Below are 88,217 nucleotides of genomic sequence, written 5' to 3' on the forward strand. Positions count from 1 at the left end.
CGCGAATGTGCTCCCGCGCCATCCTACTGAACAAGGGGGAGATCGTCCAGGCCGGCGCGGCGCATGACGTCGTGAACCACTATCTGCACGCCGGCCACATCCAGCCGTCAATCGAATGGCCGGACCCGGCACAGGCCCCGGGCAATGACATCGTGCGCCTGCGGGCAGTCCGCGTCAAAACCGAGGCCGGGCGGATTGCCGACGTTGTGGACATTCGTAACCCCATCCGCGTTGAAATCGAGTATGACATCCTAAAGCCAGGGCACGCGATTGTTGCACAGTTTGGCTTCAACACCGAGGAAGATGTCATCGCATTTATTGCGAATGATCGTGATCCCGCTTGGTATAGGCGACCTCGTCCCGTTGGGCGATATATCAGCACTGCTTGGATTCCAGGTAATTTTCTTTCAGAGGGAACGATGGTTGTGGGGGGGGGGCTGTTCTCGGAAGATCCATGGCATGAGCATTGTGACGTGCCGCGGGCTGTGGGATTCCGTGTGGTGGACCCAGGGACAGGTGACACGGCGCGAGGTGATGTAACTGGACGATGGGAGGGAGTTGTGCGGCCCCTGCTTCGATGGGCTACAGAGCGTAGCGCACCATAACTAATTGACGTAAGTTCGAGTACTTATATTCATGATCCTTGTTGCAGCCGAACAATGTCATCATGTATCCGGTGCCGGGTGGTGGTTGGTTTCCTAGAGCTCGCTCAGCTCTGATGGAAATGTGTCTGAGCGGGGTTCTGCAAGCTCACGAACAGAATTGCAGGGAGTATACAAGTTGGTCGCCCATGTAGGCTCGGATATCGAAAGACGACTCACAGCTTCCAGTTTGTGGGTATGGGGGGATCATAGGTGTCTCAGCGGAGAATGTATGGACATGGGATGTCTCAATAGCAACATTCAGCTGTGAGTTCGTGTCGAGCATAATGTTATTTAAAAAGGTGTTTTAGGTAAAAAATGTTATGGTAAAAAGTTTGGTAGTGCCTTATTTGTCGAGGGTTTTCCTCTGACTGCGGCAGGAGAGTTGGAGAGGAATGTTATATTCTCTAGGTGCGACCAAAAGGGTATGCAGTGATAGCTGCGCGATAACGTCTTTCGGATAGTGATCCTCGCGTTCGCTCTAAGTGCGCATGCGTTGCGATAGCGTAGGAAGGGTGCTAGATGCTCTGACGTAGGTGTCCACTGTCGGCGCAGGTGGAGACAACGATCGATTTCTGGAGGTGGGGACATGAAAGCGGTGATTCTAGCAGGGGGATTGGGAACTCGATTGTCTGAGGAAACCGTGCTCCGTCCAAAGCCGATGGTTGAAATTGGCGGTAAGCCAATCCTCTGGCACATCATGCAAATTCATGCGGTGTACGGAGTGACCGAGTTTGTCATTGCGCTTGGCTATAAAGGGGAAATGATCAAAGAGTATTTCCTGAATTTCTTTGCCATCAATAATGACTTGTCGGTGGATCTTTCTACTGGAAAAACCATGATTCATGATGGAAATCAGCCGAAGTGGACAGTTCATCTGGCTGATACGGGACAGACAACGCAAACAGGTGGACGGGTAAAACGATTGAAGAAGTGGCTGGAAAACGATGAAACATTCATGTTGACGTATGGGGACGGCGTGGCAGATCTCAATATCAGCAAGTTGATCGAGTTTCATCGTTCCCATGGGAAAATTGCAACCATGACCTCAGTCCGCTCCCCAGCGAGATTTGGTCGGATTGGGTTTGATGGCGATCGAGTAACTGAGTTTTTTGAAAAGCCTGAGTCCGGGGAGGGGTGGATCAACGGCGGATTTTTTGTCCTGAATACAAAGGCCTTAGACTATATTGATGGTGATCAAACAGCTTGGGAGCGAGAGCCCGTCGAACGTCTCGCTCACGCCGGCGAAATGGTGGGGTATAAGCACTATGGCTTCTGGTCATGCATGGATACCCTAAAAGAAAAGAGTTATCTGGAGGAGTTGTGGAATTCTGGTAAGGCGCCTTGGAAGGTGTGGTAAGGGATGAGAGAAGATACCAACTCTACAATGCCTAACGTAGCTGCGTTTGGACTACAGCGTGCATTAGCCGAGAGGAGCGAGCGTCAATGACCAGTGATACATCTTTGTTCGTACAGGCACAGGGATGGTTGGATGAAGACTGGGCGAGAATGGAGAAGACGTTGGGCCCTCGATTGGAGGCGTTGCGCGGAAAGCGTATTCTGGTTACGGGAGCAGCGGGCTTTCTCGGGTTTGGGTTTCTTCATTTCTTCTCCTATCTCAATCGGACCTTCTTAAAGAATGGCCGTCTGTCCATCGTCGCCGCTGACAATTATATCCGGGGTTGCCCACGCTGGCTTACTGAATTGGTGGCTGTGAGCCCAGACATACAGCTGGTTCGACAAGATATTACAAAGCCTTGGCCACAGTCGACCGCCTCCCGTTTCAACTTCATCATCCACGGCGCATCTATCGCCAGCCCGAAAGTATATCGTCAATATCCGTTGGAGACGCTAGATACGAATATTTCCGGCTTACGACATATGCTAGAACTCGCTAAAAGTCATCGGACTGAAAGCATCCTCTATTTTAGTTCGAGTGAGATTTATGGTGATCCGCCAGCTCATGAGATTCCAACGAACGAGGCCTACCGTGGCAATGTGTCATGTATTGGTCCTCGGGCGTGTTATGACGAATCCAAGCGTTTAGGTGAGACGCTTTGTTATTTATACTATCAGCAGCATGGCGTGCCTGCGAAGATCGTCCGACCGTTCAATAACTTCGGTCCTGGATTGCGTCTGGCCGACGGCCGCGTCTTGCCTGATTTTTGTCGCGATATCTTAGCAGATCGCGATATCGTCCTTCGATCGGATGGCAGTCCGACCCGTACCTTCTGCTATGTCTCAGATGCACTGACAGGATATCTGCTGACCCTTTTGTCTCGCCATCATGCTGAACCGTTCAACATAGGAAGCGACTCACCTGAAATCTCCATGCATGACCTTGGACGGATGCTGTTGCAGGTGGCCGGTAGTGCGCGGCAGGTTATCCATAAGCCAAGTGAGGAGGCCGACTATCTGACGGATAACCCCAATCGCCGTTGCCCGAATCTCGCGAAGTCTCGATCGCTTCTTGGCTATACTCCGCTTGTCGATCTCAGGATCGGTTTGGGCAGAATGTTGCACTGGTATAGGCATTTTGTTGACCTGGAAGAGCTCGCGGAAGACAAACGTGTTAGCTAACCAGTAAGGTGATCATGAAGATATCAGTAATAGGTACGGGATACGTGGGCCTTGTATCAGGGGCCTGCTTGGCAGAGCGTGGGCATCAGGTGACCTGTGTTGATATCAGACCGGAGGTTGTGCTGGAAATTAATGCCGGTCGCCCCCCAATTCATGAAGTCGGATTGGAGAATTTGCTTCGATCAGCCCGCGACAAAGGATTGTTGTCTGCCACCACGGATGCAAAGCCAGCCATTCTCGATTCCGACGTGACGCTGATCTGTGTTGGCACGCCAACGGTAGATGGGCGGATGGACGTGTCTCAAATTGTGGCTGCCGCGGAGGAAGTCGGAGCAGCTCTAGCGAACAAGCGTGGATACCATGTTGTAGCGGTGAAAAGTACGGTATTACCAGGAACTACGGAAGGACCGGTGAAGGCTGCGATCGAATCTCACTGTGGCAGGCGTGTCGGTGACGGCTGGGGCTTGTGCATGAACCCAGAATTTTTGAGGGAAGGTCGGGCTGTCGAGGATTTTAGAGTTCCGGACCGCATCGTCGTTGGTGCCACAGATCCCATCACGGCAGAAGTGTTTCTAAGGGTCTACGCAGGGTTCACTTGTCCCAAATTAATAACTACACCGCGTACGGCTGAGATGATTAAGTATGTGTCGAATTCTCTGCTTGCGACGATGATTTCATTTTCGAATGAGATTGGTAACATATGTTCCGCTGTGCCCGGTGTCGACGCACGTTCGGTGTGGAAAGGGGTTCATCTTGATAGGCGACTCACGCCGATCAATGGGCAGGTGGGGGGACCTGCAGGAGTTACGGAGTATCTTTGGCATGGTTTAGGATTCGGAGGTAGTTGTTTCCCGAAGGATGTGGCGGCACTTCGAAGTTTTGGGCGCACAGTTGGTGAACAGACACGAATGTTAGACGCTGTGTTGGATATCAATGCCGACCAGCCTCTCCGAATGGTTGCGCTACTGGAAAAAGAATTGAGCCTGGCAGGCAAGAATGTGGCGGTGCTCGGTCTCGCATTCAAGCCTGGAACAGATGATTTGCGGGAATCACCGGCATTGCCCTTGGTGGCGGAGCTTCGAAGGAAGGGCGCGAAGGTCCTCGTTCATGATCCCATTGCCATGCCCCACGCGAAGAGGCGAACCGAGTTTCGAGATGTCGTGTTCGCTGAAAATTGGGCTGATGCTTTGAGGAAAAGTGATGCCTGTTGCCTCGTGACTGCGTGGCCGGAGTATCGAGAGATTCAGCCGGCGGATTTCTCGCGATTGATGGCCCGTTCTCTTGTGATAGATGGCCGTGGGGTGTTCGAGCCTGCAGCAATGGTCGAAGCGGGAGTTGTATGGCGTGGTGTCGGATACACGCCGGAGTCCACGTGAAAGACATTTTTTCGATTGAGTGTACGTCCGTATTGTTGTTGTTTTAGCCAAAGGAGATTAGGTGATGTCTCGTGGCGGATGTCGATTTTGTGGAACGCTTCTGCAGCACGTCTTTCTTGATCTGGGCATGTCTCCGATGGCCAACTCCTATTTAAAGGCTCATCAACTCAACCAGGTGGAGCCATTCTATCCGTTGCGGGCGTTTGTCTGTGAACGCTGTCTATTGGTGCAATTGGAGGAATTTGAGAGTCCCGACCACATCTTCTCAAACTATGCCTACTTCTCATCCTTTTCCGACATCTTTCTTCAGCATGCGAAAGACTATGTCGATATGGCTGTGGAACGATTCTCGCTAGGTCCCCAAAGCTATGTCGTTGAAATCGCCAGTAACGATGGCTACTTACTGCAGAATTTTGTGAAACGAGGTATTCAGGTATTGGGAATCGAGCCGGCCAAAAACGTGGCGGAAGTGGCCAGCAAGAAAGGGATTCCTTCATGTGTGAAATTCTTCGGAACTCAGACCGCGCGGGAGTTAGTAACGGAGCAAAGGCGCCCTGACCTAATCATTGGCAACAACGTCTTGGCGCACGTGCCGGACCTGAATGATTTTATCGGGGGACTCAAAATCCTTTTAGCGCCTGAGGGAATTATCACGATGGAGTTTCCTCATTTGATGCATCTTATGGCGCTGAATCAGTTTGATACAATTTATCATGAACATTTTTCATATTTTTCACTCACCACTGTGATTCAGATTTTTGAGAAGCATGGACTAACCATTTTCGACGTCGATGAAATATCAACGCATGGTGGTTCGTTACGAGTCTATGCTCGTCATGAGGAGATTCAGTCCAACCCGGTTACGGAACGATTGCAGGTGCTCAAAAAGAAGGAAGAAGCATTGGGGTTTGCGACGCTTCCTCACTACCTTTCCTTTTCTGAGAAAGCGCGAGAGACAAAACGCGCGCTTCTCGACTTCCTGATCCGTGCAAAACGTGAGGGAAAATCGGTCGTCGCCTATGGAGCCGCAGCGAAGGCCAGTACGTTGCTCAATTATTGCGGGGTGCGAGAAGACTTTGTTGATTATCTCGTGGATAGAAGCACGTACAAGCAAGGACATTGGCTTCCCGGGGTCCATATTCCCATTCACGACCCAGAGCGCGTCAAGGTAACCAAACCCGAGTATGTGTTGATTCTTGCCTGGAATCTCAAAGACGAAATTATGAAGCAGATGAGTTATGTCCGAACTTGGGGGGGGCAGTTTGTTGTGCCAATTCCAGAAGTTCGAATATGCCCCTGATAGAGAAATAGCGCATGGCTCTTGTGCTGAATGATTCTGGCGGATTGAACTTCGTAAGAGCTGGTGACGTGAAAAGCTTCGAGTCAAAGACGGGTCTTTCGGATGGTAGCGGCGAGGAGATGTATCAACTCATCGCCGAACTTTATCCGATCTGTCGGAGTATTACAGGTCAGGGCATCCGAGAAACCTTCGGGCGTATTCAACAACATATTCCGTTGACGATCACAGAAGTGCCTAGCGGAACTCAGGTTTTTGATTGGATGGTCCCGCTTGAGTGGAATATTCGGGATGCATACGTGGCTGATAGGCGAGGAATCCGAATTATTGATTTTAAACAATCCAACTTGCACGTGGTAAGTTATAGCACCCCGATTTCGGCGCGTATGTCGCTACGAGAGCTCAAAGAACACCTCTTTACATTGCCGGATCATCCGGAGTGGATTCCTTATAGAACATCCTATTACAAAGAGTCGTGGGGATTTTGTCTGAGTCATCGTCAATATCTTGAGCTTCTAGATGAGGATTATGATGTGGTGATTGACTCGTCTTTGGAGAAGGGACATTTGACCTACGGTGAATACTATTTGCCCGGGGAAACCGCAGACGAGGTGCTCATCTCATGTCATGCCTGCCATCCATCTCTCTGCAATGACAACTTATCGGGGATCGCAGTTGCGACCTTCTTGGCCAAATCGTTGCAGGCTCGTTCACGTCGATACTCCTATCGCTTCCTGTTTCTTCCGGTCACTATCGGGGCGATCACTTGGCTGGCCCTCAATCAACGACATGTATCCAACATCAAGCATGGCTTTGTTTTAACCGGTGTGGGTGATGAGGGTGGCTTCACCTACAAGAAAACTCGAGATGGTGCTGCTGACATTGATGCGGCGTTCGCCCATGTCTTACGACACTCGGGAGAGTTGTTTGAGGTTACCGAATTCATTCCTTATGGATATGATGAGCGCCAGTATGGCTCACCAGGGTTTAATCTCCCCGTCGGCTGCTTCATGCGTCGGGCTAATGGAGGATATCCGGAGTATCATACTTCTGCCGACAATCTTGACTTTGTCAAACCGACATCCCTTTCGCGATCGCTTGAAGTTGTTCGGTCAGTTGTCGAAGTCCTGGAGGCAAACAGGAGGTACGTCAACACGTCCCCTTTCTGCGAGCCACAGCTTGGCAAGCGAGGTCTTTATCGCGCAATTGGAGGTAACGTTACGGGTCGAAGCGCGGAAATGGCTTTTCTCTGGGTCTTGAATCTGTCTGACGGTAGTCACACATTGTTGCAAATTGCCGAACGATCCGGCCTACCCTTTTCAACCATCAAGCTGGCCGCGGACGAGTTGGAGGGGCAGGGATTGCTCCGTCGCTCTGGCTGACGTGCCGAGTGTTTGCGCTGGCGTGAATCTGAACTCTTCATGATGGCGCGATACATGGTTGTCGAGAGATGTGTAGGCGTTTGTTACTGACTGTAGGTTGCGATTCAGTTTCGAAGGCGCAACGTTGCGTGTGTAACGCCAAAGGAGATGTCGAATGAATAACACCATTTACCATGACGCCCGGTTAAGCGATGACGAGAGAAGAAGTCTGATTTTTGAAGGGCAGTTGATGGCGTATTCACCCCGAGAGCATTCCCTAGCATTGGTGGCTCATGCACGCAAGTTGATCGAAGAAGCTTTTGCCCCGCTTGATCCTGAGACAGCACAATTCCACATGCCGGTTGAACAGTATGCCGAAGTACTCGGTAAGCTGAAGCCGCAGTTTATTCATCACCCAGACTCGAAGAAGCATCTGAAGGCGTTGCTAGTGGAAATGGGAGCAGATCCCGACAAAACGTATTTTGATGTGCCCAAAATGCGAAGTTCGACGAGTGATAACTATCTGACGACCGGGATTGCATATGCGTGGCACCCGCATCGCGATACGTGGTATTCGGCCCCTCCTTGCCAAATCAATTGGTGGATTCCGATATACGACATCCGTTCGGATAATGCGATGGCATTCCACCCTATGTACTGGAATCGAGTTGTCAAGAATGATTCCCGTAGTCACAATTACTATGAGTGGAACAAGCAGCATCGGGGTGGGCACGTTTCTCAGTTTCTTAAAGCCGATCCACGACCGCTTTCCAAGCCTATCGAGGCTATCGAGATCGATCCGCAAATTCGCATCATTGTTCCTGCGGGGGGTATTATTCTGTTCTCCGCAGCTCAACTGCATTCGAGTGTGCCGAATACCTCCGGCAAGACGCGATTCAGCATCGATTTCCGTGTCGTGAATGTGGATGACGCTGCCGCTCGTCGCGGGGCGCCTCGTGTTGATGAAGAGTGTACGGGAACTACGATGCGGGATTATCTGAGAGTAACGGACTTGTCGCAAATTCCTGCCGAGATCGTCGCTCTCTACGACGATGGTGCGCACGAAGGCGGTGAGTTGCGGTACAAGCCAAAAGATATCCCAACCCCCTCGCTGTAAGCGTATTGCATCTATGCCAAATCTTGATCAGTGGCCTGGACAAAGAATCCTCGTAACGGGCGGCAGTGGATTTCTCGGATCACATTTATGTCGACGGTTGATGAATCTTGGGGTGGAGGTGCACGCAACTTCCCGAGTTGCACGGATAACGGAGCCAGGTGGTCCAGTCTGGTGGAAGCTCGACCTTACAGACATCGATAGTGTGCGGAGACTCCTGACGGACTTAAGGCCAAAGGTGGTATACCATTTGGCGGGCTCCGCAGGTGCGAATCCGGACCTTGCTCTCGTATTACCTACCCTCGAAGGGCTTGTGGTGAGTGCGGTTAATGTACTCGTCGCGGGAACAGAGGCTGGCTGTGGACGTATCGTCGTGACCGGGTCACTTACTGAACCGACTGGGGGAGTGCTCGCACCCGTTCCAAGTTCTCCCTATGCGGCAGGCAAATGGGCATCGACTGCCTATGCAAGAATGTTTCATCTACTCTATCGGACGCCGACCGTCATTCTTACTCCGTTCATGACGTTCGGGCCAGGCCAGGATCGAGGAAAAATTATTCCGTCCGTCATTCTTTCCCTTCTCAGGCGGGAATCGCCGAAGCTTTCTTCATGCCTCTGGGCGGTCGATTGGGTTTTTATTGATGATCTCGTGGAGGCGTTCCTAGCAGCTGCCAACGTTCCTCAAATTGAAGGGGGATGTTTTGATGTTGGCACGGGAACGAATCGGACAGTGAGGTCGGTGGTTGAGCGGATTTTCTTGCTGATGGGAGAGCCAGCGCAACCCCAATTTGGCATGCTGCCCGATCGTCCGGCGGAACCGGTGCGAAGTGCCGATACGATGCGTACCCACGAACTACTGAAGTGGCGCGCGCAGATTTCCCTTGACGAAGGCTTGCGGCGGACGATTGCTTGGTACACCACTCATACGGCCATAGGTTAGGCATGACCGCCGCAGCGATACAACAGGTCCTGAAGTGGTATGCCAAGCGAAAAATTCGCGAGCTGTGTCCAGTGAGCATCGCGAACCGACTATTGGGAAAACAGGGGGCAATTCATCAACTATGGTCGATAGGGATTGTCACCGGCGCATCGCCCCTGCAGCTTCGCCACGCTCCGGGTATGCTCAACCCGGTATTGACTCGTGAAGATGTTTCGGACGTGCGGGCATTATTTGTTGCGGATCCATTCCTGCTTCGAGGTCCAGATCTGTGGCACATGTTTTTCGAGGTCTATAACTTTGATGCGGATCGGGGTGAGATTGCTTGGGCAACAAGCGAAGATGGATTTGCCTGGACCTACCAAAAAGTTGTACTGCGTGAATCCTTTCATTTATCCTATCCCTACGTGTTTGAATGGCATGGCCGATACTATATGATTCCGGAAACCCACCAAGCGGAAAGTGTCCGTCTCTATGAAGCCAGGTCGTTTCCGACGAAATGGGAGTGTATTGGAACGCTGATACAAGGCCATCGTTTCAATGACAGTTCAATCTTTTATTATCATGACCGCTGGTGGTTGTTCAGTGAGACAAATCCAGCTTTGGCACACGATACACTTCGCCTCTACCACGCTCCTGACCTAGGCGGTCCATGGCATGAGCATCCTCGATCGCCGATCATTCAAGCAAACCCCCATATCGCAAGGCCCGCAGGACGAGTCGTGGTTGTCGGTGATCGCATCCTCAGGTTTGCGCAAGACTGTTTCCCAGTTTATGGGACAAAAGTAAGAGCGTTTGAGATAGTGCAACTGACTCCTTCAACCTACCGTGAGCAGCCGGCTTCGCGTGGCTCGTTGTTTGGTCCAAGCTGGAGACTCTGGACTCAAGGGGGGATGCATCATGTCGATTCCCATCGTCTGGATTCCCATCAATGGATCGCCGCAGTGGATGGGTGGCGTGAAGTCGGGTGGCCGATTCCTGAAGGCTGGCAGAGGACGATGTGTTGAAACGATTGTGGCGGTATTTGCAACGGTACCAATTATATCTATGGGGACGAGAAGTAATCGGTGCCATTCGAGGCGTCTGGCCACAGTTTAGGGGGGGCGTTGTTTCATTGCACGCCGTGGGGAGTTCGCGCGGCCGCGTTTTGATTTCTTACGACAACCAAGGGCTACTCAGCAAGATGCTGGGAGAGCCTATTCCTACTAGCCACCCACAGTTTCTAAAGACCATACTCATGGCTCAGACTTTTGTCGATTTGGGCTATGACGTAGACGTGATTCATTGTGAAAATCAGAAATTTGTTCCATGGAAGCCGTACGACATTATTGTTGACACCCGTATGAACTTGCAGAGACTTCAACCTTATCTGCCTTCCACCTGTATCAAGATTCTGCACTGTGATACGGCTCAGATTGTCTACCAGAACTCGGCCGAAATGGGAAGGATGTTGGCATTTCAGCAACGGAAGGGGCGGACTGTTCCGCCAAATCGCTTAGAAGCCCCACATTTAGGCGTGGAGCACGCGGATTATCTGACGACCTGCGGAAATGAGTTTACGGTAAATACATACACTTATTCTAACAAGCCTATGTTTCGGTTACCCATGGTTGTCCAGCAGATGTGGCCCTGGCCGGAGAGCAAATATTTTGACGTGGCTCGACACCGATTTCTTTGGTTTGGAAGCCGAGGCATGGTTCACAAGGGGCTCGACTTGGTGCTAGAGGCATTCGTCAGACTGCCAGACTGCCAGCTGACTATTGTGGGGCCAGTGCATAATGAGCCAGAATTTGTGGATGTCTATAGGAAGGAATTGTTCCATACGCCAAATATCAAATGTGTTGGCTGGCTGGATAAGTCCAGTGAAGAGTTTCGACTGATCCTGGAGCAATCTATTGCTCATGTCTTTCCATCTTGTTCTGAGGCTGGAGCGGCGGCCGTGATAGAGAGCATGGCTGCAGGGGTAATTCCAGTTGTGAGTTATGAATCGTCGATCGATGTAGAAAATTTTGGTTTTCTTTTAGAAGATGTTTCGATCGAAACCATCATGCGTCAAGTGAGTGAGATTGCTGAGATGTCTGTGGATGAATTGAGTCGTAGGGCTAAGAAGGCATGGGAAGCAGCCCACAACAATCATACTCCGGAAAAATTTTCGCGTTCTTTTCGTGCGACCGTAGAAATGATTTTGGCAAAGCACGGGAGGCGGTAAGGGCAGTAAGGGCATGAGAAAGAAATTGGCATCGAAGGGCAGCCTGAGCTAAGCCCGGTTAATCGATCTGCTGATAGGAGGAGCGTACGTGCGCATGGGCGAGATGGGGAGACGAATGGGAAAGGCGGCAAATCTTGCGCTCCTGCTGGGCGCGACAGTTTGTGTAGCGCTATTCGTCTTCTTGGTATGGCGCCATGGTCTGTCGTATAGGTATGCAGCGATCATGGTGGTTGCAGCCTTGCTGTCCGCTGGTGTGCGTTTGCCGGAATCGCTCAAGATCAATGGTGTGTTTGTCGGGGTGTCTACACTTTTCACGCTATATTTTGTCGAAGTGGTCCTGGCATATTCCGGCTCGACCATTGCTCCGCTGGGTGCCCAAGGGTGGCTAAGCTTTCCGCAGGACGCTAATCCGAAGGTTGCGGCAGATCGGATAAAGACCTTGGAGGCAGGTGATCAGAAGTTCGACACACGTTCGAGGCTGCAAGTAATTCATGATCTGAGGGCGCGAGGAATCGACGCGTATCCTGATGTATTTCCTAGAGTCTTGTTCGAACCTGCTTCGAGCGAGACCATTAAATCGATCTTACTCAGGAATTACGAAGAGTTTCTGCCTGTGGCTGGCATGTCGATGACGACGACCGTCTTCTGCAACGAGAGTGGCGAATACGTTGTGTACGAAAGCGATGAGCACGGGTTTCACAATCCGCGAGGCATGTGGAAGAGACAGTCCGCAGATATCATCACCCTTGGTGACTCGTACACCCATGGCGTTTGTGTGCCCACGGATAAGGGATTTGTGGCGACCGTACGATCACAGCGCCCTCATACGATCAACTTAGGTATAAATGGTCACGGGCCGTTGACGAGTTTGGCAACCCTGAAAGAGTATGGTGCGAGTCTCAAGCCTAAATTGGTGCTGTGGTTCTACTATGAGGGCAATGACCTGCGGGATTTGGACGGGTGGGAGAAAAACTCTCCATTGCTGATGAGGTACGTAGGGTCCTCCTTTTCCCAACATTTAATCGAGCACCAAGCAGAAATTGACCAGTCACTGAAGGCCTACATTGATGCGGAAATGGCCAGGGCTGAGGCTCCCGTTTCGGTCGAGAAAATTCTAAAACTGCAGCATCTTCGCCGGGCGCTCCAAGTGTTTCAAGAACGACGATCGATGGAGCAAGGACTCCCAGCCGAGTTGGTGGAATACCTTCGCGAGTCCGGTGCGCCAGCAGCGGCGGAAGACCTTCAGCTGTTTGAGCGGATTCTTGCGGAAGCTCGTAACACAGCCAGTTCGTGGGGCGGACGGCTTGTATTTGTGTATCTCCCGACATGGGAGCGGTACCGCATTCCTGAGTTGGCGAGCCAAGACCGAGATCACGTCCTTAGCATAGCCAAACGTCTGAATCTTCATGTCGTGGACATTCACACCTCTTTCGCTGCACACCAAGATCCGTTGTCGTTGTTCCCGTTCAGACGGTATGCCCACTATAATGAACTCGGTCACAAGTTGGTTGGCGAAGAAGTGTTAAGGCAACTTGAGAAGCTCTGAGACATGGCGGTCGAGATGCTTAGGTCATGCTTTCTGTCATCTGCTGGAATCATGAATGTGTGTTGGCGATCCTTGTTCCTTGAGATGTTGAGAGTCCTTAGAAAAAACGAGTTGTAGGCTGGTCTGAGCAATATGACTGCTACGCCTAAGAAACAAGTCGCGATTGTCGTGCCAATGCACAATCGAGCGGATCTGACTGCTGACGAGCAGATCTCGTTCGAACATTTGACGCACTATCTCGGTGCCTATGACAAGTATTTGGTGGTGCCGGACTCACTCACCATTGATCTGCCGGGATGTTCCCTTAAGCGTTTTGGGGATGAATTTTTTGGAAGTGTTGCGGCAAATACCCGCCTTTTGTTGTCAGAAGACTTTTACCGCTCTTTCACTGAGTACCGATATATTTTGATTTATCACCTTGATGCCTTAGTGTTTTCGGATCAGCTACTCGCCTGGTGCGATACCGGGTTGGACTATATCGGGCCGCCTTGGCTACAGTGCGAGGACAGCCCTTGGGTGAAAGAGGCTCGGGTTGGAAATGGTGGATTCTCGCTACGCAAAATTGAGAGTTTTTTGAAAGTGTTTCGGTCGAACGTATATTGGATGGAACCAGACGAATATTGGCGCGAAAAATACGCGGGGAGTTCACTCCCCATTCGATTGCTAAATTCCCCCCGACGATTGCTTAAGTGCTTTTCCCGATTCAACAGTGCGCGGTTAGAGATGGCGCGTTGGCATCTTAGGCCTGACGGGACGAAAAATGAAGATCATTTTTGGTCTGATCGCGCCAAGCACTACGTGCCTGACTTTAAGGTTGCTTCGCTGGAGGAGGGCTTACGGTTTGCCTTCGAAGTGGCTCCTCGACTGTGTTTTAAACTCGCTCATGGCGAGATGCCGTTTGGGTGTCATGCTTGGCCCAGATATGATCGCACCTTCTGGGAGCCGCATTTACTTTCTCCTCGGATTGAATAGAACTTCTTAAATCTTCAGCGAATAATGCGAATCGGCTTGAGCCATGAGCAAATGTGACCGACAATGGAACAAGTCGCTGTTTTCCTCGCTGTGCCCAGTAGAATGATGAGCCAATTCCTCACGGTACAGGGCATCATTTACATAATTTCACCTAGATAAGGCCATTACGTAAAAGAAAAAGTGCTGTGTGTGCCTGTTTGAGAGCAGGGAAGGAGCGAGTCCGCCATGAAACGAATGCTTGTCACCGGTTCATCTGGCCTCATTGGGTCTGAGGTGTGTGCCTACTTTCACGGGCAAGGCTGGATGATCCACGGCGTAGACAATAACACTCGAGCAACGTTCTTCGGCCCGCAAGGTGATACGCGCTGGAATCAGCGCCGGTTGCAGGCTGATTTGATAAACTTTCAGCATCACGAGCTGGATATTCGTGATCGCCAGGGTGCCTTGGCTCTTATTCAGGAGTTAAAGCCCGAGATTATTGTGCACACCGCCGCACAACCGTCGCATGATCTTGCAGCCAAAATCCCTTTTGATGATTTCGATACGAACGCGGTAGGAACGCTCAATTTGCTTGAGGCGACAAGGCTGCACACGCCCGAGACGGTTTTCGTTCATATGTCTACCAACAAGGTATATGGGGATGCGCCGAACGAATTGGCACTTGTGGAACAGGCGACACGATGGGACTATGCATTGCCAGCCGACGTTGACGGAATCACTGAACACATGCGGATTGATCAATCCAAGCACTCTCTCTTTGGTGCGTCCAAAGTGGCGGCCGATGTCATGGTGCAGGAGTATGGCCGTTACTTTGGCATGAAAACGTGTTGCCTTCGAGGAGGCTGCCTCACGGGGCCGAATCATTCAGGGGTAGAGTTGCACGGATTCTTGAGCTACCTCGTAAAATGCAATCTCGAGGGCAGGAAGTATAGTGTATTCGGCTACAAGGGGAAGCAGGTTCGGGACAACATCCATTCCCTTGATGTCGCTCGCTTCATTCATGCGTTCATTGAGAACCCTCGAAGTGGGGAGGTGTACAATCTTGGGGGAGGGCGGGGCAATAGCTGCTCAATCCTTGAAGCCTTCGACATGATCGCGACTGTCTCAGGCAAGAAGATGCTCTACGAGTATGTCGACAAGAATCGCGAGGGCGATCACATTTGCTACATTAGCAACCTGAAGAAAATGACCACTCACTACCCCGGTTGGGGTATTACGAAAAACTTGAATCACATTTTTGAAGAGATTCACGAGGCATGGTTGAGACGTCCACGGGCGTGAACGTATCTCCCGGACCCTCTTCTGTCAGCGGTCTACATGAAAAGATCTCAGATGCCATGAAAGTACTGGTGATATCAGCAGCATACCCTCCGATGCATGCCGGGGAGGCCACAAATACCTATCACCTGTGTCGCCAAATGGTGGAGCGTGGTGTCGAGGTCCACGTGTTGACCTCGTATGGAAATGTCGGAACCGCTGATCCTCAGATCCATGTGCATGCCACAATGCAAGGCTGGGGGTGGGTTGATTTGCTTCGAGTGCGCTCCTTTCTCAAGACCTATGCTCCTGACGCCGTGTTTCTCATGTATATCGGTCTCATGTACAAATTTCACCCGATGGTGACATTTCTGCCTACGGTGAGTAAGCGGCTGTTTCCGAAGATGCCATTTGTGACGCGCTATGAGAGTGCTTTTGTCGGGGCAGATCCTTCTAAAACAGGAACTCTTTCCCGCCTCTTTCGGAAACTGGTTGTTCGATGGGCCGGTACATCGGATGTTGCATACAGCTCGGGGACATTGCTTCGCGATAGCGACACGGTCATTGCATTGTGCGAACGGCATCGTGCGATGTTGATCAAGGAGTGGCCTCCAGTCGAGAAAAAGGTTGCTCTCATCCCGCCTCCCCCAAATCTATTTATCGCCTCGAATGTCGGCGGGGTGGCACGCGAGCGTGGGCGGAAGCGACTGGGAGTGACGTCCTCGGAATTTATCGTGACCTTTTTCGGCTACCTCTATCCGATCAAAGGGATTGAGACACTACTGCGGGCGTTCGCGGTCGTTTCAGCACAGCATCCCGAAGCACGGCTGCTGTTTATTGGAGGGAAAGTGGGGTTGGATGTCGAAGGGGGAGGATCGTATTTTGACGACATGCAGGCGCTTGCAAAAGATCTGCACATCAATGCCCGAACCATCTGGACAGGTGCTTTCAAGTCGGATGAGGAGGAGGCGTCCCTCTTGCTGCACGCCTCCGACGTTTGTGTGTTGCCTTTCCTTGAAGGCGTACAACTGAATAACAGCTCGTTTGCTTCGATGGTCGCGCACGGCTTGCCGATCATTGTGACACGAGGGCCGCTTATGGATAAAGCGATCGTCGATGGGGAGAACGTTCTTACGTGCGAACCAAGGGATCATCAGGAAGTAGCCCGTCTCATACTTCAAGTGATGGCCCAGGACGAATTGCGTGCGCGTCTTGGACGCGGCGCACGCAAGCTTGCAGCCGAGTGGTTCTCATGGGAGACGGCTACAGAGAAGACGTTGACGGCTATGCAACCCAGGCTTCCTCAGGCAAGCGTATAGGTCGTTGTTGGGACACGCCTGCATATGCCTCGCGTATCAATCGTGATTCCGACATTCAACTGTGATCGCTTCATCCGACGCACTGTGGATTCGGCGCTTGCTCAGACCTATCGCGATTTCGAAGTGATCGTAGTTGATGATGGATCAACTGACGGCACGCGATCGATCATGTCAGAGTATGGCGATTCGGTACGTTATATCTTCCAGTCTAATCAGGGTGCATCGGCGGCGCGAAACACGGCCCTAGAGAATGCCAGTGGGGAATTTATCGCTTATCTTGATGCTGACGATCTGTGGGTCCCGAACAAATTAGCACGACAGATTGAATATCTCGATGCGCATCCTGACTGCGGACTTGTTCACACGGAGGTGGCGGTCGTTGATGAACAGGGTTCGGTGCTGCATGATCGATTCAACCTGGACACGCAAAGATCCGTCCCACAAGGTGCGTGCCTTCGGGAGCTGCTTCAGCGCTCCCATATCCAGACACTGACTGTTATAGAGCGGCGATCTGCGTTTGACCGTGCGGGCAAGTTTGATTCGCGCCTACCAATTGCCCAGGATTATCTGCATTGGATCCAAGTTGTGCTTGAGGGCTACGAGATAGGCTATCTACCTGATCCACTGGGACTATATCGTTGGAGGGCCGGTAGCCTGATGGCGAGCCAGCGTCGTCTAGTGGCGGATTTTGTCAGGATTTACCAAATCCTTCTCACGGAGTGTGCGCTTGAGCAAAACCATGGTCGCGATGTGGCACAGTTGGTCGAGGTGCAGCTTTATCAACAGCAGCGGCAGCTCGCCTATCTGGAACGGGTGGAGTGCTCGGGCGTTGTTGCGCGACAGCGACTCCGCAGCCTGATCAGACAGTGGCCGTTACGGTTTGAATTGTACGCGGATTTTGCAAAATCCTTCATTCGCCGGAGCAGGGCTCAAGCTCCGTTGAGGCCAGCATAGTGTGGAGAGGCCTTCCGATCCATATTGCGGCGCGGTCCACAATATGAACATCTTGCTGGTTACTCCTTGGCGGCCGTCGTTGACCGGTGGAATTAGTACGGTAGTCCACCGGCTCACAAGCGAATTCCAAAAGAAGGGCCATTCGGTCACAATATTTGTTTCCGATCGCGAGAATTGCTTGCGGCAGATTGAGATGCTGGATGGGGCTGCCGTATATGGCATGTACCTTCGATCTCCTGTGTCGCCCGCTCATCCGATACGTGCGTTCCTGATGTGGTATCTCTGGTTTCCAGTTACCCTGCTGCAATTGCTGTGGCTGACCAAACAGCAGCGTATAGATGCAGTTCTGATTCAGTACCCTCTGCCTGCGATGTTCTACTTTGGGATATTAAAACGTGTGTTCGGAAGTGTGCTGTTTGTCACGTATCAGGGAAATGATGCCCATGACCTCGCTCTCTGGGATCCGCGCGAGCAAAGGTTAGTGCGGTTTCTGCTTGAACAGGCTGATCTCGTATGTGCTGTATCTCGAACGCTTCTCTCCAAAGTTGAATCGGTGTTGAAATCCGTGCGCCTGCGTCGCAGGCAGTTGTTGCCGAATGGTGCCCCGTTGGATGTGATCGAAGCGGTGGAGGCAGTGGAAATGGCCGGCGACCTCCCGCCGAATTTTCTTTTGACAGCGGGGCATTTAATTCATCGAAAGGGCATCGACGTCGTCATTTCCTCGCTGCAGGAGGCTAAGCGTAGAGGTGTACTGCTTCACTTGGTTGTGGCTGGCGACGGGCCGGAACGTGAAAATTTGGAACGTCAATCACGGGAGCAAGGAGTGTCCGATCAGGTCAGGTTCTTGGGCAATCAATCACAGAGGCAAGTGCTCGCGCTGATGAAGTCGTGCCTGGTCTTCGTGCTCGCGTCGCGTGCGGAGGGCATGCCGCTCGTGATTGCCGAGGCGATGGCCTGTGGGAAAGCTGTGGTCGCAAGTCACGTTGATGGAGTTCCAGAGATTGTTCAAGACGGTGTGACAGGAGTGTTGGTGCCACCGGATGACCCGAGTGCATTGGCCTCCGGCTTGATCAAGGTGCACTCTGATGAGATGTTTCGAAGTTCTCTGGCTGGACAGGGGAAGAAATGGGCGTGTCGTGAATACAATTGGGAAGTTATTGCCAGTCGATACCTCGAACTTATCACGCAATGTTCGGAAGGGCACTGATCGGCGGGAAATGGTCTTTCGGCGGGATGTCACCTTCCACCGTCATGCGATGTCGCGAGATTTGACTGCGCCTGAATTGTTGAATGAAGTATTTTTTTCCTAATCTGAGAGGGCGGACATGAATATTCTCGGCATTTCGGCGTTTTACCATGACAGCGCAGCATGTCTGGTGCGTGACGGGGAGATTATCGCTGCTGCGCAAGAGGAGCGATTCACGAGAAAAAAACATGATCCAGGGTTTCCTCATAGGGCAATCGAATATTGTTTGAGGGAGGGAGGCATTGCCCTCAACGAGGTACAGCATCTTGTATTTTACGACAAGCCACTGGTGAAGTTTGAACGACTCTTAGAAACGTATCTCGCCTTTGCCCCTCGTGGCGTCCAATCGTTTCTCGCTGCCATGCCGGTATGGTTAAAGGAAAAATTGCTACTGAAGAGTCTGCTGCAGAAGGAGTTTCTGGTCCATGCTCCGGGGCTGGCCAAAAGTGCACTCCCGCAAATTTTGTTCTCCGAGCATCACGAGTCTCACGCAGCGTCAGCCTTCTTCCCTTCACCTTATGAAAAGGCTGTCGTTTTGTGCATGGATGGAGTCGGGGAATGGGCCACCACGTCAGCATGGCTTGGGGACGGAGGCACGCTTGCTCCCCTCTGGGAAATTCCATTCCCCCATTCCATTGGACTGTTGTACTCCGCGTTCACCTATTACACCGGTTTCAAAGTGAACTCCGGGGAGTATAAAGTGATGGGGCTGGCTCCTTATGGTGAACCGAAGTATGTGAAGGCGATTTACGAACATTTGCTCGATCTGAAGCCAGACGGTACCTTTCGGCTCAACATGGACTATTTCAATTATTGCACCGGTCTCACCATGACGGGGAATAAATTCGATGAGGTCTTCGGAGGACCGCCTCGGAAGCCGGAATCGAAGCTGACGCAGCGTGAGATGGACCTCGCTCGGTCGGTTCAGGAAGTTACTGAAGAAGTCATGTTGCGGCTCTCGCGTACCCTGCATCGAGAGACGGGTGTTGACTATCTGTGTATGGCTGGAGGCGTTGCGCTGAACTGCGTGGGCAACGGACGCATTCTTCGAGAGGGGCCGTTCAAGGGACTATGGATTCAACCGGCCGCTGGGGATGCCGGCGGTGCTATGGGTGCGGCATTGACGACCTGGTATCAGTACGAACAGAAGCCTCGAAAGGTGTCTAAGGGCCAAGATGGCATTAAAGGGTCGTATTTGGGCCCTTCCCACACCAATGAAGAAATCGAGACCTATCTCAAGACGGTTAGTGCTCCCTATGTCAGGTTGGATGAGAGCCAGCTGTACGCACGCGTAGCGGATGAACTGGCGGCAGGAAAGGTTGTTGGTTGGTTGCAAGGACGCATGGAGTTCGGTCCTCGGGCGTTGGGGGGGCGTAGTATCTTGGGGGATGCCCGCAACAGGGACATGCAGTCGGTGATGAACCTTAAGATCAAATATCGTGAATCATTTCGTCCCTTCGCCCCGTCCGTGTTGCGAGAACGCGTATCCGATTATTTTGCTTTGAATGCAGATAGCCCGTATATGCTGATCGTTGCTCCTGTGGTCGAAAAGCGCCGGCTTGCGGTGGGGGCGAAGCAGGAGGGGCTCTGGGGCATCGAGTTGCTCAATGTGCCAAGGTCGGACATTCCCGCTGTCACGCACTTGGACTACTCTGCGCGAGTTCAAACCGTCCATAAAGACACAAATCCACGATATTACGCCTTGCTCAAGGCTTTCGAGGCAAAGACGGGAGACGCCGTGTTGGTTAACACCTCATTTAATGTGCGGGGGGAGCCGATCGTGAGTACTCCTGAAGATGCCTATCGGTGCTTCATGCGAACGGAGATGGATGTTCTCGTTCTAGAGAATTGTGTTTTGCTCAAGACTGAGCAGAAACCCCTCGAGGGCGATTCAGATTGGAAAAAAGAGTTTGAACTCGACTAATACCGGGACGGTAACGACGAAGGAGGAAGCGATTCATGCGAATTTTGATTACAGGCGGCGCAGGATTTCTGGGTAGCCACTTGTCCGATCTCCTGATTGGACAAGGTCATGAGGTTATCGCTTTGGACAACTTGATCACAGGGCGAGCCGAAAACATCGCTCACCTGATCGGTAATCCGAAATTCAGCTTCGTGAAATACAACGTGTGCGACTACTTGCATGTCGACGGCCAGTTGGATGCGGTCATGCATTTTGCCTCCCCAGCCAGCCCGCAGGACTATCTTGAGATGCCGATCGCCACACTGAAGGTGGGGGCGTTGGGAACACATAAAGCGCTGGGGTTGGCGAAGGCCAAAGGGGCGCGCTTTCTATTGGCGAGCACCTCCGAAGTCTATGGGGATCCGCTGCTTAATCCGCAGCCAGAGACGTACTGGGGAAATGTTAATCCTATCGGTGCCCGAGGGGTCTACGACGAGGCCAAGCGTTTCGCGGAAGCAATGACCATGGCATACCATCGGTACCATGGGGTCGATACGAGAATTGTTCGGATTTTTAATACGTACGGCCCAAGAATGAGACCGAAAGACGGGCGAGTCGTGTCAAATTTCATCGTTCAGGCTCTGCAGGGCAAGCCGTTGACGGTGTTCGGTGATGGGTCTCAGACACGTAGCTTTTGCTATGTCGATGATTTGGTTCGTGGTATTGTGGCGTTACTACTCGCAAAGTCCGATAAGTCCGTTGCGGAACGCACCGATCGGACGAAATTTCTCACCCAGAAGCCGGATGCGATCTTAGATAGTATTCACGATCCAGTGAATATCGGCAATCCACGAGAACTGACGGTTCGTGGGATCGCGGAGATTATCCTCAAGTTGACCGGTTCCAAGAGTGTCATTGAAGAGCGGCCGTTGCCCGCCGATGATCCAAAGGTGCGACGCCCCGATATTACGAGGGCCAAAACGCTCCTCGGGTGGGAACCGAAAGTTGAGTTGGAGGATGGCATCAGGAAAGCCACTGAGTATTTCCGCCAAGTAGTCGTGAAATAGTGCTCAAGGGAGAAAGACTCGCAAGGAAAATGATGAGGTGAGTCAGCAGCGATGTGTGGGATAGCAGTCGCCATAGGTCTAAATGGACGAATGATAGAGCGGTCGGCCGTCGAGCGAATGGCCGACAGCTTGTTTCATAGAGGTCCAGATGACAGCGGTATCTACTTGGATGCCTCTGTAGGTATGGGGTTTCGCCGGCTTTCGATTTTAGATTTGTCCGAGGCGGGCCATCAACCAATGGTCACTGCTGACCAGCAGTGTGTGCTCGTGTTTAATGGAGAAATCTTTAACTATGTGGAATTGCGAGCGGAACTGAGAACGCTGGGGTATGAGTTCCGATCGAGTGGTGATAGTGAGGTACTGCTTGCTGCCTATCGTGAGTGGGGCCGGGAGTGTCTCGCGAGGCTGAACGGCATGTGGGCATTTGTGATTTACGATCGCCGTCGACGGTGCCTGTTCGGGTCCCGTGACCGATTTGGCGTAAAGCCGCTGTACGTTAGCCGAGAGGGAGGAGTTGTACAGTTTGCGTCAGAAATTAAGGCATTGCGGGCGTCCGGTTACCTAAGGACTGGAATCAATTGGAAGACCGCCGCTGCCTTTCTGCTTGAAGGGCGGCTCGACAGTCAGGCCGAAACGTTTTATGAGGGGATCGAAGAGATCCCCCCAGGCAGTGGGTTTGAAGTCGGTCTGGATGGTACATGGCAGCAATGGCTGTTCTGGTCCCTTGAGAGTCTATCTCCAACGATCGTTGAGAATCCGGCGGATACATTCGCAGACCTGTTTGAGGATTCGGTGCGCATTCGGATGAGAAGTGATGTGCCGGTCGGTGTGTGTTTATCCGGGGGGTTGGATTCGACGGCCATCATTTGCGCTGCCGCCCGTCAGCAAGGTGAAGGGGGCGCGAGATCGCGTGAGGCTCTCCAGGCGTTCTGCTATATGGCCAAAGAGTTTGATGAATCCCGGTATATTGCCGACACGCTTGCCCAGACACACGCGCAACTCCGACAACTTGAGACTAGCCCGTCAGAACTGTGGAGTGATCTGCAGAAATTGCTCTGGTTCCAGGACGAACCGGTTCATACGATGACGGCTGTCGTGGGGTATCAGTTGATGCGCTTGGCCGCATCGCATGGCATTCGTGTGGTGTTGAATGGCCAAGGGGCCGATGAAACCATCGCTGGGTATTCGAGTTATTTCCAGGATTATTGGGTTTCACTCATCCAGCGGGGCCGAGTGGGAGATGCGTGGCGGGCCATCACTGAATACAGTCAGGCTCATGGCGGGAGTGCGTCGCAGCGATTTAAAGAAGCTGTTGTTCGATGTGTCTCGTGGAAACTGCACAAGGTTCATGCCTATCGAAATTGGGCGCAGGCACGTCGCCAGGCAAGGCTTCGCGAGAATCGGTGGTATTCCCATGAACTGCTCAGTTATGCCGGGAGCGGAGCAGCCGCGACCCCGGTGGCGACACTTTCCCATGCGTTGAAACAGTCGATTGTGTCCGCTCCGCTGCCTCTCTATCTCAGGATTGAAGACCGAAACTCCATGGCACATTCCGTCGAAGCGCGGCTTCCCTTTCTGGACTATCGGTTGGTCTCATTTGTGTGTGGGCTGCCAGACGAATGGAAAGTGCGTGGGCCATGGAATAAGTATGTGCTTCGCGAAGGCATGAGAGGGCGGATGCCGGAGTCGGTCCGAGGACGAGTGGACAAGATGGGGTTTCCCACAGCGAGCAAGAAGTGGTTCGCACACGACCTGTATGAGCCACTTCGTGACGTCTTGGCGAGCCAGACTGTTCGTGAAAGGGGCATCTATAACGCCAAGGTCATTCTGGCCGACTTGGAGCGTCATCGCAAAGGTGAGGCGGACTTTGCCAATCGGCTTTTTCACATCGCTGAATTTGAATTGCTATCCGATATTCTCAGGCAAGAACACGTTCACGTGGCCTAGCGTCTGCCTTACGTCAATTGGCGGTGGAATTGCTGTGACTGGCGACATTGCCCGGGTGAAGTTCGCCTAGTCATGACCGGTTTCGCTTGGTTCGCTCAAGGTGTCGGCTCGAGCCGCCATCTCGCTGGGTCAGCGTTCGCTCGGGGGCGACAACTTCCGGAAGTCAGCCTCTGAAAGTGCTTGGTTGCACTCAGTGTAAGTCGTCGCACTGCATAAGCAATGACCCGGTCTCTCATGGATGCGTGGTGAATTTGTGAAGCGAGTCCTCATTGTCGCCTACTACTTCCCACCGGTCGCGGCCAGCGGGGCAATGCGTCCGCTTGGCTTTAGTTGCAATCTGATGGAATCCGGATGGCATCCGCATGTGCTGACCACGACACCTGAGTGTGTCTACCCACACCATCAAGTAGATCAGAAGCTGGGGGAGCGTGTGCCGGCCAGTATCGAAGTGACTCGAGTTCCCTATCGGGACAGACTTCAGCAGCTATTACGGTGCCGTGATGTGCTGCGCGGCATCATACGACAACCACGCTTGCCCAATGAAAGCAGGCATGATCCGGTTGTCCCGTCATCGCCCGTAGTCACCGTATCCCACTCCACGCTCAAGGATTTTATTCTGGATTGGGCGTTTGCATTCCCAGACCGGCAATGTGGCTGGTATTCCCCAGCGGTGAGAAAGCTGAAAGCCGTCAGTAAATCAGAATATCCGGATGTCGTGTTGGCAACCGGCGGTCCCTGGACAAATTTTTTCGTGGGTCATGCACTGGCGAACTACTTTCAGTGTCCCTTGGTGTTGGATTACCGAGATCCTTGGAATTGCAATCCCTATTACTCCTTCGGGTCGAAAATCTTAACCGGGAAGTCGCGGGCAGCGGAAGCTCGGTTGTGCCGGGCAGCCGTTCACGTGATCGCCAATACCGAAGAGTTACGCGCACGGCTAGTTGAAGAGTATGGTGAAATCCGAGGTCGTTGCACGTGGATTCCCAATGGGTTTAATCGAGATGTGATGAGCTTGAAGGACGCACCTGAGACATCCTTGGCTATCGGATTAACATCGAACGGATATGAATTGTGTCATTTCGGGACCGTCTACGGGAAGAGAACGCCGCGTGTGCTGCTGCAGGCCATGTGGGAGCTGTTCCAGGCCGGCAATCTAAAAGCAGAGACGATTCGGCTACGATTTGTCGGTGGGTGGGATACTACTGATCAAGAGTGCGAGCACTACGCAGTCTTACTGGAGAAGCAAGGCTTACTTAGACGCCAGCCTCCGGTTTCACACAGCGCATGCCTCCGGGAGATGCAACGATCCAGCGTGTTGCTTGTTCTTCAGCCGGACTCGCCTCTGCAAGTGCCAGCAAAAATTTACGAATATGTTGCGACGGGTCGACCGCTGTTGCTGATCGGGGGAGAAGGGGCAACGGCCAATCTTGTTGCGCGTCATGCGTTGGGGATCAGTACGCCGAATCAAATTGACCAAATCAAACGCCTCTTGAGTGATCTGGCCGCGGGGCGGCAGAGGCTCGTTCCACCCGATCCAGCACGCGTGAATCAATTCGAATATCGATCATTGACGAGGGAATTGGCGACTGTGCTCGATGCGGCTCACGGTACGAAATGAATGCTATAGAGAAGTGCGGATGAGCGGGCTAATGGTATCAACTCTAGGACGAAGCGAGGCTGAGGTTCTGGCATGGGATCAGTACGTCCTGAAGTCATTCGAGGCCTCAGGTTATCATCTGTCAGGCTGGAGGCGAGTGATCGAAGAAGCCTTCGGCCACCCCACCTGTTATCTGACGGTGCGGGGAGAAAATGGAGCGCTCTGTGGGCTTGTGCCGCTGGTGTTTCTCGCGAGTCGTGGCTTCGGCCGGTTTCTCGTGTCTCTTCCGTTTGTGAACTATGGGGGCATGATTGCTGACTCTGCCGAAGGGTGTCGATTGTTAGAAGCTGGTGCGATTGAACAGGCGAAAGTTCTCGACGCACAGCATATCGAACTGAGACATGAAGCCCCCCTGGCGACGTCGTGGGTTTCGACAGAACGAAAAGTCTCGATGCGTCTTCCCCTGCCCCCTTCGTACGAAGATCTGCTGAAGGGCTTTCCCTCGAAATTGCGCAGCCAGGTACGGCGGGCGCAAAAAGAGGGGATGGTAGCACGGGTCGGCGGAGTTGAATGTCTTGACGAGTTTTATGCCGTGTTTTCGCGCTGCATGCGTGATCTGGGGACGCCGGTGTATGCCAAACGTTTCTTCGGCAAGATCCTTGAGGTGTTTCCCAAAGATGCCCATATCTGTATCGTGTCGCATCAAGACACACCGGTTGCTGCAGGATTCCTCTATGGATTCCGATCTTCTTTGGAGATTCCCTGGGCGGCATCGGACAAGCGCTTTAATAAGCTTTCCCCCAACATGTTGCTGTATGGGAAGGTATTGGAATATGCCTGTCAGCAAGGATTCCAGGTGTTTGACTTCGGACGTTCGAGTCCTGATAGCGGAACGTACAAATTTAAAGCACAATGGGGGGCACAGCCTCACCAACTTTATTGGTATTACTGGATGAAGGATGGACGAGATGTTCCTCAGCTCAACCCTCAAAATCCAAAATACGCGTTGGCGATTCGTCTGTGGCAGACCTTGCCTGTGCCTGTCGCCAATCTCCTTGGTCCGCACATTGTGAAACATCTTCCATGAAGGCTCAACGTACACTCCCGCCCACGGCAGCTCCGATCGAGTGGCGTGATCTTCTTCAAGGGTTGGTCGGGCTTGTGCGTCCGAGCGCCGCGCTCGATACACTGAACGCGGACTTTCGTCGTCATTTTGGAGTCAAGCATGTGTGGTTTGTGTCGTCTGGGAAGACTGCGCTGACGATTATCCTCCGTGCATTGCATAGCTTGTCCGGGCGCCGAACGGTTGTGACGCCGGGTTATACCTGTTTTTCGGTTCCTTCTGCTGTTGTCCGTGCGGGATTGTCGGTCCGGCTATGCGACGTGGATCCGCATACGTTCAACCCGGATTTCTGCCAACTCGCGGAGATCGCAGGCGAGGACGCATTGTGTGTCTTAGCGACCCACCTACTTGGAATCGGAGTCGATGTCCCGAGAGTCGTTGAGCTGTGTCGCCCTCGAGGCGTATTTGTGGTAGAGGACGTCGCTCAGGCATTCGGAGGGAGTTTCGAAGAGCGCCCCTGTGGGGCCATTGGTGATGTGGGGTTCCTCAGTTTTGGAAGAGGGAAAAACATTACGTGCGGATCGGGAGGAGCCATCCTGACGAACGATGATCGAATCGGTGAAGCGCTTGCCCGAGAGTATACCGGCCTTCCCGATATGTCGATTGCGGATATGCTGAGGAATTGGTTGGAGGTTGCGTTAACCCAGGTATTGATCGACCCTTCACGCTATTGGATCCCCGCTGGGCTGCCGTTTCTCGGGCTGGGGGAGACCAAATTTTATGCTGATTTTCCGATGGCCCGTATGGATGCAGTCCGTGCCGGATTGTTGGGGCGATGGAAGGAACGGTTGAGTCGTTCCACGACAAGCCGAGTGGCCCACTCAGCGCAGATGCGTCGATTGCTGGGTGATGCCCCAGGGCATACGATTCAACCTTCTGAAGGCGGTCGCTCCGTCTACCTGCGTTTTCCGCTCCTGATGCGTTCAAGGCAAGACAAGGATGCTTTGTGCCGCATATCCCGTGAGCAAGGACTTGGCGTCAGCGCCATGTATCCAACAGCGATCTCTCAGGTTGCCGAGTTGTCGGAGTTGCTCTCTGCTGAGCCAGTTCCGCATTCGGTCACGATTGCGGAGCGACTTGTCACGTTGCCGACACATGAATTGGTCTCTGATGAAGACCTGAAGAGAATCTGTTCCATCGTCACTGGCGTTCTGCGAGATCAAATGATAGGCGATAGGGCAGTAACCGGCGGTTCGCGGCTGTGCGGATCTGGATTGACAAAGTCCAATTGATGACATGAGTTAGAGGGGCGCGCACAGGGTGAGCTGTCGAGGGTAGGACAGGGGAGACTGTGATCAATGTGGGTTGCTGAGTGGATATTCTGGGGGTCGCTCATCTTCATTTTTTATGCATACGCTGGGTATCTGCTCATACTGCTGGCCTTATCCGTGTTTCGAAACCGCCCTGTCGTGGCCGGGAACATCCAGCCCATGGTGTCATTCATCATTACGGCCTACAACGAAGAACCACGTATCAAGGAGAAGATTGAGAACAGCTTGCGACAGCAGTATCCCCGCGAGTGCCTCGAAATCGTGGTCGCGTCCGATTGCTCTGCCGACCGCACCGACGAGATTGTGCGTTCGTATGAATCCTCCGGTGTTCGACTCATACGCGCGGCCGAGCGCCGTGGCAAAGAAGCCGCTCAGAAGCTGGCGGTCGGGCAAACAAGTGGGGATATCCTGGTGTTTTCCGATGTAGCCACCACATTATCCCCTGATGGTATCGCTAACATTGTAAAGGCATTTAACGACCCAACGGTAGGCTGCGTCAGCAGCGTAGATCGATTCGTCGATGCGCAGGGCAACCTGAGCGGGGAGGGCGCGTACGTTAAGTACGAGATGCTGCTTCGTCAATTGGAAACGAAAGTGAATACCTTGGTCGGACTGAGTGGGTCGTTTTTCGCTGCGCGCAGAAGCGTGTGTAGTCCCTGGGCTGATGATCTCCAAAGCGACTTCAATACACTGCTGAATTCAATGAAGGCGGGGCTGCGGGGCGTGTCAGACCCCAATAGCGCCGGGTACTACAAAAATCTCTCGGATGAGAAGAAGGAATATCAGCGGAAAGTCAGAACGGTATTGCGAGGGATTGCGGTATTGATGCGCAGTCTGCCGATGTTGAATCCCTTTCGCTATGGAATATTTGCTTGGCAGTTGTTCAGTCACAAACTGTGTCGGTGGTTGGTGCCATTTGCCATGATCGGAGCACTCATATCCAACCTAGTGCTGGCGACGCAGTTCCCCCTGTACCGAGCTGTACTTCTTGGGCAGGTGCTGTTCTATGCTGCAGCCAGCGCCTATGCGGTCTTTCATTGGATGCCCCAGAGTAGTGTGTTCAGACTGCCGTCGTTTTTTGTGTTAGTCAATCTATCGATCCTCGATGCGTGGATGCGCTATTTCAGAGGGGATCGAGTATTTCGGTGGGAACCATCGAAACGGTAATGTGGGCAGGCGGGGAGTGGTGTCGGCTGAAACTCTAAGGACGTCGAAGGAAGAGGCCGTGTGACGGGCATTGATCAGGGGGACAAGAATGGAACAGATGGCTGAAAAAAGGGAATTACGGAATTTCGGGTTGATGGTGGGCGGCATACTCTGCCTGATCGGCATTTGGCCCATGATTCGGCATGGTGAGGCCCTTCGTCTCTGGGCCGTTCTCCCAGGCGTTCCGCTCATTCTGTTGGGATTGGCGGCCCCGACGATTCTCGCGCCGATCTTTAAGATTTGGATGAAGATTGGCCATGTGATGGGCTGGATCAATACCAGGATCATTCTCGGCGTGCTGTACTTTGGGCTCATCACTCCCATGGGCGTCGTCATGCGCATGTTCGGGTGGGACTCCATGAGCAGAGCGCTGAGGCAGGATGCCGAGAGTTATCGAGTGGTCAGGCAGGCGAGGCCGCGCACTCATATGACCAGGCAATTTTAGCGATTGGAGGGCGAGCATGGGTGATTTTCTGGCGGAATTGTGGGCATTCATGAAGGAACGAAAAAAGTTCTGGTTGCTCCCCATCATCGTGATGCTGGTGTTGTTGGGAAGTCTTATTGTTCTTACGCAGGGATCCGCCGTTGCACCATTCATCTACACCTTGTTTTGAGCGAGGAAGCCTGAGGCTGGCATGGGTAGCTCGATTTCCCGTCTAAAGTCGGCAACTCGAACGTCCATTGCATGGGCGGCCCACGCGTGCTCGTTGCACCAGTTCCGACTTCGCGGCAAGGTTGCGATACTGATGTATCATCGGGTGCTGACGCGCGAGGAGGTCGCCTGCCAGGCTGTACAGCCTGGCATGTATGTGTTGGATACCGTATTCGCACAGCAAATGGCATTTGTGCGAGAGACCTTCACCGTACTATCGTTTCGCCAGCTTCTTGACCTCTGGCAGACAGGGAAGTGGGATAAACAGGCACGGTATTGTGTCGTCACGTTTGATGACGGCTGGTTAGACAATTATCGGCATGCGTACCCGGTCTTGAAGCGACTGGGGCTGCCGGCAACGATCTTTCTGCCTACGGACTATGTGAGCACCAATCAGTGGTTCTGGCCGGATCGAATTGCGCATCTTCTGCGGTCTGCTCGGAGCGCCGAGCAGGGCATTAAACATGTCCAACAGATCGAACGTGTACTGCTGAATTTGTTTGGTGTCGCTGGCGAATCTCTGGGGAAAGCGTTGGTGAACGACGAGCGAGCTACGGATCAGTTGATCGATTGGTGCAAGGAGTTGCCGAAGGATCAAATCGAGATGCTCATTGCCGCATTGGCAGTTGAACTGGGAGTGTCGGTTCCCGTCGAGCGGGTGGTGGTCAATTGGGAGGAGGTGCGCGAAATGTCTCAGGGCGGCATCTCTTTCGGATCCCACTCCTGCTCGCATCGCATTATGACGACGATTTCACCATCGGAGGTCTCACAGGAATTGGAACAGTCCGAGTGTGTGCTTCAACGGGCAGGAATCGACTATGTCCCAGTCTTTTGTTACCCCAACGGGAATAGCGATGTGGCTATCCAAGCTCAGGCCAAAGCGCACGGCTATGAAGCAGCCGTGTCCGTGCAAATGGGAGTCGAGGGAACACATCCAAGGAACCGCTTCGCACTTCGTCGAGTCGGAATTCACAATGATGTAACATATTCGATTCCTTTGTTCTCGCTTCGGCTCTGCGGATTGCTGTCTCGAACAAAGTAGGATGTAGGCCAGAAACTTGAGCCATGCGATTGTGAGGTGGGAGCGCACGTGAGAGTGTTGGTAACGGATGGGAACGAGCGCACGGCGCTTGCAGTAACGAGAGCTCTTGGTCGTGAGGCAATTGAGGTCATTGTAGGGGCAGAGACTCAACGGTCCCTTGCGAGTGCATCGCGTTACTGTCGCGAGAGTGTTTCTTATCCATCCCCCTATCAAGATCCGCAGGGGTTCGTGAATGCCCTGCTGGACGTCGTTCGGAAACAGCGTGTGGATGCATTGTTTCCTGTGTCCGATATCGCCATGCATGTGATAGGGCCGGAGAAGACCCGCTTCGCCGGATATACACACATCCCCACCCCGGACGCCGAGACGTTTTCTGAAATTTCAGACAAGTATCGTCTGATGCAGCAGGCCGTGGCCCAAGGAGTGGCCATTCCCGAGACCCTCTTTGTTCCTGACGGGCAACTTGATTCGGTCATCGAGAAGGTCTGCGAGTTTCCGGTCGTTGTAAAGCCTGGTTGCTCTCTTGTGAAGGAAGGGCAGCAGTGGAAGAAGACGAGTGTGTGTTATGCCGAGTCTCGGGATGCGCTCATGCGTCTGTACAATGAGAAGCCATACCTGCGTCAACCTTCATTGATCCAGCGACGTGTGGTCGGTGAGGGGCAAGGGTTGTTTGTCCTGATGAACCAAGGCCTGCCGCTAGGGATGTTTGCACATAGGCGATTGCGAGAACGGCCACCCTCCGGAGGGGTGAGTGTGTTGCGTGAGAGTATTGCCTTGCCCAAAGCCATGGTTGACGCTACGCTGACCCTATTGCAACGCGTCAAATGGCATGGCGTAGCGATGGTAGAGTTCAAAGTCGATGCAGCCCGCCAGCGTCCACTGTTGATGGAAATTAACGGGAGATTTTGGGGTTCTTTACAACTAGCCATTGATGCAGGGGTGAATTTTCCTCTTCGCCTCCTCAACATGGCAATGGGGAAAGCAGAGGTATTGCCAGTAGACGGATATCGGATTGGGGTGAAGTCGCGATGGTTGTTGGGAGACTTGGATCAGTTGGTGATGCGAATGCGGAAAAGTGATCGGGTACTCAACCTTCCCCCAGGTGCACCGTCGCGATTCCAGGCAATGCTGTCGTTTTGCCGGCTTTTCGAGCGAGATATGTTTTACGAAATGGAGCAGTTGAGCGACCTCGGACCAAGTCGGTTAGAGCTCATGCGTTATCTTAAGTTAGCTTAGGGAGTTGCAATGTCCCAAGTCGGGTCGGCTTCTGCGCGGACTCTCGCGCGCTCAATGAAGCACGCTGTGAATGCAGTGTTGAATCACTGGCGCTATCAGGTGCTGTTGAATCAGCAAGTATTCCCTACACCTGCGCGCGCGATCTTAGTTGTATGCAAGGGAAACATTTGCCGGAGTCCCTTGGCGGAGGCGTATCTCAAACACCAGATGGAGAAGCACGGATTGCCGATCAACATTTATTCGGCAGGACTTGAGACGTCTTTGGGAAAGCCCGCACATCCGCTCGCGCAAGTTGTTGGGACGGAAGGAGGGCTTTCGCTCAGCAAGCATGCGACTCAACCGTTGCACAAAGATCAGGTGGAACGGGCTGACATGATACTGGTTATGGAGTGGCGGCAGCGCAATCGTCTGGTGAAGTTGTATCCACAGGCGAAGGGAAAAGTATTTCTGCTGCGTCAATTTTACGATCAGTCAGTTTTGGAAGTGGCTGATCCATATAGCGGTACCCTCGAAGACTTTCAGGTGTGTTTCACGATGATCAAGCAGGCCTGTGATGTGCTCGTCAGCCGCATGCTGCCGGCCAGTAGTCGCCAACAATAGACTTGACTGATGCGGTGCGGAAGAATTTACGGATCGTCATGGTTAAGGGAGGTTCGGCATCGATATGAGCTTGCGAACGAGGCTGTTCAACATTTATTGGACGCTACGAGGTGCTATCGCGCCGTCCCTCCGCTACTCCCAATATTGGTATGAGGAGGCGCTGAAGCGCTATGTGACGCCGTCGGTCGAATGGGTGGAGATTGGCTGCGGGCACGCAGTTCTTCCCAGTTGGAGGGCGAATGAAGAGCGTCAGTTAGTGAAGACATGTAAAGCCATATTTGGAATCGACTATGACCTGCCTTCGCTAAAGGCGCACCGGAACATTTCCAAAAAGCTGCGTGGCGATGTGACCAAGTTGCCGTTTCGGAATGGTGCGTTCGATCTGGTGACCGCCAATATGGTGGTTGAGCACCTCGATCATCCGGACGAGCAGTTCAGGGAAATCAGCCGTATTCTTAAGCCTAACGGCGTGTTCCTGTTTCATACGCCAAACGCCTATGGCTACGGTGTCATCCTGTCAAAGATTGTACCCGAATGGCTCAAAGGTAAGCTCATCTATCTGTTGGAGGGACGTCAGGAGCACGATGTCTTTCCCACGCACTACAAGGCGAATACGGAAGCTCAAGTGAAGGCGCTGGCTCAAGCCAATGGCTTTGAGGTGCTTCAGCTTGATTTGATTCCAACCGACGCCATCTTTGCCATGTTTCCTCCGCTCGCTGCCTTAGAGTTGCTGTGGATTCGGTTGCTCATGACCCAGCCGTTCCGTAACCTTCGAACCAATATGATTGTGGCGTTGAGGAAATCAGCCAAGCCGTATCATGTAGCGCTCGGATGAGCGGTTCCTTCATTCAGAGAGGCGAATCATCAAGCACATGACGGCAGGTGAATTCGGAATTAAGTCTGCAGGTCGACAAGCGGCAGTACCCAACGAGCCCAAGATCGGGTTCTACCTCGTTATGCTTGCGATGCTGTTTGAATTTGGGCGGCCACAGGATATTTTTCCTCCCCTCAAAGTGGTTCCAATCCCGAGCCTGTTGGACGCCTCCATTTTCATTGCGGTCTTGGCCTCCGGAAAAACCACTTTTGCCAATCTACAAACAAAACTTTGGATAGGATTGCTCGCATTTATGGCAATGTGGGTGCCATTCGCGAACAACAATTTTTGGGCGTTTATGACTTTAAAGGAGATGACGTTATACTTCTTTCTCTATTTAGGAATCGTCACCTTTGTGAATACAACCGGTCGAATGCAGACGGTCATCTTAGTGTGGCTGGCTGTTCACGCGGTTCTTGGCGTAAATGGAATATTGCATCATGGGCAAGGAGTTGGTGGGTGGCTTGGAGATGAAAATGATTTTGGTATGGAAATGAATGTGGCGGTCCCTGTCGCATTCTTCATGTACCAGGCGGCAACAACCCAGCGCTCGAAGTTGCTCTATATGGCGTTATTGGGCCTTTTTGTTATGTCCGTGGTCGCGACGTCTTCGCGAGGCGCATTTCTGGGATTGCTGGCGGTGGGAACTTATTGTTGGTTGTACTCACCAAGGAAAATCTTGTCACTGCTCTTAGGCGTGTGCCTGGTTGGCCTGGTGCTCATCACTGCACCTCAGGAGTATTGGGATCGCATTAGCTCCATTACTGATGACAGCACCATGGAAACCGGCACGGCAGGGCAACGAATGTTCACCTGGGGCATAGGGTGGGAAATATTTACTGCTAATCCCATTTTGGGAATCGGTCAGGGAAACTTTCCTTGGACAATCGGTGAGTACATGGGAGGGCGCACCTGGCAAACCAAATCCTTGGCCGGTCGACAGGCCCATTCTTTGTATTTTACGTTGATGCCAGAACTCGGCCTTGTTGGAATAATCATTTTCGGCACAATGATTGTTCTGAACTATAGAGACACAAGAGTGCGTCAGCTTGTCCCACTTCGGCTGCCAAAGATAGGGAAAAGGCTGGAAAGTGAACCGGCAAACGATCCTGAATTTGTCCAGGCAGCCTTGTTCGGCAATGCCATTCTGGGAGGCATGATAGGCTATCTTACGACGAGTGCGTTTATTTCTACCCTCTACTATCCGACCTTTTGGATATTGATGGGTTTGGCGGTAGCCCTTCGAAACACTACCCAGGCTTATTCGGTGACAAGATCTGATAAGAGTTTGTCTTCCTCCCTAGCATCAAACGCGCCTCTTGAGCGCTCTCCTAGAACCGTGAGGTTCTCCCGCTAATGCTACTGCGTCAGGTTCTCTTTGAAAATGGGAGAGGCTTTCTTCCTACATGCACGACGCAGAGTTGTGCCAATTGGCAGTGAACAGTATGATTCGAACCATTCTGTTCCTCTCGACCAGTAGCGGGCCCGGTGGTGCGGAACGCGTCATTAGCAATTTGGCGGCGTCGTTGGACCCTCGTAGATATCGGGCTATTCTGTGCTTGTTCCGTCCCGGATGGCTCAAGGAACGGAGTGAAAGCTGTGGAATTCGTACGTTCGTTCTTCCGACCCAGGGTATGACCGATTGGCGGTGGGCAATTCAATTCAAGCGACTCTTGCGACAGGAACAGGTGGATGTGATTCACGCGCATGAATTTGATGCGAATGTGCAGGGGGCGTGTGTCGCAGCGTTATCGGGTATTCCTCTTGTCGCCACCGTCCACGGCAAGAACTATTATTGGGAAAGGCTTCGGCGACGGCTTGCGTATAGATGGGTGAGCCGAAGGGCGACCATGGTGGCTGTGTCGGAGGATCTCAAACAATTTATTGTTGAAAAGGTGGGGATTCCTACGAGTCGTGTGAAGGTCCTCTATAACGGCGTGGATGTGCTGCCCCAGTGCACTCCTGCTGAGGTGGTTGAGTGCCGGAAGGAGTTGGGGCTGCCTGAGGACCATCAGATTGTGGGGGTAGTAGGCAATCTGTATCCGGTGAAAGGGCACCAGTACCTCATCGAGGCAATTCCTGCAGTTCTAAAGACATGCCCCAACACATCATTTGTGTTTGCCGGGAGGGGGCAGCTGGAAAGTGAATTGAAGGCGCAAGCATGTCGACTCGGTGTGGATGAGCGGGTCCACTTTCTTGGCCTAAGGCAGGATATTCCAAGAATCCTGGCCATGCTTGATCTGTTCGTGTTGCCCTCCCTTTCGGAAGGACTTTCAATGGCAATCCTTGAGGCCATGATCTCCGGAAAACCGGTGGTCGCGACGCAGGTCGGAGGAAATCCTGAACTTGTGATAAATGAGGAAACGGGATTTCTTGTTCCCCCACGTGATAGTCAGGCGTTGGGGGACAAGTTGATCGTGTCCTTGACTAACACACAGCAGTCCGCCGATTTTGCAGAGAGAGGCAAACGTCGCGCGGAGGGGCTATTCAGTCTGCGAAGCATGGTGTCGTCCTATCAGTCGCTGTATGATCAGTGTCTGAAATCGGAAGGATAGCCGTACCGTCCGGCTGTGGCTGCATCGTGTAGGACCGCAGCCCTGTAGAAGATAGCGAGTGGGCGAGTTGGAGAGTCTTTTCTGTTGAGTAGCACCCACTGTGGGATTTGGTCGTGAAGATTTGTCATGTCGCGATGGGCGACTTGTGGGCAGGGGCCGAAGTTCACCTGCTTGCGCTCATGACTCACCTGGTTCGATTGCACGGCTTCGAATGGTCAGTGGTGTTATTCAATGAGGGGCGGTTGGCGGATGAATTGCGGAAGCTACCTCTCTCCCTAGCAGTCATTCCTGAGAGTCAACATGGCCCCGTAGCTCTTGCCTCTGGGCTTGCAAGGGTGTTTCGCCAGTTTCGGCCTGACGTGGTGCATACCCATAAGTACAAGGACTCGATTCTTGGCTCCATTGTCGCCCGTTACACGGGGGTTCCGCATGTAGTCAGAGTTGTTCACGGCATGCCGGAACCCTTCCAGGGATTGAGGAATGTGAAGATGTCCGCATACATGATTGCGGACAGATTCGTCACTCGTCGGCTGGTGGATAAGGTCATTGCTGTCTCCTCGGAGATTGAGCAGGCTCTAGGTCGGCTCTACGGCCAAGGCCGACTGGTGTGCATACACAACGGGATCGATTTAGAAGCAGTTCGCGTCACGACCCAGAGAGCGGATAAGCGTAAGGAGTGGGGTGTTGATGGCAAAGCCATATTGATTGGAACGGTGGGACGGCTAGCTCCAGTGAAGGGGCATGCCGTATTGCTTGAGGCCTTTCGAATACTGTCTCAATTCCACCCGAATGTGGTACTAATTTTTGTCGGCGATGGGCCTTTGCGTGTGGAGCTCGAAGCCGAGGCAAATCGGATGGGCTTAGGCCGAACAGTCATTTTTTCTGGCCATCAGGAACAGTCATACGATTTCATCAATATGATGGATGTCTTTGTTCTGCCCTCTTTGCACGAAGGTATTCCAATGGTCCTGTTGGAGGCCCTTGCTCTGAGGCGACCGGTTGTTGCGAGCCGAGTGGGTGGGATCCCCGAGGTCCTAGCCCATAGTTATTCCGGAGTCTTGGTTAGCCCAAACAATCCCGAGGAACTCGCCACTGCGATTCAGTCTCTGATTGAGAATCCATCAAAAGCTGTAGCTTTTGGATCGTCGGGTCGAAGTCAGGTTGAGTCTGAATTTAGTGCCGACTTAATGGCGACTCGTACGGCTGAGATGTATCGAACATTACGAACCGGTGTAACCCAAGGCGACGGATCCCACGGCTCCTGAGACAGGTCCGTCACGATCTTTGCAGTCACCACAGGTTCAAGAGGAGAAAGTCCGTTGTCCAAACATTTGATAAGGCTACTGGTTGCGAATGTGCTTCCGGCACCGATTCTTACGTGGGTGAAGACGAATTACTATGCCCCCTCCGTGCGCACATTTTGGGAAGAAGATGTGGAGCCGGTGAAGGCGCTTGTAAAGCCAGGAGATTTCGTTATCGATATGGGGGCAAATTTCGGATGGTATACGAACGTTTTGTCCTTGTTGGTTGGAGATAGAGGGAAAGTCTACAGTGTCGAACCTATTCCGGATACCTTTCGAGTAATGAGTGGGATTGTTTGCAAGTTCAAACTCAGCAATGTCGTTCCCATGAATTATGCGATGTCGAAGCACGATGGCACGGCGGTGATGCGAGTGCCACAGCATGAGTATGGAGGGAACAACTTTTATCGCGCGCAGATCGATTTGAAGCAGGACGGGTCGCGTAAGGCAATGAAAGAATATACGGTCCCGATGCGGTCGTTGGATTCGCTATTCCTGGACGTTGCCGACAAGGTTACGTTCATCAAATGCGATGTCGAAGGGCACGAGTTAGCCGTCGTGAGTGGGGGAAAGAAGTTTTTCGAGAGGTCCAAACCGGCCTGGCTCATGGAGGTAGGTGGAGATCCTGATAGCGAAGGAACGCCCGCGCATCAGTTATTTAGTCTTATGAAGCAGTATGGCTACAAGATCTACTTTTTTGATGGTCGGTTCCTTCGGTTGCGCCCATTGGGACATTGGTCGGTTAATTATCTATTGCTTCAACCGGAACACTGTCGTGATCTCATGCATTTGATGGCGCCGGAATAGTTGATCACCATGAGGTCTGGCGATTCTTCCGTGCCGATTGATAGAAACCCGACATGAGAATTTTGTGGCTCGGACATAACCTTGCGTATCCACCGAAGGGAGGACCGCTTCAGCGTAATTACAACTTGTTGAAGCAGGCTTCCAGGCGTCATGAGGTGCATGTGTTGGTATTTGACCAGCCGGCCTCCAGGCCTCCAGGGGTTACTCCCGAGCACTGCGTAGAAGCCTTGTCAGAGTTTTGTGCCAGTGTAGAGTGGGTTCCTCTTCCGACTGACACTTTTGGTATAGGTCGCTACTGGCGGGCGCTCGGTGGTGTGCTCACGGGTGACCCGTATGAATTTCGCTGGCTACGATCCAGGGAGATGGCAAAGCGTCTCCAGCGACTTGCGGGTCGAATTCAGTTTGATGTGGTGCATGTCGACACATTGGGGCTAGCCCCCTATGTTTCTTTGCTTCCTGACGTTGGCACCGTGCTGAATCATCACGATATAGAATCCGCTCTCGTTCAGAGACGGGCCGTCAGCGACCCCAATGTGTTGTGGCGCATGTTCTGGTCGCGCGAGGCGGCTCATTTATTGTCTGCAGAGCGACGCTGGTGTCCCTCGTTCCATGTGAACCTGGTGGTGTCCAATGACGAAGGGAAGCTCCTCAAACCTTCCTGCCCAAAAAGTGACATTCGTGTGGTCCCCAACGGGGTCGATATTGAATATTTCACGCCGCGTCCAGATCCGGGCGGAACGAGGTTGCTCTTCTGCGGTCGCCTGGATCAACTGGCCAACAAGGGCGCGATCACATTCTTCTTCAAATCCATCTGGGCTGAACTGGCCGATCGGGTGAGCACAATCGAAATTGATGTGGTCGGGAAGAATCCCCCGGCCTGGCTGCGTGAGTTAAGTCTGAGAGATTCGCGTGTGCACGTTCCGGGATTTGTGGCAGACGTCCGCCCCTATTTTCAGAAGGCGACGATATTCGTCTGTCCCATCATGGATGGAGGAGGGACGAGGTTGAAAATTCTCGATGCCTTGGCTATGGGTATGCCGATAGTCAGTACGACCTTTGCTGCATCGGGTTTAGATTTGCGAGACGGAGACCATCTCTTGCTAGCCGACACGCCCGAGGCCATGATCGAGCAGATTCGACGCGTACTGGATGATAAGGCATTACGAGAGCAACTTGCCCAAGGCGCTGTCAATGTGGTTCGACAGACCTATTCCTGGGACACGATCGGACACAGTCTTCAGGCTGCATACGAAGCAGCGTTCGAACTGAAGGAAAGGTGAGAGTTCGAGGTCTTAGCCATAGGGACACCCGAGGGCTCATCCCACCGCGTCCTAGGCTGTAGCTCATGATGGATGCGCTCTGCCGATGGTAACCACCCGATAGAACGAGAGCATCCAAAGTTTTACGTGCATATGTGACGCGATCTTCTGCTGATCCATGCATCTGGTAGAGAGCCTGTGTCTGCGCGACGCATGCTGCTACCGACCTAGTGTGCCATACCAGCCAATGCGCATAGTCAGATACGTCTTCTCGAAAGTTATGTTGCATGCAGCCTAAGAAGGCGGCGTACGAGTCCAGATCGGCGAGACTCGCCTTTCTCGACGGCTTTCGTGGATGCGCGATCGTGATGGTCGTTGCAACCCATGCAATGGCCTATGCGAAGCTCGAAGATTCCACGAGCAGCCTACTTACGTTCTGGGTGCAAGCGGTTGCCGTGCCGCCGTTCTTTCTCGTAGATGGATTCTTGTTTGCGCGCCACATGGAAAGTTCCACTTCCTTTTCGTATGGTGATTATGCCGTTCGGAGCGCAAGACGGCTGCTGTTGCCCTGGGTCTGTTTCAGCGTCCTGTATGTGGTTTTTCGAGCTGCGTTTGAGTATGTCTCACACCCAACGCATACGCTTGTCTTGGAGCGTACAGTCGGGGAGGTGCTTGCCGCAGTGTATTACTCCTCTGTCTCCTCCCAAATGTACTTTCTCCCAGCCCTGTTCATCATACGAATGTTGTCCGGGGGCGCAAGAACTCTTGGTCTTCTGCAGCCGTCCAGGCTCGTGATGTCCTGGCTAGCATACGTATGGGTGTGGCAAAGCCTACCGTTCAGCGCTGAACAGGGAGACAGAATCGACCCCGTGCTCAGCGCCATATGGGGGATGCAATATTATCTTCTAGGGATGGTGCTGTCGATTCACGATAAGCGCATTGCGAGCCGGCCATTGATTGGCGCAAGTATCGGCTTGGCGTGTCTAGCGACTGTGAAGATACTCCTTCCAACGTGGGGAGTGTTGGCCCAATATTTGTATCTGGGAAGCCTCTTTTCTCTCTTCCGTGGATTGGGGGATCGTGTTTCATCGCTGTATGCTATAGGGCGTTTCACGATGGGAGTGTATCTCATTCATGCGCCGGTAATCTTGAAATTAGTTTCTTCTGCCGCGCCTTTGGTGTTTGATCAATCAGGCATGGGCAGGTACCTGTTGATTACACTAGTTGCCGTACTTGTTTCGGCGGGCATTGCACGATTGTGTGCCAGGGCTCGATGGTGGAGATTTCTGCTCGGCGAAGAGATACGGGGGGATACTGAACATGCGAGGTAATCTCTCTAGCTAGAAGCGGGTCGAAGTTACATCGGCGTCAAATCTAGCGGTGTTCCCGGATGTTGCGTACAAGTGTCATGATCTCCATTGACCGCTTACCAATCTCGATAGAACCACATCTGTCTAATGCGCCAGAACATCTCGCGTCCATAAGATCGAAATCGTGAGTACGCATGTTCTTTGACACGCTCATCTATCTCCTGTTTTTGTCGCTTGTGGTCGGGGTGTACTGGCGACTGAGTTGGCGGAATCAAAATGCCTTCCTGCTCGCGGCCAGTTACGTGTTTTACGGGTGGTGGGATTGGCGATTCCTAGGCCTGATCTTTGTCTCCACTGCGGTGGATTTTGTATGTGCTCATGCTATCGAGTCTTCCTCCAACGATGCCAAACGAAAACTTGCATTGGTCATTTCTGTCACCTTGAACCTAGGCTTTCTTGGCTACTTCAAATACTGCAACTTTTTTATCGATTCATTTGCTCTCGTGGTGGAGCAAATGGGGGTATCGGTATCGATCAGTACCTTGCAGATAGTACTGCCACCAGGGATCTCGTTCTACACATTTCAGGCCTTGGCATATATCGTGGACGTATATTATCGAAGGCTTAAGCCGGCGTCTTCTTTTGTTGACTATGCGCTCTTCATTAGTCTGTTTCCGCACCTGATTGCTGGGCCGATTCAGCGACCATCGCATTTGTTGCCGCAGGTACAAGCTGCACGTTCGTACGATTCAGAAAAGATATTCAACGGTATACTGTTGATCATCACGGGTCTGTTTCGCAAATGTGTTATTGCCGACAATTGTGCGCTTTTAGCTGATGGCGCATTCGGCGGGAAGCTGGGTGAGGGCAATATATTCGTCTTGGCAATCGGTGCTTACGCGTTTGCCTGGCAAATTTATGGCGATTTCAGCGGCTACAGTAATATTGCAAGAGGATCGGCACAACTTCTTGGATTCCACTTCATGGTGAATTTCAAGCAGCCTTATCTGGCTGTGAGTTTGCAGGACTTTTGGCATCGATGGCACATCAGTTTGAGCACATGGTTGCGCGATTATCTCTATATTCCGCTCGGGGGAAATCGCGGGGGAGAGTGGCGAACATTCAGGAATCTGTTCATGACGATGGCGATTGGGGGAGGATGGCATGGGGCGAACTGGACCTTCATCGTTTGGGGAATGTTACACGGTTGTGGGTTGGGTTTGGAGCGACTGATCAGCAGAACCAGTGAAATCGGCACGGGTATCCAAGGGTGGGTGAGATCATGGTCCGGGAAAACTGCGTCCTTCCGGACTTGGCTGCAGCGCATCGTTATTTTTCATGTGGTTTGCATCGGCTGGGTATTTTTTCGTGCGGAGTCGGTTGGTCATGCTTGGCATTTTCTCTATCTCGGGCTCACAAGAGTGCAGTGGATACCGGAGTACGCCACTGCCACGATCTTTCTGATCATGTTTACACTTCCCATGTTTGTGATTGATCAAATCAACGAGCGGCGTGGGGAGGAGTATCTGTTCGAGCGGGCCCATCCCTACGGACGTGTCGGCATCGGGAGCATATTGATTGGGGCAACTCTACTTTTCGCGGGTAGTAAATCGAATGCCTTTATCTACTTTCAGTTCTGATATGTTAGCAGAGCGACGTATCGCAACGTTGCAGAAGGCAACGATTGGGCTGTTGCTCGTTACAATTGGTCTGGTAGGGGGGCTTGAGCTCGGGACGTATCACTTTGTGTATCAAGTCAGTAGGAATCTCTCGCGAATTCATAATGAAGCGTTGGTTGCGGCTCAAATTCGTGGTGGCGCTGAGGGGCGAAAGGAGGTATTGCTCGTAGGGAACTCCTTGCTCATCCATGATGTGGACGTGGAAAAGTTGGAGCGACGCCTGATTCCCAACCAGCATGTTCAGCAGTTCGCGATTCAAGCGACTACATACTACGACTGGTACTATGCGCTGCGGGGGCTACTCACCGAAGGCGCACGGCCAGATCGTGTTGTAGTTTGTTTGGAGGCTCGTCATATCGTGCTGTCGAGTGTGCGCAACGAGATTTTCGCGCATTACCTCATGAAACGAAGAGATTTGTTTGATGTTCGCCGAACGCTTCATCTGACAGGAACGGAAGCCTTCGATTTACTTGTGGCCAATACGAGCATCTTTTATGCGTTGCGCAAGGAGTTGCGCCAGGTTTTGCTCCAATACGTGCTGCCGGAGATCCCGCAGCTGACCGCGATGATTGCTCTTGCGCCGAAGCCACAGCCGGACCCGGTCGCGCTTCGGACGCTTGGTGCAGCGAGGCTGACTGCGCTGCGAAAGCTAATGATGAATTCACACACTGAACTCACTCTGGTGTTGATGCCGCCTGTCGAACCGGAGTCCTCTGAAATTATCAGGCAGGTCAGTGAGCAAGTCGGTGTGCAACTGCTGGTGCCTCTCTCTCAGAATGATCTTGCGGATGAGGATTATCAGCCTGATGGCTATCATCTGAACCAGCGAGGGCGAGATAAATTCACGGAGGCCCTGATTCCCCTTTTGCTTCCAGCCGATCCGATCACATCGTTTTCCCGGTGAGACGTGTGGTGTTCACACAAGTAGTGTCCCCTCCACTGCGGTCGGTCATAGGACACCATTCCACTCTCATGAGCTTGGAAGATTCGGTGTGTGCAGCGCTGTAGTGGTTCCAAGAAATCATGCAGGCGGCTTGATTTCAGGGGAGCACTACAAGCATTCCAAGATTAGGGGACCTTCGTTTCCCTAGCGGACAGTGCCTCGCTATCCGATCCGTGCTCTCCCGACACCAAGCCATTTCAGCGGTCCGGCGTCAGGAGTGATCGACCAAAGCCTACCCAGCTACGGAACCGAAATACCGCGTAATGTGGGAGTTGCGGGCGGGCCTGGGGGATTATCAGTGCTCGTGCCACCGTTCGGGATGCTGATATGTACGTGGTCAAGCCAGTGCTCCCAATCCACTGTGTTGGATGTGCCCATGTCTTGTGCTCCGTCCCAGGTGTTATTCCACTGCCATTCGGTGAGTCCGCTTGGAGCATAGTTGAGGTTGGTATAGTTTCCGCCAAGGACGCCGTTTATCCACCAACGTAAGATGCCGTCGCGTGAGGTGGCCGTCGTGCTCGCCTTTTGATACACCTCAACCTTCGCCCATTGACCCAGGGTAATCATGCTGGGACCTGCATTGGCGTAGCACCAAAGTCCAGAATCCAATGCGCAGGTGTGACTATTATCCAAGCCGGATGTATTGTGTCCCCATTCGAACTTCATCGTTGAGCTCCCCGGGGTGTTCCACATACCGAAGTATCCGTTTCCGAGAGTGTTCCCGCGGATGAAGAACAGTTTGTTTTGGACGATACGGCCTTGAAACTGCGGATTCGTGCGCCATGTTAGGCCGACGTACATTTCGCGCACCGGTTGAGGCGTGGAATAGATAAGCTGCATGCCTCCCTGCGGAGCAAACGCATACAGAAGTCCTTTGATTCCACCGGACGGCGAGACCGGGGCGCTATTGTCTGAAACCGAAATCGACGACCCATATACGTCCAGTATGCCGCAGGCTCCGGGCGTGCTTGAAAAATTACAGTCTACAAGAACTTTGGCTCCCGTAGGCTCGTTCGTCCAGACCCCGGCCGCGTGACTCTCCTGAGTACTGACTAGTCCGGCACAGAGAGCCAGGGCGGATACAAAAACAGCCAACCTCTTGGAGGCGTAAAACGTTGCGTTGCCGTCCATGTTCGTCCTCTTGGTGGTGAAAAGAATGTGGTCGGTTGGTAATAGGGTGACGTACCTCGATCTCCCTGGCGTTTCGCGTATTCAGAGGGAGAGCCGCTGGATCCCCACGAAGAAACCCGTGATCGAACGAACCCTAGGTTGGCTATATGGGAGAGCAAGATCAGTGCCTATCCGGACCTTGTCCGCCGTTACCATATCAAGTGCACATGTAACCTTGCAAATGGTTTCACGATTCTGGTGGCATCCTGCACCGTCGCTTGGTGCCGGAAACCCAGGCTTGGATATCCCCTAGTGTGTGGACGAGAGGTCATCGCCGGCCAAAATCGTTCTTGTTCAGGCAGACTCGATGTCGCGAAAGGCGCCTGTGCTGCTCGAGCAACACAGTTTGTCGTCACAGGTCCGCTCAGCCGTGGGGGATTGTGTCTATCGGTCTGGCTCTTCCCTGGCGTTGGTCGGTAAGGCTCCCGCGTAGCGAAGAGGCACGAGTGCGACCCAGTTGTGTCGCTCCTGGGAAATCGTTGACGGATGTGAGATATTCTGCCATTCTTTTTTACGACATTGCTGGTTCGCGGCGGTTATTGACGAGGGGAGTGACATGGCGAAGAAGATGCAGCGGCAGATCGCGGTTGTCGGGTTAGGGTATGTGGGATTGCCCATTGCGGTGGCATTCGGTAAATCCTCGCCGGTGATCGGGTTTGACATCAATAAGACGAAAGTTGATGAATTGCGCAAGGGGGTGGACCGGACGGGAGAAGTCTCCGCGCAAGATCTCAAGGCCAGCCGAGTTCGATATACCTCAGAACCCAGTGATCTGAAAACCGCAGACTTTATCATCGTGGCGGTGCCGACTCCCATTAACAATGCCCTGCAGCCGGACCTCACCGCTTTAAAAAAGGCTTCGGAGCTGATCGGGGCCAATCTCGCTCCAGGTGCCATTGTGGTGTATGAATCGACGGTCTATCCCGGTGCGACAGAGGAAGACTGTTTGCCGATCTTGGAGAAGGCGTCCGGCATGAAGAGCGGCATAGATTTCAAGATCGGGTATTCGCCGGAGCGTATCAATCCGGGGGATAAAGAACATACGCTCGAACGGATCATCAAGGTGGTGTCGGCGCAGGACGAGGAGTCGCTGGAGATTGTCGCCCAGACCTATGGAATGGTCGTCAAAGCCGGGATTCATCGCGCATCGAGCATTAAGGTCGCTGAAGCAGCCAAGGTCATCGAGAATACGCAACGCGATCTCAACATCGCATTGATGAACGAACTGGCATTGATCTTTCACCGGTTGGGAATTGATACCCGATCGGTGTTGGAAGCGGCGGGAACGAAGTGGAATTTTTTGAAGTTCAATCCGGGGCTGGTTGGTGGACATTGTATAGGAGTGGATCCCTACTATCTGACCGCAAAGGCCGAATCCGTAGGGTATCACCCCGAAGTGATTTTAGCAGGTCGACGGATCAACAACAGCATGGGCAAGTACGTGGCGGAGCAAACCATGAAGTTGTTGAGCCAGGTCGAGCGCCCGGTGAGCGATCTGCGTGTGGGGGTATTGGGTTTGACCTTCAAGGAGAACGTCCCGGATCTACGGAACAGCCGTGTGCCGGATATCGTGAATGAGCTGAAGGAGTATGGCATTCAAGTTATCGTCCACGACCCGCTCGCAGAACCGGAGGAGGCGGTGGGGGAGTATGGACTTCGTCTCTCACCTTGGGATCAGCTCAAGCAGCTCGACGGGATTATCCTGGCGGTGGCGCATAAGGAATACCTTAAGATGAGTATTCCTGAGTTGCTGAAGCCGTTGCGGAAACAGCGGAATAACGTCGTGGTCGATGTGAAGAGCGTGTTGAGCCCAGACAGCTTGCCGGGCTCGGTCAAGTATTGGCGGCTGTAAGCCGTCGCTGAACGGCACGTCCGAACCTCTGGCCCGCGTGTGTGCCTGCTGTTCGATTCCTCGGAGACCTGGCTTTCACCCGGTCTCCGGGTTTTCCCTCTCTCGCACGTTTTCCAACTAATGCCGTGTGTCATATCTGCCGAAAGAGGTCTGAGTGCCGTAGCGGCCTCCTGCCTGTTTCAAGCGAGAAACTGATTGTCGCGTATGTGTCAGTTTGATATACCAAAGAGGTTGCAACCTTGTTGATCAGATCTATGCGTTCATCCTTCCTGCTCCCTCACGCCGGCCATATGTCCTTTCGATGCGGCCGAGCAGTGCTGACTATCACCGCCCTCGCGTGGAGTCTTGCGCTGACCGCCTGTGGAACATTGAACTCCGCTGACGTTAAACGCGGAGATCAGCATCTGGCGGCGGGAAACTGGGAAGAGGCCAGTGTCGCGTATCGCCAGGCGCTTAAAGACGATCCCTTCGAACCGTCACTCCAGAACAAATATCGAGTTGCGCGCGAGCGTGCCGCTGCGGCTCATGATGAGCGCGGCCGGCAGTTGCTGAAGGATCATCAGTTCGAACAGGCGGCCGAGGAGTTCAAGCGAGCGTTGACGATTGAGCCGACCAGCAAAGAGTACGAAGCCGGGTTGACCGAGGCCTTGCGGCTTAGAGAGGCGCGTGAGCGGTATCGCGAGGCGGAACGTCTGGCGCAGTTGGGCCGGGTCAGTGAAGCGATGGCCGTGTATATGCGGGCCGTGGAATTAGACCCCACTTACAAGGATGCCTTGGACGGAGTCGCCCGGCTTTCGGCCGAGCAGCATGCGGCAGATCGGGATGATCGGCAGAAACAGCCGGTCACCCTGCAATTTCGCAATGCCGGATTGAAGGAAGTGGTGGAGGCTTTGGGAAAAGCGGCACACGTGAACTTTGTGTTCGACAAAGATGTCCGCAATGATCCGATCACCGTCTCATTGGAAGAGAAGCCGTTTGATGAAGCCCTCTCGCTGGTGCTGAACAGCAACAGCCTCTTCGCGCAGAAGGCCGGTCCGACCCTCTTCATCATCAGTCCCAACACGAAACAAAAGCAGGAACAGTATCAGGATTTGATGATCCGGACCTTCTACCTGTCATCGGCCAAGGCCAAGGACATGGTGGCGTTGCTGAAGTCGATGCTGGATGTGAAGCATATCCATGGCAATGAGGCGCTTAATACGATCGTGGTTCGCGATCAACCGGAGAAGGTAGAGTTGGCGGAGAAGATCATTCAGGCCAACGATCGCGAGGATTCCGAAGTGCTGTTCGATGTGGAAGTGCTTGAGGTGAACAGGACCGTCGACCAGCAATATGGTCTCTCGTATCCCAAACAAATCGCCGCTGCCATGGTGCCGCCCGGATTTACCAGCTCGATCGCCGGTGACATCGCGCAGCAATTCACCTATCGCAACCTGGCGAGTTTGGGGCAGGACAATTATCTCTTCAAGCTTCCCACGAACGTGCAGCTTGATTTCTTCAAGCAGATCACGGATGCCAAGACCTTGGCTGCGCCGAAGGTGCGCGTGCTCAACAACAAGAAAGCGGAAGTGAATATCGGTGACAAGCAGCCGATCCTCCTGTCCACGACCAATGTGTTGCCGGGGCAGGCCGCAACCGGTGCGGTACCGACTACTTCGACGGTCACCTCGATCGAGTTTCGTGACACCGGCGTCAAACTGACAGTTGAGCCGAACATTCATCTGGCGAATGAACTGTCCTTGAAAATGAAGATTGAGGTGATTCGCCTGGGCGACACGGTCTTGCTGCAGCAATCCCCCCCGATCTCGCAGTTTAAGTTCGGCAACCGCTCGGCGGAGACCATGCTCAATGTGCGCGACGGAGAGACCATTGTGTTGGGCGGTTTGTTGCAGGAGGAGGACCGTCGTACGAAGGTCACGATTCCCTGGATCGGCGACATTCCGTTTCTGGGAAACCTGCTGAGTTCGTTCAAGACACAGCGAGTGACGACGGAAGTCATTTTGACGATCACACCGCACATCGTGAATTCTTTGCGTCTGCCTGGCCCGCAGGGGCAGGCGTTCTGGTCCGGAACGGAGTCGGTCTATTCCACAGCCCCGTTATTTGCCATGCAGCCGAAGCAGGTGGCGGCTCGTGTCGCGTTGCCGGCCGGTGCGGGAACCGCGACAGAGAAACCGGTGTTCAAGAAGGGCAAGGCGGGCGTGACGAGTCCTGAGCCGGCGTCGCTCGGATTCCAGCTGTCCCTCCAGCCCGCAGATGTGACAGTGCAGACCGACAAAGAGGTGCGCGTGGATGTCATGGCTGCCCACGCCCAAGGTTTCGACACTGAAACACTGACGTTGGAGTTCGATCCCAAGATCCTCGAATTTCGGGATGCCACGCTCGGCGAAGTCCTCGGGACCGAAGCGGGCAAGGCTCCGGTGGCGGCGACATCCTCGCTGACGGACGGCCTGGTCGAACTGCGTCTTCATCGGTCTGCGGGGGTGACGAAGGATGACGGGCGTCTTTTGCGGGTGACGTTCCTTGCCAAGACTCCCGGTGTCTCGACGGTGCGGCTGCACACAGCGAAACGCGGCGCCGCTGAGACATCGGACGGACCCGTCGAAGTGACAGGAGTGGTGAGAGTGCGGTGAAACAGTCCGGCGTGACGTTGCTCGAATTGCTCGTGACCCTGACGATTCTCACGATCCTGGCCGCTGTCGCGCTGCCGTTCACCAAGGTTTCCACCAAACGGACCAAGGAGATCGAGTTGCGGCAGAATCTCCGGGTGATCCGAGCCGCGATCGACGCCTTTCACCTCGAATGGGCGCGTGACGGCGATACGCTGACAGGGCCAGCCTGCGTCAAGAACCGGTTGAGTTGTAAAGACGTCACCGGCCCCTACGGATACCCGAAATCACTCGAGGTCTTGTTGGGTGTGAAATTGACCGGGGAGCAGGCCACTGTCCGCGGAACGACTATTCGCCGCTACCTCCGATCGATTCCACTCGATCCGATGACCGGCGCGGCCGACTGGCGCCAGCGTTGCTATCGAGATCCCGCCAGTGTCAAAGACTGGTGTGGGGAAGATGTGTATGATGTTACGACTCAGAGCCAGGAACTGGCCTTGGATGGCACCAAATACCGTGAGTGGTAAGCGCGCATGGGCGGTCTCCACCCCTCGCGGTTTTACGATTATCGAATTGATGATTGTCGTGACGATCGTCGGGATTCTCGCGACATTGGCGGTTCCCTCCTATCATGCCGCCATCATTAAAGCCAAGGAAGGCGCGTTACGACAGGATCTCTTCTCGCTTCGCGATGTCATCGATCAGCATCGGGCCGACAAAGGTAAGTATCCGGAGAGCATTCAGGCCCTGGTGACGGCTGGCTACCTTCGTCGAGTGCCGACTGACCCGTTAACAGGAGTGACCACATCCTGGCAGGAGATGGTCGACGAGGCCGAGGGCGGGATGGTTGATGTGTTTTCGGGATCTGATCTTGTCGGTACCAACGGGGTTCCCTACAACCAATGGTAAGGCCATGAACATCATGATTCACCCAACGATTCACAGACGGCGGATGGGCAGAGGATTTCGATGCTGGTGCTGGGTCGTGGCGATGCTGCTACCGTATGTCTCAATCGGCTGTGCGCGTGTGACGCCGATGTCTGAGCCGTCCCCAACGGATCTGCAGGTCACGGCGGACTCCCTCAAAGCGGCGGTCCGGGAGGCACAGCGCACTGCGGCCGAATTACGTACGGAGCTGGACGCCCAGCGCAAAGAACTGGCTGATGCACAGCTGGCCAGAGCACAGCTTCAAGGTATGTTGCAGGAGACGGAGCGGCGTCTCGCGGATGCCAGACAGATCATCGACTTGCAACGTGAGGAGTTAGCCGAGGCGCGTTCGGAGCGGGAGCGTGTCGCGCAGGCGGTTCAGCCGCCTCACAATCGGTCGCGGCAGTCGACGATCGGGCCGGCTCGCCGAAAATCTCTGCCGGCGGTACCGGAAATCGGAGCTGAGACGTCGATGGGGAAGGACCTCTCTGCGGAACAACCGGCTACGGTACTGGATCTGGCTGACTCCAGCCAGGCACTGTCTCCAGAAGGTCAGACGGGATCGGGACCGATCGTGTCCCCTACGGTTGAGTCAGCCGTCGCCTTCACGCCGGCAGGCGAGCCGCCGGTCAGAACGGTTGTGATTCATAGCGGAGACACTTTGTGGGCGATTGCACGACGTCATAAGGTTGGGATGAATGCGCTACGCTCACTGAACGGTTTGTCGGGAGACCGGATTGTGGCTGGGCGGTCGCTCCGTTTGCCGGAGCCTCGGCACCAGCATGCGGCGATCCAGCCGCCTTCAAACGGCGCTGTTGCTCAATAGTGAGCGGATAGCCTCGCGTGCTCCGTTGGATCGATGAACTCATGGCAGTTTTCTCCTACAGAGCGGCACGAGCGGATGGCACGACCTTCGAGGGCCATATCGAAGGTGACGATGAACATCTGGTGCGTGCCAAGCTCGAGTCCGACGGTCTCCTGGTCTTTCGTCTGTCACGACGGGGTGCGGGGATCGGCGTGCCGGGTCTTCCGGCCGGGCGCTGGGGGAAGTTGCCCCTTCAGGATTTTCTCGTGTTCAACCAGGAGTTGCTGGCCCTGATCAAGGCAGGGTTGCCGGTCCTGCGGGTGTGGGATCTTCTGATCGATCGCACCCAGCGAGCGCCGTTCCGTGAGGCGTTGAAGGCTGTACGGCAGGACATTCGTGGCGGCGCGTCGGCTTCGGAGGCGCTCGGTAAGCATTCCGTCTATTTTTCCGATCTCTATCTGGCCACGATTCGTGCGGGCGAGCAGTCGGGCAATTTGGCGGAGGTGCTTCAACGGTACATTGCGTACCTCAAGTTGATGATTGGTCTGCGTCAAAAGGTGACGAAGGCGCTGGCCTATCCGGCATTCCTCGTGGTCGTCGGTATCGCGGTGGTGGGATTTCTCCTCAGTTACGTCATGCCGACCTTTATCTCGGTGTATGGCGAATCCTCTGCCAATTTGCCGACCGCAACCCGGTTGTTGATCTCAGTGATTCACATGGGAGAGGCGCAGCTGATCCCGGTGGCGATCGTTGTGATCGTGGCGACCGTCCTGGGACGTGCCTGGTATCAGACATCGGCGGGGCGGTTGTCCGTCGACCGGAATTTGCTCCGATTGCCCCTGTTAGGGACCATTTTGGTGGAGCACCATACCATCCAGCTGACCCGTACGTTGGCGACGGTATTGGCGGGAGGAACGCCCATTGTTGAAGCGCTGGAGATTGCCCGTGGCGCCGTCTCCAACCGCTTCGTGTCCCGTGGGTTGGTCTCGGCGGTGAATGAGATTCGGGAGGGTAGCACGCTGGCCGCCGCGATTGAGCGACCGAAGATCTTGCCGAAATTGGCGATTGAAATGCTCTCGGTCGGAGAAGAAACGGGCTCGCTGGAGCCCATGCTCAGGGATGTGGCCGAGTTTTACGAGGGCGATCTCGATGTGCGTCTCAGCCAGTTGACGACCTGGATCGAACCGGTGTTGTTGCTGGTGATGGGCATATTGGTGGGTGGGATCGTGATCATCATGTATCTCCCGATCTTTCAAATGGCCGGGACAATTCAATGATGCGGCAGCGCGGCTTGAGATGTTTCTCACAATGGTATCAGATTCCGGTCGGAGGCGAGTAGCATGGCTATGCAACGTCATCTCACGCGACCGTCGTTGTCCGATGTGCTGGTGCGCGAAGGCATTCTCACCCGGCGGACGGTGGATCAGGTCGTAGTCCGTCTGGGGGGCAGCACCGCGGCGTTGGGGCAAACACTGGTCGAGGAAGGCACGATCTCCGAAGCGGAACTCGCGCAGGCTTTGGCGGCCCAGTTTGGGCTGCCGTATGACCAGCTCACCGGCTTTCGGGTGGATCCGGAGTTTTATCACACGATTTCAGTGAAACTGATGCGACGCCACCCTTTCGTGCCTGTGAAAGACGAGGCGGGCGTCCTGACCATCGCCATTTCGGATCCCCAGAATCTGCTCGCGTTGGATGAGTTGGAAATTCTCCTCAATCGGCCGCTGCACTATGTGGTGAGCTCGCGGAGCGCGATTCAGGCTGCGCTGGAGCGAAGCGAGGGATCGAGCCAGGCGCTCCGGGAATTGGAAGCCGAGTATCGGTCGGTGTTGGTCAAGGAAGACGAGCGAGGGGAAGAGGTCCTGACCGTCGATCACTTTGGTGAAGACCAAAGCCCGGTGGTTAAGCTGCTCGACACCATCATGCTCAGCGCGATGCAACGTCGGGCGAGCGACATCCACATCGAGGCCACGGATCGCGCGACCACGGTTAAGTTCCGCGTGGACGGTATTCTGGTGTCAGCGATGGACCCGCTCGACGTCAAGCTGCATCCACCGCTGGTGTCCCGGTTGAAAGTCATGTCAGACCTGGACATCGCCGAGCGGCGGGTGCCGCAAGACGGAAGCTTTCGCATGCGCCTCGACCGGAAAACCGTCGATTTCCGGGTCTCGATTCTGCCGAGTGTGTTCGGGGAATCCGTCGTGATCAGAATCTTGGATCGGGAGGCGATCACGACCGGTGTGTCCACGTTGCGCCTGGATCGGCTCGGGTTCAACCCCGAAGATCTCAAGCGGTTCCGGCGCGCCATCACGCGACCCTATGGCATGGTCCTCGTGACGGGCCCGACGGGCAGCGGCAAGACGACGACGCTCTATGCCGCCATCAGCGAAATGAATATTCAGGAAGATAAGCTGATCACGATTGAAGACCCAGTGGAATACCAGTTGCCGGGTGTCGTGCAGATCCCGGTCAACGAAAAGAAGGGCCTCACCTTTGCGCGAGGGTTGCGATCGATTCTGCGTCACGACCCGGACAAGATCATGGTCGGAGAAATCCGTGATGCCGAGACGGCGCAGATTGCCATTCAGTCCGCTCTCACGGGCCATCTCGTGCTGACGACCGTGCACGCGAACAACGTCTTCGATGTGATCGGTCGATTCGCCTCGATGGGTATCGATTCCTACAATTTCCTCGCGGCGTTGACCTGCGTCTTAGCGCAACGACTGATCCGGGTGATTTGCCCGGACTGCAGGCATCAGGTCCCACTCGATCAGGCGCTGGCCGAGGAGTCCGGTCTCGACTATGACGAATTCAAGGGTGCGCCGTTTTACGAAGGCAAGGGCTGTTCGGAGTGTCATGATACCGGCTATCGAGGACGAAAGTGCATCACCGAGTTTCTGGATCTGACCGATGAAATCAAGGAAATGATTCTGGCGGATCGGGCGCTTTCGGAGATCCGGTATCGCGCGGTGACGGACGGCATGATTACGCTGCGTCAATCTGCAGTGAAGAAAGTGCTGGCCGGAGAGACGACGTTGCGCGAAATCAATCGCGTCACGTTCAGCGAAGAGCGCTAACCGATGTGGGATTGGATTACCAGTCGGCCGCAGTATTGCCTCAAAATCGGCTCGCATGATCTGGCCTGGGCGGAAGTCCACCGGAACTGGCGAGGGCGGCCTCGGTATCAGTGCGTCGTGTCGGCACTGCCCGAGGGCATCGTCCGTCTGTCACCGCTGGAGCAGAACATCATGTTGCCCCACGAGCTGGAATCGCATATCCGGGCGATTGCCGGCTCGGCGACCACGCAGGCTCCCGGTCGATCCTCCACCCCCGGTGTGCCACGGGCAGCGACGGTGATTTTGCCGGATCTGGCTGTCCGGCTCGCCGTCGTGCGATTGCAGGATCTTCCCTGGAGTTCCGAGGAGCGGGATGCATTGGTACGGTGGCGTCTGGGACAGGAGCAACTCTTGTCGCTCAGCGGCGCCAAGGTGTTTTCTCAAGTCTTGTCCGAACCGGCTGCCTCCGGCGACGGGCCCTGCACGGTGTTGGCTGTGGTGGTGCAGGAATCCGTGTTGGCGCAGTACGAATCCGTCTGTGAAGCCGCCGGGCTGATTCCGCAGGAGGTCGATGTCGCGAGTCTCCGCCTGTATAACCTCTGGTCTCAAGGGGCGTCCAGGACGGCCCAGCCGACGGTCGATTTATTGTGGGTCAATGCGACGGATGGCGGAGTCACGGCGTTTGTCTTTCACAAGGGGGCGTTGGTATTTCTCCGTTCCAAATTGCAGGGCGGTATCGGGTCGGGCGGGGTGTGGCCATCCGGTTCGGAGCAAGTCGGCATTAATCGTATCGTGCAAGAGTGTGCGGATTCGATCTACGCCTGCCAGCAGCAGGTGCCGGAGTTGTCTATCAGCCAGGTCGTGTTGATCGCCGACGACGTGATGGGGCCTGGGTTGCGACAGCAGTTGGAGAAGGGGTTGGGCGTTCCCGTGCAGGAACTCGACTGGGACCGTGTGCAGCAGTACGGTGGGGGTACGATTACGGGACCTCGGAGCAGCGCTGCACTACCGGCCATCGCGGGGGTCGTCTAAGGGATGCTGCTGGACAATCTGACATCGTTGCTTCGTGATGTGGCCTTACGGATCGGTCCGCCCGCCGCTCGCAGCGGTCTCTTCACGATTAACCTGAGCAGCCGCTACCGGTGGTATCTGGCGCCGGCTCGGCTGGTGATCATGCTCTTGGCGGGGGCGATAGGGGTGGCCATGCTCTGGGACATGTCCCAGGCCTGGTTGGTTTGGCAAGACGTCCAATCAATGGAAACGGCGCTCAAGCAGGTTCAGGAACGAGATCGGGAGCTCTTGAAGGAGGCACAACAGGAGGGGCTCGACCTCTCGGATGCCGCGCTTCAGCTACTTCCCAAAGAAATCGAGTTTGCCAATCACTTGATCGAGAAACGGAGTTTCTCCTGGACGCGATTTCTGACTGAACTTGAACGGGCGATTCCTCAGCGGATTGCCGTCAACAGCATCCGGCTGGACCCGGCGAACGCCACGATCATGCTGACGGGTTCCGCCCGCGCGTTGGAGGATGTGACCACACTGACGGTGACATTTCAGGATCATCCCCAGTTTAAAGATCCGGTGCTAGGCCAGCATCGGGTGATGACCAATGGCCTCGTGGAGTTCGACCTGACCCTGCGCTATCGGAATCGGAACCAATGATGTTTCCAGGCCTTGATCGTCTTCAACTGACCTGGCGCCAGCCCTACGCGCCCATTCTTCCTTGGATTGCCTTCGTGGCCGGGCTGTTCGTGTTGAGCTATGGTATCCACGTCTTGGTGCTTGGCGCGACGGAAGAGGAGCAGGTACGACTCGAAAGCGAGTGGGTGAAGGCACGGCAGCAGTTAAACCGGCACAAGGAGGCCAAGAAGGCCAAGGCGGATCTCCAGCGGGTGTGGGCCGTGCTGCCCTTGTTCAGGGATTTCGCGCCCCTGGCGCTTGGCGTGACGGAAGAAGCGAAGCGTGATCAAGTCACCTTACCGGCTCTGTCCTATAAAACGGAAAAGACGTCGGTTCCCGATGCCAGTAAAGCCGTGCTGCAGGGGACGGTGACCGGACGTTATGAGGATTTGCGTCGATTTCTGTACAACCTGGAGTCGGCGGAAGAACTGTTGTTCATTGAGGACCTCAACCTGGTTCGCTCGGGCAACGTCCAAGATCAGCAACTGACGTTCAATATTCGAATTTCGACCTATCTGCGCGGGGAACATCTGCAATCCCCGACGACGCCGTAACGCACATGAATCGAGTCAGCAAAAATCAAGGATTGTTGCTGCTGTCCCTCGTGGTACTCTGGATCGGTTTGCTGATCTGGCAGTTTGACCACTCGAGCGAGCAGGCGCGAGTGCCGTTGACCCATGTCAGCGGGCAGCGCACGACGGGGAAGCCCACGGCATCGCCCGCCGGCGGCGATCTGCAGGTGCACCTCGAGCGGCTGGCCGCCATCAAGGGACAAAGGGACGCCACCTTTGCCACCCCGCGCAACATTTTTGCCAGCCTACTCCCTCAAGTCGAGCCGGTAGCGATTCCCAGTCCGGCGCCTCGCCGTGGGCGGTCTCGTGGCCCTGCCAAGCCTTCGGCGCCCCCTCCCACGGAGGAGGTGGTTGAAGAACCCCAGTCCGAAATCAAGACGGATGAGGAACCGGTTGAGGAAGGGCCCAAAGGTCCCACACCGGAAGAGATCGAACGCTTGCGCATCGCGACTGAGCTGAATCAGTTCCGGTATGTCGGGTTCATGGCGGTCGGCGGCGGCACGCAAAGGAAAAAGAACATGGCGGTGGTGGTCAAAAACGACGAAATGCATGTCGTGCAGGTGGGCGAAGTCATCGGCGGCGAGGTGTTGGTCAAGGATGTCTCGCAGAAGGACATCACGCTGCAAGACGTGGCGTCAAAAATCACGCAGGTCATTCCGGTCACGGATGATCCCGGAGCGGGGGGACAGCCCAACTAGGAGGATGCGGTTGCGGCACCACCTCGAGAATACGCGCGGGATTACCTACCTGGCTTTGATGTTTTCCATCGTGCTGATCGGTATCTCCGTCTCCGCCGCCGCTCGTCAATGGACCGTCATGGTTCAACGGGAAAAAGAAGCCGATCTCATGGCGAAGGGGATCGAGATTCAAAATGCCCTGGCGCTCTACTCAGCCTACATGAAGATCGGGCGTATCATGCCCGCTGAAATCTATCCTCAGTCCTTGGCCGAATTGACACGTACGCCGAAACCCTTCCTTCGCCGGGTCTACGAAGATCCGGTCGGCGGTGGAGAGTGGGAGTACATGCGCGCGCCCACCGGAGGCATTATGGGGGTGCGCAGCAAGAGTAAGGCGAAACCCATCAAAGAACGTGACTTTCCCCTCGCGGTCCGCCACTTTGAAGGCCGCAAGACGTATCATGATTGGATCTTCCAGCATCCGAATCCCTCTTCGCAATCCATGTTGATGCCGCCGATGATGGGCCTGGCGCCCGGCAACATGCCGCAGCAACCGGCAGCGCAGGGTGCCGTTCCGGGAGCGCCTGCCCCGCAAGCCGTTCCACCGATGCCCGGCGCTCCCCGGAACCCTTGACCCGACTCCGAACCCCACAGTATTCTGTCCCGCTATAGTCCATCGCGCCGACGTTCACCCTCTTGATCGGTCGAGCCTTCGGCCTCGGCGCCTGACGCTTTGCCACACAGCAGGATTTCACGACATGGAACAAGATCTGACCGAAACCCAGGCTCCGGAACTCGATGCCCCGAGCGACGTGCTCTCTCCCGAAGACTATGTAGCGGCGTTGGTGAAGACGGCCAAGGGAGCAGCCGGCCGACTCGCGACCCTCTCTACCGCGGTTAAGAACCAGGCCTTGCTGGCCATGGCCGACGGCCTTGAGGCGCAGGAAGCCGAACTACTGGCTGCCAATGAAAAAGATCTCGAGCCGTTCGACTCCACCCCCGAAAGAAAGGCGGTCGCCGACCGGCTGCGGCTGACGGCGGAACGTGTTCGCGATATGGCCGCGGGGATCCGCGATATCGCCCGTCTGCCGGACCCCCTCGGCGAAACGCCCAAGATGTGGACGCGTCCGAATGGGATGCAGGTCGGGCGGATGCGGGTGCCCATCGGAGTCATCGGCATCATCTATGAAGCGCGTCCGAACGTAACAGCCGATTCCGCGGCGCTGTGTCTGAAATCCGGTAACGTCTGTCTCTTGCGCGGCGGCTCTGAAGCGCTGCACTCCAACACGGCGATCGCCAAGGTGCTGAGTGACTCTGCCGAGAAGGCCGGCGTGCCGTCCGGCGCGATCACCTTTGTCGACCGTCCGGAACGGGAGATTGTGCAACTGTTGCTGAAGCAAGATCGCTGGATCGACCTCATCATCCCCCGTGGCGGCGAATCACTCATGAAGACCATCGCCGAACACGCCACGATTCCGGTGCTGAAACACGATCAGGGCGTGTGTCACACCTATGTTGACGTTGATGCCGATCCACTCGTCGCGGAGCAGATTTGTCTGAACGCCAAAGTGCAGCGCCCCTCCACCTGCAACGCAATGGAGACATTGCTGGTACACCAAACGATCGCGCGCACCTGGTTGCCCCATCTCGTGGGTCGGCTCACGGCCGCGAAGGTCGAGGTGCGTGGCTGCCCAAAGACCATTCAGCTCTGCCCCGAGGTGAAGCCGGCGGCTGAGGACGACTTCGGCAGGGAATTCCTTGATCTCATCCTCGCCGTAAAGGTGGTCAAGAATATGGACGAAGCCTTGGAGCATATCGCCACATTCGGATCCCAGCATACTGAAGCGATTGTGACCAAGGACTACGCGCGCGCGATGCGGTTTCTACGCGAGGTGGATGCCGGCGCGGTACTGGTGAATGCCTCAACCAGGCTGAACGACGGGTACCAGTTCGGGTTGGGGGCGGAAATCGGCATCAGTACCTCCCGCCTCCATGCGCGAGGCCCGATGGGGCTTGAGGAACTGACCTGTTCGAAGTTTGTTGTGTTGGGGAGCGGCCAAATCCGCGAATAAATGCCGGCCGAGCGTTCCTTACAAGACATTCTGAGACGCCCCGGTACGCTCACGTTTCCTGCCAATCTCACCGACGAGCCGCAGCTCTCGGCGTCTGCCTATTCTTCCGTACGCCAGCCGACCGGCCACCTCACTCTGTATGGAAGTCACGGTCGTCGAATCCTGGCGACCGACCCGGACGGGTACCCGTTGCACGAATGTGAGTGGGGGATGGTCGATGGGAGGTGGTCCCTTCTGCGTGCCAGGGTTCATCTTGACTGGGGAGCGTGGGTCGGCCTGATTCCGAGCGGACTCGTCAACAGGATGACGCTGGACTTGTCGCGAAAGCCTGGCTGGCAGCGGCTGCGGGCCGACGACCTTCGAAACATGGCGGCCCAGGCGATGCGGGTTCCGCTTGATGAGGTGCGGTGCTTTTACAGCGACCAGGATATGACGATTGATGCGAGGGGGACCGCCACGATCCGGCATCGCAAAGACGCGATCTACCATTTGCCGGACGGCACTTTCGACGGCAAGGTCTTCATGGCCTGTATGGGCGCCATGCATTGGGAATCGATCGATTTTCTGCCGGTCGTCGAACTCTTTCTCTCGCTGTTGCCCGGCACCGGCTCAGCCCTGTTCGAACTGATCCGCGGGCTGTATGACGATCAAAATCGTGGTGCCTCCACCCCTCGGGCGCTGCACTATCGTGGAATTCCCACCTATCCGTCCGAAGCGGCGTACCGACTCTTCAGCAACTTCTTCTTCCCGCAACTCCCCGGGGGGGGAGATCCATTCCCGGTTTTTATGGATGCACCGCGCTCGCATCTCGTGAGCTGGATGCCGGTGCCCGATCCCCCCAGGCGATATGTTGATAGTGAGCAGAAACTCTGCGTCACGATACAAGGTACACGCGTGTTGAAGGCCACTTGTTCGGATGATTCGGCCGGCCTGTCCTATCAGCCGTTCGACCGTCAGGGATCTGCTCCCGGCCAGCGTGGGTTGGGGGTGGAGGGAGACCGGTTGCTGCTGATGGATCGGACGACCAGGAGGGCGATTCCGTTACCGACTGGATGGGGGGCCGTTACCGGCCCACCGATGCCTTCGGCAGTGCAGTCGGTTTCTGATTGGCTGTCCGTCTTCAAGAGGGCTTCGCTTCAAGTCAGTCCCGAGGACGCGTTCGGTGCGGTGCTATTCTACCCCGATGATCAGCAGGAGATCGGGGAATTGGCCACTCAGCCGTTTGTCGCCGACTATCTGCAGGACCTCCTCGAACAGGATCGCGTGCTGGCGGCTCGAGTGGCGGGAGCGGGGCGGGTATGCATCACCGGATTCGATAGCGCGATTGTGACCTGTATCGGCCATGATCGCCCGCGCGTCTATACGGTGTGGTACGAGCATCCGGCATTCGCGCAGCGGCAGGCTCAACAGTTATGGAATGTGCTGGCGCGCGCGCAGCGATTGGACTGGCTGAACCACCTGTCGATGCGGCCTCAGGCTGAGGATGGAGGCGAGGAAGGTCTTGTCTATCAGCTCGCGTATGAATGGACGCCGTTCAGGGTATATGACGACCCTCCCGCGATCGTTCAGCGGATGCAGCGGTTGGCTGGTCGGTTGACTGCCGGGGCGGTGGCGTTCATCGTGGGGCCGGCAGCGGTAGGGGATGGCTGTCGAAAGGCCGGATTACACCTGCAGGCCATGATGCCGGTGGCGTCGCTCCCCACGTTTCGCATGCATCAAAGTGTGCTGCCGCGTGCGCAGTTGAAGCCGGGAGTCATGTTGTATCAAGTCGCCAAGCCGTGAGGCCTGCTCGTATGATGCCCAACGCCGGTTCATGCAGAGAGACGAACAGGTTCGCTTGTCTCAGGGAAATCAGCTACAGTCCATTCGAAGTTCCTGTTACAATTCCGAGTCGCTCGAACTGCACATGAAAGAGGGAAGCCGGAATCGGTCGAGAAGGAGCGGATCGTCTATGGGATGGCGTCGCGATGTCAGAACGGCAGTCAGTCGGTCAGTCGGCCCGTCGACCGCGCTCCGCTGCGGTCAGATTGAGCGGCTGAGACGCTGTGGGGGATTCTCGTTCATCGAGTTGATGATCGTCGTGGTGATCCTGGCCATTCTGGCCACGCTGTTGATTCCACGAGTCATGGGCCGCACGGAGGACGCGAAGCGGGCGGCTGCCAAAGCACAAATTTCCAATATCGAAAGCGCGCTGCAACTGTACAAGCTGGATAACGGCAATCTTCCTTCAACCGAGCAAGGATTGAAGGCGCTTGTTGAACGTCCGGCATCGGGTCCCGCGGCGCCGAATTGGAAGGCCGGCGGGTATCTTCCAAAGGTGCCGGTCGATCCCTGGGGCGCTCCCTACAAATACACGGTTCCCTCTCCGCAGGGCGCAGAATTTGAGATCCTCTCGTTCGGCGCCGATGGTATCGCCGGGGGAGACGGCAAGAATGCGGACATCGTCAGTTGGGATCTGGATCGAAACTAACCTATTGAACGTGTATGGGCTTTGTCCGCTCCCTGCCGCTTTCTGCGGCTCGATGCCACCATTCTGACCCGACTGACTCCGACTCAAGATCAGCCCCTGGTTGTCCGAAGAAGAGAGGAGGGGCATGCTTTCAGGAGGAGCGGGTGATGCGTCGAGTGATCTTTGTGGACGATGCACCGGAAATTTTGCAGCATCTTCGACGAATATTAGGTCCCATGCAATCTGAGTGGGACATGCAGTTTTTCCCTTCCGCAGCTGCCGCGTTGCCTGTGATCCGCGAGGGAGCCTGTGACGTCGTGGTGTCCGACATGACGATGCCAGTGATGGACGGTGCCCAATTCCTCAGTGAGGTTCGTACGCTCTCGCCGGAGACGATCCGAATTGTGCTGTCCGGCGACCAAAGCCCTGTGAATCATCTGCGGTCCGCCGCTGTCGCCCACCGGTTTCTGCAGAAGCCGGTTGATCTGAGCGTATTAAAAGCGACCATCGCGCAGGCGGAGGCGTTGCGCGCGGTGTTGGCGAATCCTGCGCTCCGGAGCCTGGTGGGTGAGATCAAGGTGCTCCCCAGCCTGCCGTCGATCTATCAGAACCTCATGCAGGAAATGCAGGCCCCACAGGCGTCGTTAAAGAAGGCCTCCCGCATTGTGGCCAAAGACCTCGGCATGATGACCAAGATCCTTCAGCTCGTGAACTCCGCGTTTTTCGGACTCAGGACCCACGTGTCCGATCCCGAGCAAGCCGTGGCCCTGCTGGGGTTCGACACCATCAAGTCGTTGGCGCTCTCCAGTCAGGTGTTTGCACAATTTGACCAGGGCCGGCTTCCCTCGTTTTCCCTGGAAGACCTGTGGCGTCATGCGATGTTGACCGGCACCTGCGCGCGTCGTATCGCCAAGGACGCCGGCGCCAGCCAACAGGTGATCGATGAGGCGTTTACCGCGGCGCTCCTGCACGACGTCGGGGTCCTGGTCCTCGCCGCCAACAAACCGGAAGACTATGCGCGGGTGTGCGATCTGATGCGTACGCAACGGATGCCGGACTGGGCTGCTGAACGGGACGTGTTCGGTGCGGATCATGCCCATGTGGGTGCCTACCTCCTGGGGATTTGGGGGCTCGGCGACGGAATTATCGAGGCCGTGGCCTTCCACCAGCATCCGGGTGAGTGTCAGGCGCCAGGGTTTACTGCCGTGACGGCAGTGCATGTCGCCAACGCCATCGCCGAGCAACAAGCGCAAGGCGAGGCCGATACCGCCGATTTGGCCGGTGTGGATCAGGAGTATTTGGCACGCGAGCAGTGTCTTCTCCGTCTTTCCGGCTGGCGCGAGCTCTGCGCTGCTGCCTGATCGCCTCTCCGCTCGCTTGACCGACCAGCCTTCCCCGCAGTACAACCACGCTTTCTGCGCACCCTCTACGCGAGGCAATATGGTTCGGCGTCTGGTGTTGATCTGTCTCTCGACCGTTGGGCTCTGGATGCTCCAGATTGTGGGGAGCCAGGCCGGCACGATCGTGGTGGACCTCAGTGTCGAACAAGGGCCGATGAATCACCGGGCCAACGGGTATCTCGTCAGTATAGAACCGACGGAGCCTCCGACGAGCCTCATTGCTCCCTTGAAACCCACGAGTTTCCGGGGGAATGCGGGGTATATCTTCAACAATTACGATCGTCTCGCCCAAGTTGGTGTGACGGAGTTTCAACTCACGCTCGGCTTGGTATTTCATCATCTCGCCCTCCAAATTTTTGATATCAACCAGATCGGTCTCGACGGAAACTATACGCCCTGGTTGGCCCATGTGGACCGTGTCATCGATCAAGTTCTCGCGCGTCGGCTCCACGTGTTGTGGGATATCTACAACGAGCCGGATCTCGCTGCGCTTCCGCTCAATGACAATGCGCGACTCAAGGAAGGCTGGCGCCTCGCCTATCGACGCATCAAGGAGCGTATTCCCGCTGCCCAGATCGTGGGGCCAAGCGTCAGCCGATACCGTCTGCTCAAGCCATTTCTTGAATGGAGCCAGTCACAGGACGTGTTTCCCGATGTGGTGGCGTACCATGAGTACGGCGATCCCGGCGGAGTTCTGGGGTACGTGGACGATCTGCGAAGCTATTTGCGCGCGCAAGGGTTGGCCAGACCGATTTCGGTGAACGAGATATTGGGGCAGGAGTCGTGGACGATTGCCGGTTATACAGCGGGGGTGATTGCCGCCTATGAGCGGGCCGATATCCTCAGTGCCATGCGGGCGTGCTGGCCCGATCCTCAGGACATGAGCCGGAGCTCCGTGGAGAATACCTGCGACAACCCTACGCTGGACGGGTTGTTGTATGTCGACCGCCGGTCGAAGCGGCCGGGCTGGCACATCTATCAGACGTATGCCGATATGCGTGGCGTGCGGGTATCAACGATGACGGACAGTCCGACTCTTCACGCCCTTGCGGCGTTGGAGCAGCCGTCCGGCACTCTGCGGTTGCTCCTGGGGAAATATCAGGACTCCTCAACGGAGGAGACCAGAGTGGTCATTAGGAACAGCCATGGACGGGTGTGGTCTGCGTCAAACGAAATACCGCATCTCTGCGCCGAACGTATTCCCGATGTGGGTTCGGCTCCACTTGAGAAGCCGGTAGTCACGATCGATCAGTCCCTGCCGGTCTCCGAGCACGAGATCTCCTTCCTTCTGCCTGAGTTCTACCATTCGGACGCCTACCGCATTGTGCTCGGGCCATCAACGAGCTGTCCAGAGCATCGGTAAGTGCGACTCAGCTCGGTCCCCTTACAGCGCAAGCGCTTTTCGAGCAGTTGTGGAGTTGGTGTAGGCCTCACTCTCGCCAGAATGACGTACACATGCCCGCCGTTAATGGTGCCGAGTGACAGAATTGAACTGTCGGTACCAGCCGCTTCAGGATATGGCATTGCAGTCTAGCGAGCCAAATCTGTTTGTGATTGTCCGCTGTGGTGAGCTTGGATAACCGGATGGACCACTGGTCGTTTACCATCGACCGTGAAGCCATCCCTGCAAAACCATCGCGGCATACAAATCGCGATGGTTCCGATTTCCAACCTGCCCACTCATGTTGATTTCCAGACCCGACATCCCCAAATCTGACCAACGAAGACCTCGCAAAACGGCACGTAATCCATGCTCCACTGCGCGTTCAGGTCGGCAGAAGACCGTCCGCCCCCAGTGACTTCAGCGTTTCCCCCCGCCCCAGCTGCCGTGTGGAATCGGAGCGTCACATAGAATACAGCAGCCAAACCGGTTTGTGACGATCAACCAGCCCACGCGCTTCAACGACATTCAGATCCGCTGATGGCCAACGCCTTTCGCGCATGCTCCTGTTCGGTATGGGGTGGCGATGTGCGCGTTGATTTCTCAGTGCGTCTTTTCCGTACAAGGTCGGAAGGCGAAAGTGGCCTCACGATCGATCTGCGCGAACGTTTCCTCAAAGTTCCTGTTGAACCGCTGCGGCGGAGAAGTCACCGCGAGAGGTCCCTGCTGTTTCAGAACGGATCAGGAAGATGAACATGCAAGATTCCTCACGCCATACGTCTTAGGAGAAGAGAGGACGCACAAGGCTATCAACTAGAGCAAGCCATTTCACGGTGTGGTGACAGGGATGCACACGACACTCACAGATCTCCTTCATTCTCGGGGCACAAAAACTCCCGCTCGGCATGCGTATAGCTACCTGCTTGACGGAGAAGGGAATGAGGTTCGGTGGGACTACGGTGAATTGGACCGGCGCGCAAGGGCCATTGCCGCGTGGCTGCAATCGTACGGGGCAGAAGGGTCTCGCGCACTGTTGCTCTTTCCTCCGGGGCTAGACTATGTCGCCGCATTTTTCGGTTGTCTCTATGCCGGCGTCGTTGCCGTGCCGGCCTATCCGCCGCAACGCCAGCGAGGCGTGCCGCGGGTGCGCGCGATCCTTGCGGACTCGCGAGCCGAATTTGCCCTCTCGACGACGTCCGTCTGTGACCTGCTCAAGCGTGTGATGGAAAAGGGAACAGCCTGTGAAGATCTCGCCGCGCTGCAATGGCTGAACACCGACCAGGTCGAGCCCGGCATTGAATCACATTGGACTCACCCGCGCCTCACACCCGATACGCTGGCATTTCTCCAATACACGTCCGGGTCGACCGGAACCCCCAAAGGCGTCAAGGTGTCGCACGGCAACCTCTTGCACAACCAGCGGGCGATCCAGGAATCCTTCGGGCACACGCCGGACGATGTCATCGTGGGCTGGCTGCCGCTGTATCACGACATGGGATTGATCGGAAATATCCTACAGCCGCTCTATGTAGGCGCCCCCTGCATTGTGATGTCACCCGTCCACTTTCTGCAGAAGCCTGTCCGATGGTTGTCCGCGATCACCAAGTATCGTGCGACGACGAGCGGCGGGCCGAACTTCTCGTACGAACTCTGTGCAAGGCAGGTCACCGACGCCCAGCGCGCCGATTTGGATCTCCGTTCCTGGAGCGTGGCGTTTAACGGGGCCGAGCCGGTGCGTGCGGCAACTATTGAGCGCTTCTCGCAGCGGTTTGGTGTGTGCGGTTTTCGCCGGCAGGCCTTCTATCCCTGTTACGGATTAGCGGAAGCGACGCTGCTGGTGACGGGTGGAACGAAGGGTGCGCCCTTGGTTGTTCGCTCGAATGGGGCCGGCGCCGGTGCCGACGAGGCGTGGGAATCTTCCACTGCTCGGGACACCCGCATCGTGGGTTGCGGAAGGGCAAGAGCTGGACAGTCGGTCCGTATCGTCCATCCGGATTCCGGCATTGCGTGCCCCGATGGTCAAGAGGGGGAGATTTGGGTCGGGGGTCCATCCGTAGCGCAGGGCTATTGGGAGGATGAGGAGGCATCCAAGGCGACCTTTCAGGCGACGTTGGCGACGAGCGGCGAAGGCCCGTTTCTCAGGACGGGCGATCTCGGGTTTCTGCATGGCGGCGACCTGTTCGTCACGGGTCGCTTGAAGGATCTCATCATCGTCCGCGGCCGAAACCATTACCCACAGGACATCGAGCGGACGGTCGAAGAATGCCATCAGTCCCTCAGGCCCGGTGGTTGCGCGGCCTTCTCTGTGACCGAGGGTGAAGAAGAGCGGTTGGTCGTGGTGCAAGAGGTTTCGCCGCGCCCCGGAACGCTCGATATGCCTGCGATCACTGATGCCGTCCGTCAGGCTGTGGCGCAGGCTCATGAGGTGGCGATCTCCGCCATTGTGCTTATCAAGGCCGGGAGTTTACCTAGGACCTCCAGTGGAAAGGTGCAGCGAAGCCTCTGTCGAACGCAATTCCTCGCCCGATCGTTATCCGCGGTGGGGGAGTCGACTCTGGAGCCAGTCCAGGACGCTCCGGCTCTGGTCCAAGAGACCCTCGCCTCAGGGTTGGCAGAGAACGAGGACGTGGGAATGGCGATCGCCGAACTGTGGTCCCAGGTGTTGAACCGACCGGCAGTGGGACCACAGGACGACTTCTTTGCCCTAGGTGGAGATTCCCTGCGTGGATTGCAGATGGTCGCGCGTGTCCAGGAGGTTCGAGGCATCGAGGTTCCGCTGGATAGGCTGTTTGAACATCCGACACTCGCCGCCTTCACGGAGTTCGTCTCCTCCGTTATTCCTGCTCCGGCTGAGTCCTCAGGCGACTCGATCCCGACGACGGCGCGGGAGAGCACGTTGCCCCTGTCGTTTTCTCAGGAACGGTTTTGGTTCTTCGAACAGTTGTCGTCCGGCAGTTCGAACAACAACATTCCGGTCGCATTGCGACTACAGGGGCCGCTTGAGGTGGAGGCCCTACGTAGTGCGGTGAACGAGATTGTTCGACGTCACGAGATCCTCCGGGCTTCGTTCACACTGGTCGACGGCCGTCCGTCCCACGTCATCGCCCCGCATCTGTCGCTCCCCTTGGCCATTGAAGAACCGATCACCGGCAGCAAGGGGCAGCGGGACACGGACATGCTCTCTGTGTTGCAGGCGGAAGCCTGCCGACCGTTTGATCTGGCTGCCGGGCCGCTGATTCGTTGCCGCCTGTTTCGACTCGCGGAGACCGATCACCTGTTGTCGGTCACCGTGCACCACATCGTCGCCGACGGCCAGTCAATGGAAATCATCCGGCGTGAATTGTCCAGCCTCTATACCGCCTTCAGGCGCAACCGAGCCGTCTCTCTGCCGGTGCTTCCCCTCCAATACGTAGATGTCGCAGCGTGGCAGCGCCGGCAGGTCGGCAGTGACGTCGAGCGTCGGCAACTCAAATTTTGGCGAAGCCGCCTTGACGGGGTGCCGCCGTTGCTGACGCTACCCTGGGACTATTCACGTCCCGCGGTTCAGGGCCATCGAGGCGCACGGTATTCCTGGACGATTTCAGGGTCCACCGGCGAACGCCTTCAGGACCTGGGCCGTCGTTATCGGGTGACGCCGTTCATGCTGTTGCTGTCGGCCTTTGCGCTGCTGCTGTCCCGATACAGCGGTCAGACCGACTTCTGCATCGGCACGCCCGTAGCCAATCGTGGGAGACGCGAATCGGAACAGCTCGTCGGCTGCTTCGTCAATACGGTTGCCTTGAGGATGGAACTGGGCTGTGCCCCGAGCGTTTCCGACTTCCTGCGCCAAGTGCGGAAGACCGTGCTCGAGGCGCAGGCGCACCAGGAACTTCCCTTCGAACGGTTGGTGGATGAGTTGGGGATGGCGAGGGAGCTCGGCCATACACCGTTGTTCCAGGTCATGTTCGTCTTGGAGGAGACACCACCGGACGCCTCGCGGCTTGACGACCTGAACGTCTCGCGGCTGCCCGTCGGTACGGGGACCTCGGTGTTCGACCTCACCTTAGAAATGGTCCGCAAGCCGGACGGCAGCGTGGACGCCGTGTTTGAATATAGTACCGATCTGTTTGCCGACTCGACCATCGCACGAATGGCCGGACACCTGGATGAACTGCTCCGGCAACTCGTGACGGCACCGGACGGGCATCTGAGCGAACGCCCGATGCTTTCGGTTGCGGAACAGGCTGCGGTGCTGGCCCTGGGCAAAGGACCGCACAAGCCGGCGCTTCAAGACGCTTGTCTCCATCGCCTGATCGAATTACAAACAGGTCTCACGCCGGACGCACCTGCGCTTGAAAGCGCGCAGGGTGCCCTCACCTACGAGGACGTGAACCGCAGAGCCAATCAGTTGGCGCGATATCTCCGACTGCAAGGGATCGGGCCGGATCTGACTGTGGGGCTCTGTGTCGATCGTTCGTTGGAGCTTGCGGTCGGCCTGCTGGGGTGCCTGAAGGCCGGTGCCGTCTATGTGCCGATGGATCCCGCCTATCCGATCGAACGCAAATCCGCGATTCTTCGCGACGCGCAACCCTCCTTGATCCTGACACAAGCCAAACACGTTGGCGGGTTGCCGCCGCATGCGATGGCGACCTTCTTTCTCGATGAGCAATGGGAAATCGCCGCCGCGTTGCCCGACCATAATCTCATGGCCGGCCCACATCCGGATCAGCTGGCCTATCTGTTGTACACGTCCGGCACGACGGGACAGCCGAAAGGCATCGGCATCTCTCATCGCTCCCTGAGCAATCATGGTCTGGCCACGCGTGAGGCCTACGGGCTTTCAGCCCAGGATCGTGTCCTCCAGTTTTCCTCCGCGAGTTTCGACGTAGTGGCGGAAGAGTGTTTCCCGACGTGGCTGGCCGGGGGCACCGTCGTGTTGCGATCCGACGTGCCCGTTCCCGCCTATAACGATTTCAGCGACGACCTCCGGAAGCGACAGGTGACGGTCGTCAATTTGCCGACCCCGTATTGGGCCGGATGGATCGAGGAGGTGGAACGCACCGCTGTGGCGCTCCCGCCGTCCCTCCGGCTGACGATCGTCGGCAGCGAGAAGGTGCACGTGGACGATCTGCGCCGTTGGAGACGCATAGCCGGCTCCTGTGCCTGGTGCAATGCCTATGGACCGACCGAGGCTACCGTCACCGCCAGCATCTATCCCCTGGAGAGCGGCGCACCGAAACCCGAGTGGCGAACCGTTCCCATCGGCCGGCCGATCGCCAACGTCGAACTCTATGTCCTGGATCCTCACTGTCAGCCGGTCCCGATCGGTGTCTCCGGCGAGCTCTACATCGGCGGAGCAGGATTGGCGCGCGGATACCACCGCCTGCCTGCGCTGACAGCCGAACGCTTCATTCCTCATCCTTTCAGTATCGAAGGAGGAGCGCGGTTGTATCGCACGGGCGATCTGGCGCGCCGCCGGGCCGACGGCCAATTGGAGTTTCTCGGCCGCAGAGATGATCAAATCAAGATTCGCGGTTTCCGTGTGGAGCTGCAGGATATCGAGAGCCACATCCGGCTTCATCCACAGGTCAAAGACGTTCGGGTGTGGCTTGAGTCCGACCAGGGTGCCGATTGGTCGACGCTTCTCGCGGGGGTGCGCGAGGTCGAGTGCGAGCAGATGGTGCGGAGCATCGAAACGCTGTCGGTGGCCGAGGCGCAATGGCTCTACGACCTGGAGTCGGATAGCGAGCAACGGAGGAAAACGGTGATTCAACGCAAACCGGAATTCGAGGTGTTCCTCAAGATCAACAAGGATGAGTTCCTCACCCCTCCGCGCGCCAATCAACGCAATTGGCTGCTGCGGCGTGCCCTCGACGAGTTCTCCGACGATCTGCTCGCCCTCGACGACGTGTCCAAACGGTTCGTGTCCGGGTCGGACCGGGCCGACATCGCGCGCAGCTGGACGGACAGTCATGCGGAGTATCGACCGTCGGAGCTGATCATCGAGGGGCAGCAGGTCATGCAGGATTGGGAGGCGCCGTTGATGAAGGCGATGGCCGATATCGTCACCGACCAGCGGGGCGACGTGCTCGAAATCGGGTTCGGCATGGGGATCTCGGCTTCCTACATTCAGGCGGGTCAACCACGCTCCCACACCATCATCGAATGCAATCGGGAGGTCATGCAGGCCTTCGGCGAATGGACCGAGCGTTATCGCGATCGCGATATCCGGCTCGTGCAGGGGCGCTGGCAGGACGTGGTGGACGATTTGGGGATGTTCGACGGCGTGTTCTTCGATACCTATCCAGCCAGCGAGGCGGAGTTCGAGGAATCGGTGATCAATAGTATCAATTTCGCCGAGGGGTTCATTCCCGTCGCGGCGAAGCTCCTGCGTCCCGGCGGCGTCTTTACCTATTACACCAACGAGATCGATTCCTTCAGCCGACGCCACCAGCGGTTCCTGCTGTCGCATTTCAGCTCCTTTACGCTGAGCGTGGTGCGATCGCTCCTGCCGCCGGACGATTGTCATTACTGGTGGGCGGACTCCATGGTGTTGGTCAAGGTGGTGAAGTGACATGACGGATCAGATGCAGCGCATCCAGCGACTCAGTGATTCCCACCGCCGGCTGCTCCGCCTTCGTCTGACCAGGCAGGAGCGGGCGGGCGAGGCGCGCCTGGTTGGGTATGTCGTGGTCCACGGATCCCATGCACTCACCGGGCTCGATCTCCGCGAGTTTCTCGCCTCCCGGGTACCGGACTATATGGTCCCCAGCCGCTGGGTCTTCCTGGATGCCTGGCCGACAACCACCCGCGGCAAGGTCGATCGGAAGGCGTTGCAGGCGCTGGTGCGATCCGCGCCGGACTCCTCTCGGGAACGGGCTCTTCCGGCGGACCAGCGCGAACGGGCGGTGGCCGCAATCTGGGAAGAGGTGTTGGGAGTTCGGGACATCGGCGTTCATGACAACTTTTTCGACCTCGGCGGCCATTCGTTGCTGCTGCCAAAAGTGTTGACGCAGTTGCGGACCATCGCCGATCGGGATCTTTCGATGGTGGATCTGTTCCGCTATCCCACGATTCGTACCTTGGCCGCCGCGATGGGAGGCGCCCAGGATGCCTCTGTCGAAAACACTCGGACTCAACAGCTGAAAGACACGCGCAATGCGGGGGTGCGTCGGCTCAGGCAACGCCGTGCCCAGCGGGCTGGATCGAAAAGCGAATGAACCGTATGGATCCACAGAGTATAACGACCGAGCAGCAGGATGGCTTGGACATTGCCGTGATCGGCATGGCCGGTCGCTTTCCCGGGGCGCCCGACGTCGAGACGTTTTGGCGGAATCTCTGCACGGGGGAAGAATCAGTCTCCGCGCTGACCCTCCAACAACTCTTGGATGCCGGTGTCGATCGACAGACGGCCGAACGCACGAATTATGTGAAGGCCCGCGCCATTCTGGATGGGATCGATCTGTTCGATGCGCCCCTGTTCGGGATGACACCGAAGGAAGCGGAGATGACGGACCCCCAACAGCGCCTGCTGCTGGAATGTGCCTGGGAGACGTTCGATCGGGCGGGATACGATCCGTTGCGGTATTCGGGCTCGATCGGGGTGTATGCCGGCTCCAGCACGAGCGGCTACCTCTATCAGTTATTCCCGCGCCGGGTCCTGTTGCAATCGCCGGCAGAAATGTCTGCGATGTTGGGGGTCGAGAAAGATTCTCTGGCCACGAGGCTGTCGTACAAATTGAATCTCCGTGGTCCGAGCCTCGCTGTCCAGACGGCCTGCTCCACGTCCCTGGTCGCGGTCCATTTGGCCTGCCAGGCTTTGCTGAGCGGTGAATGTGACATGGCCCTCGCGGGCGGGGTGTCCGTTACGGTGCCCCAAACGGTCGGGTATCTGTATCAGGAAGGAGGCATCGTCTCACCGGACGGGCACTGTCGCGCCTTCGATGCGAAGGCGGAGGGCACCGTCGGGGGCAGCGGGGTCGGGCTCGTGCTGTTGAAGCGGCTCCACGATGCGCTGGTCGATGGCGACCACATCCTGGCCGTCATCAAAGGGTCGGCCGTCAACAACGACGGCGCTTCGAAGGTCGGGTATACGGCACCCGGGGTCGAGGGACAGGCCCGTGTGATCACCGCTGCCCATGTCGCGGCCGGTGTCGACGCCGAGTCGATCTCGTACGTGGAGGCGCATGGGACCGGTACGCCGATGGGAGATCCCATCGAAGTGGCGGGACTGACGGAGGCGTTTCGTGCCACCACAGCGCGAACGGGGTTCTGTGCGATCGGCTCAGTCAAAACCAATATCGGACACCTCGATGCCGCGGCCGGTATCGCCGGGATGATCAAAACGATATTGGCCCTCGTCCACCGGAAGATTCCAGCCAGCTTGCATTTTACCGATCCCAATCCCGCCATCGATTTCACCGTCACGCCGTTTTACGTGAATCGGATGTTGACACAGTGGGAGGGACGCCGTCCGCGGCGTGCAGGCGTGAGTTCCTTCGGTCTCGGCGGCACCAACGCCCATATCGTGCTGGAAGAGGCACCGGCCGCCCCCGCCGCTTCGGCATCGCCCGACGAGAGACCTCGACTGCTGATCCTCTCGGCTCGCTCCAAAGAAGCCGTTGCCAAAGCAGCGGAGTGCCTGGCCGACTCCTTGGCCGCGACTCCCGACGTCGATCTCGACGATGTGGCGTACACACTGCAGGAAGGTCGCCGGACCTTTCCCTATCGCCGCTGGGTCGTGGCTCAGTCGGTTGAGGAGGCTCGCCAGTGGCTTGCCGGTCCGGGGATGCTCTCCGGCGCGTCGGGCCCGATCGCGGAGACCGATCGCGTCGCCTTCATGTTTTCCGGGCAGGGCTCACAATACGCCCACATGGGGCGGGCGCTCTACGAACATCAGCCGACATTCCGGCAAGAGATCGATCGTTGCGCCGATCTGCTCACGCGCCATCTCGGGCGGGACATTCGCACGGTACTGTTCCCCAACGTGGCCGGGGAGAGCGAACTGATCCATCGCACGGCCATGACGCAGCCGGCGTTGTTCGTTCTTGAGTATGCGCTCGCGCGCACCTGGATGGCCTGGGGCGTCTCGCCCGTCGCCATGATCGGCCACAGTATCGGTGAATACGTCGCCGCGTGCCTGTCCGGGTTGTTCTCCTTGGAGGATGCGCTCGCGGTGGTTGCGATGCGAGGGTGGCTCATGCAGGAGTTGGCGACGGGAGGGATGGCCGCCGTTTCCTTGACGGAAGCGGAGCTACGCCCTCTGCTCGGCCCGGGACTGGACCTCGCGGCGGTGAACGCTCCGACACAATGCGTCGTCTCCGGTCCGCAGGAGTCGCTCACGAGATTCGAAGACGACCTGGCGGCCCGCGGCATCACGCTGCGCCGGCTTTCGACCTCTCACGCGTTTCACTCGGCCATGATGGAGCCGATGCTCGGGCGCTTCTCCTCCTTCCTTTCGACCGTGACGTTTCATGAGGTGCGAATCCCCTGGGTCTCGAACGTGACCGGGGGGTGGATCCGTCGCGACGAGGCCGCCGATCCGGCCTACTGGGTCTGTCATCTTCGCGGGACCGTCCGCTTCTCCGACGGCGTTCGTACGTTGTGCGAGGGGCCGCCGCCGATCCTGTTGGAAGTCGGACCAGGTCGCACCCTGCAGACGCTCGCGCAACGCCATGCCGAAGCCTCGGCCGTTCCTATCCTGGCGTCCATCACGGGACGAGAGCAACAGGAGGTGGCAGGTCTGTTGATGACGCTGGGGTCCTTGTGGGGCGCCGGGGCATCGGTTGATTGGAACGGAGTGCGGAGTGGGCGACGCGGCAGGCGAGTGCCCTTGCCCGCCTATCCGTTCGAACGGCAACGTTATTGGCTCGAGACTCGGCAGGACGCGCCGCAGTCGGCTTCTCTCAACAGCCGCAGAGATCCCTCGCAGTGGTTCTATCAACCATCCTGGAAGCGGTCGGTGCTTGTCTCCAAAAGGGAACTGCGCACCGACGGCCACTGGCTGATCTTCGTCGATGATGATCGAGCCGAGGGCTGGTTGCGCGCACAGTTGACGCCGCTGGTCGGCTCGGTCACCACGGTGCGTCCTGGGGCCGGATTTGTCCGCGAGTCCGACGGTCGCTATCGGCTTCGTCTCGATTCACACGACGATCATGAGACGTTGCGCCGGGAATTGGCTGCCGGCGGCGCCGACCCATCTTGTCTGGTTCAGGCCTGGACGTTGGACGGCCTGTGGGGGCAGGGACCTGACGAGGATCGACTTCGCGCGGCGCAGACGCGAGGGTTTCTCCACCTGATGTTGTTGGCGCAAGTCTTCGGCGAACCCTCTGAGACCCGTCCCTCTTTTCTCATCCTCACCCAGGGGCTCCATCACGTCACCGGCGAAGAGCGCATCTCCCCGGAACGGGCCACGCTCCTGGGTGCCGCGTTGGTCATGCCGCAGGAATACCCCGGCCTCTCGTGCCGGGTGCTCGATCTGGACCACCGACTGTTCGACGCTCCCGCGCCGAACCGGTGGGGAGAGCGGTTGGTCTCGGAAGCGTCCGCGGCCGATCTCGATCCCATCGTCGTCTACCGCGGTCCGCATCGATGGGTGCGAAGCTTCGAGCCGCTGCCGCCTGAAGCAACCGCGGATGGACGATGCATGCTGCGTGATCGAGCGGTCTGTCTGATTACCGGCGGATTGGGTGGAGTAGGCCTGCGCATGGCGGAACAGCTTATCCGCAGCAGACATGTGCGAGTGGCGCTCGTGGGCCGCTCCCAACCGTCGACTGAACAACGAGAGACGGTGGCGAGTTTGGAACGGCTCGGGGCCGAGGTCTTGCTGTGCCGGGCCGACGTGGCCGACCTCGCGCAGATGCGGGAGGTCATCGAGCAGGTGCATGCACGGTTTGGCCCCATCCATGCCGTCATTCATGCGGCAGGCGTCGCGGGCGGCGGATTACTGGCATTCAAAACGACTCAGTCCGTCTGGGAGGAGTTCCGGGCGAAGGTTCTGGGTGCCGCAGTGCTGGACGAGTTGTTTCGGGAGGAGCCACTGGACCTGCTGTTGTTCTGTTCGTCTTTGACGGCCGTGGTCGGCGGGATCGGGCAAAGCGCCTATTGCGCGGCGAATGCCTATCTCGATGCCTTGGCGCAGGCTGGTCGAAGCGCGGGGCGGCGCATGCTCTCCGTCAACTTCGACCGTTGGCGCCATGTCGGCATGGCGATCAAGGCCGAAGCCGTCATGCGCACCCTGGGCGTCGGCGACGCCGAATTGGACGGCATGACTGAGCAGGAAAGCCTAGAGGTCGTTCGACGCATACTCCAGGGACCGGACCTGGCGCAGCTGGTGCAATCCATTCGCGACCTGCCGGCCTTGATCGCCACAGATGGACAACCGCTCGCATTGAACGGAGCGCTCCGGTCGCATTCCGGCATGATCACGGCAAACGCATCGTCTTCCAGACCTGTTCCTGAGGATCGCGAGGAACTGGAACGACAACTTGAAGGACTCTGGCGCCACGTGCTGGGGGTGGAACAGATCAGTCGCGAGCAGGATTTTTTCCAGGCAGGGGGAGAATCTCTGGCTGCGCTGCAGCTTCTGAATCGTGTGCAGGAGCTGTACCGACTGGAGGTGTCGTTGCGGGACTTCTTCTCTGCTCCGACGGTCTCGGGTTTGGCTGCAACCATTCGTGCCGCGCAGGCGTCGGGGGAGCGCGAGGAAGCGGGGATCGTGCCCGTGCCGCGCGCATCACGACGGTTGCGGAGTGTCACGGCGTAGGGCTAAGCGGATGGATTTGATTCGATTCTTGCTCAAGAAATCCTGGGGGCTGATGTGCTGCTCGATCGCGGCCGGCCTGATCAGTGGGCTTGCGGGAGCGGGATTGATCGCGGTGATCCATCGAGGCATGAACGAATCGCCGGTCTCGGCGTCCCTGGCCTGGAGTTTTCTTGGACTGGTAGTCGCGGTGGCCGTCTGCAAGGCCCTCTCGGAAATTCTGCTCACCCGGCTGGGACAATCGACGATCTCGGAACTTCGGTATCAATTGAGCCGCCGCATCCTCGATGCGCCCCTCGGGCAACTCGATCGACTGGGCCATCACCGGCTGTTGGCCGCCTTGAGCGAGGATACCGACGTGATCGCGCAGGCCTATGTGCAATTGCCCCTGATCGGCATCAACGTGGCGACGACGCTGGGTTGTCTGGCCTACCTCGGCTGGTTGTCGTGGCCGATCCTCTTGCTCGTGTTGAGCGTGATGACCCTCGGCGCCCTGACCTTTCAGTGGCAGGAACGCAAGGCCATCGCGTTTTTCACGCGATCCCGCGAGACCAGCGATCGTCTGTTTGGCCACTTCCGCTCGATCATGGCGGGGATCAAGGAACTCAAGCTGCATCGCGGGAGGAGACAAGCGTTTCTCGACGATCAACTCAGGCACACGGTGAAGACCTATGAGCGGGACTTCGTCGGTGGCATGACGGTCTATTCCATCGCGTCCAGCTGGGGGCTGCTGTTGTTCTACGTCGCCATCGGCACGGTCTTGTTCGTCTGGCCGTCATGGCACGCCGACTCGACGGACACCATCGTCGGGACGACGCTGGTGTTGCTGTACCTGATGGGGCCGTTTTCCCAAATCGTCGAATTGCTGCCGGGCGTGGGGCGCGCCAACGTGGCGTTGAACAAGATCGACACCCTGGGGTTGTCGCTCGCTGCTGCCACGGACGGCGACCGGCGCGAACCAGATCGGCAAGCGGAAGGGATCGGCGTCGACTTGAACGTTCGCGGGTGGACCCGGCTCGATTTGGTCAACGTCACACACCAGTATGCCCGGGAAGGCGATGAACGCCCCTTTCTGCTCGGGCCCATCGATTTGACGTTCCGGCCCGGCGAGGTGACGTTCCTAATCGGCGGCAACGGCAGCGGCAAGACGACGCTGGCGCTCTTGCTCCTCGGACTCTATCCGCCGGACGGCGGGCATATTGCGTTGGACGGTGTGCCGATCGGCGACAGCAATCGCGAAGCCTACCGGCAGCTGTTCTCAACCGTATTTTCCGATTTTCATTTGTTCGACTCGCTGCTCGGACTGGAGCAGGACAATCTGGATGGGGTGGCGCGCGTGTACCTTGAGCGACTGCGGCTGGAATCGAAGGTCCGTATCGAAGGGGGGACCTTCTCCACCCACGCGTTGTCGCAGGGCCAACGCAAACGACTCGCCCTGCTGACGGCCTACGTCGAGGACCGGCCCTTTTATCTGTTCGACGAGTGGGCCGCGGATCAGGATCCGTTGTTCCGCAAGGTGTTTTATACGGAATTGCTGCCCGATCTGAAGGCTCGGGGAAAGGCGGTCCTGGTGATCACGCATGACGACCGCTATTTCTCTTGGGCCGACCGGTGTATCCGACTGGATCTCGGTCGATTGGTCGAGTCTCCCGAGGCGGCCGACCTGGCCGGGGAGCAGACATGGTCGTCGCCGTCCCGTTCGCACGGGGCCGGCACGGCTTCATAACGTGATGGGTCTTTGTCGCGAGGAGGTGTGGTGATGTCGGTTCACGTGGATGAAATGTGGGAAGCCCTCCCGACCGGTTGCGTCTCCCCCAGGGAGCTGTCGCGGGACAATCCTTACCTGGAGCGCCAGGCCGCGCGGGAATCGAATGCGCGCAGTTATCCCCGACGGCTGCCGTTGGCCCTGAGCAAGGGAAAGGGCCTGTATGTACAGGATACCGACGGCCGTAGCTATATCGATTGTCTGGCCTGCGCCGGGGCGCTGGCCCTCGGACATAACCATCCGGTCGTCGTCGATGCGATCAACCGCATGTTGCGGGATGGCCTGCCGTTCCAAACACTGGACCTGACGACACCCGTGAAAGACCGGTTCGTGAGTACGCTCTTCGACTGTCTGCCGGCTGCATTTGCCGAAGGCGCGAAAATCCAGTTTTGCGGACCCTCTGGCGCGGATGCGGTGGAAGCCGCCATCAAGCTCGTCAAGATCGCGCGCGGGCGCCGGACGGTGTTGGCGTTTCACGGGGCCTATCACGGGATGACGCACGGCACCCTGGGACTGACGGGGCATCTGGCGCCGAAGGAAGCCGTGAGCGGGCTAATGGCCGACGTACATTTTCTGCCGTTTCCCTACGATTACCGTTGTCCTTTCGGTGTCGGCGGGGAAAAGGGCGTGCGACTCTCCTCGGCTTACATCGAACGGATGCTAGACGACCCCAACAGCGGTGTCGTGGAGCCGGCGGCCATGATCTTGGAAGTCGTGCAGGGGGAAGGTGGGGTCATCCCGGCGGCCGTCTCGTGGCTTCAAGAGATCCGCCGCATCACCGCGCAACGGGGAATTCCCCTGATTATCGACGAGGTACAGACGGGACTCGGGCGAACCGGTCGTCTGTTTGCGTTCGAACATGCCGGCATCGTGCCTGATGTCGTGGTGTTGTCGAAGGCCGTCGGTGGAGGGTTGCCGCTCAGCGTGGTCGTCTATCGACCCGAATGGGATCGATGGACCGCCGGGGCCCATGCCGGCACGTTCAGGGGCAATCAACTTGCCATGGCGACGGGCCAGGCCACCATGGAATTCATCGTGGCCGAACGGATCGACGAACATGCGGCCCGCATGGGGGAGCGTCTCTTCGGATTGCTCCGACGGATTCAGGCCGAGTCCCGGAGCATCGGCGATGTACGGGGGCGCGGGCTTATGCTGGGCGTGGAAATTGTGGACCGGGATGAGCCGACCGACTTCCCGGGTTGTCACCCCTGTGCTCCGGGACTCGCATCGGCGATCCAGCACGAAGCCCTGCGTCGAGGGCTGATCCTCGAGTTAGGCGGGCGCCATAACAGCGTGGTCCGTTTTCTGCCGCCTCTCATCGTGACGGCGGAGCAAATCGATACGATCGCCACCATCTTCGCAGATGCCGTGAGGGCAGCTGAACAACAACACGAGGCATGATGACCGGGCGCCGTCTCTTCGCCATTGTCATTGGGAGCATGGTCGCCGGAGCCGCCGTTCTCTGGCTGGTCTGCTCCGCCTCGCTGCCGGTTCGCGACGGCGCCTTGACGCTTCCGGGACTGCAGGCGCCGGTGGCGGTGGCCTTCGACGGGTATGGCATCCCGACGGTGACCGCCGAATCCCGCGTCGATGCCTTCCGGGTGCTCGGTTATGTGACGGCTCAGGACCGTCTCTTTCAGATGGATCTCCTGCGTCGCACAAGCGCGGGACGGTTGGCCGAGATCTTCGGCGACCAGGCCGTGCCGATCGATGTCAAACAGCGCCGGCTCGGTTTGTCGAGGGTGGCGGAAGCGGTGCTGCGGAGGCTCCCCGCGGATCAGTCGGCCGTGCTGTCGGCCTACGCCGAGGGCGTGAATACGTTTCTGGACGAGATGAGGATCCCGCCGTTCGAATGTCTCGTGCTGGCCTATCGTCCGACCCGCTGGGAGCCGACAGACAGTCTCCTGGTCGTTTTGGCGATGTTCCAGATGCTGAATGGTTCCGAGGATGACGAACGGATGCGAACCGTGATGAAAGCCTCGCTGCCGGAAGATGTCGCGGGATTCCTGCTCCCTTCGTTGGACCCATATACGGCACAGCTGCTGAGGGGAGGGAATCGTCATGAGCTGCCGGCTCCGGTACCGGTGGAAGCCTTGGCCGCACTTCGTCGGACAGGGGCGCAGAGCCGCTCGTCGCAGATGTCGATGGTGCCGAGCCGGAAACGGGAGATCGGGTCGAACGCGTGGGTCGTGGGACCGGCGAAAACTGCGGACGGCAGAGCCATCCTGGCGAACGACATGCATCTCGATGTGGGAGTGCCTAACATCTGGTATCGAGTTCAGTTGCGCTATGGGAGGAGTGAACTCAGCGGAGTCGTGGTGCCCGGCATTCCGGTTGTCATTGCCGGTTCCAACGGGTCGGTGTCCTGGGGCCTCACGAACGTCGAAGGGGATTTTCTGGATCTCGTACGCCTCGAACTCAACCCGCAGAATCCGAACGAGTATGCCACGCCCGAGGGGTGGGAGCGGTTCATTCAACGCCAAGAGCGCATTGCCGTCAGCGGCGGCCCTGATCGGATCGTGGACATTCAGGAGACGCGTTGGGGACCTGTGGCGGAGGAGCCGTTGATGGGACAACCGGTCGCACTCCGTTGGACGGCCTTGGATCCGGAGGCGGTGGATCTCGGCTTGCTTCACATGGACCAGGCCCGTTCAGTTTGGGATGGCATCGCCGTCGCCACGCGGGCGGGAACGCCGCCGAACAATATCCTCTTGGCAGATGCCGGCGGGCACATTGCCTGGACGTATATGGGAAGAATTCCAATCCGGCGTGGTCTGGATGGGTCGGTCAGCCAGTCCTGGTCCGATGGACGGACTGGATGGAGTGGGTTCATTCCGCCGGACGAACTTCCCCGAATCGTTGATCCTCCCTCCGGGTACCTCGTAAGCGCCAACCACCGTATGACGGACGAGACCTATCCCTACGTCATCGGCCACGCGTATGCGAGCGGGTACCGTGCCTTTCGAATTACGGAACGACTGCGCTCCATGGAGCGGATTCGAGAGCAGGACCTGCTGGCGCTCCAATTGGATACGACGACCCAGGTCTACGACTTCTATCGCGACCTGTTGCGAGGCCTGCTCACCGATGACGTCATCGCCCGCCGCCCCGAGCTGGCGGACGCACGCCAGGCCGTCGAGACGTGGGATGGACGGGCCGACAAGGACAGTCGAGGATTCGCGTTGATGGTACTGTTTCGCCGAAATCTAAGTGCCTCCGTCTTCGCTCCGTTCCTCCAAGGCTGCCGAGAGAAAGACGCCGGTTTCGTGTTTGACGGCGATCTCAATACGCCGCTCAGGAGTCTGCTGATCGAGCAGGCTCTCCCCACGTTGCCCGACCCCGTGACGTTCACGGATTGGCCGTCGTTCCTCCTTCATCAATTGGCTGAGACCGTCGCGGCCCTCAAGACCGACTACGGGATCTCGCGCATCGACGAGCTGGCGTGGGGCACGGCGAATCGAGTGCGCATGGCCCATCCGCTGAGTGAGGCTCTTCCGATCGTGGGACGATGGTTGGACATGGGGGATGATGCCGCTTCCGGCTGCGGACCCTGTGTGCGTGTGCAGAGCGGGAGCTTGACGGCCAGTGAACGGATGGTGGTCTCACCGGCGCACCATGCGGACGCGTTGTTTCATATGCCGGGCGGCCAGTCCGGGCATCCGCTCTCATCGCACTACCGCGATCAGCAACGCAACTGGAGTCAGGGCCTCCCGACCTCGTTGCTGGCCGGAAAACCGATTCAGACACTGAAGTTTTCGCCGGAGAGTCGTGCCACTCGATTGTAAAGTCGCAGCTCACTCACAACACACAGGAGGCGTCATGGGACAGGACGAACAGGAAGACACAACGATCTACAAGGTGGTGGTCAATCATGAGGAGCAATACTCCATTTGGCCTTCCTATCGCGATAACCCGCTGGGCTGGAAGGATGCGGGCAAGACCGGCCTGAAAGACGAATGTCTGGCCTATATCAAGGAAGTCTGGACGGATATGCGGCCGCTGAGTCTGCGCAAGTGGATGGCGGAGCAGGCTGAGCAGACTGAGCAGACGGAAAACCAGGCGGCGCCATGCTGACCACGACCGATCGCCGCCCGTGGTTGGTGACGTGCCGCCCGGGGACCGGTCTTCGCCTGATCGGCTTTCCCTATGCCGGAGGCGGCCCATCCCTGTTCCGTTCGTGGCCGTCCGACCTGTTGCAGGACATCGAGCTATGCGCGGTGCACCTGCCGGGCCGGGAGGCCAGGATGAAGGAGGAGCCGATCGGGGACCTGCATCGCGCGGTCGGGGAGTTGGTCGAGGCGATCGAGCCGGTCTGCCACAGACCCGTGGCCCTGTTCGGCCACAGTATCGGCGGATTACTCGCCTTTGAATGCGCCCGCGAGTTGCGCCGCCGCTTCGACATCACTCCCGTCCATCTGTTCGTGTCTGGCTGTCCTGCTCCGCAGCTGCGCGACCACGACCGGCTCTTCGATCTTCCCGACGAGGAGTTTCTGGAACGGATGAGGCGGTTCAACGGGACGCCGCGCGAAATCCTGGAGCATGCCGAACTGATGGAATTGATGCTGCCGACGCTGCGCGCCGATTTTTCGTTGCGCGATACCTACGTCCATCACGAGGCCCCGCCCCTGAGCTGTCCGATCACCGCCTTTGGCGGCATGGCGGATGACGCGGTCGGAGCCGCCAAGCTAGAGCCGTGGAGGGAGCACACCGCGGACGGGTTTCAATTGTGGCTGTTTCAAGGGGATCACTTCTTCATCCGGACCGCGCAATCGGTCGTGGCGGAGACGGTGACGTTCATTCTGCAACCCTACATGCAGACGCGACGGTGACGCGGCGGATCGACCCTGTCCCCGTCAACCTGAAGCCGGAGGTACCACGATGAATCATGAAAGAGGAATGTCCTGTGCGCCGCTCGCCGGCGTCAATGGCAGTCTGCAGGAGCAAGGGGGACTGACGGCCGAGCCGCTCACGGCCGACGGCCGTCTGCCCTGCGTCGTGACTCCCACGGTAGACCGTCGATTGGACGAGTATTTCGAAGCTGCCCGTTACTATGCGAACACCTTGCTGCCCTCCTGCGGGGGGTTGCTGTTTCGCGGCCTGCCGGTTCGCTCCGTTCACGACTTTGAATCCTTCGTGAGTGCCTTCACGACCTCCCTCGTGTCTTACGAATTCGGTTCAACGCCGAGATCGCAAGTCCAACGGCACGTCTATACCTCGACGGAATATCCGCCGCACCAACACATTCCACTGCACAACGAACAGGCCTATACCAGGGAATGGCCGATGAAGATTTGGTTCTACTGCGGTCATGCGCCCGTCGAAGGCGGGTATACCCCGATTGCGGATAGCCGCGAGGTCTATCGATGCATACCGGCCCGCATTCGCGAACGGTTCGCCGAAAAGCAGATCATGTACGTCCGCAACTACGGAAACGGCTTGGACGTGCCGTGGCAAAAAGTGTTCAACACCCAAGACCCAGCGGTCGTGGAACAATTCTGCCGCGACAACAACATTCACTACGAGTGGAAGGAAGACGGTGAATTGCGAACCAGGCAAGTGGCGCAGGCGGTCGCGACCCATCCTCGCACCGGCGAACGGGTGTGGTTCAACCAGGCCCACCTGTTTCATGTCTCGAATCTCGATCCGGCAGTGCGCGAGGCCCTCTTGGCCGTCGTGTCGGAAGAGGACCTTCCCAGAAACGCCTGTTACGGCGACGGGAGCCCGATCGAAGCCGATCTTCTCGATGAAATTCGAGACGTCTACCGGAGCCTTGCCGTGCAATTCGCCTGGCAGCAAGGCGACGTGATGATGCTCGACAACATGCTGGCCGCCCACGGCCGGACGCCGTTTACCGGGCGCCGGCAGATCCTCGTCGCCATGGCCGAACCGAGGGGAGCCCAAGGTCCATGCTGATGCCTCAGGATCGCGCACAAGAGCCGGCGGCGGAAGCGGAACAGTATCTGTTTCCGATGAGCTTCGGGCAACGGCGGTTGTGGTTCCTGTCACAGTTGGAACCGGACAGCGCCTCCTACAACACGGCCATCGCGGTGCGGATGGAAGGGCGGGTGGATCGGGAGATCCTCCTGGACTGTTTCAATCGCATCGTGGCACGGCACGAGGTCCTGCGCACGACCTTCGGGTCGGAGGAGGGCGAACCGGTCCAGATCGTGGCGGCGGCCGGTCATGTCACCTTGGAATGCGACGTTGTGGAGAATCGACCGGAGGCCGTACGACAGGCCGCGCGCGAGGAAGCGCAGCGTCCGTTCGATCTCGAGCGTGGCCCTCTGCTGCGGCTGCGCCTGTTCGATATCGCAGAACACGACCATCTGCTGGTGGTCACGTTGCACCATATTGTGTGCGACGGCTGGTCTGCGCAGATCCTGGCGCGTGAATTCGCCCGACTCTATGCCGCGGCGGTGATCGGGATCGAGGCGCCCCTCCCGAACCTGCCGATCCAATATGCCGATTATGCGGAATGGCAGCGCGGGTGGCTGCAAGGGGAAGTCCTGGAGCGTCAGCTGGCCTATTGGAAGAAACAGTTGGCCGGGGACCTGCCCGTCATCGCGTTGCCCACCGACCGCCCGCGTGGAGCCGTCCAAACCTCGTCGGGGAGCCGTTATGACTTCGCCATCCCGACGTCCATCGCAGCGGGCTTGCGGGACCTCAGCCGCCGGCACAACGTGACCCTGTTTATGACCCTGTTGGCCGCATTTCAGACCTGGCTGATGCGCTACACGGGCCTCGAGGATATCTGTGTCGGGACACCCATCGCCTGCCGGACGAAACGCGAGACGGAAGATCTTATCGGTTTTTTTGCGAATACTCTCGTGCTGCGGACGAACCTCTCGCACAACCCCACGTTCCCCCAACTGCTCGAACGGGTCCGGGAAGTCGTCATCGGCGGGCAGGAGCATCAGGAATTACCGTTCGAAGAACTGGTGGATACGCTGAAACCGGCGCGAGCCCTGAGTCATTCTCCCTTGTTCCAAGTGTTGTTCGTGCTCCAGACCGCGCTGAACGAAGCCCTGTCGCTCCCCGGGTTGCTGGTCGAGATTACGGAAGTGGATACCTCGGCCGCCAAATTCGATCTGTCGTTGGACATGGCCGAAACGGAGACGGGCTTGGAAGGAGTCTTCGAATACAACACCGATCTGTTCGATGAGCAGACCATCGCCCGCATGGCCGAGCACTTTCAGACCCTGTTGGCCGGCATCTGCGCGCAACCGGATCGCAGGCTGAACGAACTCCCGTTCCTTTCGCCGGAAGAGCAACTGCAGGCGCTGTTGGTCGGGCCGGAGCCTTCCGTCGATGCGGCGGGATTCTCCGACTTTGCCGCGGCCTTTGAGGCACAGGTGGAGCGGAGCCCGGACGCCGTCGCCGTCGAGTGCCGGGGAGTGACGCGAACCTATGCGGAGCTGAAAGGGGAGGCCGATCGGATTGCCCATGCACTCTCGACCGTCGGCGTGGGGCCGGATACGGTCGTGGCGCTTGTGTTGGATCGCGGCATCATGTTGCTGACAGCCATCGTGGGGGTACTGAAAGCGGGCGGCGCATATCTGCCGCTGGACCTCACACATCCGGCGGCTCGCTGGAACGAGGTCATGGCTTCGAGCGGAGCTCGCGTGGTTGTGACGAGCGAGTCCGCGCGCGCCTTGCTTCTGGAGGCCAGTCCGCTGGTGTCGTCGGGAGCCGTCGCGCTGGTCAGCATCGACGGGCTTGGAAGCATGGGCACCGCTTCGTGTGCGGCTCGCCGCTGTTCGCCCGATCAGTTGGCCTACATCATCTATACCTCAGGCTCGACCGGCAGTCCCAAGGGGGCCATGGTCACGCAACGGGGCTTGATGAACCACCTCTGGAGTAAACGCGAATCGTTAAGCCTTGGCTCGTCGGATGTGGTGGCGCAGACCGCCTCTCCCTGTTTCGATATCTCCGTCTGGCAACATCTCGCCGCGCTCTTGTGCGGGGGCCGAACGCTGATCGTCCCTGAGGACGTGGCGCGCGATCCATCGCGCCTGCTGCATTACCTTGACCAGGGCAAGGTCACCGTGGCCGAGACGGTACCGATCTTGCTCAAGGGTATGTTGGACAGCCAGGAGACGGCGAGCCTCCGACCGTTGCGCTGGTTATTGCCCACCGGCGAAACCCTGCCGCCGCAGCTCTGCCGGGAATGGCTCGAGCGCTATCCCTGCATCCCGTTGGTGAACGCCTATGGCCCGGCCGAATGTGCGGACGATGTCGCCACGGCGACGATCGCCACCCCGCCGACGGCCGACGATGTCTGCATGCCGATCGGACGCGCCATTCGCGGCATACGACTCGTCGTGCTGGATCGCTGGCTGGCGCCGGTGCCGGTCGGGGTACCGGGCGAATTGTGTATCGGCGGCGTCGGTGTCGGGCGCGGCTACATCAACGACGCGTCACGCACGGCTGCGGTGTTCGTTCCGGATCCGTTCGGGCCGGAGCCCGGCGCGCGGCTGTATCGCACCGGTGATCTGGTGCGCGTGCGGCGCGACGGGAATCTGGAATTCCTCGGGCGAGTCGACCATCAAATCAAACTACGTGGCGTGCGGATCGAACCGGAAGAGATCGACGCTCGTTTGCGATCGTTGCCCGGCATTCGGGACACGGTCACGGTCTTGCGAGAGGACCGTCCGGGCCAAAAACGGCTGGTGGCCTATGTGGTGACGTCAGGCGATCCTTCGCCATCTGTCGAGGAGTGGCGCGGCGCCCTGCGGCGGCAACTCCCCGAGGCGATGATTCCATCACAGTTCCTGTGTGTCGAAGTCATCCCTCGCACGGCAAACGGCAAGGTCGATCGATTCTCCTTGCCGAAGCCACCGGAAGGGAGCAGCGAGGAGTATGTGCCTCCACGCGATGCCGTCGAAGCGCAGCTCGCAGAGATTTGGGCGGACGTCCTGCAGATCGAACGGGTCGGGATTCATGACAACTTCTTTGAATGCGGGGGGGATTCCATCCTCAGCTTGCAAGTGGTGAACCGTGCCAGGCACCGGGGGTTGTCGTTGACCCCGAGGCAGCTCTTTCAGCATCAAACCATCGCCGAATTGGCTGCGGCATCGGCCGAGCCCCACGAAGGCAGTCCGCAACACAGTGCGACCGATCTGTCTGCCCGCCTGCTTGACGAGGCCTCGTACGCCGCAGCGGAGGCAGCCTGTCCGACCCTCGAAGATGCGTATCCGCTGAGCCCTCTGCAGCAGGGCCTGCTCTTTCACAGCCTCTATGCCCCAGGATCCGGCGTCTACGTCGAGCAGATGAGTTGGCGCATGCAGGGTACCCTGGACCCATTGCTGTTTCGCGAGGCGTGGCAGCGGATCCTCGATCGACATCCGGTCTTGCGGACGAGGTTGTTGTGGCGTGAGGTTTCGTCGCCGATCCAGATCGTGCTGCCCTCCGTGCGGTTGCCCTGGGCGGAGTTGGATTGGCGTGACTGTCCACCGGACGAACAGGATCGTCGGTTCAATCGCTTGGTAGAAGAAGACCGGCGGACCGATTTCGACTTTGAACGGCCGCCGCTGATGCGTCTCGCGCTGATCCGTCTCGCGCAGGAGTCCTACGCGGTGTTGTGGACGCACCACCACATACTCATGGATGGCTGGTGCCTGCCGATTCTGTTGCAAGAGGTCTTGAGCACCTATCAGGCGAGGCAGCGCGGAGAGCCGTTGCGGATCGAACCGGTCGTGCCCTATCGCCATCATATCGCCAGGCTGCTTGCTCAAGACCAGACCGAGGCCGAGCGCTTTTGGCGTGCGGCCCTGAAGGGCAAGACGACGCCGACGGTTCTGGGTGAAGAGATCGTTGCCGATCAGGTTGCGCCTGGTCCCCCCAACGGCATCGCCACCGTCGCACTCTCCTCCGAGGCGACCGCACAATTGCGCACCTTCGCGCAGACGCATCGGGTGACGCTCAATACGCTCGTGCAGGGGGCCTGGGCCATCCTGTTGAGCCGCTACAGCCGGGAATCGGACGTCTTGTTCGGGACGACCGTCTCCGGCCGGTCCTCCGACCTTCCGGGGATCGACACCATGATGGGGCTCTTCATCAACACCCTGCCGTTACGTATCCGCGTCGCGCCCGATGCGGTCCTCTCCGACTGGTTACAAACGTTGCTGGCGCAGAACGGCGAACTGCGGCAATTTGAGCAGACCCCGCTGGTGCAGATTCAAAGCTGGAGCGAGGTGCCGCGAGGGCAGCCGTTGTTCGAAAGCCTGGTCGTATTCGACAACCATCCCATGGACGAACGCCTGGAAGGGGAGACGGGCGTCACCGTGGAGCAGGTAGTCCTGTCCGGGCAAACAAACTATCCCTTGACCCTGAACGTGTTGCCGGGGAAGGAGCTCACCTGTTCGCTCTGGTACCAACGGAGCCGGTTCCGGGACGACAGGGCGCATCGCCTGGTCCGACAGCTGGAAACGCTGCTCATGGGCATGGTGCAGGCACCCCACGGGCGCCTGGGCCTCCTTCCCCTGATGGACGAAGCGGAGCGGGGGCAGGTGGTGGGGGGGTGGAACCAGACGGCGCGGGCCTATGCGCGGACGGCCGTGCCGGCGCAGATTGCGGCGCAAGCGGCGCGGACACCGGCGGCCATCGCCGTGCGGGCGGGCGCGACGACCGTGACCTATGCGGCGTTGCTCCGGCAGGCGTACCAACTTGCCCAGGCCCTCCGTCGCCGCAGAGTCGGACCGGAATGCCTCGTGGCGGTCGCGCTGGACCGGTCGGTGGAGCTCGTGGTCGCCCTGCTGGGCACCTGGTATGCGGGGGCCGCCTTCGTGCCGCTCGATCCGTCGTACCCCGTCGAGCGGCTGCGCTACATGCTCGACGACAGCCAGGCGGCGCTGCTCGTGACCGACCGTGCGCAAGCGGCGCGGT

At 56.9% G+C, this 88,217-nt stretch carries 64 protein-coding genes and 1 pseudogene; 64 read left to right on the plus strand and 1 reads right to left on the minus strand.

Annotated features, from left to right (window positions below):
* From KJA79_RS22410 to KJA79_RS22590, 37 genes and pseudogenes are all read left to right on the plus strand, one after another.
* A pseudogene (locus tag KJA79_RS22410) lies at positions 1–605 on the plus strand (ABC transporter ATP-binding protein); the annotation flags it as partial.
* Between the two features lie 625 nt (positions 606–1,230).
* Positions 1,231–2,001: a glucose-1-phosphate cytidylyltransferase gene (gene rfbF / locus KJA79_RS22415; protein ID WP_213044340.1), complete on the plus strand. Its 771-nt coding sequence runs from the start codon at positions 1,231–1,233 to the stop codon at positions 1,999–2,001.
* An 86-nt stretch (positions 2,002–2,087) separates the two neighbouring features.
* On the plus strand, positions 2,088–3,221 hold the full coding sequence (locus tag KJA79_RS22420) for an NAD-dependent epimerase/dehydratase family protein (RefSeq protein ID WP_213044341.1): 1,134 nt from the start codon (positions 2,088–2,090) through the stop codon (positions 3,219–3,221).
* A gap of 14 nt (positions 3,222–3,235) precedes the next feature.
* A complete protein-coding gene (locus KJA79_RS22425) occupies positions 3,236–4,597 on the plus strand; it encodes a UDP-glucose dehydrogenase family protein (protein ID WP_213044342.1) in 1,362 nt (453 codons plus the stop codon).
* 64 nt (positions 4,598–4,661) lie between these two features.
* Positions 4,662–5,897, plus strand: coding sequence for a class I SAM-dependent methyltransferase (locus tag KJA79_RS22430; protein ID WP_213044343.1), 1,236 nt, complete (start codon positions 4,662–4,664; stop codon positions 5,895–5,897).
* Positions 5,898–6,016: 119 nt separating this feature from the next.
* Positions 6,017–7,276 (plus strand): DUF4910 domain-containing protein, encoded by a 1,260-nt coding sequence (locus KJA79_RS22435; protein ID WP_213044402.1) that lies wholly within the window; start codon positions 6,017–6,019, stop codon positions 7,274–7,276.
* Between the two features lie 154 nt (positions 7,277–7,430).
* Positions 7,431–8,372, plus strand: coding sequence for a phytanoyl-CoA dioxygenase family protein (locus tag KJA79_RS22440; RefSeq protein ID WP_213044344.1), 942 nt, complete (start codon positions 7,431–7,433; stop codon positions 8,370–8,372).
* Between the two features lie 13 nt (positions 8,373–8,385).
* Positions 8,386–9,309: an NAD-dependent epimerase/dehydratase family protein gene (locus tag KJA79_RS22445; RefSeq protein WP_213044345.1), complete on the plus strand. Its 924-nt coding sequence runs from the start codon at positions 8,386–8,388 to the stop codon at positions 9,307–9,309.
* A 2-nt stretch (positions 9,310–9,311) separates the two neighbouring features.
* A complete protein-coding gene (locus tag KJA79_RS22450) occupies positions 9,312–10,313 on the plus strand; it encodes a glucosamine inositolphosphorylceramide transferase family protein (protein ID WP_213044346.1) in 1,002 nt (333 codons plus the stop codon).
* A 230-nt stretch (positions 10,314–10,543) separates the two neighbouring features.
* Positions 10,544–11,515 carry a glycosyltransferase gene (locus KJA79_RS22455; RefSeq protein ID WP_246507885.1) on the plus strand — a complete coding sequence of 324 codons (972 nt, stop codon included), beginning with the start codon at positions 10,544–10,546 and terminating at the stop codon, positions 11,513–11,515.
* 94 nt (positions 11,516–11,609) lie between these two features.
* On the plus strand, positions 11,610–13,061 hold the full coding sequence (locus KJA79_RS22460) for an SGNH/GDSL hydrolase family protein (RefSeq protein WP_213044347.1): 1,452 nt from the start codon (positions 11,610–11,612) through the stop codon (positions 13,059–13,061).
* 132 nt (positions 13,062–13,193) lie between these two features.
* Complete coding sequence (locus KJA79_RS22465; protein WP_213044348.1) at positions 13,194–14,033, plus strand: DUF5672 family protein; 840 nt, start codon at positions 13,194–13,196, stop codon at positions 14,031–14,033.
* A 225-nt stretch (positions 14,034–14,258) separates the two neighbouring features.
* Complete coding sequence (locus tag KJA79_RS22470; protein WP_213044349.1) at positions 14,259–15,314, plus strand: NAD-dependent epimerase/dehydratase family protein; 1,056 nt, start codon at positions 14,259–14,261, stop codon at positions 15,312–15,314.
* A complete protein-coding gene (locus tag KJA79_RS22475; protein WP_213044350.1) occupies positions 15,290–16,609 on the plus strand; it encodes a glycosyltransferase family 4 protein in 1,320 nt (439 codons plus the stop codon). The genes KJA79_RS22470 and KJA79_RS22475 overlap by 25 nt, the downstream gene beginning before the upstream one ends.
* A gap of 24 nt (positions 16,610–16,633) precedes the next feature.
* Positions 16,634–17,563: a glycosyltransferase gene (locus KJA79_RS22480; RefSeq protein ID WP_281412718.1), complete on the plus strand. Its 930-nt coding sequence runs from the start codon at positions 16,634–16,636 to the stop codon at positions 17,561–17,563.
* A 43-nt stretch (positions 17,564–17,606) separates the two neighbouring features.
* Positions 17,607–18,770: a glycosyltransferase family 4 protein gene (locus KJA79_RS22485; RefSeq protein WP_213044352.1), complete on the plus strand. Its 1,164-nt coding sequence runs from the start codon at positions 17,607–17,609 to the stop codon at positions 18,768–18,770.
* Between the two features lie 118 nt (positions 18,771–18,888).
* A complete protein-coding gene (locus KJA79_RS22490) occupies positions 18,889–20,733 on the plus strand; it encodes a carbamoyltransferase family protein (RefSeq protein ID WP_213044353.1) in 1,845 nt (614 codons plus the stop codon).
* Between the two features lie 35 nt (positions 20,734–20,768).
* Positions 20,769–21,779, plus strand: coding sequence for a UDP-glucuronic acid decarboxylase family protein (locus KJA79_RS22495; RefSeq protein ID WP_213044354.1), 1,011 nt, complete (start codon positions 20,769–20,771; stop codon positions 21,777–21,779).
* Between the two features lie 90 nt (positions 21,780–21,869).
* Entirely contained in the window at positions 21,870–23,726 is a 1,857-nt protein-coding gene (gene asnB, locus KJA79_RS22500) for an asparagine synthase (glutamine-hydrolyzing) (RefSeq protein ID WP_213044355.1), read from the plus strand.
* A 238-nt stretch (positions 23,727–23,964) separates the two neighbouring features.
* A complete protein-coding gene (locus KJA79_RS22505; protein ID WP_213044356.1) occupies positions 23,965–25,344 on the plus strand; it encodes a glycosyltransferase in 1,380 nt (459 codons plus the stop codon).
* Positions 25,345–25,375: 31 nt separating this feature from the next.
* Positions 25,376–26,410 carry a FemAB family XrtA/PEP-CTERM system-associated protein gene (locus KJA79_RS22510; protein ID WP_213044357.1) on the plus strand — a complete coding sequence of 345 codons (1,035 nt, stop codon included), beginning with the start codon at positions 25,376–25,378 and terminating at the stop codon, positions 26,408–26,410.
* Positions 26,407–27,678, plus strand: coding sequence for a DegT/DnrJ/EryC1/StrS family aminotransferase (locus tag KJA79_RS22515; RefSeq protein WP_213044358.1), 1,272 nt, complete (start codon positions 26,407–26,409; stop codon positions 27,676–27,678). The genes KJA79_RS22510 and KJA79_RS22515 overlap by 4 nt, the downstream gene beginning before the upstream one ends.
* Positions 27,679–27,744: 66 nt before the next feature.
* A complete protein-coding gene (locus KJA79_RS22520; protein ID WP_213044359.1) occupies positions 27,745–28,884 on the plus strand; it encodes a glycosyltransferase family 2 protein in 1,140 nt (379 codons plus the stop codon).
* Between the two features lie 97 nt (positions 28,885–28,981).
* Positions 28,982–29,368, plus strand: a complete 387-nt coding sequence (locus KJA79_RS22525) for an SxtJ family membrane protein (protein ID WP_213044360.1) — start codon at positions 28,982–28,984, stop codon at positions 29,366–29,368.
* Between the two features lie 16 nt (positions 29,369–29,384).
* A complete protein-coding gene (locus KJA79_RS22530; protein ID WP_213044361.1) occupies positions 29,385–29,537 on the plus strand; it encodes a DUF5989 family protein in 153 nt (50 codons plus the stop codon).
* 132 nt (positions 29,538–29,669) lie between these two features.
* Positions 29,670–30,617 carry a polysaccharide deacetylase family protein gene (locus KJA79_RS22535; RefSeq protein WP_213044362.1) on the plus strand — a complete coding sequence of 316 codons (948 nt, stop codon included), beginning with the start codon at positions 29,670–29,672 and terminating at the stop codon, positions 30,615–30,617.
* A 228-nt stretch (positions 30,618–30,845) separates the two neighbouring features.
* Positions 30,846–31,853, plus strand: coding sequence for a carboxylate--amine ligase (locus KJA79_RS22540; RefSeq protein ID WP_213044363.1), 1,008 nt, complete (start codon positions 30,846–30,848; stop codon positions 31,851–31,853).
* A 66-nt stretch (positions 31,854–31,919) separates the two neighbouring features.
* Positions 31,920–32,453, plus strand: coding sequence for a low molecular weight protein-tyrosine-phosphatase (locus KJA79_RS22545; RefSeq protein WP_213044364.1), 534 nt, complete (start codon positions 31,920–31,922; stop codon positions 32,451–32,453).
* 64 nt (positions 32,454–32,517) lie between these two features.
* The gene (locus KJA79_RS22550) at positions 32,518–33,288 is read left to right on the plus strand and encodes a class I SAM-dependent methyltransferase (RefSeq protein WP_213044365.1); all 771 of its coding nucleotides are present in this window, start codon (positions 32,518–32,520) and stop codon (positions 33,286–33,288) included.
* Between the two features lie 37 nt (positions 33,289–33,325).
* Entirely contained in the window at positions 33,326–34,684 is a 1,359-nt protein-coding gene (locus KJA79_RS22555) for an O-antigen ligase family protein (protein ID WP_213044366.1), read from the plus strand.
* Positions 34,685–34,772: 88 nt separating this feature from the next.
* Complete coding sequence (locus KJA79_RS22560) at positions 34,773–35,882, plus strand: glycosyltransferase family 4 protein (protein WP_213044367.1); 1,110 nt, start codon at positions 34,773–34,775, stop codon at positions 35,880–35,882.
* 113 nt (positions 35,883–35,995) lie between these two features.
* Positions 35,996–37,147 (plus strand): glycosyltransferase family 4 protein, encoded by a 1,152-nt coding sequence (locus tag KJA79_RS22565; RefSeq protein ID WP_213044368.1) that lies wholly within the window; start codon positions 35,996–35,998, stop codon positions 37,145–37,147.
* A gap of 54 nt (positions 37,148–37,201) precedes the next feature.
* Positions 37,202–37,990: an FkbM family methyltransferase gene (locus KJA79_RS22570; RefSeq protein ID WP_213044369.1), complete on the plus strand. Its 789-nt coding sequence runs from the start codon at positions 37,202–37,204 to the stop codon at positions 37,988–37,990.
* Positions 37,991–38,043: 53 nt separating this feature from the next.
* Positions 38,044–39,270 carry a glycosyltransferase family 4 protein gene (locus KJA79_RS22575; protein WP_213044370.1) on the plus strand — a complete coding sequence of 409 codons (1,227 nt, stop codon included), beginning with the start codon at positions 38,044–38,046 and terminating at the stop codon, positions 39,268–39,270.
* Between the two features lie 266 nt (positions 39,271–39,536).
* Entirely contained in the window at positions 39,537–40,580 is a 1,044-nt protein-coding gene (locus tag KJA79_RS22580) for an acyltransferase family protein (protein ID WP_213044371.1), read from the plus strand.
* Between the two features lie 173 nt (positions 40,581–40,753).
* Positions 40,754–42,199, plus strand: coding sequence for an MBOAT family O-acyltransferase (locus KJA79_RS22585; protein ID WP_213044372.1), 1,446 nt, complete (start codon positions 40,754–40,756; stop codon positions 42,197–42,199).
* Complete coding sequence (locus KJA79_RS22590; protein ID WP_213044373.1) at positions 42,174–43,142, plus strand: SGNH/GDSL hydrolase family protein; 969 nt, start codon at positions 42,174–42,176, stop codon at positions 43,140–43,142. Before KJA79_RS22585 ends, KJA79_RS22590 begins: the two co-directional genes overlap by 26 nt.
* Positions 43,143–43,421: 279 nt before the next feature.
* Here KJA79_RS22590 and KJA79_RS22595 read toward each other — a convergent pair whose 3' ends face one another.
* Positions 43,422–44,021, minus strand: a complete 600-nt coding sequence (locus tag KJA79_RS22595; protein ID WP_213044374.1) for a hypothetical protein — start codon at positions 44,019–44,021, stop codon at positions 43,422–43,424.
* Positions 44,022–44,907: 886 nt separating this feature from the next.
* Between KJA79_RS22595 and KJA79_RS22600 the strand changes: the two genes are divergently transcribed.
* From KJA79_RS22600 to KJA79_RS22730, 27 genes are all read left to right on the plus strand, one after another.
* Positions 44,908–46,203 (plus strand): nucleotide sugar dehydrogenase, encoded by a 1,296-nt coding sequence (locus KJA79_RS22600; protein WP_213044375.1) that lies wholly within the window; start codon positions 44,908–44,910, stop codon positions 46,201–46,203.
* A 314-nt stretch (positions 46,204–46,517) separates the two neighbouring features.
* Positions 46,518–48,836: a secretin N-terminal domain-containing protein gene (locus KJA79_RS22605; protein WP_213044376.1), complete on the plus strand. Its 2,319-nt coding sequence runs from the start codon at positions 46,518–46,520 to the stop codon at positions 48,834–48,836.
* Complete coding sequence (locus tag KJA79_RS22610) at positions 48,833–49,339, plus strand: type II secretion system protein (RefSeq protein ID WP_213044377.1); 507 nt, start codon at positions 48,833–48,835, stop codon at positions 49,337–49,339. The genes KJA79_RS22605 and KJA79_RS22610 overlap by 4 nt, the downstream gene beginning before the upstream one ends.
* A complete protein-coding gene (locus tag KJA79_RS23100; RefSeq protein ID WP_213044378.1) occupies positions 49,314–49,721 on the plus strand; it encodes a prepilin-type N-terminal cleavage/methylation domain-containing protein in 408 nt (135 codons plus the stop codon). Before KJA79_RS22610 ends, KJA79_RS23100 begins: the two co-directional genes overlap by 26 nt.
* A 4-nt stretch (positions 49,722–49,725) precedes the next feature.
* The gene (locus KJA79_RS22620) at positions 49,726–50,565 is read left to right on the plus strand and encodes a LysM peptidoglycan-binding domain-containing protein (RefSeq protein ID WP_213044379.1); all 840 of its coding nucleotides are present in this window, start codon (positions 49,726–49,728) and stop codon (positions 50,563–50,565) included.
* A 41-nt stretch (positions 50,566–50,606) separates the two neighbouring features.
* Positions 50,607–51,821 (plus strand): type II secretion system F family protein, encoded by a 1,215-nt coding sequence (locus tag KJA79_RS22625; RefSeq protein WP_213044380.1) that lies wholly within the window; start codon positions 50,607–50,609, stop codon positions 51,819–51,821.
* Between the two features lie 69 nt (positions 51,822–51,890).
* Complete coding sequence (locus tag KJA79_RS22630; RefSeq protein ID WP_425518133.1) at positions 51,891–53,618, plus strand: GspE/PulE family protein; 1,728 nt, start codon at positions 51,891–51,893, stop codon at positions 53,616–53,618.
* A 3-nt stretch (positions 53,619–53,621) separates the two neighbouring features.
* Complete coding sequence (locus KJA79_RS22635) at positions 53,622–54,629, plus strand: type IV pilus biogenesis protein PilM (protein ID WP_213044382.1); 1,008 nt, start codon at positions 53,622–53,624, stop codon at positions 54,627–54,629.
* A 3-nt stretch (positions 54,630–54,632) separates the two neighbouring features.
* Positions 54,633–55,259: a PilN domain-containing protein gene (locus KJA79_RS22640; RefSeq protein WP_213044383.1), complete on the plus strand. Its 627-nt coding sequence runs from the start codon at positions 54,633–54,635 to the stop codon at positions 55,257–55,259.
* Positions 55,256–55,831, plus strand: coding sequence for a type 4a pilus biogenesis protein PilO (gene pilO / locus KJA79_RS22645; protein ID WP_213044384.1), 576 nt, complete (start codon positions 55,256–55,258; stop codon positions 55,829–55,831). Before KJA79_RS22640 ends, pilO begins: the two co-directional genes overlap by 4 nt.
* Positions 55,832–55,836: 5 nt before the next feature.
* A complete protein-coding gene (locus KJA79_RS22650; RefSeq protein ID WP_213044385.1) occupies positions 55,837–56,547 on the plus strand; it encodes a hypothetical protein in 711 nt (236 codons plus the stop codon).
* A 10-nt stretch (positions 56,548–56,557) separates the two neighbouring features.
* A complete protein-coding gene (locus KJA79_RS22655) occupies positions 56,558–57,160 on the plus strand; it encodes a type II secretion system GspH family protein (RefSeq protein ID WP_213044386.1) in 603 nt (200 codons plus the stop codon).
* A 124-nt stretch (positions 57,161–57,284) separates the two neighbouring features.
* The gene (locus KJA79_RS22660) at positions 57,285–58,598 is read left to right on the plus strand and encodes a glutamate-5-semialdehyde dehydrogenase (protein WP_213044387.1); all 1,314 of its coding nucleotides are present in this window, start codon (positions 57,285–57,287) and stop codon (positions 58,596–58,598) included.
* Positions 58,599–60,380 carry a hypothetical protein gene (locus tag KJA79_RS22665; protein ID WP_213044388.1) on the plus strand — a complete coding sequence of 594 codons (1,782 nt, stop codon included), beginning with the start codon at positions 58,599–58,601 and terminating at the stop codon, positions 60,378–60,380.
* A gap of 169 nt (positions 60,381–60,549) precedes the next feature.
* A complete protein-coding gene (gene gspG / locus KJA79_RS22670) occupies positions 60,550–61,068 on the plus strand; it encodes a type II secretion system major pseudopilin GspG (protein ID WP_213044389.1) in 519 nt (172 codons plus the stop codon).
* Positions 61,069–61,214: 146 nt separating this feature from the next.
* Positions 61,215–62,408 carry a response regulator gene (locus KJA79_RS22675; protein WP_213044390.1) on the plus strand — a complete coding sequence of 398 codons (1,194 nt, stop codon included), beginning with the start codon at positions 61,215–61,217 and terminating at the stop codon, positions 62,406–62,408.
* Positions 62,409–62,487: 79 nt separating this feature from the next.
* Positions 62,488–63,810 (plus strand): hypothetical protein, encoded by a 1,323-nt coding sequence (locus KJA79_RS22680; RefSeq protein ID WP_213044391.1) that lies wholly within the window; start codon positions 62,488–62,490, stop codon positions 63,808–63,810.
* Positions 63,811–64,675: 865 nt separating this feature from the next.
* Positions 64,676–70,381 (plus strand): non-ribosomal peptide synthetase, encoded by a 5,706-nt coding sequence (locus tag KJA79_RS22685; protein ID WP_213044392.1) that lies wholly within the window; start codon positions 64,676–64,678, stop codon positions 70,379–70,381.
* A gap of 1 nt (position 70,382) precedes the next feature.
* Positions 70,383–71,027, plus strand: coding sequence for a phosphopantetheine-binding protein (locus KJA79_RS22690; RefSeq protein ID WP_213044393.1), 645 nt, complete (start codon positions 70,383–70,385; stop codon positions 71,025–71,027).
* 5 nt (positions 71,028–71,032) lie between these two features.
* A complete protein-coding gene (locus KJA79_RS22695; protein ID WP_213044394.1) occupies positions 71,033–75,571 on the plus strand; it encodes a type I polyketide synthase in 4,539 nt (1,512 codons plus the stop codon).
* A 10-nt stretch (positions 75,572–75,581) separates the two neighbouring features.
* On the plus strand, positions 75,582–77,294 hold the full coding sequence (locus KJA79_RS22700) for a cyclic peptide export ABC transporter (RefSeq protein ID WP_213044395.1): 1,713 nt from the start codon (positions 75,582–75,584) through the stop codon (positions 77,292–77,294).
* A 54-nt stretch (positions 77,295–77,348) separates the two neighbouring features.
* Positions 77,349–78,734, plus strand: coding sequence for a diaminobutyrate--2-oxoglutarate transaminase (locus KJA79_RS22705; protein WP_343224283.1), 1,386 nt, complete (start codon positions 77,349–77,351; stop codon positions 78,732–78,734).
* On the plus strand, positions 78,731–81,118 hold the full coding sequence (locus tag KJA79_RS22710; protein ID WP_213044397.1) for a penicillin acylase family protein: 2,388 nt from the start codon (positions 78,731–78,733) through the stop codon (positions 81,116–81,118). Before KJA79_RS22705 ends, KJA79_RS22710 begins: the two co-directional genes overlap by 4 nt.
* Before the next feature lie 34 nt (positions 81,119–81,152).
* Complete coding sequence (locus KJA79_RS22715) at positions 81,153–81,407, plus strand: MbtH family protein (RefSeq protein ID WP_213044398.1); 255 nt, start codon at positions 81,153–81,155, stop codon at positions 81,405–81,407.
* The gene (locus KJA79_RS22720; protein WP_213044399.1) at positions 81,401–82,162 is read left to right on the plus strand and encodes a thioesterase II family protein; all 762 of its coding nucleotides are present in this window, start codon (positions 81,401–81,403) and stop codon (positions 82,160–82,162) included. Before KJA79_RS22715 ends, KJA79_RS22720 begins: the two co-directional genes overlap by 7 nt.
* Before the next feature lie 67 nt (positions 82,163–82,229).
* Positions 82,230–83,246 (plus strand): TauD/TfdA family dioxygenase, encoded by a 1,017-nt coding sequence (locus KJA79_RS22725; protein WP_425518134.1) that lies wholly within the window; start codon positions 82,230–82,232, stop codon positions 83,244–83,246.
* A partial coding sequence (locus KJA79_RS22730; protein WP_213044401.1) for a non-ribosomal peptide synthetase occupies positions 83,240–88,217 on the plus strand: 4,978 nt, incomplete at its 3' end. The genes KJA79_RS22725 and KJA79_RS22730, both read left to right, overlap by 7 nt.

The sequence above is a fragment of the Nitrospira defluvii genome, from assembly GCF_905220995.1.
GTDB lineage: Bacteria > Nitrospirota > Nitrospiria > Nitrospirales > Nitrospiraceae > Nitrospira_A > Nitrospira_A defluvii_C.

Bases quoted from the DNA above. Each gene is read 5' to 3' on its own strand.
- KJA79_RS22585 (WP_213044372.1), top strand. From the start codon at position 40,754: ATGTTCTTTGACACGCTCATCTATCTCCTGTTTTTGTCGCTTGTGGTC.
- KJA79_RS22595 (WP_213044374.1), bottom strand. From the start codon at position 44,021: ATGCAGCTTATCTATTCCACGCCTCAACCGGTGCGCGAAATGTACGTC.
- KJA79_RS22440 (WP_213044344.1), top strand. From the start codon at position 7,431: ATGAATAACACCATTTACCATGACGCCCGGTTAAGCGATGACGAGAGA.
- KJA79_RS22475 (WP_213044350.1), top strand. From the start codon at position 15,290: ATGGTTGAGACGTCCACGGGCGTGAACGTATCTCCCGGACCCTCTTCT.
- gspG (WP_213044389.1), top strand. From the start codon at position 60,550: ATGGGATGGCGTCGCGATGTCAGAACGGCAGTCAGTCGGTCAGTCGGC.
- asnB (WP_213044355.1), top strand. From the start codon at position 21,870: ATGATAGAGCGGTCGGCCGTCGAGCGAATGGCCGACAGCTTGTTTCAT.
- KJA79_RS22725 (WP_425518134.1), top strand. From the start codon at position 82,230: ATGTCCTGTGCGCCGCTCGCCGGCGTCAATGGCAGTCTGCAGGAGCAA.
- KJA79_RS22435 (WP_213044402.1), top strand. From the start codon at position 6,017: ATGTATCAACTCATCGCCGAACTTTATCCGATCTGTCGGAGTATTACA.
- KJA79_RS22470 (WP_213044349.1), top strand. From the start codon at position 14,259: ATGAAACGAATGCTTGTCACCGGTTCATCTGGCCTCATTGGGTCTGAG.
- KJA79_RS22675 (WP_213044390.1), top strand. From the start codon at position 61,215: ATGCGTCGAGTGATCTTTGTGGACGATGCACCGGAAATTTTGCAGCAT.
- KJA79_RS23100 (WP_213044378.1), top strand. From the start codon at position 49,314: ATGGCACCAAATACCGTGAGTGGTAAGCGCGCATGGGCGGTCTCCACC.
- KJA79_RS22660 (WP_213044387.1), top strand. From the start codon at position 57,285: ATGGAACAAGATCTGACCGAAACCCAGGCTCCGGAACTCGATGCCCCG.
- KJA79_RS22495 (WP_213044354.1), top strand. From the start codon at position 20,769: ATGCGAATTTTGATTACAGGCGGCGCAGGATTTCTGGGTAGCCACTTG.
- KJA79_RS22455 (WP_246507885.1), top strand. From the start codon at position 10,544: ATGGCTCAGACTTTTGTCGATTTGGGCTATGACGTAGACGTGATTCAT.
- KJA79_RS22550 (WP_213044365.1), top strand. From the start codon at position 32,518: ATGAGCTTGCGAACGAGGCTGTTCAACATTTATTGGACGCTACGAGGT.
- KJA79_RS22600 (WP_213044375.1), top strand. From the start codon at position 44,908: ATGGCGAAGAAGATGCAGCGGCAGATCGCGGTTGTCGGGTTAGGGTAT.
- KJA79_RS22525 (WP_213044360.1), top strand. From the start codon at position 28,982: ATGGCTGAAAAAAGGGAATTACGGAATTTCGGGTTGATGGTGGGCGGC.
- KJA79_RS22695 (WP_213044394.1), top strand. From the start codon at position 71,033: ATGGATCCACAGAGTATAACGACCGAGCAGCAGGATGGCTTGGACATT.
- KJA79_RS22425 (WP_213044342.1), top strand. From the start codon at position 3,236: ATGAAGATATCAGTAATAGGTACGGGATACGTGGGCCTTGTATCAGGG.
- KJA79_RS22690 (WP_213044393.1), top strand. From the start codon at position 70,383: ATGACGGATCAGATGCAGCGCATCCAGCGACTCAGTGATTCCCACCGC.
- KJA79_RS22530 (WP_213044361.1), top strand. From the start codon at position 29,385: ATGGGTGATTTTCTGGCGGAATTGTGGGCATTCATGAAGGAACGAAAA.
- KJA79_RS22505 (WP_213044356.1), top strand. From the start codon at position 23,965: ATGCGTGGTGAATTTGTGAAGCGAGTCCTCATTGTCGCCTACTACTTC.
- rfbF (WP_213044340.1), top strand. From the start codon at position 1,231: ATGAAAGCGGTGATTCTAGCAGGGGGATTGGGAACTCGATTGTCTGAG.
- KJA79_RS22420 (WP_213044341.1), top strand. From the start codon at position 2,088: ATGACCAGTGATACATCTTTGTTCGTACAGGCACAGGGATGGTTGGAT.
- KJA79_RS22650 (WP_213044385.1), top strand. From the start codon at position 55,837: ATGAATCGAGTCAGCAAAAATCAAGGATTGTTGCTGCTGTCCCTCGTG.
- KJA79_RS22715 (WP_213044398.1), top strand. From the start codon at position 81,153: ATGGGACAGGACGAACAGGAAGACACAACGATCTACAAGGTGGTGGTC.
- KJA79_RS22625 (WP_213044380.1), top strand. From the start codon at position 50,607: ATGGCAGTTTTCTCCTACAGAGCGGCACGAGCGGATGGCACGACCTTC.
- KJA79_RS22485 (WP_213044352.1), top strand. From the start codon at position 17,607: ATGAACATCTTGCTGGTTACTCCTTGGCGGCCGTCGTTGACCGGTGGA.
- KJA79_RS22665 (WP_213044388.1), top strand. From the start codon at position 58,599: ATGCCGGCCGAGCGTTCCTTACAAGACATTCTGAGACGCCCCGGTACG.
- KJA79_RS22620 (WP_213044379.1), top strand. From the start codon at position 49,726: ATGAACATCATGATTCACCCAACGATTCACAGACGGCGGATGGGCAGA.
- pilO (WP_213044384.1), top strand. From the start codon at position 55,256: ATGATGTTTCCAGGCCTTGATCGTCTTCAACTGACCTGGCGCCAGCCC.
- KJA79_RS22560 (WP_213044367.1), top strand. From the start codon at position 34,773: ATGATTCGAACCATTCTGTTCCTCTCGACCAGTAGCGGGCCCGGTGGT.
- KJA79_RS22450 (WP_213044346.1), top strand. From the start codon at position 9,312: ATGACCGCCGCAGCGATACAACAGGTCCTGAAGTGGTATGCCAAGCGA.
- KJA79_RS22685 (WP_213044392.1), top strand. From the start codon at position 64,676: ATGCACACGACACTCACAGATCTCCTTCATTCTCGGGGCACAAAAACT.
- KJA79_RS22520 (WP_213044359.1), top strand. From the start codon at position 27,745: ATGTGGGTTGCTGAGTGGATATTCTGGGGGTCGCTCATCTTCATTTTT.
- KJA79_RS22480 (WP_281412718.1), top strand. From the start codon at position 16,634: ATGCCTCGCGTATCAATCGTGATTCCGACATTCAACTGTGATCGCTTC.
- KJA79_RS22460 (WP_213044347.1), top strand. From the start codon at position 11,610: ATGGGCGAGATGGGGAGACGAATGGGAAAGGCGGCAAATCTTGCGCTC.
- KJA79_RS22510 (WP_213044357.1), top strand. From the start codon at position 25,376: ATGGTATCAACTCTAGGACGAAGCGAGGCTGAGGTTCTGGCATGGGAT.
- KJA79_RS22515 (WP_213044358.1), top strand. From the start codon at position 26,407: ATGAAGGCTCAACGTACACTCCCGCCCACGGCAGCTCCGATCGAGTGG.
- KJA79_RS22575 (WP_213044370.1), top strand. From the start codon at position 38,044: ATGAGAATTTTGTGGCTCGGACATAACCTTGCGTATCCACCGAAGGGA.
- KJA79_RS22700 (WP_213044395.1), top strand. From the start codon at position 75,582: ATGGATTTGATTCGATTCTTGCTCAAGAAATCCTGGGGGCTGATGTGC.
- KJA79_RS22445 (WP_213044345.1), top strand. From the start codon at position 8,386: ATGCCAAATCTTGATCAGTGGCCTGGACAAAGAATCCTCGTAACGGGC.
- KJA79_RS22490 (WP_213044353.1), top strand. From the start codon at position 18,889: ATGAATATTCTCGGCATTTCGGCGTTTTACCATGACAGCGCAGCATGT.
- KJA79_RS22430 (WP_213044343.1), top strand. From the start codon at position 4,662: ATGTCTCGTGGCGGATGTCGATTTTGTGGAACGCTTCTGCAGCACGTC.
- KJA79_RS22580 (WP_213044371.1), top strand. From the start codon at position 39,537: ATGCAGCCTAAGAAGGCGGCGTACGAGTCCAGATCGGCGAGACTCGCC.
- KJA79_RS22710 (WP_213044397.1), top strand. From the start codon at position 78,731: ATGATGACCGGGCGCCGTCTCTTCGCCATTGTCATTGGGAGCATGGTC.
- KJA79_RS22705 (WP_343224283.1), top strand. From the start codon at position 77,349: ATGTGGGAAGCCCTCCCGACCGGTTGCGTCTCCCCCAGGGAGCTGTCG.
- KJA79_RS22680 (WP_213044391.1), top strand. From the start codon at position 62,488: ATGGTTCGGCGTCTGGTGTTGATCTGTCTCTCGACCGTTGGGCTCTGG.
- KJA79_RS22630 (WP_425518133.1), top strand. From the start codon at position 51,891: ATGCAACGTCATCTCACGCGACCGTCGTTGTCCGATGTGCTGGTGCGC.
- KJA79_RS22720 (WP_213044399.1), top strand. From the start codon at position 81,401: ATGCTGACCACGACCGATCGCCGCCCGTGGTTGGTGACGTGCCGCCCG.
- KJA79_RS22640 (WP_213044383.1), top strand. From the start codon at position 54,633: ATGCTGCTGGACAATCTGACATCGTTGCTTCGTGATGTGGCCTTACGG.
- KJA79_RS22535 (WP_213044362.1), top strand. From the start codon at position 29,670: ATGTATCATCGGGTGCTGACGCGCGAGGAGGTCGCCTGCCAGGCTGTA.
- KJA79_RS22635 (WP_213044382.1), top strand. From the start codon at position 53,622: ATGTGGGATTGGATTACCAGTCGGCCGCAGTATTGCCTCAAAATCGGC.
- KJA79_RS22590 (WP_213044373.1), top strand. From the start codon at position 42,174: ATGCCTTTATCTACTTTCAGTTCTGATATGTTAGCAGAGCGACGTATC.
- KJA79_RS22465 (WP_213044348.1), top strand. From the start codon at position 13,194: ATGACTGCTACGCCTAAGAAACAAGTCGCGATTGTCGTGCCAATGCAC.
- KJA79_RS22555 (WP_213044366.1), top strand. From the start codon at position 33,326: ATGACGGCAGGTGAATTCGGAATTAAGTCTGCAGGTCGACAAGCGGCA.